Origin of the sequence: Solibacillus palustris (assembly GCF_022549215.1) — a bacterium.
GTDB classification, from domain to species: domain Bacteria; phylum Bacillota; class Bacilli; order Bacillales_A; family Planococcaceae; genus Solibacillus; species Solibacillus daqui.
Window position 1 is genome coordinate 1,268,770 of sequence record NZ_JAKZFC010000001.1, and the last position, 115,343, is coordinate 1,384,112.

The window sequence follows — 115,343 nt, forward strand, 5'->3', positions numbered from 1 at the left end:
TTACAAATTATGTTGTCGCAAATTTTACTGCGAATGGCTTATTAACAATTGGGGCATCTCCCGTTATGGCAGATGCATTTGAAGAAGTGGCAGAGATGACTCGTATCGCCAATGCGCTACTACTGAATATTGGCACACTAAATGACCGTACAGTTCAGTCCATGCTAGCTGCGGGAAAAAGCGCGAATGAACATCAAGTTCCGATCGTATTAGATCCTGTTGGTGCGGGTGCTACTGCGTTTCGCTCACAAACAACGCATACGCTATTACAGCAGTTAAAAATCACTTTAATACGCTGTAATATTGGAGAGCTTGCCGCTATTGCAGGCGCAAATTGGCAGGCAAAGGGCGTTGATAGTGGTTCGGGTGAGCTCGATGTTGTACAAACTGCAAAAATGATTGCCAAAAAATACAACTGCCTGGTGATTGTGACTGGTAAAGAAGATGTACTAACGGATGGACAGCAGGTAGAAATCATTGCTGGTGGTCATGAAAGGATTACGAAAATAACTGGAAGTGGTTGTTTATTGAGCGCAATTTGTGCTGCTCTTTTAGCAAGTAGCAATGAGCCTTTTGAGGATTTAGCTGCTCTATTGCGTGAATACAAGCAAATAAGTTTAAATGCATATGCGTCAATGGGAACGTTCCATGAAAATTTCTTCAATCAATTAGAACAGTTTGCGGAGGTGCGCGTATGATTGCATGTACAATTGCAGGTTCAGATAGTAGTGGCGGTGCAGGGATTCAGGCCGATATCAAAACATTTCAGGAACTTGGCGTGTTTGGCACGTCTGTTATAACAGCTTTAACTGCACAAAATACATTAGGCGTTCATGGAATTTACCCGACAACTGTTGATTTTGTTCAAGCACAATTGAAGGCAGTACTTGAAGATTTAGAAGTAAAAGCAATAAAAACAGGCATGCTATTTAATGCTGAAATTATTGCAGGGGTTGTTTCACTACTCAATGAACAGCATATTCCATTAATCGTTGATCCAGTTATGATTGCAAAGGGTGGTGCGAGTTTATTACAGCAGCAGGCAGTCCTCGCAATGAAGGAGCAATTACTTCCATTGGCAACGGTTTGTACACCGAATATCCCAGAGGCAGAGGTGCTAACAGGTCGGACAATTGAAACCGCAGAAGATATTGAGCTTGCGGGACGTGATTTATTGGCTTTAGGCGTCAAGTGTGTGGTCATGAAAGGTGGACATTTACAAGGAGAAAAAGCGATTGATACAGTATTCATCAGCGGCGAACCTACGTTTATGATGGAAACCGAACGCTACGAAACGAAGCATACGCATGGAACGGGCTGTACATTTTCAGCGGCAATAACGGCTGAAATCGCAAAAGGAAGCTCACTAAAGGAAGCGATTATCGAAGCGAAAACATTTGTTCAACTTGCAATAAGCAATCCGTTAAATATTGGTCATGGCTTTGGACCGACGAATCATTTTGTGTATCGCCAGCAGCAAGGGACGTGTAAAGTCAATGTCTTTTAAATTAGATAAATATTTCATTATGGGAACGAATAATTGCCAAAGTGAGCCACTCATTATTTTAGAGAAGGCACTGCAAGCCGGAATTACGATGTTTCAATGGCGGGAAAAGGGCAATGGTGCATTACAGGGAGAAGCGTATGAGCAATTCGCGCTTGCCTGCCAACAGCTATGTAAGCACTATAAGGTCCCGTTTATTGTCAATGATGATGTGGAGCTGGCGTTGAAATTGGATGCAGACGGGATTCATGTTGGGCAGGACGACTTAACGATTGAAGCATTTCGTCAACGTGCAGCGCATAAAATCGTTGGGGTTTCGGTTCATAATATGGAAGAATTAGAGAAGGCAATGCGTGCTGGTGCGGATTATGTTGGCATTGGTCCTATTTTTGCTACTACATCAAAAGAAGATGCGAAGGTTCCAGCAGGTGTTACGTTTTTAACGGAAGCAAAAACATGCTATCCTGATTTTCCGATGGTGGCAATTGGAGGTATCACGCCTTTAAACAGCGCTTTTGTACGTGAAGCGGGTGCGGACGGTGTGGCAGTCATTTCTGCTATTAGTTTAAGTAAGGATATTCGTCAAACGGTACAATCGTTGTAATGGTGAAAGTGGATGAGGGGCGTCTCATCCACTTTTTTAACATTGGGTAAGTAAATTTTAATAGATGAAATTAGTTATAAATGATATACAAGTATGAATTTTTTTAATATTCTATTATTATTACAAATTCGAGGTGAGCATATTGAAAGCAATTGAAATGAAAAACTTTGGTACATCGGAAAATTTACAGCTAGCGGAATTACCATTACCAGCCATTTCGGCAACGGATGTAATCGTGAAGCTACATGCAGCAGGAGTAAATCCAAGTGATGTTTATACATCAACAGGTACATATGCCATCAAACCACAATTACCATACACACCGGGCTTAGATGGAGCGGGAATTGTGGAAGCGGTTGGAGAAGCGGTAACGAATGTGCAAGTAGGCGACCGCGTATTTGTCGCAAGCTTACCAGGTGCAACGACAGGGACATTTGCAGAAGCGGTCGTATGTGATGCAAACTATGTGATGCAATTACCCGAGCACATTAGCTTTTTGCAAGGCGCGGCACTTGGCATACCAGCATTGACCGCGTTTCGTGCAGTCGTCCAAAAGGCGGATGTACAAGCTAATCAAACGGTACTTATACACGGAGCAAGTGGTGCGGTTGGTTTACAGGCGGTGCAAATGGCAAAATCATTTGGGGCAACGGTAATCGGTACAGCCAGTCGTGGAGAAGGAAAGGCGCTTGTAAAGGATGCCGGTGCGGATTATGCGTTTGATCATATTACAGAAGGTAATTTGGAGCAGATTCTTGAAGTAACAGAGGGTGCTGGCCCAGATGTGATTATTGAATTTTTAGCAAACGTCAATTTAGCGATCGATTTACAAATGGTGGCGAAGTACGGAAAGATTGTCATTGTCGGGAATCGCGGTGACATTGAAATCAACCCGCGTTTAATTATGCAAAAAGAATGTGATATAACTGGCATGGTGTTATTTAATGCAACGGGTGACCAGCATCGGGAGTTAATGACAAGTGTAGCGGCAATGCTTGAAGAAAATAAGCTTACACCGTTTGTTGGTCATAGCTATCCGCTAGCACAGGCAGGCGAAGCGTTTGAAGCGGTAATGGCAGGTAGGCATAATGGTAAGGTTGTACTTCAAATTTTATAAGAAAAATAATGACCAAACATATCTAAACAATGTTTTCCTTTTTGGCTTGAGCTTTGTTAAGGGGAACTTATAAAGGATGGACAAGCTATGAGAATTTTTGATGCCCATTTTCATATTATTAATTTTGATTTTCCGGTAATTGAAAATCAAGGCTATATGCCGCCTTCTTATTTAGTGGAAGATTATAAAAATCAGACAGAGAGCTATAACATTGCAGGTGGTGCCATAGTGTCGGGCTCTTTTCAAGGCTTTGATCAAGGCTATTTACTGCATGCCTTGCAGCTATTAGGAGGAAACTTTTGTGGTGTCACTCAATTGCCGTATGATGTTAGCGATGATGAGATTCTGCAGTTAAATGCAAAAGGGGTCAAGGCGCTACGTTTTAATGTTAAGCGTGGAGGTTCCGAGGATTTATCAAAGCTCGATTATTTCGCGCGCCGTGTGTATGAGCTTGCTGGCTGGCATAGCGAACTGTATATTGACGCTACGGACATTCCTGACATTGCAATCACACTTTCGCAATTACCAGCTGTGTCCATTGATCATTTAGGTTTGTCAGAGCAAGGCTTACCACATTTATTGAAGCTCATTGAAAAAGGTATTCGTGTGAAGGCAACAGGCTTTGGTCGTGTAGAATTACCGATTGCAAAGACGCTTAAGAGTATATATGATGTAAATCCTGACGCATTAATGTTTGGTACCGATTTACCGTCAACTCGCGCCAAACGTCCATTTGAAACTGCGGATATAGAACTCATTCTGCAACTTTTTGATGAACAAGCCGCCGATAAAATATTTTATAGTAACGCAAAACAATGGTACTTTAAATAATAGATTACTCCAACTCGAAGCGAATTCGAATTGGAGTTTTTATTTTTGAAAATTAGAGAATAAATGGTAGTTTAGTAGCGATTTCTGTTTGATTTCAAAATGTCACTTCATGGTTGGTGAAACATTGGTATTATTTAGAGAGCCATACAACTTCGAAGGGGGCAAACAAACTTGGGCTTTAAAGAAGAACTAAAACGCGAAATGCGTAACGCAACAAAGGATGTTGCAAAGGAAGTAGAAAAGCATTGGGTGCTTGATTTTGAAGGACACAAGATTGAATTTATTAATAAAATGTTAGAAGAAACATTGCTTGTAGACGGCGAAATCATTGCACAGCATACTCGCCAATCGATTTGGTCACATATTGTGCCCTATTCAAAATTAAAGGGAACATTTGTAGGCAATGATGGCAAAACGCATAAGGTGTATGTCAAAGTGGGTGGCTTTATTAAGTTAAATGTCACAATCAAAGTCGATGGAAAAAAACTTTTGGCTGAAACACAAAAGTTAACAATGATCCCTTGGAAAAATAAACAAGCAATCGTTCCTTTTTTACAGCAGCAATTCGCAGAGCACGGTAAGCTAGTCAATAAGGAGTTACCGGACGATGAGTATTTATATGATGAAAATCAGATGAGGTTAGCCCCTGGGTTTGCCGATCAGCTAGCGAATGAACCGGTGCTGTTGTCATATCCGAAGAAGCTTGTGAAGTTGTTGATTACGCAAAGTGAAAAACCTACAGAGGCAAATCGTAAAGCGACTTACGAAAAAATTCAGGAAGAGAAGGTCATTTCTTATTTCCAAGAATTTTTTGTACAATTTGCAGAATCCGAAAAGGACGAAACACTTGTGCAGAAGGAGGCGCTGTGGCTGTTAGAACATGCCGCGGACCGAGAAGTCGTAAAGTTTGCACTTGTTGTGTTAGGTACGACTGACTGTAAAAACCTTAAGGAGCAATTAAAGGTTATAGCATTGCATGAGGAATTTACTGGAGTGGCATTATTTGCGCTTTCAAACGGTGTGCGCAATGCCAATGACGATATTTGGGACATCGCAAAAAAAGTTTCAAATTGGGGCAAGATAGAGGCACTGAACTTTTTAGAGCCAGAACGCGAAGAAATCCGTCATTGGTTTTTAACAGATGGCATTGAAGATATCGTGCCAGGGGTTCAGGCATCGCTACAATGCGCGGATAAAGGTAAACTTGATATTGAGCTGCATGAGGATACGATTAGTGATGCGATATTTGACGGGGCAAGTAAGCTGATTTTGGCCATGCTTTATGATGGCCCATACCGTGAAATGGATGAATATGACTACGCGGGGCAAGTGCTCATGCGCTATACAAAGCATGCCAAAACGCATTGCGAAACGCTGCACCACTTTTACACACTAACACAAATAGCAGACCATTTGATTGAAGATGAAGATGTTTGGAATGAGCGTTTTGAATACAACTGGAAGCCGCATGAAAAGCTAGCGGTCGAAACAGGTATTGAAGAAATTGGCCGTGATATGAAATGGTTGGAAGAAGCGCAGACAATGCTTGTTGATCAGCCAGACAATCAAGATGCGCTAGCGATTGTGAATTATTATAAAAAGTAAAATGGTGAATTTCCTTGAATCAGTGTATTTAATATAGTAAAATATAACAGATTAAGAAAAGCGTTGATAAGGAAGAGTACGTAATACGGCGTTATATAGAGAGCTTTTGATGGTGGAAATAAAGCAAACAACGATTACCGAACATGGCCTTTGAGCAAAAGTACCGAAAACATTAGTAGGCTACTTTCGAGAGATGCACTCGTTACAACAGCAACAGTATGAACACGTACTGACTTGAGGCAAATAGTGTGAGCTATTTGTAAATTTAGGTGGTAACACGATTTATTCGTCCTAATCGCATTTTGCGGTTAGGGCGTTTTTTTTTTACAACTGCGTAATGAGGGAAAGCATTTGTAAAAGGATTCGTACATCTCAACGCTTTTATTGAATACAATTTTAGGAGGAAATGTAAATGGCAATTTTAATTGGAGGCGCTTGGCCGTATGCAAATGGCTCACTGCATTTAGGACATATTTCATCGTTATTACCAGGGGATATATTAGCAAGATATTATCGTTTGAAAGGTGAAGAAGTGTTATACGTTTCAGGAAGTGATTGTAATGGAACGCCAATTTCCATTCGAGCTAATCAAGAAAATACAACCGTTACAGCAATTGCCGATCGCTATCACCAAGAGTTTGCTGAAACGTTTCAACGCCTTGGTTTTACGTATGATTTGTATACGCGCACAGATGCAAAACATCATCATGAATCGGTACAAAAGATTTTCCTACAATTATTAAAAAATGGACACTTATATACAAAGAAAATTGAACAAGCCTATTGCTCGATTGATCAGCAGTTTTTACCGGATCGTTTTGTAGAAGGCATTTGTCCAAATTGTGGGGCAAAAGCGCGTGGTGATCAATGTGATAATTGTTCAAAAATTTTAGACCCATTAGATTTGCATGAAAAACGCTGTAAAATATGTGGAAATGAACCAGAGATAAAAGAAACGGAACATTTTTATTTTGCATTTAGCAAATTTCAAAAACAACTTGAAACATTTGTTGAACAAGCACATCAAGAAAAAAGATGGCGAGAAAATGCGATTCATTTAACACACCGCTATTTACAAGAAGGGCTACCTGATCGTGCTGTTACAAGAGATTTACCAAATGGAATTGATGTACCAGTTGCTGGATTTGAAGGGAAGAAAATTTATGTTTGGATTGAAGCAGTTGCTGGCTATTATACCGCGAGTATCGAATGGGGCAAGTTGCATCAACAAGACGTATCGAAATGGTGGAATGAGCAAACTAAGGCATATTATGTACATGGCAAGGATAATATCCCATTCCATAGTGTGATTTGGCCGGCTATTTTAATGGGAATCGAAAACAAAGGACTACCAACAAATATTGTATCCAATGAATACTTAACGCTTGAGAAGCGAAAAATTTCTACTAGTCTAAATTGGGCAGTATGGGCACCATATATGTTAGAAAATTACCATCCCGATTCATTGCGCTATTTTTTAACAATTAATGCGCCAGAAAGTCGAGATGCAGATTTTTCATGGAGAGAATTTATTTATAGTCACAATGGCGAACTTTTAGGTGCATTCGCTAACTTTGTGAACCGCAATTTGAAATTTATTGAAAAATATTTCGCAGGTAAAGTACCTCAAGTGGCGATTAACGCTACAATGGAAAAGCTTGTTCAACAACAATATGAGCTTGTAGGTGAATTCATTGAACAAGGAAATAGTAAACCAGCATTGGAATCCGTTTTTGAATTAATCCGGGCTTCAAATCGTTATTTTGATGAGGAAAAACCGTGGATTACGGTCAATGAACAACCTGAGAAATGCGAAAAAACACTTGCAACATGCGTTTTTGTAATCCAAAATTTAGCACAATTATTGCAACCATTTTTACCATTTGCATGTGAGGAAATTCAACAAATGTTAAATACTTCGTTGGATTCTTGGACTGTAAAAACGACATTACCTCAAGGTATCAGCAATATTCAGCCACTATATGAGCGTATTGATGTGAAACGAATTGATGAAGAATTATTGAAAATGCAGGAGAATGAAAGATAGATTATGATGAGAAGTTATCATTTTTCTCGGAATGATGATTGAATTATCTTAACGTGTTAAATATTATAAAAGAACAGAACTGAGAATGAAGTTAGCTGGGCTTTTGAAGATGGAATTAAAAATTAAAGATAGATTTCTTGTTCAACTCCCATGAAAGAACGTAATAATCTTATATTCTCTGTGGTGAAGTGGTGATTCTTGCGCTTCATGGATGGCTAACGGGGGGCTTTACTTGAAGATCAAAGAGTTGCATATGCAACTCTTTTTTCTTATTAAACTAACGGGGCAGGTTAGTTCAATAGCGTTGTTTAACTTGTGATCAACAATCGGGCCATATTATTGAATAACATTATTTTAAGAATGGTTACTAAACGATGCTTTGGTTTTTTTTGTTTAACTATGCTCCAGCATGTTAGTTGGACTATATTTACTTTTGGATTTATTAAACACTAAAGGAACTTTCTTGAAATTCGTTCGTTAGCTATAATAAATATAAAGAAATGAAAGGAACGTGAACTAGTGAACAAAAAAAGCCACTTCATGAAAAAAATTGATTGGACATTAGTTGCTATTTTATTTACCTTTTTTTGTATTAGTTTACTAGCTATTTCTTCTGCACAAACAACTAGTTATACAGGTATCAATTTTATTCCCAGGCAAGTAATTTATTACGGGATTTTAGGATTCATCATACTTTGTGTCATGTATTTAGATATTGAACAATATAAAAAAATTACTTGGTATTTATATGGCTTTGGTATTCTATTACTCGTCGCATTAATATTTATGCCAGAAGGAAAAGGACAAATTGGAGAAATAATCAATGGGGCAAAAAGTTGGTATCATACCCCTTTAGGCAATATTCAACCTTCTGAATTCATGAAAACTTTTTACATATTGGCATGTGCCAAAACAATCAGTTTGCATAATGATAAACACTATTTACGCACATTAAAAACTGACTTTTATTTATTAATTAAAATTTTGGGCCTACTAGTTGTACCATTTTTACTTGTACTTGATCAAAATGATTTAGGATCTGCACTTGTTTTCATCGCCATTACGATTGCTCTAATACTCGTTTCGGGAATTTCTTGGTTGATAATTACGCCATTATTAACTGTAGGAATAGCAGCCGGTAGTTTTATTATATGGATGGTATTTAACATGCAAGATTTTTTGAAGAATACGTTTGGCATTGAGCCATATAAATTGGGGCGTATATATTCGTGGTTTGATCCTTATACCTACGCTTCCAATGAAGGATTTCAACTAATTTCCTCCATGAATTCGATTGGATCTGGTGAAATATTTGGTAAAGGCTATCTAAATCGCGAAGTATATGTAGTTGAAAATCATACAGATTTCATTTTTACAGTTATTGGTGAAGAATGGGGTTTTATTGGCGCAAGCTTTGTCATTTGTATGTACTTTCTATTAATGTATCATCTAATTAAAATTGCAATAAAAATAAAGGATCCTTACAGTACATATATTTGCACAGGGATTATTGCAATGATTACATTTCATGTCTTTGAAAATATTGGTATGACAATACAGTTATTACCAATTACAGGTATTCCATTACCGTTTGTTAGTTATGGCGGTAGTTCATTAATGGGTAATGCACTCGCACTTGGCTTTATTTTCAGTATGCATTATCATCATCAGTCCTATTTGTTTGATATTGATGAGGATGATTAGGTTTGATATTGCAATATGAATGTTTAACCGTCATGGTTTGACTAAATAAAGATGGAGAATAGTATTAATGAATCAAAAACAACTACAACTTCGCATATATATTCTTTCTTATGTGTAGGTTTAATATTTTTATTATTTATAATGTACGTTATAAAATATTTTATATAAGCTGTTAAAATGTATTAAGTTCTTCAACTAATGGGGGCTTTACTTGAATAAAATTGAGTTGTATATGCAGCTCTTTTTTTCTTATTGAACTATAGGGCTAGATTGTTTAAGAGAGCAGAGGGGTGAGAAAGCTTTTGGTTCATAAAATCGTTTATCCAGTACTGATATTCATTGTTTTCGTATTATTAGCCATTGTTATCTACTTGAATCATCGAAATGCCACAAATGACTTTTATCATTTAAGATTATCGGGAGAAAGTCCCCATTGGGAGTTAGATGGTTATCAAGTAGATCTGACTTCAGGGATTCTTAATTCGGGAAATGGTAAGCTTCGTTTTAAAACAAGAGAAAATGATTACACTACTAATTATTTTGTCTTTGAAATGAACGCCGTTATAAACAAGAAATATATAACCCTGCAAAGTAAAGCAGTCTCAGGACCTGAAGATTTTAAAAACGAGATTGATACTGGAGCTATCGAAGGACCACCACCAATAACGAAAGACGGAAAGTCCATAACGTTTAAAGATATAGATAAAATATATGCGGTGATTCATTGGGAAGGACAAGATGATGGAATAGCACACAAAGAAATTATAGATTTGTATGAGCTAGACAACAAAAACTAAGCAATAATTCGCGATTGTTTAATGAGCGTCGCTATTCTTATTAAACTAACGGGGCAGGTTAGTGGAATAAGTATATATTCAAAGATATAACAAAGGAGGGTTATTAATGGAGCTTTCAAATGAAAGGTTAGTACTAAGGGAAATTATTGAAAGTGATTGGATAGATGTACATAAATATGCATCACAAGAAATAGTTTGTCAATATCAACCTTGGGGACCAAATACCGAACAGGAATCCATTGATTTTGTAAATCAAGTAATAAGAGATTCACGGCAAGTACCGAGGAAAAGGTTTGTATTTGCAATTATATATGATGGTAATATGATTGGTGCTGGGGAGTTTAACATAAGAAATGTCACTAACAAAGCAGGAGAAATCGCATATATTGTGAATCCAATTTATTGGGGAAAAGGTATTGCAACAGAAGTTGCTACTCTACTAATTGATTTTGGATTTGATATACTTAATCTTCATCGTATATATGCAACTTGCGATCCAAGAAATATTGGATCATCAAAAGTTTTGGAGAAAGTCGGAATGATAAAAGAAGGTAAAATTCGTGAAGACTTGTTAATTAAAAATGGCTGGCGAGACTCATTATTATACAGTGTTTTAGAATATGAATGGAGAAAGTAATGCAACAAACTTATTCCACTAAAGTATGCTTTACTTGAAGGTCATTGAGTTGCATATGCAGCTCTTTTTTCTTATTGAACTAACGGGGCAGTTTAGTACAAGAACTGTCAGGTATTTAATGACGTATAAGCCAAAGGGTATGTAAAATACATTTGACAATTTCTTTGGCTTATTTGGAGCCACCGTGCAATTTCAAAAAGCTTATAAACAGCCATGACGAAACAAACATATAAATATAATAAGAGGTAGTTTCCACAAGTGTATTTGTAATAAGGGACTGCCTTTTTTGTATAAGCATTGGTATTTGCAAGGTATATAGATCGATTTTGCTGGAAAGGAGGATATTCTTATGAAGAATAAAAGCGAAATCATGGAGATCATTCAGCAACTGGATCATCATATTGCAGATGATTTTGAGGCACAGGACCTAGATTTTAAACAATGGAATTTTAGTGCTGTGGAGGAAAACATCAATAAAATGATTAAATACGCTGTTTGTATGGCAAATGGCGGCGGGGGCAGCGTTGTTTTCGGCGTGGCCGACAAAATGCAGGGAATAGACAATGTTTTGATAGGGATTCCATTTGATGTAGACATAGAAGAATTACAAAAAAGGATATTTGAAAATACGGATCCTCACATAACCCCTTCATTTGATGAAATATTTTATAAAGATCATTCAATCCGGCTATTGGTTATGAACGTTTTGCCGGAAACACCGCCTTATACAACTACGAAGGGTACAGCAACCATTAGGCAAGGAAAAGAGTGTCTGCCGTACAGAAACAATTCGTAGGGATAGTCTGATTTTATGATTAGGTAAAGGCACCCTTCTATTTATTAAAGATAATTTACAGCATGAATACCTCACTTAGTACCATTACGGAGAACCGTATCATAAGTAAGTGCGGTTTTTAAAAGAACCACCAAGAATGTTGATTTTTCAGCGTTCTTAGCCTGAAACACGAGATGCTGACTTTTCGTGGTGTGAGTTTATTTATAGTCATAACAGTGAGTTGCTCGGAGCATTTGCGAATTTTGTAAATCGTACGTTGAAATTTATCGAGAAGTCATTTGATGGCAAAGTGCCGCAAGTCGCAGTGAATGAAGGAATAAAAGCGCAAGTAGTGGAATTATATGAAAAGGTCGGACAAAAAATGGAAGCGGGTTCCAGTAAAGTGGCGCTCGATACAATTTTTGAATTTGTGCGTGCGGCCAATCGTTATTTTGATGAAGAAAAACCGTGGATTACGGTGCGTGAAGATTTAGCCGCATGTGAAAAAACAATGACAACATGTACAATGCTTATTCAAAATTTTGCAGTGCTGTTAAAGCCGTTTTTACCTTTTGCAAGTGAAGCGATTGAAGGCATGTTGCAAGTGCGCGGAGATGCTTGGGAACCGCAAGAGACATTGGCGCAAACGATCGTAAGTGTCGTACCACTGTATGAACGAATCGATGTGAAGCAAATTGATGAGGAATTAGAAAAATTAGCTGCAAATGAAAAATAGGGGGGACCTATGACAATCGTCTATTTTGTGCGCCATGCACATTCCGTATATACACCAGATGAATACAAACGTCCAATTTCTGAAGCGGGGCGAGTGGAAGCTATAAAGTTAGTCGAGCTCTTTGAAACAATTGATGTGCAGGCAATGTATGCGAGTAGTTACTTGCGTGCGGTGCAAACGATTGAGCCGATTGCAGAAACAAAAAATCTAAGTATTACGCAGATTGAAGCATTAAACGAACGGCTATTAAGTAATCCGCCAGTTGAAAATTTTGACGAAGCGATTATCAAAGTGTGGGAAAACCCGCATTTTTTCTATCCAGGTGGTGAATCAAATATTGATGCACAAAATCGTGCAGTTCCAGTGTTTAGGGAATTACTAAAACAGCATGAAAATGAAGTGATTGTCATCGGTACACACGGCAATATTTTAACGCTTATGTTACAGGCATTTGATCATCAATATGGATTCGATTTTTGGAAGGGGTTAGCGATGCCAGATGTGATTAAGGCCGAATTTTTGCATAATCAGTTGGTGACTGTAGAAAAAGTAGTCATAACATAGGGGGGGTTATGGATACAAAACGTAAGCGGGTACCTTTTGAATTATGGAACATTTGGAAAATCGAAAGCTGGCTTATCGAACAAGCTCAAAATGGACGAATACTTGAAAAATTGAGTAGCTTCAGGGCAACGTTTCGACTAGCAGAGCCACAAAATTTGGAATACCGTATGATCGTCATGCCTGAAAAAGACACCACACCTACGAATACCCAGGAACTCGAACAAGCAGGTTGGGACTATGTGACAAGTCATCAGTATTATCATATTTTTTGCTCACAGCAGGCAGATGCGACAACGGAGATTGAAAAAGATTTAATGAAGCAGGCACAATCTTTTTCGGGCATTTTGCTGGATTTGCGTAAGAGGCTTCTGTTTAATGTTTTGATGATTGTGGCGTTTATTGGCCTAGTCATTGCTTTATTTATGGATGTTGAGGCGATTTCCGAGTGGTTGAATGTACTGTGCCAAGCTTAGCAAACGCATTGTTTGATGAATGGGTAACGTATTATCGATTTGAAAACGACACCGAATTGTCGCACATGGCGTTTGATCAAGTGCTTGTGGAAAAAATATATGCGGATTCTACACGCATTTTAGCAATAAAGGATAATCGGGTGCAGTATGTCGATTATCGGGGAGAAGCAACGATTGAGACGATTTTGAATGCTTTAGAAAAGCTATTATAATCAAGGCTTATCAATGAAACATAGGGGGGATTTTCCCAATCGGCTTTATTTGGGCTACCAAATAATCGAAATTTATTGGATACGTGCGATTTTTCGGGTTTTATGTGCGGCTTTTGGAAAATACGTGCGATTTTTGAGGTATACGTGCGAATTTTTAAAAATACGATCGAATTCCTAATTGTTACCGTTTTAATCAGGTGAAGTTAAAAGGCACAAAAACCCCTTATCCAATTGGTAGTATTTACTTTTTCAGATTGAACATCATCTACCGCTATTTTACAATAATAGAAAGGAGGCTGATGTCATGCGAAAAAAAAGAAAGCTCGTGCCAGTGGAATTATGGCAGCGTGGTCAGATGGAGAGTTGGTTTACCGAACAGGCACAGCACGGCCTAAAGCTTGAAAAAATCAATAGCTTCATGGCAACATTTCAAAAAACGGAGCCGCAAGATCTTGAATATCGCATGATTATCATGCATGAAAAAGATAATTTCCCAACAAATACGAAAGCATTGGAACAAGAAGGTTGGCAATACGTTGTCAGTTATGAGTATTACCATATTTTTTGCTCACAACAAGCTGATGCCACGACGGAGATTGAGGTTTTAACCGAACAAGCAGCATCATTTGAAGGGGTTTTAAAGAAGATCACTAACCAAATAATCATCTACAGTGTGGCAATCGTTGTTATGTTAGCTTTGGCCGTTACATTATTTTTGAATGGGTCAAAGCCTATTACAAATCTCATTGAAGGCTATTCGTTAAGTTCGTTTTCCCTTATTTTGGTGTATAGTTGCATTGGCATTATTTATTCGCGTGAATTATTGATGATACGGCGCATCAAAAAGCAGCTTGAACAAGGAATTGCATTTGATTACCGAGCGAATTGGCGTTCATCCAGTGTGAAAAAATATATTTGGAAAATTGGTTACTTTGCGATTGTGGCGGCAATCGTGTTGATCTTATTGAAGCAGGTGAACAATCGTGACTACGAAACCTTACCTACAAACACCGGGGACTTACCGCTCTTACGTTTAGAAATGATTGAAAAGCCTGTAAAACTAACAAGAAATGAAATGATGGCAGACGATATCGATTGGAAAAATTCGCTCATGAAAAACTGGTCAATATTTGCGCCCATTCAATATGAATTGAGAGAAAATGTGTACTTAACAGTAGAAAATCAAGCAAACTATTCGCCCCAGCTCAAGTTTCGAGTGATTGAATGTACCATGCCAAGCATAGCAACTGCCTTGTTTGATGAATGGGTAACCTATTATCGATTTGAAAACGATTCCGAATTGTCGCATACAGCGTTTGATCGAGTGCTTGTGGAAAAAATATATAAGGATACTGTTCGCATATTAACGAAAAAGGATAATAGGGTGCAGTATGTCGACTATCTTGGGGAAGCAAGTATCGAGACAATTTTGAAAGCTTTAGAAAATTTATAAGGTTAGCAAGTGGGTTAAAGTTAAAAAGTAAGCTAGGGAGTTGTTTGGAATTTTATTTCCAAACAACTCCCTTTTAGTTGAGCAAAATTATCGCAAACTGTTCATCCAATTGTTCAAATCTTGTCTGTTATTGATGATAATTTGTTTTTCCTTATACATCTCTGTAATTTGTAAAAATCGTACTTTGTCTACTTTTTCAAATTGTTTATTCCATTTAAACATATTCAAAAATAGCTTAAATGACGGTTGATAATTTGCTTTTTCAATTCCTAGCTTTTGCTTTATGAAACGCTTAATAATCCGTAACGTTCGAGTAAAATAGCTCGTATTGAGAAATACTATGACATCCGCGTGCTGCCAACTTTGATTTACCCAATCCTTCGTATGTACCCCTTCAATAATCCAACTATTTGTTTGAACGATTGATTGTAAATTTCGTTCAATTTCTTGGTCAGTTCTTCGTATATCTCCAGAGGGGTATCTGATCCATACAGCATTATCTATTTCATAATATGGGATTCCCGTTATTTCAGATAACTTTTTAGCCAATGTTGTTTTGCCACTCCCGACAGAGCCATAAATATGTATTTTTTGAATGGTTTGTTTCTTCATAACCTCACCTTTATTTTTAGTCTAACAGTATCCATTCTCTATTGTGAAATTATTATCCTTTAATTTTGATGTTGAATGATCCAATTCAATGTCTTTATTTCAAAGCAAATTCTTTATTTAGCATGCAGTGAGGGTGCTTTTTTCTTATTAGTGATTACAGTTTAGCTTACTCGAAATAAATTTTTGCAACTGACTGCCTAAAAAGTAACTTATGCAATGAAGTAGCGAAATTCAATTTCAACTAGCAAACTTTGACATGAATTTCGTAGAGCACTAATTGAATTGTGTTAACTTTTTTGTAAAAAAGGTTGACGTAAAAAACCTGTTACTTTATATTTACGTTAACTTATAAAAAAATAAGGTTAACACAAAGTAGGAGGCCATTATGGAATCAGTATCACGATCAAACGCATCTTGGAAAACAATTGACTTAGTGTATTGTGGTTTATTTTCAACGCTTATGATGATTGGGGCAAACATTACATCATTTGCTCCATTTTTAACAGTAGGTGGCGTACCCATTACGTTGCAAACCTTTTTTGCGGTGCTCGCGGGCTTAGTGCTTGGAAAAAAGCGTGGGGCAATCGCTTGTACAGTTTACATGCTTATTGGACTTGCAGGTGCACCTGTTTTTGCGAAATTTAACGGTGGATTTTCAGCAATTTTATCACCAACATTTGGCTTTATCGCAACATTCATCTTAATCGCCTATGTGGCAGGTGTTATTGTAGAAAAATACCAAACGCGCATTGCTTTTATCGCGGCTGCGTTAATCGCGACTATATTAAATTATATTTTAGGTACGAACTGGATGTATGCTGCTTATAAATTATGGGCAAGTGCACCAGATGAATTTTCATATGGCATGGCATGGTTATGGATGATTCCACCGATGCCAAAAGATTTTGTATTAGCAATCTTTGCAGGGGTTTTTGCTTATCGTTTACAAAAAGTATTGAAAATTTTACCGGTAAAATAGGGGGAAATGAAATATGAATTGGGTTCAATTAGCTGAAGAAGTTCTAGAGGGAAAATTATTATCAAATGATGAAGCATTAGCCATTTTACATGCATCTGATGATGAATTATTGCTGCTTATGCAAGGCGCATTTACGATTCGAAAACATTATTACGGTAAAAAAGTAAAATTAAATATGATTATGAATGCCAAGAGTGGCTATTGTCCTGAAAACTGTGGCTATTGCTCGCAATCTTCCATCTCTACGGCGCCGATCGAAAAATATCCGTTTATTACAAAAGAAGAAATTTTAGCAGGTGCGAAGCAAGCATTTGAAAATCAAATTGGTACGTTTTGCATTGTTGCCAGTGGACGTGGACCAACGCGCAAAGATGTGAATGTTGTTAGTGAAGCGGTTCAGGAAATTAAAGAAAAATACGGATTAAAAGTATGTGCCTGCTTAGGGTTATTAAAAGATGAACAGGCCGATCAGCTAAAAACGGCAGGTGTCGATCGTTACAATCACAATTTAAATACGTCTGAAAAGCATCATGATTATATTACGACTTCGCATACATACCAAGATCGTGTCAATACAGTTGAAATTGCGAAGCAGCATGGTATGTCGCCTTGTTCGGGTGCTATTATCGGCATGCGCGAAACAAAGCAAGATGTTGTCGAAATCGCCTATGCACTGCATGCGCTTGATGCCGATTCCATACCGGTCAATTTTTTAAATGCGATTGATGGTACAAAGTTAGAAGGTACAAAGGAACTAGATCCGCGCTATTGTTTAAAAGTTTTGGCCTTATTCCGTTACATCAATCCAACGAAGGAAATTCGAATTGCGGGTGGACGTGAAATCAATTTAGGTTCGTTACAACCTCTTGGAATGTATGCCGCAAATAGTATTTTTGTAGGGGATTATTTAACAACAGAAGGACAAGAAGAAAATGCAGATTATGCGCTGATTCGCGATTTAGGCTTTGAAATTGAAGTCAATGAAAAACAAGCAGCATTGCAAGCGTAATCATAAATAAATGAGGGTGTATTCCGCATGATGTAGCGCGGAATACACCCTCTTATTTTGCATGATGTCGCCCAATTGGAAGAATGAGTGGCGTATCAGACACAGGGTCATTAATCACCGAGCATTCTAATTGAAACGTTTCTTTAATCAATGCACTCGTTACAATGTCTTTCGGTGCACCTTCTGCGATTAACTGACCTCGTTTCATTGTAAATAAATAGTCAGCATAGCGCGCGGATAAATTAATATCGTGCAATACCATCACAATCGTTGTGCCATACTTTTTATTTAAGTCTGTTAATAAATCTAAAATTTCGACCTGATACGTAATGTCTAAGTAAGTTGTTGGTTCGTCTAAAAATAAGATGTCAGTTTGCTGGGCAAGTGCCATCGCAATCCACACACGTTGACGTTGACCGCCAGATAATTCATCGATGTTTCGATCAGCAAATTCTGTAATATTCATCATTTCTAACGCTTCGGCGACCGCTTCATAATCCTTTTTCGACCAGCTACCAAAAAGCTTTTGGTGAGGGAAACGCCCACGACCAACTAAATCCACAACGGTAATGCCTTCAGGTACGACAGGGGATTGTGGTAGTAATCCAAGCGTTTTGGCAAGCTGTTTTGGTGGCATTTGATGTATGGATTTACCATCGAGCACAACTTCACCATTGGCAGGCTTTATAAGACGTGCCATCGTTTTTAGTAATGTCGATTTACCGCAGCCGTTTGCCCCAATAATGATGCTAATTTTATTTTGTGGAATACTTAAACTGACGTCATTTAAAATGATTTTTTGCTCATAGCCGGCATGTAATTGTTGTGCCTGTAGTGTATGCTGCGTCATTTATATGTCTCCTTTACGATTGATGCGAATTAATAAGTAAATCAAGTATGGTGCGCCAATAATGCCGGTAATGACACCTACTGGATATCTCGTCGTAAAGGCAAATTGACCAATTAAATCAGACGCCAATACTAAAATAACACCGATTAAACCGGCTGGAATGAGCGCAGAAAAGTTGCTGCCAACAAGGCGTTTGGCAATCGGGCCAGCTAAAAAGGAAACGAATGCAATCGGGCCTGTCACAGCAGTTGCTAGTGCAAGTACTAATACCGCGCAAATAATTAACAAAATACGCGTTTTATTTGTATCGACGCCAAGTGAAATAGACATTTCTTCACCAAGCTCCAGCATTTCAAGTCGTTTTGAGAAAATGAGTAGTAGCGGTGTAAAAATCGCGACCGCAATCATTAGTGGCATTAATGTCTCCATTTTCACACCGTTTAAACTACCACTTAACCAGCGCAGGGCAGTCGGAAGATCATGCGTTTTTCCGATTAGCATTAAGTAGGATATAAACGCATTCAGCATCGCTTGAATCCCAATGCCGATTAATATTAAGCGACCGATTGAAAAACTCGTGCCTTTTGCTAAAAAGTATATGAATAATGTCGTCGCTAAACCACCAACAATTGAGGCGATCGACACAACGGTATTACTTGCATGTAAAATGATAATACAAAATACCGCAGCAGCGCTCGAACCAGCCGTTATCCCAATAACATTTGGGTTCGCCAGTGGGTTACGTAGCATCGTTTGGAATACATAGCCACCGATACCAAACGCAAAGCCAGCAAAAAGACCAGCAAGCATTCGAGGAAGGCGAATTGTACCAACCGCAAATGTAGCGCCCTTTATATCTTCACCTAGTAATACAGCTACAACATCCTTTACCGGATAGATCGTATTTCCGAGCATAAGCATCGTTGCACATAAAGCTAGCGCTAGTAATACTAGAATTGATGTTGTTAGCACAAATCGTCTAGTGCGCTGCTGTCTTGCTTTCATTATGGAGGTCATTGTTTCGTTTATCATAGGCTACGCACTTTCGCTTTCATTGTAATATATATTAAAATCGGTGCGCCGATAAAGGCTGTTAAAATCCCCACTTGCAGCTCGCCTGGACTTCCAAGCAGACGACCACATACGTCAGATATCATGAGTATAATGCCACCTGTTAATGCCGATAGCGGAATAAGCACGCGTACATCTGACCCAATGACAAGGCGTACTAGATGGGTTGCTAACAGTCCGATAAAACCGATTGGACCAGCAAGTGCTGTAGCTGCACCACATAATAGTACACCACCAAGGGAAGCAAACAAACGAATTGTTCCCGTGCGAACACCAAGACCTGTCGCAACTTCATCTCCTAAAGCGAGTGCGTTAAGGGCAGGGGCAGTGAAGAGGGCTATGAGTAATCCGATGACTAAAAACGGAATAAATAACGAAATAGAATCCCAAGACCCTGAGCCAACACTCCCAACTTGCCAAAAACGGAACTGATCCATGACGTTTGAACGTGGAATCATAACAGCTGTAACAAGCGAAGATAAAATCGCACTTGTCGCAGCACCAGCAAGGACGAGCTTCAGCGGTGTCGCACCACTTGCACCCATCGAACCAACCCCAAAGACAAAAATAGCAGTGAGTACCGCACCTGCTATCGCTAAAAAGATATATTCATTGGCAGAGCTAATATTGAAAAAAGCAATCCCGCAAACAACAAATAGCGATGCGCCCGTATTAACCCCTAAAATACTTGGGTCAGCTATTGGGTTGCGGGTAACCGATTGCATAAGTGCACCAGAAACGCCCAGTGCAGCGCCAACCATAAAACAAAAAATCGTTCGTACAATTCGCTGACGTACAACATTGGCCTCGTGTGACTGAACGTCAGGATGAAGTAATCCATCCATCAGTCCAGTCATGCCAATAGTACGAGAACCGAATACGAGCGATGCGATGATGCTTAGCGCAAGTAATATGATTAGAACAACGACTACTTTTACAATGTTTTTCGGTAGTAATTGCTTCTTATGTTCGGAAACTTGTAGATTGTTCATCATTACTGAATGTTTTTCGCAACATCCGAAATTAATGTTAAGTACTCATCAATTGTGTACTTAATCGATAGTGGGTTAGGGTTACCAGCTGCTGCAAGTGGTGTGTTGTCTTCTACGATGACAACATTGCCTTTTTCGATTGCAGGAATTTTACCTAAAATCGGATCTGCTTGTAAAGCTTTTAAGGTATTTTTATCACCATATGCGATAAAGATTTCAACATCCGCTAATGCATCTGCATGTTCAGCAGATAACTCGAGATAGAAACTTTCATCAGTTGATAATGCTTTTAAGCTTTCTGGGTATTCCATGCCTAAATCTGTTAAGAATTCACCACGTGGGTCACCAGGCGTGTAAATGTAGAATTTTGAAAGGTCTGTTACATTGAACATACCGAATGCTGCTTTTTTGCCTTTAATAGCTGAATATTCGTTGGCTTTGTCCGCGATTAATTTTTCAGTATCCGCGATTAATTGTTGACCTTCTTTTTCCATACCCATACCAGCAGAATTTAATGTTACTTGGTCACGCCATGAAGTTACCCATGGAGTTTCTTTGTAGGCGATTACTGGAGCGATTTGGCTTAGCGTGTCGTACTCTTCTTGTGTAATACCAGAGTAGGCTGCTAAGATCACATCTGGGTTAGAATCAGCAATTGCTTCAAAGTCTAAACCGTCTGTATCTTGGTAGATGTTCGGGTTTTCTTCACCTAATTCTTTTAATGCTTCAGCAGTCCAAGGAAGCATACCGCTTTCATCTTGTACACCGTAGTTTGCTGCAGAGAAACCTACAGGAACAGTGCCTAAAGCTAAAGCGATGTCATGGTTTGCCCATGCGATTGTTGCAACGCGTTCTGGTTTTTCTTCGATAATTGTTTCACCAAAAGCATGTTGTACAGTAATTGGATATTGTTGATCAGATGATTCAGTTGATGCTGTATCACCATCTTTATTGTCTGTTGTTGTTTTTTTGTCAGATGAATCTGAGCAAGCGGCTAAAACGATTGCCATGAAGCAAGCGAATATTAGCGTTAGTAATGATTTTTTGTTCTTCATTATTATTATACCTCACAAAACTTCTATTTCGGTGATAAAGATTCTCAATACCATCGTGACTCAAGTATTACTCCAAATTTTAATAATGTCAACAATAAATTATTGGGAATTGGAATGAAAAATACGTAATATTGACAAGTTATTTAATAAACGTTATCTTAATGATAAAGATTATCAATGTCATCTATTAGAGAAGTTATATTGATAAAGTGAACTTGAACAAAAAATTGAATTAATTGGAGTGTTCAATATGGAAGTATTTGATGTAACAATTGTCGGCGGAGGACCTGCTGGATTATATAGTGCGTTTTACAGTGGTATGCGCGATTTGAAAACAAAAATTATCGAATTTCATCCGTATTTAGGGGGAAAAGTGAATATTTTCTTAGAAAAAATGCTATGGGATATTGGCGGACAACCACCTATTGTTGCAGAAAAATTTATTGGACAATTAATCGAGCAGGCTATGACTTTCGAGCCTACTGTTTGCCTAAATACAAAAGTAGAGCATATCGAAAAACAAGATGATGTCTTTGTCATTTCAACGAATAATGGGGAAAAGCATTATTCGAAAACGGTTATTATCGCAATTGGCGGTGGTATTTTCCAACCAATCAAGCTTGAAATTGAAGGTGCGGAAAAGTATGAAATGACTAACTTACATTATACAATTAACGGAATTGAGCGCTTTGCTGGTAAGGATATCCTGATTTCAGGTGGTGGCAACGCGGCAATAGACTGGGCAGTGGAGCTATTACCGATTGCGAAAAAGCTTACGGTTATTTATCGCAGCGACGAATTAAAAGCCCATGAAGCACAGGTGAAAAAACTAAAAGAGCATCAAGTTGAAATTTTACTAAATACTGAAATTCAGTCGCTTGTATCAAATGATGAAAAAACAGCAATTGAGCATGTTGTCATTCGTGAAGGGGATGTAGATAAATCGGTTACGGTGGATGATATTATTATTTGCCACGGCTATAACCGCGAAGTGTCACTCGATTTTGCACAAGGAATTTTACCGAAGCGCAATGACAATCAACTCTTTGAAAGCGAAGGACAATGTCAGACGACAACCCCAGGTATTTTTGCGGTAGGTGATATTGTTGCGTATTCGGACAAGGTGTATTTGTTAGTTGGGACATTTAACGATGCGGTGCTAGCAGTGAATAGCGCGAAGAAATATTTAGAGCCAGATGCCAATAGCTATGCGATGGTGTCTTCGCATAATGAGAAGTTTAGAGATCGTAATCAAAAAATTTTAGTAGATATGAAATAACCATTAAGCTCCAAGCAGCGTGGGATAATATAATACCTGTAGTGAAGACACTTGAAAGAGAGTGTCTTCACTACAGGTATTTTTTATGGTTTAGCTACGAATTTTTAACTATAAAAATCGTCGCGCATCCTAAATGGATACACGACGATTCATCTTTTCAAACAGCAGTTAAAAATTGAAAAAGGCATACAATATATTCCGTTTCACGTGAAGTATGCGCGCTTTATGAGTTTTATGCTCGAAATCGAGTGATATATGATCGGATATTTGAGTTTATGCTCGAATTTAATGAGGATATGCTCGCTTTTCGAAATATACGCTCGAATCACCATTCATTACCTTTATTATCCTTGCAAGTGTACAAGGACAAGCGCTTATGAATCAAATTGAATCGACTTATTATTGAAAAGTATTTCATCCCCAAACTAAGGTGATGCACCTCCACATTATTCTTCTATAATTGAAGTAATTATATAGCCGTTTTGGTTGTCACCAGAAACGTTGAAGATGCTCGTGTTCGGGATGTTAACAGTTGTCGAGTTCGTCGTATACTGTACGAAATACGTTGTGTCATTTACTTTTGTTGTATAGGATTGTTCCTTTTTTAAATAACTAATGTATTCTTCAAGCGCAAAATCCTTTTCCTGCATCGTCACGCTATGCGGTAAGCCAACATAGCGAAAATGCCATGGCTCATAATTGATGTCCGTTACGTCGACTTTATGCTTCGGATAACGTAGAATAAAGCCGAATTTCGGGGCATTTTGTTCGAGCCATTTTCCTTCAGCGGTATTTTCCATTTTCCCTGCAGTAGAGCCGATATCGAGTGAGAGCCCTGTCTGATGTTCACTGAAGCCAGAAGGTAGCGCATAGGCAGCACCATTTTCCTCGAATAATTGCTGCTGTAATTGTCCGCTACGATATGCACTGTTAATAATAAAATGATGAATGTCATCTTGCTGTGCGGCTTCGAAAAGCTGTTGTAACGGCTGCATGACTTGATTTTCAAGCATAAATTTTGAATCGACAACAACATTTGCAGCGATATCTGTCGGTATTTGGGCTAGGTTTGTTGGGTCTTGTTGCAGCTGGGTATCTCGATTAACTAATACAAGATCGCCACTTGAAATCGCAAAGGTTTCGAGTGGAATTGTTTGAGGTAAGTCAGGTGCTGCAACTTGTTCTTTTGTAAAAAATTGATAGCCAATTACGGCAATTATAATGGCGAATAATAGTTTTTTCATATTGATAACTCTCCTTTGATACTAGCATAAAGTACAAAACTTAATATTATGTGATGGAAATTCTTAAGAATTTATGAAGGTATACTTATGGTTCATTTTGGTCCAAACTTAACTTGTTTTATCCCCTACTTCTATAATAGGGGATGAATCAAGTTAGGCCCCCGGCGGATGTTATAAATTTTTTAGAGGAGTTTTTAAATACGTCACATCGTGTGACAACGGCTGACTGACCCACGTCCTGTGGCCCCGAACTTGAAAAAAAACTGGACACAATTAGCCTCGGCGTAATTGATTAAGTTGATACTCGCCTTGTCGTAAGCAATTTTGAATAAATGGCAATGGCAGTTGTACGCATCGAGAATGTTCTTTACTATAGATACAGTACGGGCGCTTACGAAAAAATGGTAAGCTACTAAATTGATATAGAGGTGAATGTATGAATCAGATAATAATTGAAAACGCATACGAAGGAAATTTAAAAAACATTTCAGTAACGATTCCACGTAATCAGCTCGTTTGTGTGACTGGTGTTTCAGGCTCGGGGAAATCGACATTGGTGCTGGACACATTATACCAAGAATGTCAGCGTCAATATATGGAGGCAATTGGCTATCAAGGCATTCAAAAGCCAGATGTTGAGGCGGTTCGCAACATTTCACCAGCCATTCAAATAAATCAGCATTTAACAAACAAAAATCCGCGCTCAACAGTCGGTACGTTGACAAATATTTATACCGATTTGCGTATGGTGTACGAAAAAATTAGTGAGCGTCCATGTAGTGACTGTGGTAAGGTGTTCGCGCAGCATGAGGGGAAAGAGGCTACAGAAATCGCCCATGGAGAATACAAAACATTTGTGCAGTGCACGCACTGTGATAGTAAGCAATTGAAGCTAACACGCGCACATTTTTCTTACAATAAATCAGACGGCGCTTGTCCGACATGTTCAGGCCTAGGTGTCGAAGTTGCAATTGATTGGGACAAGGTGCTAGATGAATCAAAGCCTATAGAAGACGGCGCGGTGCATTTTTTAGATAAAGGCTATCGTGATTATATTATAAATATTTTAAAAAATGGATTTGCCTTTTATGAGTTAGCCGATGTGCAGAATGTGCCATTAAATCAATGGTCCGAGCAGCATCGTGCGCTCCTTATCAAAGGGGCAGAGGCAGCCAATATTGATGCTGAAAAGGGCGTGCCAAAAAATGTAACGAAAGGGCGATTTGAAGGGATAGAGCCGCTATTATGGCGCCGATTTGCTGATAAAAACGGTGATTCGGAGGTAGAGCAATATTTCAAAAAATCCACATGTAGTGCATGTGACGGAGAGCGATTGCGTGAAGAGAGTCGTCAAGCCATTGTTAATAATAAGCGTTTACCGGAGCTTTCGAATTATTCATTAGAACATTTAGCGGCCTGGATTGATGCACTAAATGCAAAGTTATCCGATAGCGAGCGTGCCTATGTTGGTCATTTTATTCTTGATATGACGACAAAATTAGCGCGCTTACTAAAGGTAGGTGTAGGCTATTTAACACTTGATCGTCAAACAATTACCTTATCAGGCGGGGAGCAGCAAAAAATTAAGCTGTCGGCGACGTTAGATTCAGAGTTAACTGGGGTTATTTATTTACTAGATGAGCCGACAAGTGGTCTGCATCCAAAAGATACGCTTGGGATGATTGACATTTTGAAAAGGATGCGAGATTTAGGCAATACGGTAATTGTCATTGAGCATGATACGGATGTTATGAAGGCGGCAGATGTCATTTTAGATATTGGCCCTAGCGCTGGTATATTTGGTGGAGAGCTGATTGGACAAGGGACGTTAGCACAACTATTGGATACAGAAACATCCGTTACAGGTAACTATTTGAAAAAGCCTGTCGAATTAAATACAAAGCCGCGTCAAGCAAATGGTTATATTACGCTAGCAAATGTATCGGAAAATAACTTGCAAAATGTAACGGTCCAGTTCCCAAAACAATGCTTTACTACAGTAGTAGGGGCTTCGGGCTCGGGGAAATCTACGTTAATTTTTGATGTCCTAGCCAATGAAACATTTGATGATTTCGACCAAGTTATAACAGTACAGCAAGCATCGATTTCACGTATGCGACGCTCGAATATTGCAACCTATACAGATGCATTTACTGTGCTACGTAATTTGTACGCAAAGGAACCGTCAGCAAAGGAAAAGGGCTTTACAAACAAGCATTTTAGCTTTAATACAGCAGGTGGACGCTGTGACCATTGTGAAGGGCTTGGTGTTGTGCCAAGTAATATGATGTTTTTCGATAATGTCGAGCTTGTGTGTCCAGTTTGTAATGGGAAGCGTTTTAAGGATGAGATTTTAGATGTTACATTGCATGGCTATTCGATTTCAGAAATGCTAGATATGTCAATTACCGAGGCGGCAGAGGTTCTTCAGGCTGATAAAAAGCTATCAAAGATTTTCTCACTGCTAATTGAAGTGGGACTTGGCTATATTACGCTGGGACAATCATTGACGACACTTTCAGGTGGAGAAGGTCAGCGCTTGAAGCTGGCAAAAGAGCTACTTAGTGTGAAAGGACAACAAAATCTATTTTTAATTGATGAGCCTTCAACAGGTTTACACCCGGTAGATATTGAAAACTTTATTATATTACTGAACAAAATGGTTGAGGAGGGGCATACCGTCATTGTTGTGGAGCATAACGAGCAAATCATTCGAGAGTCTGATTATCTAATTGAGCTTGGTCCAGAAGGTGGTGATAAGGGCGGTACAGTCATTGCGACAGGAACACCAGAGGAAATTAAAGGTAATAAGCAGTCAATCATGCGAGAATTTTTATAATATTGAAGAATTGAAAAGGGGATGTCCCAGAAGTAATTCTGGAGCATCCCCTTTGCGTAGTAACTTTTTAGGTGGAGTATTCGTATTGTTGGCAGTAAATCGTTACTTTAACAAATTTCTGAATAATCCTTTTGACTGCTTTTCAGGTTGTTGTTCAACTGATGCTGTGATTTGATTTTGTGCGACATTTAGTTTATTCAAAACATTCATAATGGCACTGTTTTGTTGTTCGACACGATCAAGCTGACGTTGCTGGGCAGGATTTGGTTCGTTTGCCTGTTCTAAAATGTGCTGCATCATGGCACCAAGCTGTTGCTTTAACGTGTGGTTTTGGTCAATTAACAGCTCATTTTGCGTACGCTGTTCTTTAATTAATGTTAATAGCTGCATGTTTTGCTGTTCAATGCCATGAACATGGGTAGCGAGGAGCTGCATTGAATTTGATAGATCCTCAAATTGTGAAACATGTGGTACTGAGGGAACAATAGTGTGCTGTAAATGTTCATCTGGTTTAAAGGATGGTTCAGTTACAATTTGTGCAGCTTCTTTTAACTTGTAGCCATGTTCTTTATTTAATGTTAAAAAGGCACGTAACATAACAAAATCCTCATCTGAAAATTGGCGATGCATCCGGCTATTGCGGCGAACCTCGTATCCATTTTCTTCTAAAATGGTCATGTAATGTTGTAGGGATGCTTTGCTAATTCCGAGTTGTTCAGCAATTGCACCCGTCGCATAAATAGCGGGCATAGTAAAAACTCCTTGAATATCAAAAAAATATTGTATATCTCTATGAATTATACGTCTAAAGTAGTGGTGATGTGAAGGGGGAGATATCGTAATTTCCATAAACATGCGATGATTTATCTTTTTTTTCATTTTTGCAGCGATGTCATTGTTTAGATGTTTTTTTGTGGTAGTTCACTTTATATCAAATGAACCACTTTGTTAAAGGGAAATAGGGAATCTGTGTTAATACTCATAACGTGCATTTTTCTAATATAATCCGTTTTGCTACGTTACGGGGGACGCTTTTCTGGGGGTGTGGCTTCAACTAACTCAATTGTGCCTATTTCGGTGGCACAATTGAGTGGATTTTCCGCACACGTTTGATCCCCTAGAAGTCGCCCAAAGTAATGTGCTCCTGTCGCTGCGCTATCGTCGCAAAGCAAGGCTCAAATCATACGGCATTTGAGTCTTACTTCACTACGCACCACTCTACTATCAAATTAAAATGGATTTCTATTACAAAGATTTTGAATAAAGTGTGCTGAATTAAGTTTTATTATTGAAATAAAGTCTAAGATGTATTTATTTGGCGCTATTAAAGTAGCTAAAATTTAATCAAAAATACAATATTGTAAACAGCGTAATATTTTATTCAGCACCGCCGCCTCGCGATAGCGCTAGCGGCAACATTTTGCGCTTTTAACTATATAGTAACAAGTAATATTTTAGTTTGGCGGGCCTTGCATGCGGCATTAAAGACAGTAGTAAAGGGAAATTCTAAAACATTTTTTAGAATTTCTCTTTGCGCCGAGGAGAGTAAAATCGAGATTTTACTCCCCGCAGAAGCAGTCATGCTCCTGTCGCTACGCTTTCGTCGCAGTATTTAAAGTCAGCTATATTGTGCTGACATTAAATATGCTGTCATGCCGTAGCCCGCAAAAAATAAGTAACACTGCACTTAATCCGTTTTTAGTCAGTAAATTTACTCAATGTTTGTTAAAATAAAGTGAAATTGGAATGATGGTTCGGTAATCGGAATTACATTGCTCACGTTTTTTGCGTGTTTAGAAGAGAAGATGGTACACACTTAGTGTGAGCGTTTTACTACAATAAATAAAAAAGGGGGCGATGACATGTTTTTGAAATCAGCCCGAATTAAAAAGGAACTCATTCATGATTTCCGTGAATACCCATTTTCCATTCCGTTTGTTCGTCATTTAGATGAGCTTGATTTAGATGCGCCGATCACATTTTTTGTTGGTGAAAATGGCGCGGGTAAATCGACGTTACTCGAAGCGATTGCAGATCAAATCGGCTTTAATCCTGCAGGGGGTAGCACGCAAAACTATCAGGCGTTTGATGTACATAAATCTGATGCTGCACTTGGTGAATTCATTAAGCTAGCATGGTGGCCGAAAGTGACGAATGGCTTTTTCTTACGCGCGGAAACGTTTTATCAATTTGCCTCACATGTTGATGAGACTGATCGGAATGGCTACCGTTCATATGGTGGAAAATCGTTGCATCATCAATCGCATGGTGAATCATTTTTTTCACTGTTTCAGCACCGCTTTAAAGGCAATGCGATTTACTTGCTTGACGAACCAGAGGCGGCACTTTCTCCGACGAGGCAGCTCGCATTTTTGGCATTGTTACATGATTTATTAAAGGAAGGCAATGTACAATTTATTATTGCAACTCATTCGCCGATTTTGCTCGGTTATCCAGGAGCTCGAATTTATCATTTTCATGAGAATGGTGTTGAAGAAATTGACTACGAACAAACGGAGCTTTATCAGGTGACGTCTTACTTTTTACAGCACCGCGAAAAAATGCTCGCTGACTTATTTGAGGATGAAGAGGAATAAATGAATCTTCTAGAATGTTGAATCGTAGAGTATAAAAAGGAGTGTGGAATGTATGGGTAAATATTCAATATCACAATTTGTGCAACAAACGAAGCAGGATGAACAGGAAAATGACTTTTTCGAATTAGAAACAGAGCGGGTATTAGAGGTCAATTTGAATGGTGAAGTATGGGCAAAAATGGGCTCGATGATTTCGTATACAGGTTCAATTAAATTCGAGCGTGAGCGTATGTTAGAGCACGGTGTAGGGAAATTGTTCAAAAAGGCGTTAACAGGAGAAGGCACACCGCTTATGCGCGCAAAAGGTAATGGCCGCTTGTATTTAGCGGATCAGGGGAAAAAGGTGACGATTTTTGAGCTAAATGGTGAAAGCCTATGTGTCAACGGAAATGATTTACTGGCTTTTGAAAATCAAATTAACTGGGATATTAAATTAATGCGTAAAATGGCAGGCATTTTAGCAGGTGGCTTATTTAATGTGACTTTGCAGGGGACTGGTATGGTCGCGATAACGACACATTTTGAGCCATTAACATTACTCGTTAAGCCGGGAGAAAAAGTGTACACCGATCCGAATGCTACGGTCGCTTGGTCAGGTAATTTAACCCCGGAATTCACGACAGATATTACGATGCGGACATTGATCGGGCGCGGCAGTAGTGAATCGATTCAAATGGCTTTTTCGGGCGAGGGCTTCGTCATTATTCAGCCATTTGAGGAAGTGTACTTATCATCACAACAATAAGCTTAGACAGTTCCCATAATTCGGTATAAACTAGAACTAAGAGGGGGCGTTGACATGGAGTGGCAGCAGCTACAGCTTGCGTCAGAAAACTACAAGCTTCAATTACTTGAAGCCGAAAAGCTACATAAAAAGCAAACAACCGTAGAACGTTTAATGAAACATTCAGAACGCGAAATTGCTCGTTTTGAACTAGATATGCAGCAAGCGCGTAAAGCGTTAAATAAATTAGAACAATCTTCATTCATTAACTTATTCCGCAATTGGTCAGGTAAGCAGGATGAGCTAATCGAGCAAAATTTAGACCAAATTGCTGTTACCGAGTTGAAGCTTATCGAAGCACAATTAACGCTAGAAGATTTACAAGATGATGTAGTCGATATTGTTCTTAAGCTAAATGCAATCAATGAGCCGTATATCGAACAGGAGCTGCAAAAGTTAAACAACGAAAAGCAGCAGTGGCTAACTGAAAATGCACCACAATTTGCGGAAAAACTAACATTCATAGCTGAGCAACAAACATTATGCAAACAGCTTACAAAAGAAATTCAAGAAGCAATCGATGCTGGGAATACTGCGTTAAGCGCATTAACAGATGCCGGCTACGCGTTACATGAGGCTGAATCATATTCGACATGGGATACGTTTTTAGGCGGTGGCTTTATTGCAACAGCGATGAAGCATGAAAAGCTAGAAACGACAAACAGCTATATTCATACCGCACAAATGGCTCTGCAACGCTTTAGCAATGAGTTATTAGATGTAAAAGACATGCGCAACGAGACAATCGAAATCGGTACTGAAGGTTTTGTTAAGTTTACCGATTTCTTCTTTGATAATATTTTTACAGATTGGTCGGTCCATTCGAAAATTACAACAGCCATGAACCAAATTTCTCGCGTTCAAGATGATGTGGCAAACACATTGCGTGAATTACAGCAAAAATTAACGGTTGCGATCAAAAAAGAAGCTGAACTGTTTTCAGAGCGTGAAGCGATTCTTAATTCCGATGAATCAGCATTGTTTTTTGAAAAATAGAGGCGTAAAATAAGTCGTATATTTTATAGAGGTTTTAGTAGTAAAACCAAATCAAAGGAGTCTTGTAAAATGAGCCGCTTAGTAGAAGAATTTTTAGAATTAGTACAAATTGATTCTGAAACAAAACATGAACAAGTGATTGCACCTATTTTAGTGCAAAAATTAGAGGATATGGGCTTTGATGTATTCCAGGACGATGCACATACACGCAACGGCCATGGTGCTGGGAATATTATCGCAACATTAAAAGGTGACGATCAAATCGAGCCAATTTACTTCACAGTGCATATGGATACAGTTGTACCGGGTGTTGGCATTAAGCCTGAAATTCGTGAAGACGGCTATATTTACTCAGATGGAACAACGATTTTAGGTGCGGATGACAAAGCAGGTATGGCGGCAATTTTCGAAATGGCACGTCGCATTAAAGAAAAAAACATCAAACATGGGACAATCCAGTTCATTATTACAGCTGGTGAAGAAAGTGGTTTAGTAGGTGCAAAGGAATTAGATCCAGCGAACATCATCGCAAAATATGGTTTTGCCGTAGATAGTGATGGTAAAGTAGGCGGTATCGTTGTAGCAGCGCCATTCCAAGCAAAAGTAAATGTCAAAGTATTCGGTAAAACGGCGCATGCGGGTGTTGCACCTGAAAAAGGGATTTCTGCCATTACTGTAGCAGCAAAAGCAGTAGCCCAGTTAAAGCTAGGTCGCTTAGATGAAGAAACAACTGCTAATATCGGACGTTTTGAAGGCGGTAAAGCAACAAACATCGTGTGTGATGAAGTCACTATTTTCGCGGAGGCACGCTCAATTGATGAAGCGAAATTAAACGCTCAGACAGCCCATATGAAAGAAACATTCGAACGTGTAGCATTAGAAAATGGGGCACGAGCTGAAATAGAAGTAGCATTATCATACCCTGGCTTCCGTGTAACTGAAGAAGATAAAGTTGTTCAAATCGCACAGGCTGCTGCAAAAGCCGTTGGACGTGAGCCACAGTTAGGTATTTCAGGTGGTGGTAGTGATGCCAATGTTATTGCAGGCTTTGGTATTCCAACTGTTAACTTGTCTGTAGGCTATGAGGAAATCCACACAACTAACGAAAGAATGCCAGTAGAAGAGCTAGAAAAACTAGCAGATTTACTAGAGCAAATTATTGTAGAAACAACAAAATAAGAGGTGAATAGATGAGCTTTGAAAAAGCAGTTGTCTTTTTATGTGGGAAAGAAGAGTATGCAGTTCCAGTAGAGCAAGTCGTTTCAATTGAAAAGTTAGAGCGCGTAACGCCGATTCCACATTTGCCAAACTACTTGCTAGGCTTCTCTCGCATTCGAGGCGAGTTAACACCTATAATTGATTTTGGACGTATTTTATACAATAACCCAACGAATACAGAGACTTCAAAAGTAATTGTTCTATCAACAGACATTGTAAATTATGGTTTATTAGTAGCCGATGCACGTGAAATCATTGATTTTGAAAACGGTGTTTTAAAGCAAATGGGGCTTGTAAATTATGAAAAGACTAAATATTTCACAGCCGTTGCCAACCTTGAAGATCGCATGATTTCTTGTGTTGATCCCAACGTATTAGTCAATTCATTAGAAGGCATTCGTGAGATAATTAATTATTTACATAAAATGCTGGAAAATGAAGATGTGAAGGCATAATAGGAATTGTGTATTCAAAATCCAGACAGACACGCTCTTTTGGTAAATGGATAGGGTAAGAACCTACATTTAATCAAAAGAAAGCGTGCTGTCTTTTTTTATTGTATTGAATCTTTCGCAGTTGAATTTTCCGCGCACACTGAACCCTCTAGGAATCACCCCAAGAAATATACTCCTGTCACTTCGTTATCGTCGCAAATGTTAAAACAAATCTAGGTGTCGATTGGTTTTAACTTTGCCGAAGCCCGCAAAAAATAAGTAACACTGAACTCAATCCATTCTTTGTTAGTAAATTTGCTCAATGTAGATATTCTTTTTTCCGTAGCCCTACTCCAAAAATTAAACTGTAATTTCATTCCTTTAAAGGTAAATGACATTATTCACAAACAATATTTGTACATTTTATAGGGATATAGTATGTTTATTGGTAGGTAATTTATACGGAAAATGTATTTGGTTTTGCTAGAAAAGAGGGACAAAATGAATGTGCTGAACAAATTGATTGAGACGAAAATTATACTAGATAAAATACCAGATTTGCAGCAGTTTAAAAAGTCGTTAGAACAGTTTATTCGTTACTATGAAGATCCTGTTCGTTTGTTAATTATGGGAGAGTTTAGTGTTGGGAAGTCATCCATTATTAACGAGTTATTACAACGAAATGTGTTACCAAGTAGCCTGTTACCAACAACGGCTATTACAACTTATATTCGTTATGATGAAAATGAGCGAATGGAAGTCCATTATTATAGCGGTAAAGTAGAAACCAAGCCGTTAACGGACTTAGCAAAATGGTCCTCAGAGCGAGAGAAGGAGACAGTAGCGCAACGTCAAGAAGTTGAGGACATACATATATATGTGAATCATCCATTGCTGAAAAAAGTAGTGTTAATCGATTCACCGGGTTTAAATTCTGCAAACGGTCATCATACCGCCCAAACGGAAAATACTTTTAACAATGCTGATGATATATTAAGTATTTTTGGTTATGGGAAAGTTGGCAGTAGCACCGAAGTGACCCAATTAAAACAGTTAAATGAGATGGGCTTCATTCCTTTAGGTGTCATTAATATGATGGATGAGGCGGGGGATGAAGTTGATATATTCGACTATTACCAATATGAGCTTGCTAAACTAAAGCCCCACATACGTAATATGATCGGCGTTTCAGCATTAGATGCGAAAATAGCTCGAGAAGAGTCGGACGATGAACTTTTTGAGATTAGTGAGTTCCCCGTGCTTCTGAAAGAAATCGATACGATTGCAAATAACGTCAGCGCCAAAGAAAAAAAGTTTGCGATGCGATTTCAAGATTATTGTAATGAGGTAATGGGTGCGCTACAGCAATATGTAAAGACTGCCAACTATACACATGCTGTCGATCATATGAATGATTTACATCAATTAATAGAACAACAGACGGTCGATAATTTAAAGCGCACACAGGATGAATTACAGGTAATCGAAAAAGAAGTGAAAGATATCCATTCTGTGATGGAGGCTCCGAAAAACTTCGTACAATGGATTTTTCATAAAAATACGTCGATTATTCAAGGGGAATTACCGCACGCTGATTATATCGAATATGTGAATACATATAAGGAACTGGTGAATTCAAAACGAAAGCTTAAGCAAGAAGTCCAACAATATAACGATAGCACGTATGAGCAATTTCGAAGTAGTTTTCATATTCGAAGACGTTTAAAAATACCGCGTTATAAGTTTAGCATTCAGCGGGATAAAGCTACGTCTATCAAAAATCGTCGTAATTTTTTACTAGCCGATTTAAAAGAGCATAATAAAAAACTCAAGGCAATACAAAAGGAAATGGCCCAGCACACACCTTATTTCCAAACGGTTTACAGCGATCAATTAGATCGTCTACATCAGAGTAAAGAAAAGCTAAAAGCAGTGACTGATGCACAAATTGAAAAAAATAATGAATCCCTAGCAAAAGCAAACGGGACTATGCAAACGATGAAACCGTTAGAAGAGCTACTAAACAATTTAAATTATTTTGCTCAAATGCTTGGGTTTTCATTACAACCTAGTAGCATCGAATTAACTCATTTAGCATTAGGTGCCAAAATGGTGCGCTCAACGAATGAGCATAATACGATGCTACAAAATGCGGTACAGCTAAATAACATACAGACTATCTGGAATGCGGAAATCCAATATCCAGAGCCATATAATTTATCGATTGAAAAAGTGAAAGCATTCTTCCTATATAGTCCTAAAATTCCGACGGGGCTCGTTGCAAGTTCGATCATTGGTTTTGGTTTGTATAAAGGGGCAGGGAATCTTCACTATTTAACGGATCTCTTACCAGAGGATACTGAAGAAATAGTGAACTACGAATCTTCGTATTCCGAGAGCGGAGGGGATCCAAGCTATTTACTTCACGACCCGGTTTTAGTCAGGGAAGATCAAATTATTGGACTACTTGAGGTAAATGAAGACATGTACGTCCAAAGGGATATAGAAGGTGAATATACGAACGGTTATTTACTAGAGTATGGTTCGTTATGGGAAGTATATGAGATATTAGGGTCTCTGTATCGCATTCAGGACGATTTTTGGGTGGATTTAAGCAACTATTCAGATTATGTGTTTTCGCCAAACTATTATGTGCAAGATTTCGCCTATGATGCGCAAGAAATTATGAGGATGACTGCTAACAGTTCGAGTGCGACGTTATATGATGCTCCAAAAGGAAATAAGCTCTATATGCGACTAGAAGAAGGTGTTAGCTATTCCGTAGAGGCAATTAGTGAAAATCATTGGATGAAGCTTGAATCAAATGTTTGGGTGAAGCTGGATGAATCAATGACCATCTATCAAGAGGCAATGCACAATGCGCTTGAACCTGGCATGGCTTCTCCGATAAGATCGGGTACAGCGAATCGTGAGTTATTCCCTATATTTGCTGGGCCAGATCGTTCTGAACCGGTTATTGGGCTATATGAAGGGGCCAGTGGGAGTGAAGTAACGATTTATGAGGCTTATGATGGAGACTGGGTCAATATCGGTCGTGATGCTTGGGTAGAGGCGAAGAAATACTTAACGATTGATTGGGCATTTCATGATACTTATAGCAGTGAAGAGGCAATTGGTGAGGTTAAAGTTTCGACACCTGTGTTAAACGTCCGTAGCGAGCCTTATAAAGAAAGTACATTACTTGGTATTTTACGCGAAGATGAAGTATTAGAAGTGTATGATTTTGATAGTAATACAGGCTGGTATCGAATCGGTACGGATGCATGGGTGTCCAATGATGAAGAGTTAGTTGAATTTACGAGCTATGAAACGCCGTTTGAAACAGATATTTTTTCAGTAATTGGCTATGTTAATCTGACTGAATCGACCAATATTTACAATATGCCGTCACATGATGCGGAAATTATCGGCTATACACCTGCTAATGTAAACTATACGTTTAACACGCCAGTAGAGTCAGGTTGGGTGATGATTTTTCCAGGTGAATGGATTTATTATGATGAATCAACCATGGACTATCAATTATATTAAGGAGATCGAATCATGCAAAATATGCAACACTTTGAAGACGCGAAGAACAAATTATTAAGTAATTTATTGCTTGCCCAAAGATTTGTGGAGCAGCAAGCGTCCACACAAATTCAAGAAAGTATGCGTACAATTTACAACACATTACAACGCGAGCAATTTGAAGTGATCGTTGTCGGAGAGTTTTCAAACGGGAAATCTACGTTTATTAACGCTTTATTACGTGATATGGTTCTTCCCACATCAAACGTGCCGACGACATCCTTTATCAATAAAATCAACTATGCAAAAGAACCGAACTTTAAAATATGCTTTGACAACGGAAAAAAACAACAGCTCGATAAGGACGAATTTTTATCGTATGTGTCGGAGGATAAGCAAAAATTTGATCAAGTAAAAGAGGCGATGTTGCAAAAGTTAAACCCGTTAGCGAAGCAAGCAACGCATCTTGAAATTGGCTATCCGACTGATATTTGTGCGAATAATATCGTGATTATTGATTCACCCGGTACGAATGATATGGATGAACGCCGTGTGCAAATTACCGATGAATATATACCGAAAAGCGATGCAGCAATTTTCGTATTAAATGCGAAAAAAATATTCTCGGCCAGTGAACGAGCGTTTTTACAACGCATTATGGATGCAGATATTCAAAAAATCTTCTTTGTCATTAACTTTAAAGATGCGATTAAAACAGAGGAAGACTATAAAGCGATTGAAGACCTTGTTTTATCCAATTTACCAACAGGCTTAAAAGTTCCGAAAGTTCATTTCGTTTCAGCGCTTCATGCGTTGCAACATTATGTGCCGCCCGTCATTAGCGACAATAACCCACGTGCTCGTAGACGTCAAGCAAATCGCTTACCGTTAGTAGAAACTGGTATGCCAGAGCTTGAGCAAGCACTGTTTCGCTTTTTAACGAAGGATAGCGGTACAGCCAAGATTGCAAAGCCTGTGCAGCGTGCAGTAAGGCTTCTGCGCGAGGTGATTGATCAGCATTTATCGTTTGAAATTCGGTCGTTAAGTGAATCAATTGCAAATATTGAACAGCACGTTCAAGAAATTCGCATGAAATTACAGCAGGAAGAGAACAATTTACAATCAAATTCGAAAGCGTTTCATCGTAAAGTTGAAAGCGAGTCTAATCAAATTGTCGCATGGTATAAAAGTGAAATTGTTAAAATTTCTGCAACTGCGAAAAATGTTTTAGAAGAGGGACTGCGAAAAGGCGAAGAACCTGAAACGATCAAAACGAACATTGATTTTAAAACGGGCCCGCTTGAAAAAAAGTTAAATATGGGGCTTAAGGAACGTACGAATAAAATGACGAATCACTTGGTTGCTACTGAGCTCCAAGGGGTATCAAATAATATTTCATCGCTAACACAGGGGTTATTTGAAAGCTCAACTGTAACGTCAGAATGGTCTGGTGATATCACTATGAGTCTGCAACCAGAGAAAATTATGAACGGTATGGTAGTTGGTGGCTTGTTAGCAGGTAGTGCATCAGTAATATTGTCAGGTGGCTTTTTTGGATGGACCACTCTTGCTGCAAGTTTAGGGGCAGGAGTAGGAGGAGCTGCTGTACACGCATATAATAATTCAAGGGATGTAGAAGATCAGCTTCGAAAACAAGTTCGTGAACGTTATGAAAAAGGATTAACACGTCGAGCAAAGGAAATTGAAAAGAGCTTTGAACAACTTGCGAGTGAAATGCGCATCAATTACGAGCAACATACGCATCAGCTTATTGAAACAGAACGTAAGCGTGCAGATAAAATTCTGGCAAACCAAAAGTTATCAGCCGATGAGCAAGAAAAGAAAATACACCATTTAAAGCAGCAACAAAAGCTAGGAGAATCAATCATTTATCAGCTCAACACGATTTACCAGGATTACACGAAACAGGAGGATTTGAATTTATATGTATAGTCAAATTCGAGAAGCAGTTGAGCAACTAAACAGCATAGCTAGCGCGCATCATTTTCCACATCTAAATGAACAATGTGCCCATTTAATTACGGATATTCAGCAAGATGCTTACTCCTTCATCGTTGTTGGAGAATTTAGTACGGGAAAATCGACGTTTATTAACGGTTTAATGGGAAAATCGTTATTGCCAACAGGTATTACGCCAACAACCTCAACGATTAACATTTTACAGTACGGAGAGCCAGCGATTGCGATTCATTTTTTAAACGGCGAGGAAGAACATGTGACCGATATGAGTCGTTTACACGATTTTATCGCTTCAAAGCTAGATGAGGTCGATTCCATTAATTATATTGGCGTTTTTCAGCCACTAGAGTTTTTACAAAATCGCACAATGGTTATTGATACCCCAGGGTTAAATGATGTCAATGAATTACGTTCAGATATTACGTATCAATATATCCCACGCGCGGATGTGATGTTTTTCTTACTGGATTGCCGTACCCCATTGCGCGCATCGGAATTTGAGTTTTTAACGGAAACTTTAGTCGCTCAAGGACTGGATCGCATTATTTTTATCGCCAATTTTGCAGACGATGTTGATGAGGACGAGCTACCGTTTATTATTGAAAAAATGGAGAACAAGCTAAAGGAAGGGCTTCAACTGGATTCTGTTGAAATTATTGCGTATTCGGCGCTTGAAGCATTAGAAGGTAAAGCCGAGCAAGACGAGGAGCTTCTAGAGATTTCAGGCTATAACCGTGTAGTAGAACGCATGCAAGTATTATGTGAAGATAATACGCGCAAAGCTGAAAAGTGTAAACGTTTTGAGCAGCGTGAGCATATGATTCGCCAGGAGCTTGTTCATTTACTGCATCAAAAGCAAAAGTTAAACAACCATTCCAAGGAAGAATTGCAACAAGAGTTGGAAAAACTAGTGAAGTGGCGTGAGGGGCAAGAGGCAGTGATTGCCAATCTTCGTAAGTATTATGAGGAACGTGTGTTTGATTTTGAAAGAATGGCATCAAAATCCGTTAGGACGTTTTTTGAGAAGGCGGAATCCTCATTAATCGAAGAGATTGAACTGTTTCAGGGGAATAATATCCAGCACTTTTTTGAAAAGCGCCTGCCATCGATCATGAACAACAAATTGAAAAACTGGATTGAACAGTATAGTCCGCAGCTACAAATTTTAATTGCGAAGCTGGAAGAGGCATTAACAGATATTTTAACAGATTTACTTAACGAAAAGGTTTATACGAATCAGTTTGCTGTTGAACCAGAGCTCTCAAAAGGGGGAGGGGTTGAAATTGAAATCGCTAAAAAACCAGACCCAACGATTGCTTCGGGGTTAATCGTAGGTGGTACGAGTGCGCTATTTTTAATTCTTGGTGGTCCAATTTTACTACCAATTATCGGTATGGTTGGCTTACCGTATTTACAAAAGAAGCTAATTGAAGACCAGCTGAAAAAAATTAAACCACAAGTAATTAGCGATTTGCAAATGAAAATAATGATAGTGCGTCACGATTTTGAACAGGAAATTCATCAATATTTACGTACGAATTGTGAAAAAGTATACGAATCATGTATTCGTATTTACGAGCAACGTATCGAACAACAATCGGCATTAATTCAACAACGTTTACAAGAGTTGAAGTCGAGTGCAGAAGATGGTCAGCAAGAAAATGTCGTAATTCAACAACAATTAATCGCAATACAAACGCTAAAATTAGAGGAGGCAAAATAATGTTTGACCCAACTTTCCAAATGGATGCCAATAATAATGCTTTTGATCATACTCAACAACAATTCGAAGCAGAGTACGGGAGTGGTTTAGTGGATAATACATTTCAATTAAGCCCAGGAGTTGCAGGCTATAATGAACTTTATTTTGGGAACGATCCGCTTAGTAAGGCTCATCAATATCAATGTCCACAGTTTACAAAGGTTACTTGGATTGACCCTTATATAAAATCGGATGGCACGCTTGTTGACGGGCATTTCCGTTCAATGCCGGATGATACGACATTAAACAATTTAAATCGATTTTAAATTTGCAGAAATCCTTTTAGCATTACCAACAATAGTAAACCCTACATTTATTAAAGTTTAAGGATGACGACTAAATAAAAATATTAGCATGAATCATGAACTGCTTCCTGTCGAGTAAACAGGGTAAATAAAGAAAATATCATAAGCGGCTTGGGCCAATTAATATTTTTGTTTTATTCTAAATGTAGGGATAAGTAGGTAATTTAAGTGCAATACAACATTCATGAGCAGTCTTATTACCAAAAAAGGAACAAAACAATCCATCTCTTTATATTGAAGTTACCAAAATTGACAAGAGACTGCTAAAACTAAAAAGACTTAAAATTCATAGTCGATTCCTACTAAAGATTTTAGTGTGAATCGACTTTATTAATGTCCATTGTTTTTCTAAATTGTTTGATGTAGGCAAACCCAGTAATTCCAAAGACAATTACTGAAATAATGCTAAGTGTAAGTACTAAATTATCCTCAACCCAAGGAACATTCCCCAATACAAAGCCACCAGCTAGCCAAACGGTTGTCCAAATAATAGCGCCGACAAAGTTGTAGCGTAAAAACGTACTATATGAAAAGTTTGTGTAGCCAGAAATAAATGGCGTCATTGTTCGCATAAGTGGCACAAATCGTGAAAATGTAATCGCAACTCGGTCGTAATTCTCAAGGAAATGCTGTGCTTTTTGTACGTTTTCTTCAGATACGATTTTCATAAATAAATTGCGCTGAGCTGGGATTTTTCGTATGGATCGACCGATAAAATAGTTGTTGCAATCGGCAAGTGTAGTTGCAACAATAAACAATATAAATAGAACCATTAAATCAAGCTTTCCAAGCGCGGCTAAGGTACCACTTGTAAAAACGGTGCTATCTCCAGGTAAAAATGTTAAAATAACGAAAGCGGTTTTTGTAAATACAACAGCAAACAACAGCAAATATATATAAATGCCAAGTTCTTTTATGTAATGAAAAATTACTTGATCGATTTCTCGTAGAAATTGGATGATGTCAGGCAGCATAGTAGTTTCCTTTCAATGATTATTAATATGTATTAGTATAGCCGAATTTTGGAAATTTTGTTTGTTTCGGCTCTGAAAATTTTCGTGAAACTGGGGTGAAAAATTGTTTAATGAATCGACAAAACCAAAGCTACACATTCCGAAAACAAAATTGGAGTGGGGCTTTGATACAGTAGGGTATTTAGCGCTTGCCACGATGTTTGTCGTGCTTATTGTCAATTGGAGTGACCTACCTGCGCAAGTGCCAGCTCATGTTGGGGCAAATGGACAGGTCGATCGCTGGGGCTCGAAATGGGAGTTGCTTATATTACCTGTCATTGGAATTGGGCTGCATTTTTTCCTGTTTGTTTTAGAAAAGTTCCCAGAAACACATAATTACCCAGCAAATTTTAATGAAAAAAACGCAGTCGCTTTTTACACTAATAGCCGTCAAACAATGAATTATACGCGTAATATTATTAATGTGCTATTTACATATTCGGTAATTGAGGTCACTTCGCTTGCACTTGGACATGACAGTTCACTCGGTTTGCTATTTTACATGATTTTAGGTTTGCTGTTTATTGTGCTTGGCTACAAAATATACAAAACGTTTCAAATAAAATGATGAGGTGTTATAAATGAAGGCTTATTTAGCAAACGGACTATTTTCAATTGGGGATCGTTATGTCAATGATCTATTAGCACGCGAATTACGCGCAGCGATTCCACAAATAGATCTTTACGTACCACAAGAAAATGATGCAATTAATGATAAAAATGCCTATGCGGATAGCTTAGCTATTGCGCAAGCGGATTTAAATAGTTTAAAAGAGAGCGACGTGTTAATTGCCGTAATTGATGGAGTAGAAATTGATTCAGGTGTTGCCGCAGAAATTGGTGCGTTTGCAATGCTTAACCGTCCGATTGTGGCGCTATTAAGCGATGTACGTCAGCAAGGAAGAACGAATGCTAAGAAAATTGAGGCACTCATTGCGGATGGTACAGAAAATCAATTTATTTACCGCAATTTATTCGTTGTTGGATTGATTAAGCAAAATGGTGTGATTGCAACAACGATTGAGGACGTTGTGGCGCTGGTAAAAGAGTTAGGTAAATAATTTTAAGCAAGCTGTATTTCTTAGGGGATATGGCTTTTTTATTTGTATAATAAAGTTTTTATAAAAATTTTACATATTTTCAAAACTCGTTCGTCTAGTAAGGTAAGAGAGGTGACGTACATGGATTTTGAACGTTTATACAATGAGCAGTTTCATTTGATGTATGTATTTATTCGCTACATGGTCGGAAATGCTGAACTGGCAGAGGATTTAACACAAGAAACGTTTTTACGCATTTATAAGGCCAAAAATTTAGACCGGGTTGCGAATGAACAAGTGTATACACGGCAAGTCGCACGCAATCTTGTATATGATTATTATCGCAGAAAAGCACTCATAAAGTGGCTGCCATTTTCACAACGCCATGAGCAACAAGAAGTTACATATGTACCCGAAGATTGGTTGCTTCAGCAAGAACAGCGCAAAGCTTTGTTTGAAGCATTGCAGCAGCTAAAGCCTTTACAGCGTGAAATCCTAATTTACCGCAAAATTGAAGAACGCTCAATTGAAGAAACGTGCAATATTTTAGGACTAACAGCGATGAAGGTCGTCAATACACAGCGCAGTGCAATGAAAAGATTAGAACAAATTCTAGGAGGTGCTTACGATGAAGCTTGAAGAAAACTTCCAACAGCTACAAAACCATCCTGTAAATGAACAATTACAGCATAATATTCGTATGAAATTAGACGATAAAAAACCGCAAAAGCAGTGGAATTGGCTCGGTAGTCGCTTAGGTGAGTTTAGCTTTGTTCTTTTGTTAATTGCACTCGGTAGCTTTTTACTATTCACTTCATTACAGCATACACAGCAGGCTGCTTCTAATTCGATTCAAGCAATTTATTCATATCAAAGTGAGGATAGCGACCTAGCTTTCCGGGCAAAACCATCTACAAACTATATCGGGATGGAAAATGTCACAACGGAAAGCCTAGTGTCATTATTTGAGAATATTAATGAGTTGCCAACCATTTCGCCAACATCTAAAATGTATGGTGATTATGAAATAATAATAGTTTATGAAGACGGAGAGCAGCGTCGTTTTGAATTCGATTCGACCTACTTATATGATGTAGATAAAAAGGTGTTTTATCCAGGCTATGGAGAAATGCCAGCAATGATTTATTCGGATCTGTTCGCGGCACATCATTCGAATAAGTTACCGATCTATTTAATGCCGCTTTTGATATTAGCGTTAATTGGCGGTATATCGGTATTTTATAATCGTAGGAAAATCGAGCTTCCTCAGAAAAATAAATCGCAGAATATCGCAATTGCCATCTACACAGTGACGGTACTAACAGTGTTTTATTATGTATATAATATTGGGTTGCTGTACTTCCCATTGCTATTGTTGATCATTTTAGCTTTAGCGTACCTCATGTGGTGGGCAATCAAACGTGCAGTGACTAATCCATTGATACTAAGAGTAGAGAAAATACGAATCATTGCACTTGTAATAATTGTTGTAGTGTTTCTTATATGGGGATAGGTGAGGGAAATGTCAGAAAATCAATGCCCGCTTTGTCAGGGGGAAAATGCTTGTAATGTTGAGGATGCACAAAATTGCTGGTGTATGACTATGAACATTCCACAGCAGGTGAAAGATCTTGTACCAGCTGAATTGAAAAACACGAGCTGTATTTGTGCGGCTTGTGTGGAGAAATATCGTGTAATTGGAGAGTAAGTGAACTAAATGAGTGATGCAATGCTATTTGTTGACATGTGGATGGATGATGTGATGGCCTTTGTCGATTTAAGATCAGCCATTCGATTCAACGCTTGGCAAAAGTAAATAATGATTTTTTTAGCGCAAAACATAGATTTTTAATACCGCATACATGAAATGTGACTTCATGTATGTGGTTTTTTATTTCGGAAAATTTGGAACTAAAAGTTTTTTAAAGAGTCAATTAGCAAAAGAGTTATTTCAATTAAAAGGGTGTGATTGCTTTGGTTGATAAGAAAGCAAGACGTAAGAAATTTATTAGAATTTTATTAATGGTCAGTGCTTTATTCTTGGGAGTTGTAGGATATGCGATTTACTGGGCTTTTTTTGACATGAACCGCTTGCCAAAAGGGGAATATTTAACGGAAGCAATTTCACCTGATGGCACATATACAGTAAAGTCCTATGTAAACAGTCCAAGCTTAAGCGCAGATGCGGTAAGAGGCGAGATAATATTTAATAAAAAAAATGGTAAAACGAAAAATATATATTGGAATTACCGTGAATCAAGAGCAACAATCGAATGGCTGGATCATCAAACGGTTGTTATAAATGGACACAAGCTTCAAGTACCGAATGAAAAATTTGATTGGCGGCGAGAATAAAGCTTGTTTCTGTATTCCTCACAAATTGATGTTATACTAACAAAATGAAATCAATGTAAGGGGAACGTTATGCAAGTAAAGTTATTTGAGGCGCGCTACGCAAATTCAGTAGCGATCCTATTAAACAAGTATTTACCGTTTGAAGAAGAAAACGAAAACACCGTGCTACAAGCAGGCGGCATTCAATATATTTGTGTTGCCAATGAAGAGGTCGTTGGTTATATTGCGGGTCACTTAATCGAAGAAGCACACAACGAGTTTCCATATTTTGAACAGGAGCTACGCGGATTGCGTTCGTTAAGTATGGACAAGGCAACATTCAATACAAGTCATTTAGTGGTCAATCCGAGTTACCGCGGACAGGGAATCGGTCGTGCACTCGTTGAAGCTTATAATGCGGCAGTGAAAGAACAAGCAGATGCCATGATCGTAGTCGGCTGGGTGAAGTCAGATACGAATAGGTGGGAGGCGGAAAAGTTATTTACCAAAATCGATTTAACACGATTTATTTATTTGGATAAATACTTTAAGCCGTACGAAGTGTATTGCCCGAGTTGTGCTGGGTTATGTTACTGCGATGCGGATATTTATTATAAGGCCTATTAAGACTGGAGAAGCTGCGAAAATGTAGCTTCTTTTTTATGATATAAGTGGTGAAAGATGATGGTTGTTGAAACTTTCTGAAAATTTATTCGTATAGTAATTAAAGTGTTTAGGAGGCGGTATGCATGTCTAGCATTATTTACTTGATTTTTTTTATGTCACCATTGTATGCGGTCATCATCTGGTCGTATTTGAATCCAAAAGAGAGCCTACTTTGGGGGAAACGAGGGATATTTAAAGAAGAGCCTGAAGTAACGGAGGCTGCAATACGTCAAGCAAAGGTAACCGCGATTTTCGGTTTGATTTGGCTAACTTTTATGTTGTTATTGGGGATAATGATAATATATATTTATTACTGAGAAAGTTGTGCTTCGAAATAATAAAGTCATATAACATATTCATCCACTATCATAGATGAGCCCTACTATAACGCGCTGGGACTGGTGATGTATGTGAGAAATAAGTGTGTAGGGCAATAAAATAGAATGCTTTTTGGTCATTTCCGGCAGATAGATCCAATTGAAAAGATTCATGCATTAATTGACATCGATATCTATATCCATCCTTTTACAGAGGATGGATAATAACAAGTTATATATACGCATCTTCAAGTTTCATGCACCTGATACACAGTGCTAAACGATTTTGCAAAAATTGAATGGCTGGATCATCAAACGGTTGTTATTAATGGGCACACACTACATGTGTTAAAGAGAATATTTAAAAATATCCACCATTTCCTCGTCAGTTTCATGGATGGTCTCTTCTAACGTCCAGCCTCGTTTGATGTAATAATCTGAGGCATTTTCGGTTTTTAAGTAGATTTCGGAAATGCCTAATGATTTCACATGATTTATTAAATAATTCATAAGTTGCTAAATTTATTTACAAACACCTAATGGATTGCCGTCAGGGTCATAGAAAGTAAAAAACCTAGTAGTTCCTTCTTCACCAATTGGATTTACCTTGATATCCCGTTCAACTAACAATTTATGAGTCTCTTCAATATCATGAGAAATAAAATTGTAATATTTACCGACACCGAAATTATTATCAGGGAACTTCATTGGTTGATGATTTTGTGTTTTAACAAGACATACTACTGTTTGAGACTTTTCTGCTATCTTCATAACAGCTGCCTCTACCTCAATATAAATAACCGTAAAGCCAAGTTTTTCTTCGTACCATTTTGCTGATAATACAGGGTCTTTCACAGGAATAAATACTCCTTCCATTCCCTTCAATAATGCTTTGGTCATTTTCTTTAGCTCCTTATACAATATCTTGATTAGTATATACGTTCTCCTATTATTTACATTTCTCCTTGTAAAATCCTTAATATTTTTTGTGCTTCGTTAGTTTAATAAAGACTATTACGTGAATTATACCCTTTGCATATGAGTATCTTTAAAGCTTTGTTTATATTTTAAGCCGTAGCCTAAACAGCGATCCAAAAATATGTGAGCAATCCAAATACAAGAAATCATGAGCAACGTGTCGATTTCGAGTAGAATCGAAGCACCGATTAAAATTGCCGGAATAACAACACTATGACCAATATTGTAGAACAATGCACCAATTGTGGAATTAATGATATAACCCATCATCGCAATGTCTGGGACAAACAATAACAAGAGAAATAGCCAAAATGAAAAATCTAGCTGTAAATAAATGAACAACGTTAGTAAAAATGCGAAGCCGTATTCAGTATGGAGTACAATTTTATTCATCGTGAAAACCTTCTTTCAATTGGTCAAATAATTGATTGATGGATTGATCAATTTGCTTTTGATTTTTTTCAAATTGTTGATTGCCCATTAATTGAGTAATCAACTGTAGGGTGTTGATGGCTTGTTGATAAAAAGTGATTTTATTTGTTAATTGCTGTGATTTTTCATCAAATAGAGCAACCGTTGTTTCATTGCATGCCACGGTTATTTCTTGTGATTTTAACAGTGTAAGCTGCTCAATTTCTTTTAAAGAAAATCCGAGCTGCTTTAATACGACAATCATCTTTAGCTGTGCCTCGCAGGATTCATCATAATCGCGATAGCCATTCGGTAATCTTTTTGGTTGGAGTAATCCTTCTTTTTCATAGAAACGGATGGTATCCATTGAAACAAGAAGTTTTTTTGAGAACGTTTTTATTTGCATATTCATCACCTCATGTAAACGATAACATTGGAGTGCACTCTAAGGTCAAGTAAAGAAATTTAAATTTGTATATATTGTGAATTGTTAAAATACTAAAGAATAATAGGAACAAATTGTAAGTAAAGGCGTTTCATCAATGAAGGAGGTAAAAACTGGACAAATAAACTACATGAGGTGAGCATTTTGGATTCACAACAATTATTAAATGTTAGTAACAATTTACTTCTTAGTGGCTTTATATTATTGCTAATCGCAATTGTGCCACTTGGGCTCTCTGTCAAATCAAACAGAACTCTTTTCGGTAAGCTGGGCATTGTTATAACGTATGCAGCATTTATTTTACAGCTTGGTTATTTTATAACGAGGTGGGTTGCAGTAAAACATGCACCTGTAAGTAATATGTTTGAGTTTGTGACGTTTTTCGGGATCATGTTGATTGGCGGCTTTATACTAATCTATCACATGTATAAGCAAGTGATCGTCGGTTTATTTGTTATTCCGATTTCACTCATCATTATTGGCTACGGCAGTGCTTTTTCTAGTGAAGTTTCGCCATTAGTGCCATCGTTAATCAGTAACTGGCTTACCATTCACGTTATTACGGTTGCCATATCGAGTGCCATATTATCGATTTCGTTTGCAACAGGGATTATGTATCTTTTAAAGGTGCTAGATGTGACGAAAAAATCAATCAGCACACGTTCATTAGAATTCGTGTTGTATTGTTTAGTCGTGGTAATCGGCTTTGTTGGTGCATCGACGGTATTTAGCTTTGCAATGGAGCCTGTTACAATTGCCTACAAAGATGTACAAGGAAATGAAAGTACAGTGATTTATGAAATGTACCCGCTCGTTGTTAACGAAAATCATGACCAAGTTGGACTTTTGACAATTTCGAATAAAATTGATGCAGCAAAACTAAATTCCATTGCCTGGGCTTTCATTGTCGGTACAGTGTTATACATAGTGATCCGACTCATCACAAGAAGAAGTATAAGCATGATTTTAAAGCCCCTAACAAAACGGGTAAATGCTAATTTGATGGACGAAATTTCTTACCGAGCAGTTGTCATTGGATTCCCACTATTTGCACTTGGTGGCTTATTATTTGCGATGATTTGGGCGCAAATTGCATGGGGCAGATTTTGGGGCTGGGATCCTAAGGAAGTATGGGCACTCATTACGTTTCTGTTTTATGCTGCAATGCTACATTTACGATTATCGAAGTCCTGGGAAGGTGAAAAGACCGCATGGATGACGATTATCGGATTTGGCATTATTATATTCAATCAAGTTTTCGTAAACCTTGTCATCGCAGGGCTTCATTCGTATGCATAACAGTTAGCTTGAAATAAATTTAAAAATGCTTGCTCACTTTTTAGGAGCGGGCATTTTTAATTAGGGTGACATCATTTAATGCTACCTACATCATGTAGCTTTGTAATAAAGATTGATTATTTATAATAAAGATCGATTATTTGTAATAAAGTTTGATTAAAATCATCTCTCCTCTGTAGATTTCTTAGAGGATAGATAATTTTTCGTTGGACAATTATGTTAATGTAACTATAAAGATTGTGAAGAAATGTACTTAAACTAACGGGGCAGTTTAGTTGAATAAGAATAAATGAAAAATCATTCTGTAAGGAGTGTAGAAATTGAAAGTTGCATTTTTTGATAGAGATGGCACTATAATTGAAGATTATTTAGATCATGAATGGACTAGAATAGAGCATCCAGTATTTATAGATGGGTCAATTAGCACGTTAAAAGAAGTCATAAAGAAAGGTTATAAAATCATAATTATTACCAACCAATACATTATTAACGAAGGATATATTACGGTTGACCAATACCATGATATAAATAATCAAGTGGAGAGAGAGTTAACTCGCCAAGGTGTTGAACTGCTTGATGTCTTTTATTGTCCACATGGTAAATGTGAGGGGTGTACTTGTATGAAGCCTAATATTGGAATGGTTAAGCAGGCAATTCATAAATATCCTGAAATTAATTTGGAAGAGTCCTTTATGATTGGTGACTCAGCAGTTGATGTAGAATTAGCAATAAATATAGGAATTAAAGGTTTTGGAATCAGAGTAGGTTCTAATTACAAGGAAGGAAATATATATCAATTGAACAGTGTAAAAGATTTACCACTTTATATTTAATATTGGTTTATAGCTGTGCCATCACAAAAATTTTTAATTAATAAACTGTTCCTTCTTCAACTAACGGGGGCTTTAGTTGAGGAAGAAAAATAAATAAAGGACCATACATATTAGACATATCTAATATGTATGGTCTTTTTATTATCAACCTTTTTGACTCCTAACCTAAATATAATATCAGTATACCTATACAATAAACGGAAATGTCATTACGGATTCTTTTGAAAATGTGAATCCAGATGAAGTAAACGAATCTCTTGGACTAACCGGAAATAATGAGTCCGAGTCCAAATCAGCAAGATCTTCAACAAATGAAGGTGAGCTTTCTAGTGTTGATACAAATGGAAATGGTATCGTGACAATCGCAGAAGCAAAAGCAGCTGGTTGAGTTGCTTAGGCAGCTCTTTTTTCTTATTGAGCTAACGGGGCAGTTTAGTTTAATAAGATTTGTTACACAGAAGGTTATTTTGTAGCTGGTAATCTCAGGGGGGATAATGTGTATCCAAAAGCAAAAACTTTAGGAATAATAATGAGAAATAATAAAATCCTTTTAGAAGAACAAGAGGGAAAGCATTCAAAGGGAACTGGTATATATTATCGACCAATTGGTGGGACAATTGAACTTGGTGAGAAGTCTAGTGATACTATTAAGAGAGAATACATTGAAGAAATAGCAGTGGATATAGAGATTAAACGCTATATGGGCTGTTTAGAAAACATCTTTAGAATAGACGGAAATTTAGGTCACGAAATAATTCAGATTTATTTGGTGGATTTTATTGACCAAAATCTGTACCGAAAAGAAAATTTTAAAGTTGTAGAAGGAAGAAAAACTACATTCACAAAATGGGTTTCCTTAGAAGAAATTATTGATGGTAAGAAGATACTTTTTCCCAACGGTCTAACTGAATTATTACAGAAAAATATTTAACTTTCTTATTCAACTAACGGGGGCTTTACTTGAAGATCATTTAGTTGCATAAGTAGCTCTTTTTTCTTTATTGAACTAAACGGGGCAAGTTAATTGAACAAGAAATTTGACTAAAATAAGGTGAGAAAACTTAAAGGGGTTATGTTAGCTAATGAGTATAATTAATTATCTTGGTTGTAATTTTACTTTACCTTCTAGCGATGAAAGTAGTAATGAAAAAGTTTTAATTGGTGAAAACTTTTCAGACGATGAATTAGTCAATAAACACTTTACAACTAAGAGTATATATGAAGTATATACTAATGAGTATGTAGGTATGTCATTTGATGCTGACAACCAAAACCCTTACTTAAAAAAAAGTTACAAAGAATCAAAAGAGAGTTTCCTTGCATTATGTGAACTATTAAAAGGATACCTTGAAAAAGGAGATTATTGTGAGTTATATACTTGTTGGGTTGGACAAGAGGACGAAGAAAGAAATTATGACTTTGACCAAACTATTGACCTTAATAACATTGACATCAATAACATCTCAATATTCGAGAAAACACTATTGGTAATAAGAAGATAATATTCAACTCCCATGAAAGAACGTAATAATCTTTCATTTTCTGTGGTGAAGTGGTGATTTTTGCACTTCATGGATGGCTAACGGGGGCTTTACTTGAAGATCATTGAGTTGCATATGCAGCTCTTTTTTTATTATTGAACTAAAGGGCAGGTTAGTTTAATAGGAGATGTTATAATCTGGATATAAATCACGATTTTTATATGAGTATGATAGGAGATTGAAAATGGAATTTATTACGTGGTTAGCTTTAGGGTTTGGTTTTAGTTCTGCATTTTATGTAGACAAAGTAAGAAAGAAAAATAAAGAATTAGAAGATAGAATAAAAGCGATTGAAAAAAAAGTAATGCTTTAATTGTTATCGGTACTGAGTTTCGTCTTCAAATAACGGGGGCTTTACTTGAAGATCGTTGAGTTGCATAATGCAGCTCTTTTTTTCTTTATTGAACTAACGGGGCAGGTTAGTTCAATAGCGTTGTTTAACTTGTGTTCAACAATCGGGCCATTTAATTTAGTAAATTTATTTTAAAGTAATGTATATAAGGATGTGAAAGAGTGTACTTAAACAAAAGGGGCAGTTTAGTTCTAATTAAGGTTTATTCCTCTCAATTATAGAATTTATAATTTTTAATAGTGGTTATTAATCTCAAAAGTTATGACACTTTAGGGGAATAAAAAAACCACCTCTATTGAAAGGTGGAAGAAACAGAACAAGAATTTACTCTATATAGTCAATTAACTTTGCAGGAACTTGTTCAAAAATATAAATTTCTGGGTTATTATAAGGCTTATTTTTTAAAAATTCTTCAAGAGTGTTCATACTTGCCCAATAATTTTTCATTAAATCTTCCTTTGAAGGTAATCCTTCAACAATACGACCATTGCCACCATCATAAATATCTTCAATATAAGAAAATAAATCACTAGCTATATCTCTGTTAAAAATTAAAATTTTATCACTAAACACTGGAAATCGATAGTGAGGAATATCATACTCTTCCAAACCTGCACCGAAAGCAACTTTAAAATCAACCCATTTCGGTAAATTTGCGGGTCTGAATCGGATGGTTAAATCCGGAAAAAAATTACCGCTATTGCCATACCATTTTGTAGCTGTCTTACGATTTAATCCTTCCTTTAAAACGATTTCGGGGCTAAAATATTCACCGAGATCATCATTTCGAATAATTACATGATACAAAAACAAACGAATGCCTCCATTCCTTAAATATTATCCTAAAAATTCTACAATTAAACTACTCGGTTATTTTAATAAGTAACTATTTACTACCATTATTTTACCATTTCAGATACATATAAGGAAACTGGAGCTTAAAGGTATTATTAACTGTTTCAAGACAATGAATTAGAATATGATTTCAATCTGACAACATAAAGGATCTTCCACAATCGGGCGCGATTGTTGAATAAGCTTCACTTTTCTTCTTCAACTAACGGGGGCGTTTCTACAATACGTGGAGATGTTTTTTTATTGAAGTAACGAATAAGTTGGAAATATTAGCGAAAGCAAGATACTAACATAATACTCAAAGAATATCTTTCATCGTGGAGAATATATACAGAATAGGAACTTAGATATTTATTTTCTGTTGAAGGGAGAATTTCATGAGTAATTTAGTAAATGACAATCTGTATGAAACGAGAAATAACTTAGTAAAGGAGATTACTTCATTAAGTTATAATCAATTTAATGGTAGACCTGGTATGAATATGTGGAGTATAGCACAAGTTTGTCATCACTTAGTTTTAGTGGAACAGGCCACAATAAAGGCTATTGCATGGGGGTTAAAAAAGGTTGACAATACTCAAAAAGAACGTAAAAACTTTCATCTTATGTTGGATCGAACGAAAAAGTTTAAAGCTCCCGAAATCGTTGAACCAGATGTAGAACCATTTGAAGTTCAGTCAATTATTGATTTGTTAAATGATTCGAGAAAAAAATTTTTTACTTTCCTCAATACAATAGAGGATAAATCGATATTGACGGAAAAATCATTTAAGCATCCTTCCTTAGGTGAATTACCACTTGACCAATGGATTGAACAGATATATTTACATGAACAACGACACACAGAACAAATAAAAGAGATAAAATTACTTTTAGATGTGAGGAACTAAACTTATGATTTTCAATAGAGTCATGTTTAAGTAAAAGGGAAAAAGAAATTTTAACTTTGTAAAATAATATACTTAAAGTAACGGGGTGCTTTAGTTGAATATTCGGTTTCCGAAATGATCAATCTTAATTACAAAAAGTACAGATCTGAAAAATAGCCCCTATTTTGATCAATATTTGTTCAAAATAGGGGCTATGATTTTCTATAAGAATCATCATTTATAGCTGTGTTTTATTCAATCTTTATTCCAAGTCAACACATCAAAAGTAGAATAAATATTGCCCTTTAGAAAATTAACAAAATGGTGATAGGTAAGTGCTTTGAGGATTTTAATTATAATCAAATTTAATTTAAAGATAGGTATTAATAAGTTATTAAATTATTTCCGATATTAAAAAGGAACGGAATTAACATTAATAAAATTACCCCAATTATCAAAGTTGATAGAATGATTTCTTTAATCGATACAAAACGATTTTTATGAAGTGTATAAAGAATAATCATATTGATGGGTACATTGAGTATTAAACCGGTAATTAGGCCTGGAGAATAGATATTCATTATTATTGTTGCGATGAGATGTGGAAATAATGCATTAAATATCATTGCGCCTAAAAAACCAACAAACATCCACTTTATTATATTTATTTCAGGTGAAAAAATAAATAAGAATGTAATTAAATACGCTAACGCTGTAATAGTAATAACGGCAAAGTAAAATTCATTGGAAGTGACAGGGTGTTGAATAGAATGTCCGATTTGAGACCATTCTGGAAGCCATATAGCCTCTTCTATATTATGTAATGTAATAGCTAAGCAGAAAAAAATAGGGAAGCAATTTAAATGGGTGTTATTTTTATTCTCATTTAGATATTGTTTATTAAACATATTTCACCATGCCCTTATAGTTTAAAGTCAATATTATAGTTTTATTCTCATTAGTGAATTTCATTTGAAATTGTACCCAAATTGGTATTTGGGTACGACTATTAATTCTCTGGAATAATTGTTATTGCGACAGTTCTAACGGGAGCATCTTGGGTACTACTCGATGCGTTATAATATTTAGTCATTAATTCATGTAGTTCGTTTTGGAACTGTGTGAAATGGTTTTCATCTATCTTTAATTCCACTACAGAAAAGGTTGATCGATCCTCTCGAGAATTTTCTTCCTCTAATTTTTCAAGATAGTTTTTGTATTGAGTCATAAGTAATAATTGATAGTAAGAAATGTAATCTAGCTTTTCCTCGGTCGAGACTTGACTCCATTCATCTCCGTTAATTCTAATTTCATTTTCATTGATTGCGTAATATTTTTCAGAAACAGATTTCACTTTTTTTTCTTGAATTACGCTAATAATACCAGCATCAACTAATATTTGTAGTTGTCTATATAATGTAGCTTGCGGCACATCTTTGAGGATTTTTACCATTTCTAAAGGTGTAAGCCCGTGTTCTCTGTTACGAAGAAGTGCTTGGCTAATTTTTATTCTTACAGGATGCATTAAAATCTCAACTTTATTATTCATCGAATCACCTAATTTTTTATTCTCATTATAAAGAATAAGAATAAAGATTGCAATTTTCCATTTATTTTATTATCATTATCAATAATGATAATGGAGGAGGTGAAGTAAATGCAATTACATTATGGGATAGACGATTTAATGAAAATTGATATTTTGTCTTATTTACCTATTATCCTGCCTATTTTAATAATAGGAGCAATTTTAGTCTTAATTGCTTTAGTTGACTTGTTTAGACATAGAAACACTAGAAAAAATGTTCTTATATGGACATTAGTTATTCTATTTGTTAATACATTTGGACCGATTTTGTACTTTATTTTAGGAAGAAAGGATAGTGAAACACGTTGAAATTAGAGATTAAAAATATATCAAAAACATTTGATGAAAAAATGGTGCTCAATAATTTTTCAATGGAAATAGAAAAGGGAGAATGTGTCGGTTTAATTGGTCCAAATGGTGCAGGAAAATCTACTTTAATAAAAATTATTTCAGATATCATGTTCCCAAATAATGGGGAAGTCTTATTGAATGGGGTAAAAGTGTCAAAGTTGAAGGAAGAAATCGGTTACTTACCACAATATCCAAACTTTTTTCATTGGATGACAGCTAAAGAAACGTTAATGTTTATGGGGCAGCTTTCAGGTTTAAAAAAGGAGGGATTACTAGCCGCTATTCCAGAAATTTTGGCTAAAGTTGGACTAAAGGACGATGAAAATTCAAAAGTCAGTATCTTTTCCGGGGGGATGAAGCAGCGACTGGGGATTGCACAAGCATTATTACATAAACCGTCATTACTTATTATGGATGAACCTGTATCTGCATTAGATCCAGTTGGGAGAAGAGAAGTATTAAACTTGATAAAAGAGATAAAAAAAGATACAACCATCTTATTATCCACGCATATTTTAAGTGATGCTGAAGAAATCTGTGAACGATTTATCATTATTAAGAATGGAATAAAAGTAGAGGATGCACCTATTACAGAGCTTTTAAAACGCAATAGCAATAATCAAATTCAATTAACAATTACTGCAAACGACTTAAATTGGCTTGATACTGTTAGAAGTCTACCTTATGTAGAAAATGTAGAGATGATTGGACATAAGGTCAAAATAAAAGTTAAGAGTATCGAGAAAAATAAGAATAAATTGCTTGAAAGTGCGCTTATGCATGATGTGAATTTAACTCATTTTGAAATGTATAGTGAAACCTTAGAAGATATCTTTTTAAAATTGGTGGTGCAAAAATGAGCAAATGGATCGTGCTAATGAAAAAAGAATTTGTTCAAATGATTCGTGATTTTAGGATAGTTTGGTTACCAATCGCTTTTATGTTTTTAGGTGCAACGCAACCAGTAGTCAATTACTATTTACCATCAATTTTAAAGTCTTTAGGAGGTAGTCAGGGAATTACAATTGACCCAAACATGGCTCAGTTAGAGGGAGGGGAAGTATTAGCAAGTACGTTAGCTTCACAATTTGATCAGCTAGGAATAATGATACTGGTTATCGCTATTATGGGAATTATTCAAACAGATAAATCTAACGGAATGCTTTCCTTCATTTTAACTCGACCTGTTGCAGTACCTTCCTATATTGCTAGTAAAGTTGTTTCAAATTATATATTACTAGCTTTTAGTGTTTCCGTTGGCTATTTTACTTCATATATATACGTGAATTATCTATTTACTTCGGTACCACTTTCACAAGTCTTTGTTGGACTCATCTTCTACCTTGTGTGGCTTTTGTTTATTGTATCGTTTACAACGATGGTTAGTACCATTTTTAAAAGTCAGGGTGTTATTGCGTTAATTTCAATTGGAACCCTTCTAGGTTGTAGATTAGTAATAGGTCTAAGTCCGATAGTTGATCAAGTTAATCCCGCTGTTATGAGTAAATACGCAATAGAATACCTAAGTAATGGGGCGATTCATTCGAACATATTTAGTAGTAGCCTATTTACGTTTGCCTGGCTATTAGTAATACTTATTACGATTTACTATTGGATTTTTAATAAAAAATTTACTACCGAGTAATGAATTTTGCATATGGAAAGCAGCATGGCTACGTTTGGCTATGCTGCTTTATTTTAATTTTATGCCATGTTACGGAACGATTTAAATAATAGTAAAGCATTTAAAAATCACTAAATTGTGATTTAATTATAGCTTTATAAACCTTGTTTCCAGTAAAAATAATTCCCATGACCATCTGTTTGATGCAGTGTTTTCTTTGAGATTGTTTGTCCTTGATTAATGAAATCTACATGTAAATCCGCATCATATATGTTGTTATAAATATGATAAATGCTATGTTGTTTACTTAAATATTGTAGCAATTCAAGTAAATCATGTTTGAGTTGTGATGGAAACTGATTCGCTACATGTATGTGAAAAATGACAATTTGAGTTGCTTTGTACGCTTCATTTGCCAATAGTTTGGGAAGTAGCGCGGTGAAATCTCCTGTCAATAACTGCTTTTCACATTGTTCATGTATAGGTCGAGCACGTTCTAGATTCAATTTACGGTCGATAAGCTCTGGCCAAATTAAACTTTGTAGCCATAGATATTGCTCCTCATCATTTACGTCAATAATATTTAAATCGATGCCAATTCGGTTGTGGATGATCGGCTTCTGTGTGATTACTATCGGGTCTCCCAAATTTTTTGCATATAGGGTTAATGGACTTATTTCATCCCCGAATGTTATCGTTTCACTTTGTTGAATGTTGTAATGATAGTGATCTACATTTAATAACAAACCGGCACTTGTACCAATTTCGATTATTGTTAACGGCTTTTCCACTTCAGCTGCAATTTCAGAAAGTAGGGGATATAAATAGCTTGCTCGCTGGACTTCATTTGTTTGAACGAGTTTCGTTTGAAAAAGTTGAATAAGTTCAATCTGATACTCCGTGCAAAAGGCAATTAGTAATTGAAAGCTTTGTTCTAAGTTAGCGTCTTTTGGATTATCAAATACCTGTTTCAACGCTGTTTCACTTTGAACCGCCAAGTATTGAACCGCCGAAAAAAATAAATTAGGTTTTGGCTGTGTTTGTGGAATATGCATGATTACATTTAATAATGGCTCATGTGTAATGATACGCCTGCACCAATATTCATAGAGAGGGCTTTTACCTTTCGCTTCATTATTTGCAAAGCGTAGAAATGTTGCTTTTAACTTTTCCATATTTACACCTCATTTCATTGATGTTGTCATTGTATAATGGTTAATGAATTAAAGAAATTAATGAAATTTGATAAATATGATTATTAAAATTAATCAAAAGGGTTGGGGAAGATATGGATTTAAAATGGTTAAAATCGTTTGTAACTGTATATGAGGAAGGAAGTTTTCGTGCTGCGGCAGAAAAGTTATTTATTTCACAGCCAAGCATTACGGTACATATCAAAGCATTAGAAGAGGAGTTACAGGTAGCTTTATTTCAGCGTGAACATACAAAAGTAAGACTTACTATGGTTGGTGAACAGTATTATCCGATCGCCAAAAAATTATTAGCGCATGTAGAGGAGAGTAAAAATGAAATACGTATTGCGTCGAGCAATCAGAAAACACGTCTTATCATCGCACTATCAGCCGCGTTAATTTCAACCGATCTGTTAAAAGTTATTCATAATTTCATTGCATCACATTCAAAATATGAGGTAGAAATGATTATGGAGGACGGGAATCATTTAGACGGAATATTAAGGAACCGTCAAGCGGATGTCGTCATTTGCTTACAAAAAACAAAATCAAAAGACCTACATTCGGAGCGATTGATTCGTTCACCGATGAAGCTTGTTTATTCATCAAAGATACGATTAGAAGGCAATCATCATGACCAGCAAATAAAGTGGCTATTAGAAAATTATCCGCTTTATATTGGGTATTTGGATGAACATACTCCTATTTTAGAAAGTTTAGAAAGAGAGTATAACGTAAGGCGTTATAACAAGGTTCTGGATAGTATTTTTGCAATTAAATTAATGAACGAAGGGCTAGGAATAGGACTATTACCTGAATTTCAAATAAAAACTGAGTTAACAGAGGGAAAGCTAAAGGTGCTTGATATTGGCGCGATTGCATCCATTTATCCGATTGATATTTATATGAGCCATTTACGGAATAACATGAATTTGAATCCTTTTTTACGTTTTGTGAGGGCTCAGGTTGAATAAATCCCCCTTATTATAAGGAAGATATGTTAAAATATAGGATAATAACTAATACGTCAGGTTGATTACGAATTCGGAATTGAAAATTACTTTCGGGGACGATCACATATTTTTGGAATGTGCTGATACGTGCGATTTTTCGATGTTTATGTGCGATATTGGATGCCTTGTGTGCGATTTTTAGAAAATACGTGCGGTTTTAGAGCATTTGTGTGCGGTATTTTGAATTTACGTGCGATTTTTGAAAATTTCGTGCGAATCTATAATAAATTGAAAATACGTTTGCTTTGCATCAGAACAATCATTTTAATGAAGTAAATTGCGAGTAATTCATCAAATCGAGGAATTTTTTGAATGCTTGCAAACTAGAAAAATATTGGGGGCGCATTCATGTTAAGTAATCAAGGGTTTAATTTGTGGGCTGATGAATATGATAAAACGGTTCAGTTGAGTGAGGAAAATAATCTGTATCCGTTTGCAGGTTATAAGGAAATCTTAAATGTGATTTTTAATGAAGTAATGCAGAAAAGAAATTCTGAAATTTTAGATATCGGCTTTGGGACAGGCGTATTAACAAGCAAATTGTATGCGAATGGACATCAAATTGATGGTGTGGACTTTTCATCGAAAATGATTGCCATTGCACAATCGATGATGCCCAACGCCAATTTAATGGAATGGGATATTTCAATGGGCCTCCCTCCAGAGATACTTGGGAAAAAGTACGATGCCATCATTAGCACATATGCTTTACATCACTTAACAGACCAAGAGAAAATAGCGTTCATAGCCATGTTAAAACCAATGCTCAAAGAAGATGGCAAAATTTATATTGGTGACATTGCTTTTGAAACACGAGAAAAACATAATCAATGTCGTCAAGAAAGTATTGGATATTGGGATGACGATGAGTTTTATTTTGTACATGAAGAAATTCGTTCTTTATTGAAAAATGAGTGTGACTTTTATCCAATTTCTCATTGCGGTGGGGTATTTATTCTTTAAATGTAACACGTAATTTTTGGGAGTGGCAAGATAACCTTAGCTACTCCCTTATTTTTAACGGAAATTTAGTAATCAGGCGCAATTCCGGAATAAGGTTTGTTGGCTTTTTTTTAAAACTAAATTAATAATGGAGGATTAAATTATGAATTCAAATGTGAAAGATATCTTTCAATCTATCGAATCAAATGATGTTGAGGCATTGAACAAAGCGCTTATTTCTAACCCATCCTTATCAAATAAAGAAAATGAGCAAGGTTTAACTCCTTTAGGATTTGCTGCGCATTTTGGTAATAAGAATATTGTACAAGTCCTAATAAATTACAATGCAGATATTAATGCCGTTTCCCATTCTAAGATAGAATATATCCCGTCAAATACAGCTCTTCATGCAGCAATTGCAGGAGCACGGAATTTAGAAGTCATAGAACTACTATTAAATAATCAAGCTAACACAAATATATTTGATAGCAATGGTCATACAGCTTTACATACTGCTGTGTTTCATGATGATAACATCGAACTAATTAACCTTCTTATTAAGCATGGAGCTTCTGTTCAAGCGGTGGCCGATGGTGGAAAAACGGCATTAGAATTAGCAATCGAACTAGGTAACAATCAAGTAGCTGAAAAATTGCGCCACGTTATCGAAACAGCCTAATGTCTTTTGAAAATTTATTATGAAATACAAAGTCCTGTCGAGGAGGGATTTTTTTGAAAGTTCGGCTGTCAGAGTATGATGAAAATTGGGGTCGAATGTTTGAAGATGAGGCTCAATTTTTAAGAGAACTATTTGGTGATGAAATTATCAAATTTGAACATTTTGGCAGTACCTCTGTACCAGGAATGAAGGCAAAACCTGTTATTGACATAATGTGCCTCGTTAAAGATATTAATAAAATTGATGCATTCAATGATAGAATGCGATTGCTTGGATATGATGTTGCCGGTGAATGGGGAATACAAGGCAGACGATTATTTCGAAAAGGTGGGGAAACCAGAACCCATCATATACATGTTTATCAATACGATAACGTTCAAATTAAACGACATCTGGTGTTCAGAAATTATTTAAGAACTCATCCAGAAGATGTTGAACGATATAGTTGTTTGAAAGAAGAATTGGCTCAACGCTATGAAGATACCGCTTACTACAGCAAAGCGAAAAAACCTTTCGTAAATGAATTGGAACAAAGGGCATTGAATTGGTTCGAACACCAAGAAACTTAGAAATTATATTAGCCAAAGTGTCAGAAACGGGCCATTTTGCGGAACAAGGATTAGAAATCACAGGAGAAAAAGAGTTAGCATTGGTGAATATTTTGTGTGTCGTATTTTGAGAATTATGGAAATGATATTTGGAATTTTTTGGGCTATGTGTGGAAGTGGCTTGTCTTAGGGGAGGAGATAAAAAAATGATTGAATTACGAAAGATTGCCGGGGATAACATAGATGAAGTAATAGCGCTTGAAGTTGAAGAAAACCAGAAAGAATTTATATTAGAAACTACTAACCTTAGATGCTTCGCAGACGCTCATATGTTGAACGCAGATGGTATACCAGCGACCCCACTAGCCATTTATGCTGATGATACTATGGTTGGTTTTTTGATGTATATTTACGATACGATGGATCATGAATCATTTGAAAATGAAGTTTTTTATGGCAAGAAGAGTTATTTTATTTGGCATAATATGATTGATAAAAGCTACCAAGGAAAAGGATATGGTAAACTTGCTTTTGAAAAAATGCTGATGGATATTGAATTTATGCCAAATGGGGAAGCAGAATATGCAGCCCTCTTTTATCATACAAGTAATGTCATAGCTAAAACATTATACGCTTCATTTGGTTTCGTAGATACTGGAATTATTCAGGATAATTCGATGTTGATGATTAAAAACCTAGATGGGAAAATAACAGAATCCTTAGTAGGATACGATCTATCGGAAAGAAATGTAAGCTATTAACGTCTCGACCCATTATAAAGTCAAATATCCAGAAGAAAAAACCGATTTTGTTAACTCTGTAATAGGGACAAATTGTTACAGTTAGCAACTAGAAAAATAGGGGGTTAAAGGATATGGATATTTCTGGGTGGAAGCAGGATAAATGGACATGGAAAGAATTTACGTTATTGTTATCGCTCGAATTTATTTTCGTCATTGTGGTTGTTAAATATGGCGTCCAATCGCTTTATCAAACTTGGTTTAACAATACCTTATACTCAGGAACACTGACCGGATTAACAATTGCGATTGTACTGATGTTAGGCTTGTATTTTATCGCACTACGTCCTCAAAAGCTTTCCTGGGGGGAAGTCGGAATAAGAAGATTTCCTGCACAGTACTGGTGGAAAATCCCTATATGGTTATTGATAACTATTGTTTTAAGTGTCGCGTTAATAGTACTAACAAGTGCATTAGGTAATAGCGTAGACAATAGCAAGACCGAAAGCCTGCAACAAAATATTAATCTATTTACTATCCTCATTGGAATTATTTCTGCGGGTGTAGTCTCTCCGATTTATGAAGAGATATTTTATCGAGGGTTTATCTACCGTTGGATTAGAGTAAGGCTTGGCATGAAATGGGGTATCTTGCTTAGTTCGCTAATATTTACAGTTGCGCACTTTCCAACCTTAAATGCAATGCCAGTGAACTTCATCACCGGTGTTATGTTTGCTTGGGCCTATGAAAAGACGGGTTCTGTTATTCCGGCAATGATCATTCATGGAGTATTTAATACAATCGCAGTTTTATTAACTGTAACAGGATAAGATAAAAGGTAGAAACATAATCAGTTAACGGGCGCTATCCTGGAGCAAGGGGAAGTGCCATTTTTTCATTTTAGGGACATTCAGTTGAACAAGAAAAATAAATGAAGAAGATATTTATTCATAAGGGCATTTTCTAGATGGTAAAAAAATTTGCAAATGATTTCTTACTAAACAGTTGTTACAAGCCCCCATATAATGGGCTTAGTGATGTGCAATCGAGGCACGTTTTTTTTGCTCTTTAAAGAAGGATTATCGTATAAAATGTCGAATGTAGGTAGAAAAAAGGGGGCATTGTATGCTTACGAATAGCGCTGAACATATGAAAGTTAATCTATTTATGACCTATGATGAATTGTCAGAATACATATTGGTGATGTTTGATAAGCATGAATTAATTGTCAAGGTGTTATATTACAAAGCGAAAAATGACGAAGCAACTGATATAGACGTAGAGAAATTTGAAGTTGTAAAGAGTTTCACTGCTTCAAATTTAGTGGATGCGGAGCTCATGTATTCTAAGTGGAACGATGTACGTATAGCAGTTCCAATGATTTCAGAGTACTTAAAAAGTTGTAATTACTAAAAGAAATAGAATAGGGTGCACAAAATTATAAGCCTTCCTCAGGGGAAATGAACTGCACCCTAATTGCCAACAAGTTTTGTTCGAGAATCAGATCAAATTGAGATTGAAATTGTGGAATAAAGCCATGTATTTTCTGAGATGTTATCATCGTCTTTCTCTTATATAAGTCCTACTTCATAATAATCTGACCACGTTTTGCTGCTCCGTCATCTCCAAATCCTATTATACTGTGTCTCATTCGAATCTGTTTCTATCATGTAAACATCGGGATTCGTTAACTGTTTCCATTGTTCAAAGCCAAAGCTTGGCGAAAACGAATTTAATAGCAGCGAGCTGAGATTGCCATGTGTCACAAGTGCAATTGTTTCAGATTCCTTATTATTTAATTCATGTACTAATGAAAGAATGCGATGCGCTGCTTCGTTACTAGATTCGCCACCTGTAAATTTTACATCCTTATCTTTAAAGGTTTGTTGTAATTTGTCGTACCAATCGGGTAGATTTTCTGAACTTAATACACGCTCCATTAAACGCTCGTCGATTTCAATGTGAAGATTATTTTTCAGAGCAAAGGGCGTAATTGTTTGGATTGTTCTTGTAAATGGGCTAGAGATGATTCGGTCAATTGAGTACGTTTCAAGAAAATCAGCTAATTGCTGTGCTTGTTCTAATCCTGCTTCTGTTAATGCTGCTTCAGGTTCTTGTCCTTCAGCTGAGCAATGTCTAATTAATAGGAACTTGGTCAAATTGTATCCCTCCAAATTGAGTTTTAGTTGCTATTTGAATCACGTTAAACTTCTTCAAACAGTTGCACGAATGATTGAACGGGAAAAAGTAGTTGGTAAACCATCTTCTGTTGCATTTTTTTCAAAAATCTTAGTGATTGTATGTAAATCTGTTTCCATTAATGCTTCAAAAATAGAAGGATGTTGACCAAAACACTTAAGCTTTAGTATATCTTCCGGTGATTCAATAAACTCTGTACTGTTGACAGTTTCAATGGTGTATGAGTTGAAATTGCTATTCTCTAATTGCTGATTAATACGTTGTAAAACCGGTGCACCAGTTGTTGATTCAAAGAGATTTGGAAATAAAAGAGGCAATTCTTTATTCATGTCATCACCTGGATGGAGTCCTAAAATTTTGCCGCCATCTTTAATTACTTTCCTTAATTGAGGATATGCAGAAGTAGGGCCTTTTCTTATATAGGCACAATCAAATTCACTGTTATCAAATGGGAGACCTTTTTTAGCATTTCCTAAAACAAATGATACGTTGTTCGTTTTATTGAATAATCCAGTTTGAAGAAATTGCTCTGTTATATCAAAGCCTACGATTTCTTTTGCAACTAAACCACATTTTTTTGTAAACTCACCGTGCCCACAACCAACATCTAACACCTTTTTACCTGCTATCATTTGCATTACTTCTTGATCAAAAATTAATTCGCCATTAGGCTCGGTTAATTTAGAATTCCAACTGTAGCTATAAATGCCTTGAAATTCGCTTAGCTGCTGATACCATTCAAATGAATGTGGCTGGACCCATTTTAAAAGTGTTTTAGGGTCAGTTAATACCATACAATTTGCCTCCCTTCGTTATAATGTTATTTTAACATAAATTGGGATTTTATCTGATGTGAATTATTTAGTCTGTTTTCAAAAAGATTATTGTTTTTTAGTAAATAGAGTTGATGTTCTTGGAAATTTTGTTAAATTAGTTTTAGAATTGGTAAAAGTAGAGGGGGATCATTATGCCGTTGGAACAAGAAGTTCCTAATATATTAACAATTGGCTTTATTACGATCATTTTAATATTTACTTTATCAACTATCGCTTTGTGGATTAGAAGTAAAGGGAATAGTACAGCGTATAGTATGGTTTCATTGCATTTGTTATTGTTAACGACTGCATTTTATTTCTTTATGAATGCTATTACACTAGATTCCAACCATCCAATGGCTTCTGAAGAGAATTCACTACAATTAGGCATTGCAGCTGTATTTTGGGGTTTGAGTATGCTTAGTCTTTTGGTTGCAATATTCAAATTTTCAAGTAGCTCAACAAAAAGTAAACAATCTTGAATTAAAAATCTCTTTATAAGGATTATAGTAAATCATTCAATGATATGACCAATATTACTGCCGGAAAGGTGGAACAGGTCGTGTTAAAGCAGAGGAAATTGATGCAGATATCGGGTCAGATGTTTAGAAGTGCATAAAAAAGACCTCTATTGTGAGGTAAATGTTTTAATAATTTTTTGATTGTCTTCTAATCATTTTGTAAAAAATTCCTATCAATAATCTTGCGAATGGTGTAGTAAAAGGAATTAAAATAAAAGCGTAGATTGTACCCCAAACTAATGTACCATCAATGTTTATCGTTTCCATGCCACCTCTAACGATAGTTTCACCAAAAATTGCACCTACCGTTCCACTATATAAGGTTACAAGAAACGCACAGATAAGACTTATTAGCCAAAGTTTCTTGTTAGATAAATCTTTTCTATTGTGAAAATAGCCACCTAAAACTGTAAAAGTAAGTGCAAAAGGAATTACAACCGAAAAATACAACCAACTTTCACCCCGAAATGAGGTTACTCCACCAGCCAATATTTGTCCGATTAGCATAAATAACAATGCAGCAACAAATGAAAATACTGCACCGAAAATAAAACCTTTAATCAAAGCAAAACTTTTCATAATTTCACCACCTAATACTTATTACGAGACAATAATGATTTATCTTTTTAATTATTTACATTACTCTACTATTTTAACAGAATATGTTTAACGGCAGAATTTAATTTAAAAACCACATTCTTCAAGAAAACAGCGTATTGAATAAAGCTTAAGAGTAAATAGGCTAAAAAAATAAAGTAGGTGCTTTCACATGTTGTGATAAAGCACCTACTTTTAAATTTTGCACATTTCGCTATTAACCTTTTTTAATTTGTTGAATCTGCCTGCTTTCTTACTAAAAAATAGGCGGTAATATAAGCGGTAATTGGAATAACAAGTGTGACGCCAATCGCTGCACAACAAATCGTAATCAATTCACTGCTGAACACTTTCGAATTGATGATTTCACCTAATGAATAAGAAAGGTCCTTAAACCAGATAAGTAAGGCCAAGTAACCCCCAAAAAAAGCAAAAAATAATGTATTGGTACTCGTCCCTAAAATATCTCTACCAATACTTAAGCCAAAACGGAACAGCTCTTTTCTTTCAATATTTGGGTGATGAAAATGCATTTCTCTCATAGGTGAGGCAATAGCGATTGCTGCATCTGTAATGGCACCAATCGTACTCATAATAATAACTGACACCGCAATTTTGACGAAATCAAGTCCAATATAAAATGAGAACATGCCCATTTCCTCGGTTTCCTCTTCACCAAAGCCCTGTATCATCGCGCTATTTGTGATTAAAGAAATAAAGATGACTAACACAATTGTCGTCAGTATGGTTGCTAAAAAGGCAGTTTTCGTAGTCCAGTTCACTTCGTTAATGTAAAAAAGGTTAATACAACTAATGAATAAACAGGCAATTAATGTTAAAATGACCGGATTGAGAGTAGGGGCATTCATAAAGAATACGGTCATGATTATTACACCGAAATTTAGAAATAGGGCAATAAATGACCGAATCCCTTTTTTGCCACCGATGATCGCCATAAACACGAATAACAGCCCTGCAAGTAAAACTAATACATTCATAGCTTTGCCTTCTTTCTATTCACAAAAAATATAGCGGTATACAGACCAATTGGAATCGTAAGGACTATTCCGATCCCACCTGCTAATGCACGTACTAATTCAAGGGATAGATTCAGTGAAAGTGTATAACCAAGCGTAGACGCATTTTTGAAATAAAGTAATAGGATGGGTATCGAACCACTAACGTAGGCAAAGAACAAAATATTCGTCATCGTGCCCATAATATCCTTGCCGATTTCCAAGCCTGATTTTGTAAGAGCTTTTACTGAAATCGTAGGGTCTTTTTCATACAATCCAAAAATTGAAGAAGACATTGTTATCGCAACATCCATTACAGCTCCTAAAGCGCCAATAATTAAGCCAGCTAAAAAGACTGTTTTATATGGGCGCGATATAAACTGCAATTCCTCATAACGAAGGCCATTTTCGCCCGTAATAACTAAAGCGATATATGTAATGAAAAGCGATGTAAACGTCCCAATCAGTGTGGCGATAATCGCAGAGAATGTCTTTTCATTTTTGCCATTTACGAGTAATAACGAAACGATGGTAAATACAAATACGCAAGCCCCACAAATCCATAACAAACTTTGATTGGCATACTTAATGTAAATATCTAATGCAAACCATAGAACACCCGCATTAAAGGCTAAACTAATAACGGATAATAACCCTTGTCTTTTGCCGACGAGCAACAGTACAAAAATAAATACCCATGCAATGATGACTAAATATTTATCCCGCTTCACACCGGTAATTACACCGGTTTGCTCCTGACCCTCTTGCAATTGAGTATCGAATGAAACGAACACTTCACTACCCACCTCAAATTTTTGGTCAAATGCTTGAGATTTAGAATATTCATTTGTTAAATGAATGAGTGTTCCTTTTTCAGTACCGTTTTTCACCTTAGCGATTAACTGCTGAGTATATAAAACGTCTTTGTTTTGAAAATTATCTTCTACATTTGTTGTGCTGGTTATCGTTACATCAACAACTTCTGCAATCGAGCTTTGATAGAATGCATAATTGTGATGGACAAATACAAGCGAGCCGATGAATAAAGCGATGAGCACAACCGTAAATAGGCATTGTTGCCAAGATGTTTTTTGATAAAACTTTTGAAGTAACTGCATATGCATACCCCCTGTAAATAAAATATATGTAACATATCACACTATATCAAATAAATGATATGAATAGGAATGTCGTCAGCCTTTTCCATATGGATAGACCAAATATGCGCATCATCACAAAGAAAAAGGGGAGGAAATCCAAATTACCAACAGTTAACTTAGTTCTACTTTAGCAATAATGAAATCGAGCTTGATTCTTCATTTACAACGACATTTTGTTGTTCAGAGTTCCCATCAGCATATTTGGCAACTACGCTGATTATGATGTCATCCTCTACTGTATTACCATTATGGGGAATTGCGAGTGAATATTGATATTGATCTTGCTCATTATATTGAACTGTAAAGGTAGGCCCAATTTCTTTTATACCTTGAAAGAGAGCTGAATTTGGCTCACTTGAAATGGTATAAATCTTTTCTGATAATAATCTATCTTTATTTTTTACCTCATCTGCTGTTAGGGTAACATCCTCTATAAATATCCCTTTGTTTATTGTATAAGTGATAGAGTCAATATCTTTTCCTGAGATATTTAGCATAACATCTGTAAAAATTAAGTTATTGCCATTCCCATTACCACTTATACTAGTGATAACACCTATTCTTTCTACAGGTAATAACTCGAACGTAGCTTTTTCGGTTGAAAGATTTGTATGAAGCGGATTGCCATTAGTGCTGTTTGCATAAGCTGTGATGGTAAAGTTTGCACCTTTCGGATTTCCGGATAAATTAAAAAGTGGCATGCTAATCATAATAATCAGATGCTGTGGCTAAAGCGCGGGCGATAAAGCCTTCTATTCCGTTGATAGGCGATGAAGCGATTCCTTTACATGATGAACTACAATTAGAGAAGTTGTTAGTGAAGGTAGGACAGTGAATAAAAGCTGTTTTGTCTTATTTTTAATAATAGAAGAAAAATATAAAACAGTAATGCTTTTAAGATTCTAAAATGTATTTGGTTGAAAATGAAAGAAATATAAAGGGGTTCCTGATATGGAATTAAAACAAAATTCAAATCGATGTGTTGTGCTTCTTCACGAGATTTACGGAATCAATCAGCACATAGAATATTATGCAAAGCTATTTTATAAACAAAACTTTGATGTATATATCCCCAATTTAATAAATAATGAAACTCCATTTCCTTATGAAGAGGAGGAACGAGCATACCGTCATTTTATGGAGAACGTTGGGTTTGAAAAGGCATATAAACAAGTGATGGCACTGATCCAAGTTTTATCAAAAGAATATATAGAAATTCATGTAATCGGTTTTAGTGTCGGTGCAACAGTTGCTTGGCTCTGTAGTAGTCATAAAGAAGTACATAGGGTTGTTGGGTTCTATGGATCGCGTATTCGAGAGTATCTAAATAGGATTCCCAAATGTGAAACTATTTTAATTTATGGCGAGCATGAGCAGTCATTTGATCCGAAAGATTTAAAATGTAAACTGTCGCATTATTCAAATGTATGGGTGAAGATAGTAGAAGGGGGTCATGGCTTTGCGGACCCGTATTCAAAGAATTACAATAAAATAAGTGCTGATCGTATATTAGAATATTGGTGTCCGTTTTATAATGTTAATTAGCAACTCTTTACACTTAACTACGATTTTGAAGAATGGTATCTGCCAATGCCAAAGCTTAGACTCTGCATTTAAATTAAAATAGTCCCTTGTAAGATTGCTCCTACAGGGGACATTCACTTATAACCTACTACACTTCATATCTTGAATTGGAGGGAACTATCAGAATTGTATTTGCACCGGGTACAGGGATATTAATAAATATCTCGATTCCAAAAACGTTGCGTTGCAATGGCCTCCACAAATTTTTCTCCAAAATCAGCATTACCAGTTTGTACTACAATACCTGGTCCAATTTTTGCATTGGATTCGTTTAAAAATTGCATACCTGTTCGTGCAACGCCAATTGGTTTATAGTGGCGAAATGCTTGATTAATATTAATTAGTATATCTTGATTAAATTTTGCTTGATTGTCTGCACTTACCCCTACGACATATAAGGCGTCAAACAATACGGAATCTGTTGTTAAATAGGTTTCATTCGCCATTAATTGGACGCCTTCCTTACTTTCAATTGCCCCTATTCGCTCACCAATGATACTATATCTCACACCGTATTTAGTGAGCGTTTTCAACACATTATTCACTTCTGTAGCATCGAATCCATTGCCAATAAGTACACCGACTTTAAGTGTTTGTGGCAGTTTTATTGTATTCGCTTGACTCAGCGCGGGTGAAGATGCCGTAACAGTTGATTGTTCACCAGTTGGTTTGTTAACGCCTACATTATGAGCAATTATCGTAGCCATTTCTTTATCAACATGGACAAACATATCGACAACTTGTTGCCGAACGGATTGACTATTCACTTTCCCTACTTCGAAGCTAAAGGCATTGATGATATGTTGCTTTTCGGGTGGTGACATACTGTTCCAAAATAGCCTTGCTTGTGAGAAATGATCATCAAACGATTTACTTCGTGCACGGGTAATACGTCCTTCCACTTTTTCCTCATAATGAACAAACCCACCTTTAGCTTCAGTCGATGTCGAAGGTGTATTATTTGCTAGAGAGTTTTTATGATAACTTACTCGCCCTACATTAATCGTCTGTCGGCTAAAGCCATTGCGCTGATTATTGTGAATTGGACATATCGGTCGGTTAATCGGAATTTCAGCAAAATTTGGTCCACCTAAACGAAGAAGCTGTGTATCAATATAAGAAAATAAACGGCCTTGCAACAGCGGGTCATTTGTAAAATCAATGCCCGGCACAACATTACCAGGATGGAAAGCGACTTGTTCGGTTTCTGCAAAAACGTTGTCAACATTACGATTTAATGTCAACTTCCCAATAATCTTTACAGGTACTATTTCTTCAGGCCAAAGTTTCGTTGCATCTAAAATGTCAAAATCAAATTTAAATTCTTCTTCTTGCTCAAGTATTTGTACACCTAGTTCGTACTCTGGAAAATTCCCCATTTCGATTGATTCCCATAAATCTCGACGTTGAAAATCTGTATCTTTTCCTGCAATAATTTGTGCTTCATCCCACACGAGTGAATGAACGCCTAATACTGGTTTCCAATGAAACTTTACAAATCTCGACTTCCCTTTGTCATTGATAAAACGGAAAGTATGGACACCGAAACCTTCCATCATTCGGTAATTTTTGGGGATCGCCCTATCTGACATCAACCACATCACCATAGCAGCACTTTCCTGATTGTTCGCAACAAAATCCCAAAATGTATCATGTGCTGTAGCTGCTTGTGGCATTTCATTATTAGGCTCTGGCTTCGCGGCATGAATTAAATCTGGAAACTTCATCGCATCTTGTATGAAGAAGATTGGAATATTGTTTCCGACTAAATCGTAATTGCCTTCCTCGGTATAAAATTTGACGGCAAATCCACGCACATCTCGTGCTGTATCCATCGAACCAGAACTCCCAACAACATTAGAAAATCGCAAAAATACAGGCGTTTTTGACCCTGCTTTTTGTAAAAATCCTGCTCTTGTATATTCTTTCATAGATTCGTACAAAACAAATTCTCCGTGGGCAGCATAACCTCTTGCATGAACGACACGCTCTGGAATTCGCTCATGATCAAAATGCGTCATCTTCTCTCTGAAGTGAAAATCCTCCATTAATGTTGGACCTCGAACGCCTGATTTTAACGAATCTTCATCATTTGAAACATTCACACCCTGATTAGTCGTCATCTTTTTCCCGACATTATTTACACGAAACTCCTCAAGTTGTTGTTCCTTGGCATCTGTATCTTTTCCATGATTAGACCAAGATTTGTCCACGAAATCTCCTTTCCTCACTTAACAATTTTCATTTCCCAATTGCCTCATACAATATATGTTTTCTGGATAGATTCATACTTCAATCAATTTCATAAACCATCTTTTTTAAGAGCTTAGACTTCTCCTGTGTGAAAACTTACGTTAAAAAATTTATGCAGCTCCTGTTGCTCTTGTAATTGTGCATTTATGCGATCTACTGCTAATTTGTAGGTATTATAAATAAACGTTACTAGTTTTTTCAGAAGGTTTAGAGGCATCACATGATTCAAAATGACATCAAGAAAATTTTCAGTAAAGGCTGTTTGAGATACTGAAGGGATGAGAATTATGAAATTAACTCATAAATATCTCCAATTTATTAACTATTGAAACTCCATTTCCATATGAAGAGGAGGAACTAACGGGGCAGTTTTGTTGTACAAGGGGTTAAGTTGATTAGTTATTGCACATATGCTTAAGGATTCCCTTTCTCATTTTGATACTAATAATATTTATATTTTCTTAAGAATTATAATAAGAGATTCTTAAGATTTATCTACTATACTTCAGTTATAGCAAGGAAGTAAAACAAATTTAAAACTTGCGATTACAGGAGGAAAAATATTATGAAATCAACGAAAATATTGGGATTAGCGTTAGTTGGGATATTGGGTACTGGAGGTGTTACAGCTATTGCACATGCATCAAATAATATAGTGCCATTGAATACAGTAATGACTGAACAGGCTGTTGAACAAGACAGTTACAAAGAAAATAAATTTAAAGAAGTAGCACTTGATGCTTTTCAAAAGAATTTTAATGAAACAGTAGATACTAAAAACTTTTATGAAGGAAAAAATGAGTTTTATGAGATAGACGGACATAAATTTTATACAACAGGATGGAGTAATAAAAATAGTGAATTTATAAATGGAAATACAGCCATTCAATATAGTGCAATATTAGACGCGGAAACTAATAAGATAGTAAGTCTACAGTATCATCCAGGAGAAGCTAGAAATCAAAATTATAAGAATTTTTCTTATGATGAAGCTAAAAATTTAGCAACTAACTTTGTTAAAGAGAATAACATATTAGATGGTAAAAGCTATGAATTTTTAGAAGAACCAAGTAAAGAAGTAAATACAGCTAAAGATTCAAAAGAGGATTGGTACTATCATTTTTATTTTAAATATGATGGAGGAAAAACGTGTTTAGTTAATGTAAATAAAGACCTTAAGAAAGTAACTGAATTTAGTTTAGATGAAGGTCAACTTCAGGGTTAATGATGTACTACGTAAACCCTCGATGTACATGATAAACTTCTTAAGTTGTGACGAGATATTCTTATAAGATACAAAAAGGACTTACTGTTAATAGTAAGTCCTTTTTCATCTAACCTCTTATTTAACTAACGAATAGAGACAATTAGAAGGTCTTCATATAAAATTGATCAAAATCTAGTGAAAACCTTTATATGAAGATTCATCTTCCAAAACGGTTAAAGTCTTCATAAAGCCATTAAATCCTTGAAATTTATAAGCCGCTTCATTAATGCCAATCCCTTCATTATTCTTCATCAGTCCCACAAAACTCCCTAAAATATTTTATCCAAGGTCTTTACATGAACTGATTGTTTTATCAATCTTTGGCTATGTCTCAGTGGCTATTTGAGCATTCAATTTTTTCCCTGAAAAAAATTCTGAAAATTTTATTCGATTTGTATTGACAACAAATTATTGGTTTGTATATATTGTATATAAAGTATATATACAATATGGATTGAGGAACATGCATGCAAATTTTAATTTCACATAATTCAAAAGAACCTATTTATGAGCAAATCGTACAGCAAATTAAGAAAGCCATTTTAGCAAATGACATTCCGGCTGGCTACGCTTTACCATCTATGCGTAACATGGCGAAGGATTTGGATGTGAGTGTCATCACAACAAAGCGCGCCTACGAAGAGCTTGAAAAGGTAGGGCTCATTTATTCGGTTGTTGGGAAAGGCTCTTTTGTATCAGAGCAGAATAAGGAAATGATATTAGAACGAAAACAAAAGGTAATTGAGGAGCAGCTAAGTCAGGCGATTGTAAATGGGAAAGAGATTGGCTTAGATTTAAATGACATACAAGCGCTCGTCGCACTTTTATATGAGGAGAGGGAATAATGGAAGCAGTCATTAAATTAAATAATGTCAGTAAACGTTTTTCAGGTTTTGAAGTGAAGGATTTATCATTTGAAGTGAAAAAAGGCTTTGTTACAGGCTTTGTCGGTGCGAATGGCATGGGTAAATCAACAACAATTAAGCTCATTATGAATCTTCTTCAGCCAGACAAAGGAGAAGTATCTGTATTTGGTTTAGATTATCAAACGCATGAACGTGAGATTAAACAACGTATTGGCTTTGTCTTTGATGAACATGTCTTTTACGAAAATTTAACACTGCTAGAAATGAAAAAAATTATTGAGCCTGCATACGACAATTGGGATGAAGGAATGTTTCAGCGCTATGTAGACGAGTTTCAATTGCCGCTCAAGAAAAAGCTAAAAACTTTTTCAAAGGGAATGCAGATGAAAGCATCACTTGCGATTGCATTATCGCATCACGCGGACTTAATTATTATGGATGAACCAACAGCAGGGTTAGACCCAGTATTTCGACGTGAATTACTGAGCTTATTACGCAATATTGTGCAGGATAGTGAAAAAACGATTTTCTTCTCGACACATATCACATCTGATTTAGATCGCATTGCAGATTATATCGTATTTATTCATGAAGGGCAGCTTATCTTTACGCAGGAATTTTATAAGCTGGAGCAGCAATATGTTCTTGTAAAGGGTGGATTGGACTTACTTGATTCTGATACTAAAAAATCATTTATTGCGCTTCAACAATCAAAACATGGGTTCGAGGGATTATCGGCTGACAAAACTGCTGTAATGGAGCTGTTTGGCGATCTGGCGATTTATGAGCCTGCAACGTTAGAAGATATTTTATACTACACGAAGAAGGGGACGAAGGAAGTTGCTGCAACTAATTAAAAAGGATTTTTATATTCAAAAAATGGTTTGGCTATTTATGATTTTAGCGATTGCGATTTATATTTTTGCACAAGCATCATCACTTTTTGTTGGCATTATTTTTGGAATTGTGATGACGGTTAATCTCTTTGCAATAGATGAAAAAAAATCAGCCCAATTATTGTTGAACTCCTTACCGTTTACGCGTAAAGAAATTGTAAGTTCAAAGTATATTGCCGCGTTTTTATATATTATGTGCATTATCGCCACGATTAGCGTGTTGCATGTAGTCGTAAATCAAGCAATTCCAAATATTTATCATTTATTAATGATTTGTATTGTGAGCCTGTTAGTAGTTGCAATTTTTTATCCGTTTGCGTATCGATTCAGCAGTAAATATTTTACGTTTTTATTTGTCGGTATTTTTGCGGCCTACTTATTTTGTCTAAAATTATTTGTACCTAATATAAATGATCAAATTCGTGAGCTTGTTGGCTATTTATCAAGTGTCAGCCAGCCGATGATTTATGCGTATATTTTAGTGGCAACTGTTATTTTTTACAGTATGTCTTGGCTGCTTTCGATTCGTATATATTCGAAGAAGGTATTTGAATAGGGGGAATGAATGTGCGTAAACAACAAAAAACGCCTTTTTATAATCGTGCCTGGTTTGTATCTATTGCCGTATTTTGCATTGTGCAACTGCTATTCTTTGCTATGGAAAAAACAGGGTGGATACCGAATTTAAGAGATTTTGATGGGAAGCTGTTAGGAAAAGTAACGGAACTTCACTTTTTTAAAGAATGGTTCCAGTTTTATGAAACACAGTGGTTTAATTTATTCACATTGTTTTTAGCATTTTTTGTTGTACTTCAGTTTGTTGGCAGCGCGGTGAAGGGCATTTCACTGAAATTGAAGGGATAATATTTGAAAGAGGGCCTAGTTTGTAGATGCTAGGCTTTTTAATTTTGAATATTAAGATAAATAGATTCCGAATGTAGCTTTGAGAGTGTTATATTAGAAATATAGTATAGATATGGAGGTCCAACATGTTAAAAGATGATTGGTTTACCGTTCGACAAATTGATGATAAGACATTTGCAATTAGCGAATTAGGTCATTGGGAAAAAGTACATTCTTTTTTGTTGTTAGGAGATTCAAAAGCCGCTCTTATCGATACAGGCTTAGGTATTGATAGCATGAAGCGAGTTACAGACCAGTTAACAACCTTACCGATTGATGTTATTACAACACATGTTCACTCTGATCATATTGGAAGTCATGGTGAATATACACGTATTTTTGTTCATGAGGATGAAGAATCTTGGTTAACTAATGGCATTGTAGGATTATCCATCGAGCAGATTAGAGCAAATACAGCAAGAGATATTACGATCCCCATACCCAATAGCTTTAACCCCGATACATATACGCCATTTACTGGAAGACCTACCGGATTATTAAAACATGGTGATGTCTTTGATTTAGGAAATCGAAAGTTAATTATTTATCACACACCTGGGCATTCGCCAGGACATATTACTATATTTGATGAAACGAAAGGCTATTTATTTACTGGAGATTTACTCTATGATGAAACACCAATCTATGCCTTTTACCCAACAACTAATCCTGTAGATTTAGTCAACTCTTTAGAAAAAATAGCGAAAATTCCTAATATAAATATGATATACGGTTCACACAATTCATTAGGCATTACACCAGATATCTTAAACGAAGTTAAATTGGCAATAGCACACTTAAAAGATAATGATTTAGTGAAATTCGGCACAGGGATACACAGATTTAATGGTTTTAGTGTGCAATTTTAGCGGAATTATTTTTACTTATATAAAATATCGTTCCCAACATTATTGAAGAACGAAAAGCCATCTCATTCCAAATGTAAATGAGATGGCTAATTTTTATATTTGATTCATGTACTATATAGAATTATTGTGATTGAATAATATAATCATTAACAAATGCTTTTATGAAAAATAATTCATTATCATTAGGGCCTCTTTTATTATCTAGCTTAAAGCATGCTACAGCATTCTCTAAAGAGCTTGATGTTACAGCCTGACTTGCTGTTGTTAATTCTTCCCAAAATATATTCATTTCATTTGAATCACATATCGATTCATGACCAAGTAGGAACAATTCTGCATCAAACTTTTGGATGTCTTCAATCATTGGTAATAGCAACGATTGCTTATAATGAAATAAAGAATTTGTCGTTGTACCGTATGGACAATCACCCAAGAAAATAACTTTTTCGTCCGGAATATAAATGATTGTAGAGTCATCAGTATGGGTAGCATTGATTCTCTCGATTATGCAAATTTTATTTCCTAAATCAATAGTTAAAGTATCTTCAAAAATTACATCTGGAGAACGCAATTTAAAGCTAGCCCTATTTGGGACTTCGGACTGTATAATTTCCATACACATAGAACTCATTTCATTATTACCTACATATTCATGTAATGATTTATCATCGAATGTGTAATTTCTCCATTTTTTCAACAATTCATTTGTTAGACTATTAACTATAATAGTTGCATCAATTTCATTCATTCCTAAAAAGTGATCCCAATGCGCATGCGTAATAACCATATATTTAACTGGGGGTACATTTAAGTTCTCGATTTCTAATAAAAAATCAATAGCATGCTGTGTAGAATTCCCAGAATCAATAATTAAGCTATATTGGTCGCCGCATACCAAGCCTAATGTAGGTCGGTCTTTATCATCTTGATTAGGAAAATAATAGATCGTATCACTTATTTTGTTTAACATGTTATGTCTCCTCTATTTTTGATATTGATGTTATGAAAGAGAAAATCTACATGTATTTTAAAAAAAATTAAAGATTTTCTCATGTTATTTTTTTACCATTGGACCAATACCTCCTACATTAATAGGGAAATTATAACATATTATCGATCTATTATTAAGATATCCCTGATTATAGTGTTGGAAATATTTTGTAGTCAGAAAATTCGAGTTAATGTAATATAGAATATATGTTCTTAATTAGGGGGAGAATAATTGGATAAAAATAAATATCGACAAATCTGGAATTTAGATAGTATCTTTCAAAGCATAAAAAAATCAAATCAATTTTCAAATCATATACAGGATATCGAGCAAGGATTAGGCAAATTGGATGGAGATATAGCAGCTACTAGTATTTCAAGTGTAGAAGATGCTGATCATATCCTAAACATACTAATGAAAATCGACAGTATTAAGCTTAAATTGTCACAAGCCTCCTCATTTATCACTTGCTTATTAGCTCAAAACCCATCTGATCAAGAGGCGAGTGTTTTTCAAGGTAGGGTTACTAAATTAAATAGTAAATATGGTGTTACATTAACAAATTTTCAGGCTATCTTAGCAAGCACTTCATTGGAAATATGGATTGATGTTCTTGAATCTGAGGTGTTAAAAGACTTTAATTTTATATTGGCAGAATGGCGTGAAGAAGGGGAAACATCATTAACTTCTAATGAAAAAGCGATTTTGTCTAAGTTATCTATAGATGGTTATCATGCGTGGGGACAGCTATATCAAACATTAATGAGTAATCTCGAAATTGAAATTCAATTGGAAGGGAAGCCACAGAAATATTCAATAGGGCAAGCTTTGAATTTACGCGCACATTCGAATGAGGAACTTCGTAAATTAGGGCACGAAAAATTAGAGCTTAAATGGTCAGAACAAAAAGAAACCTTTGCCAAAGTGTTAAATCATATAGCTGGTTTTCGACTTCAACTTTACAATTTTCAAGGAATCGATGATGTTTTGGAAGAGCCCTTACGTAAAAATAGAATGAAAAAACAAACACTAGAGGCAATGTGGTCTGTTGTAAGTAAGAATAAAAATGCTTTTGCAGAATACTTAAATCGAAAAGGGAAAATAACTGGTCAAGAGAAGATGCAATCCTATAACTTTTGGGCAAATTTTGAAACAAACAGCCAAAAGATTCATTATGATGATGCAATTGATTTAGTAAAAGGCTCCTTTCGTAAATTTGGAAAGCAGTTAGAAGCATTCGTAACAACTGCAATTGAAGAAGGGTGGATTGAAGCTGAAAATCGCCCTAAAAAGTCAGCCGCTGCATTTTGTGCGGGCTTTCCGATGTCTGAGGAATCAAGAATTTTTATGACATTTGATGGAACGATGAAAAGTATTTTAACACTTGCACATGAACTAGGTCATGCTTTTCATAATACAGCCATGAATGGTATTTCAAGTTTGAACCGACAATATCCACTATGCATTGCTGAAACGGCTTCATTTTTTGCTGAAATGATTGTATTGGATGTAGCAATTGAAACGGCTGAATCAAAATCAGAAAAAATATCACTACTTGACGAAAAATTAAAAAGAAGTGTAATGAATTTTATGAACATTCATAGTAGGTTTCTTTTTGAGCAAAATTTTTATGAAGAAAGAAAAAAAGGGCTAGTTTCTACACAGCGATTAAATGAGTTAATGCAAGAAGCAATTTTGGATGGATATAGAGATTCTCTTGATAATGTATCAGTATATACGTGGCTTTGGACACCGCATTTTTATATTACAGATGCACCATTTTATAATTTCCCATACACATTTGGCTATTTATTAACATATAGTCTATATGAAAAAGCAAAAGAAATTGGTCCTGACTTTGAAAATATTTATATTCAATTGTTGCGAGATTCAGGGAAAATGCCCATCGAAGAATTGATCCTGAAACATTTAAATGAGGACATTACTAATGAAGCCTTTTGGGAAAAAGGAATGAAACTTTGTGTTCAGGATGTCGAACTTTTTCTGGAATTAACAGCTTATGAAAGAGTTTAACGAGATAAGTTTCATGAAATATAAGCAATAAAGGACGAAAGAAGTGAACTAGATGGACATTAGAAAGCATTTTTCTGCCCCTTTTGCGAAAGGATTATTGTTAACACTAGGAATTGCAATCGTCGCAAAATACATTTCAACCTTGCCTTTTTTCTCAATTATGGGGCAGCTTGTTATTGCAATCATAATAGGGATGATTTGGAAAGCAACGATTGATGTTCCGGAGGCATGGCAGACGGGTATTTCGTTTTCAAGTAAAAAATTATTACGTTTAGGAATTATTTTACTAGGGATGCGTTTAAATTTAGTGGATATTTATAATGCGGGCGCAAGTGTATTTCTTATTGCTTTTATTAATTTAGTTTTTGCATTATTTGTAGTTTACGGACTATCAAAAGTTTTTCATGTAGAGAAAAAACTTGGAATTTTAACGGCGTGTGGAACAGCAATTTGCGGAGCGGCTGCAGTTGTAGCGATTGCGCCACAAGTGAAAGCAAATGAAAAGGAAACTGCCATCAGTGTCGCGATTGTGGCAATGCTTGGAACGACATTTACCCTTGTTTATACGTTGTTATATTCAGTACTTGGTTTAACTCCTACAGAATACGGAATTTTTGCCGGTGGGACATTACATGAAATTGCCCATGCGATTGCAGCCGCTTCAGCTGGTGGTGATGAGGCTTTAGATATCGCAATTATTGTCAAGCTAACACGTGTCGCTTTATTAGTACCGGTAGTGATTTTGATTGGGATTTGGTATCGAAGAAGTGAAGAGGGACAAGAGAAAGAGGCATTTTCTTTAAAGATGATTCCTTGGTTTATTGTTGGATTTTTAGCAATGAGTGCCTTTAATTCGCTTGGCATTGTACCGCAGTATGTTGCACAAGTTATTGTAAATATTGCGTATATATTAATTGCCATGGCGATGGCTGGTTTAGGATTGAATGTTGAACTAAAAACCTTCAAAAAATTAGGTGGAAAAGCATTTGGAGTAGGACTTGTAGGATCAGTTTGCTTATCCGTTCTTGGATACCTATTAGTTGTTCTATTTCAGTAAGATGGAACTGTATTAACGATACACTAAATAGATGCAAGATTAGAAAAATATTTTAATAACTGTTGACTCAAATCCCATTTCATGTATATAATCAATTTCAAATTTATAAAAATCAGTGAAGAAGAAAGTAGCTTATATGATTTTGGCTAAGCGAGTTAGGGACGGTGGGAGCCTAATGCAAAAAATATTGGTGAAACGCACTTTGGAGATGCATCTTGAATGGAGTAGGGAATGCCGGGGAGTCACCCCGTTACAAATGGAAAGCGGTCACAGTCATGTGGCAACTAGAGTGGTACCACGGGAATTTATAGCTCTCGTCTCTTTTTTTAGAGACGAGGGCTTTTTTTATTGGTTAGAAAGAAAATTTTTTCAAGGATATCACATCAAAAAGACAATATTTCACGCTAGTTGGCGCGCAATGTACTTTTCGAAAATTTGGAGGGGAAATAACATGATTCAAACAGTCGCAAAGATTTTAGAACAGACAATTGAAAGTGAACTAACAACAGTAGAAATAACCGCTTTATTAGAAAAGCCGAAGCATCAGCATTTAGGAGATCTCGCGTTTCCATGCTATACACTTGCAAAAAAATTTAAACAAGCACCACAGCAAATTGCACAAGCCATTGGTGAGAAAATTAAGCACCCCTTTATTCAGGATGTTCAGATAGTCGGTGGCTATATTAATTTCTTTGTCAATCAATCAGCAGTCACACAGCAGGTTTTGACAAACATTGTATGTAGTAAGGACAACTATGCCCAGGTAGAGAATAACGGTCAACGTATCGTGATCGATTTTTCGTCACCGAATATTGCAAAGCCTTTTTCAATGGGGCATTTGCGTTCTACGGTCATTGGCAATGCGCTTGCGAATATTGCACAAAAGAATGGTTATGAAGTAGTTCGTGTCAATCATTTAGGTGATTGGGGGACACAGTTTGGTAAGCTGATTGTTGCATATAGTCTATGGGGATCAAAGGAATCGATTGAAAAAGCGCCCATTCAAGAGCTATTAAAACTTTATGTGAAGTTTCATGACGAAGCAGAGCAAGATGAAGCACTTAATGTAAAAGCACGTGCTGCTTTTAAAGCATTAGAAGATCAAGATGCAGAAGCAATCACATTATGGGAATGGTTTAAACGTGTATCGCTAGAGGAATTCAAGGGAATTTATGATCAACTCGGTATTCAATTTGATTCCTTAGAGGGGGAAGCCTTTTATAACGACAAGATGCAAGGTGTTGTAGAGGAGTTAAATGCTAAGCAGTTACTAACGGTTTCAGATGGCGCAAATGTGGTGGAGCTGGATGATATGCCACCGTGCTTAATTACGAAGCAGGACGGCGCAACGCTCTATGCGACACGTGATTTAGCGGCAGCCTTTTATCGTCAAAAACAATATAGCCCTGAGAAAATCTTTTATGTTGTGGGCAATGAGCAAACGTTACACTTCAACCAATTTATTAAGGTGATTGACAAGATGGGCTATACATGGGCGAAGCAGCTACAGCATGTGCCTTTTGGGATGATGTTAAAAGACGGGAAGAAAATGTCGACACGTAAAGGCAGAGTAATTTTGCTAAAAGATGTCCTAGACGAGGCTGTTCAAACTGCGAAACAAAATATTCAGGACAAAAATCCAGCGTTACAAAACATGGAGGAAGTTGCACATCAAGTAGGGGTTGGCGCGGTTATTTTCAATGATTTAAAAAATTACAGATTGAATGATATAGAATTTTCACTAGAGCAGATGATGAATTTTGAAGGCGAGACGGGTCCATATGTGCAATATACATATGCACGTATTTCATCGATCTTAGAAAAAGCAAACTTCACACCATCTAACATCGACTTAATGGAACTAGAGAAACAAGCTTGGCCAGCAATTCTTTGTTTGCAAGACTATCCAAAAGCGGTTAAAGAGGCTTTCGAGCAGGTAGACCCATCAATCGTTGCAAAGTATGTGCTTCAATTAGCAAGAGCCTTTAATAAATACTATGGCAATACAAAAATCTTAGTAGAAGACTCGGCAAGGGAGAGCCGATTACTGTTTTGTTACTGTGTAGCAACCATATTACAGGACGGGCTGAAGCTGTTAGGATTGAAGTCTCCTAGTAATATGTAAAGCTTATGACAAAAATAAAAATCCCGAAAATTATAAGAGAAGTAAAATTTTCGGGGTTTTTCAGTTGAATAGTAGGTTTTATCCCATTCTCGTTTTTGGATTGTATTTTATCTGTCAACTTTTTGTAAAGCGATTTCAAATGAACTAAAGTTATTTTCTCTTATGACTTTATCAACTATAGCCATAATATCATTTGTCATTACTTTGTTATTTAAATCAATATCATACATTAAAAGTGTAAGCATTTGTTTATCAGCTGAAAATATTGTGTATGCACCTCCTCCTTGAGGAGAGTAACCCTTTTCTTTCAGTTCAATAATGATTTTTTCCATTAATTCCGTTTCATTTATTTTATCATATATTTCTTTAACTTCTTTCATAGTTTGTTTATCCGCAACATAATCAGAAGAGGTAGAATCCTTATCGATTACAAAATACACCCCACAACAAATTAAGATGATTAATGCAATAAAGAAAATGACTTTACTTATTACATTACCCCTTCCTAGCATTTTAATAAATCTTATGTATTAGTTATTAAAAATAAGACATATCATTGTACATTCATAAAAATTTTCCCATTCCACGAACACTCCATACGACCCTTTCAGAGAGCATTTCTTTGCGTGATTCTTGCGTGCCAGCGAATCAAAATATTCAGGACAAAAATCCAGCGTTACAAAGCATGGAGGAAGTGGCACAGTAAGTAGGGATTGGCGCGGTTATTTTCAATGATTTAAAAAATTTCCGAATGAATGATATTGAATTTTCTCTAGAGAAGATGATAAATTTTGAATGGGAAACGGATCCATATGTGCAATATACATATGCACGTATTTCATCGATCTTAGAAAAAGCATATTCACACCATTAAACATCGATTTAGGTGATGTCCGAGCAGAAATGTCTCGGGCATCTTTTTCATTTTTTATGTGTAACATATAATTGACAAATGTAAAATATATATTACAATTGGTGGTAAGGGGATCAATTACCACTTTTTAGAACTACCGTTGAAAAAAAGGGTTTATTTTCCGAAAAAAATTTTTCCAAACTTTGCTGAGTATCAACTTAATCGGGGGAAATGTCGAGGGTATTTGCGATTTTGGGAGTTTATTTGCGAATTAAAACATGGTATTTGCGATTATCAACTTATATTTGCGAATGACCAAAAAATCCCTAATTTAACTATTAACGCGTGAATAAATTTTGATGGCTAGTAGAGGAACAAATGCGTCCATCCTATGTAATGGAGTAAATCGCATCCTACTTAAATAAAACTTATGGTAGCCCCGATTTATGGTGATGAGCCCTAAAAGAACTTAATTTGTGCAGTACGGTGAAAGGAGGCTTGTAGTTGAAGGATGTTGTCATAACGAATCATGTGAAGGTTCGACGGATTGAGATCGGCAATCTAACGCAGGGGGATTTGGCGAAACAAGTGGGTGTCACTAGACAAACGATGAATTTAATCGAAGCCCAAAAGTATAATCCAACAATTAAGGTTTGTTTATTAATTGCGGCCGCACTGGATACGTCGATCGAAAAATTATTTTGGTTGGAGGAAGATTGATGACGAAATTATTCACCTATATCCCGCTTATTGCTTTTTTATTGGTGTTCTTTTTAGTGGAAGCCATGCTGTTAAAAGGGTTGCTGCTAGCGTTGATGATTGTGCTAATCATTTTTGCAAAATATAAACGCAATCAGCTACAAGAAGATGTTGAATTTGATGACCGCGTCAATGCCAATATTACAAAATGGTCTTTGCGAACAATTTTTATACTTAATACGGTGCTGTTGGCAATGTTACTGATAGAGAGCCGAGGTGTTGCTCTTTTTGATATGAGTATGAATTATATGATTGCGTATTTATTGGTGACGCTATGTGTGCCTTTTTACATTGTTCCAGCGATAGTAAAACGATTTTAGGGGGAATTGAAAATGACAATGGATTTGATAATTATGGGTGCTTTGTTATTAGTGATGGGCTTTTTAGTTGGCGTGAAAAAAATGACTTGGTTATTAGCAGGCTATAATCAAAAGCGTGTGAAAGATCAAGAAAAGCTAGCGCGTTTAGTTGGTGGAACATTTGGGTTTGTTGGAATTGCTCTAGTAATTTGTGGGGTCATTGGTTTAACACAGGTGGAGACGCTACTACCGATTGCATTAGGAATTTTATTACTACAAGTTGTCTATGTGAACATTAAATTAGTAGAATAAATTATTAGGAGAGGCAATAGGGGGAGTAGAAATGACAGTTATTGATTTATTAAATAAATACATTGATGCAACCAATACACACGATTTTAAAAACGTTAAGGCATGTTTACACCCGAATGCAGTTTATTGGTTTACTGGTACTAATTGTACAAATATGAGCGAAATCCAAGCGTATTTTGAGAATGCATGGGATACAATCAAAAATGAAATCTATCGGGCAAAAGATATCCATTGGCTTGTTAATGAAGCAGATAATGCAACATGTATTTATACCTATGAATATGAAGGGTATTTAAATGGGAAATACGTGCAGGGAAATGGACGAGCAACAAATGTATTTGTGAAAGATGATCAAAATGAGTGGAAATTAATACATGAGCATTTGAGCAAATTAAAATATTAGAAACATACTAAAGGCAAATATTGATTATTTAATTTACTAACAAAAATGGATTAAGTGCAGTGTTACTTATTTTCGGCGGGCTACGGCATGACCGCACTATGGCCACGTGGTACGTGTCCATACTACTGTCTTTAATGCCGCATGCAAGGCCCGCCAAACTAAAATGGTGCGTATTAATAAAGTTAAAAGAGTCCAATACTGCCGCTAGCGCTATCGCGAGGCGGCGGTGCTGAATAAAATATTACCCTGTTTCAATATTGTACTTCGATTAAAAGTTAGCTCTGTAAATAAAATTAGCTACTTGATTGCGTCAAAATAAAAACTGTTTTTAGGCTAATGTTGACTTTATTTCAATAACAACGCTTGATTCTACAGTTTATTTATAACCTTTATAGCCTAGCGATGTATAAATGTTAATAACAACATCGAACAGCAAATCGAGATGAATCATAACTCATCAAATCCTAAATTTACCGGCTCTAATGGTAATTTTGAAGCTGAGCTAGTCATATTTGTTGAAGGAACGGAATGATCAACTTCTTCAAAACTAACCCCGTCTATCCATACTTCACCCGAGCCAACGAGTAACACACCAAAATGAATGGCTGCACTTTCTTCAGGTACATCGAGTACAATCGAATAGTAATTCCAATCAGTTGTGCCATGAATTGAACGATTATCCATATTGTCGAATTGAACGAGGTCCCCGTTTTTCGAATCAATACGGCACCAAGCCCCGCATTTCATCGCATCTTTTGTTTTAATAAAGCAAGACATTTTCATGCGCTTACCAATCCAATTTTTAGCTGAAAATACTTGCATTAAAGTGCCAAATTGACCTTCCTCAGCAGGCTTTGTGCTGCCTAAATAGCCCGATTTTGAGCCCGTATGAAATACCTCATGATCGGCTTTAATTGTATATAAAGATGGGTTTGTCCCCGTTAAAAGCCAGCCTTTCACCTCATTTGATGTCATTTCCTGTTCCTCCTTAAAGTTTATTGTACGCATTAAATTACGATATTTCCCCGGTGGCATCTGGTATAGCTCTTTAAAAGCCCGTGTAAATGCTTCCTGCGATTGAAATTGACATTCAAATGAAATGTCTAGTATTGATTCATCGGAATGCAACAGTAAAAATGCAGAAACAGCAAGACGTCTTCTTCGAATATAAGCACCGATAGATAAGCCCGTCTCCTTTTTAAATTGCCTTGTTAAATAAAACTTCGAATAACCAATTTTTTCGGCATACTGCTCAAGCTGCCAATCAGATAAAATATTTTCCTCTAGCGTATCTACAATATGTTGGAAAAGTTGACTATACATGACTGCTCACCTCAAATCTTAGTATAAAGAAGAAACCAAAATCATTTTTGATAATTATTGCACTGATGTAATTATAGTTTATTGGAAAATTGGGGTGGATTGTATAGTGCAAAATAAAAGGGGAGGACTATGTTGTGAATAGAAATTTGTATTTATCTCAATAAAAACTTCCTAAAAGGTGAAAATATTAATTCGTTTATTCACTTTATTTTCCATATTTATTATTTTAATCTAATTGTATAGGGGAAATGCTTCAAATAAGAGAGGGGTAATTCAAATGGAATCTATTATTGAAAAAGCGACAATTATAGCTAAACAGGCTGTCATTGAAGCAGGTAATTTAGCAAAAGGTAAATTTGGACAAACTTACGAAGTTGACTACAAAGGTGTTAACGGGGATGTAGTGACAGAAATAGACATAATGGCTGAGGAAATTATTGTGAATACAATTCGTAAACACTTTCCTTCTCATAGAATTCAAAGTGAAGAAATGGGGGACGATAGGAAAGATAGTGATTGGATTTGGCAAATAGATCCACTTGATGGAACAAATAATTTTGCAATAGGGCTTCCTGTTTTTTCTTCTTCAATAGTATTACTACATAAAAATATACCGGTATTAGCCGCAATATATGAACCTATATTAAGTAGATTATTTTTTTCTACTATAAATGGAGGTACTTATTGTAATGATATATCGATTGTTATGGAAGATAATCAGCAATCAAACAAATTAAGCATTGGATGGATTCAAGGTCATGGGGTTCAAAATGATTCAAATGCAGTAAGATTGAGACAATTCATAGATTTAAATAGCAAAAGGATGATCCGACTTTGGGCACCAACAATACAATGGTGTATGTTAGCTAAAGGGGATTTAGATGGAATTATATTATTCAATTCGCCTGGAGAGGATTTATTATCAGGGGTACTTATGGTAAAGGAAGCTGGAGGAATTGTAATTGATTTTGATGGTAATGATTTTACTGGCTCAGAGAAATTTCCATTTTTAATTGCCTGTCACCCAAATAAAAAAGAAGTATTGATAGATTTAGTTAATAACGGATTGGGAGAGTCGATGCTATAGAATATGGAAACGAAATTTATTATCAAACGAGGAGTGTTATTATGAAAAAAACAGCGGTACTTATTTATCCTAATTTTAGTGAATATGAGTTGACAACGGCATTGTCAGTTTTAATGCAAGGTGCAAAGCCTGTAAGTATTATATCGATAGGCAAAGAACCAGTTAAGGGAGAGGCTGGTCTAACATTAATAGCAGATCAAACGATTGATCAAATTAATTATGAAGAATTCGATAGTCTGCTATTAACAGGGTGTATGGATATTTTTGCTATCCTTGAAAATAATAAATATATTGATTTTATTAAAAAGATTTCGAATCAGGATAATTTCATTATAGCTAGTATTTCTAGTTCGCCCGCTTTACTAGCAAAAGCAGGATTATTAAAGAATAAAAATTTTACAGTTGGATTACTAGAGGAAGCTAGAATAACTTCTGGGTTATTCGAAGGGGCCAATTATGTTAATGAATTATTAGTGAAAGATGGCAATATTATCACTGCATGGGGTTCAGCATTTATTAAATTTGGTATTTTATTTGGGAAAACACTGGATCTTCAATTTGAAGAAGGCTGGTATGGTAAATAAGTAGTGTTAGTGATTACTTAGAGCATTATTAAAACTAAGGTTATTAGAGGTTGAGAATATATTAAATAGTGGAAAATATTATTAGGAGGATACGAAACATGGGTTATATTGAAAGATTACGCAAAGTCGTTGGCAGCGAGCCTTTACTATTAGTCGGAGTTGCGGTTGCTGTCATAAACGATAAGGGGCAAATATTATTACAAAAAAGAAATGAGGGTGTTTGGGGCGTTCCGGGCGGTTTTATGGAATTGGGCGAGTCTACTGAAGAGGCCGGTAGAAGAGAAGTGTTTGAGGAAACAGGGCTTGAAATTGGACAACTTGATTTAATTGGGGTGTTTTCAGGGAAGCAGCATTTTGTTAAGCTACCGAATGGTGATGAATTCTATCCGGTAACGATTGCATATATTTCAAAAGAAATAAAAGGTGGAATCCTTCAAGCAGATGGTCAAGAAACAACTGTGGCTAAGTTTTTTAACATGAATGAGCTACCAGAACAACTAAATCCCATGATAAAAAACATGCTACAACAATATGTACTTACGATTTAACATTTTGTTAATGGGAATTTAATAATTTTACCATTTTTGGAGGCAAGCGATGATCTATTTTGATGAGTATGGAGATCGAAATAATCCAACGATTTTGTTATTACACGGGGCAGCCGCTGTAGATACGTTTACGCAACAATATCAAGTCCTAAATAACTATCATCTCATTGTGCCACATCTATATGGCGCGGGGGAATCTGTCAAAATAACATACAATCCACATAAGCTTAAGCAAGAGATTTTAGAGCTCGTAAAATCGCTAAACAAGCCGAGCGTTGGGATAATGGGACATTCCATCGGGGCTCAACTTGCCGTCATGTTGGTTACTGATAATCCCGAGTTATTTTCACGTGCTGTGTTTTTAAGTGCATGGGTATGTCCGAATGAAAAATCCATTCGTATGTATTGCAAATCCGCACCAGTAATGGTTAAACTACTCCGCTATAAATGGATTGTGAAATTGCAGGCGAAGTATTGGAACTATACGAAGAAGCAGTCAGATTATATGGCTGACTATGCCAGGAAATTAACCGTCGAAAACTATCAAGCTTTTTTCAACGAGACAATGAACATCAAAGATTTTCCGGGAATTTTTGAGGTTACGCTTCCAATGCTAGCAATTTGCGGACAGCGCGAAAGTAAGGATATCAAAAACTCGCTTGAATTATTAGCTCAAAATGCCAGTTGTCAGACAATGATTTTACCAAAAGCGGGGCATGATTTTCCGATGCGTTGTGCAAGTGGATTGAATCCTATTTTAAATAGCTTTTATGATGAGACGATAAATTAATCCACGGAAAAGAGCCTGCTCGAACGTAAATAGGAGCAGGCATTTACTTTTGAGCAAAATCTATAATTATTAAATCGGGATATGGTGAAAACGGTCCAGTCACATAAGTTGGGGATGATATGCTTTTTCATTAATCTGTGAATTCAATTTGAATCATTATAGCTTGGTCGTGTACATTTACACCGAGGTGAGATGTGAAATATGGTGATTCGAGCATAAATTCAGAAAAGCGAGCATAAATCCCAAAAATCGAGCAAAAAATCGGAATTCCGAGCATAAACATTCCGATTCCGAGCATAAAATCAATAATCCGAGCATATTTCACGCAAATTGGTCATGCATTAGCCCATCTAAAGCCAAAATATAACATTACTTTTTATTTGCACGTCTTTTCCAAACGAAGAAACACAAAGCAGCTATACCGAAGAGTAAGAACACAAGATCTAAATCTTTATCATACTTAAACCACATTTTAGAGCTTAAATTGACCTCTTCATTCGGTGTAAACGGTTTTTCAGTAATATTTGGGTAATCGTCGCTTGAATTAACGGCCATTACTGGGCTACAGGGGCTGTTGTAATAGTTTTCATTATTTTCGTGCAAATAAACGTAGTATTTTTTGTTCTTTTCAAAGTTGTAACCCCATGTAAAATCCGCTTCAAAAATGATTTGAGAGGCTACTTCGCTTTTCCAGCTCTTTTCTACTTGTAGCAAAACATACTTCTTTGTCTCTTTTGTCCACGTAAATCCTTTTTGTACAATATCATTTTTTACATTTAAAACGGTTCCTACTACAGCCATATCATAATTGTCAATAATAGGTTCTTTTAGCTCTGCACAACTTAATGCCTTCGTTTGATTCGGAAAAAATATGTGTAGAGACAGGGTACTTATTACGATGAGTAATAATAATCTCATGGCGCCTCCTAAAAGAAATATTTAACAAATTAGACGTGTGAATAATTGCAAAGTTACAAATCGCCCTTATTGAATGTTCATTAATTTGAAATAGTATTTCAAATTAAAGGAAATGATTTGTCGTAAATCGAATAATACATGGAGTACGAAAAAGAAGACACTGTTACGGAGGGATGACATGTTTCCAATATTAGAAACTGAACGTTTAATTTTAAGAGAGGTAGTTCCGCAAGACGCGCAAAATATTTATTCCTATTTTTCAAACGACCTTGTAACAAAACACTATGGAATGGATACCATGACGCAATTAGCTGATGCCGAATCGTTAATCCAAGCATTTGCAACGAATTTTAGTCAACAACGAGCAATCCGTTGGGCGATTGAGCGAAAAGATGAACTGGGATTAATTGGGACAATTGGCTTTAACTTATGGTCAAAGATACATAAACGTGCGGAAATTGGCTATGAGCTGCACCCGGATTTTTGGCGGGCAGGCTATACTTCAGAAGCTTTAAATATAGTGACAGAATACGGCTTTAATGAACTAGGGTTCACAAGGATTGGGGCAGTAGTTTATCCAGAAAATACAGCATCCAATCAATTGCTATTGAAAAATGGCTTTGAAAAAGAAGGGGTTTTACGAAACTATATGTATCAAAATGAACAAGCGCATGATGTGAACATGTTTTCTAAGGTGAAGCGTTAAAAGATTTAGAGAAACATTTGCAGTGATTTTGTGGTTTTGAAAAAAAGTTGCGATATTATAATAGAGTCTAATTAGAATTATCTCATCTCTATAGATTTTTAGAGGTGAGATAATTTTTTTATTGGATATCAATGTTAATATCACGATAAAGATGGCGAAGAAATGTACTTAAATTAACTGAGCAGGTTAGTTGCATAGACAGGTATTTTTTGAGCGTGTGTTGAAAGTAAATATAGGAAGAATTAGCGAAACAACATCTTATATAAAATTTCGGTAGTCATGTAGTTCAAAAAAAGGGGATATTTATATGAAGACTATTTTTGTTGACTGGGGCGGAAATAAAGTAAAACTTACTTGGATTCCGGGAATGAAAATAAATCAGTCTTTAAAAGTAACAAGTGTACATGCAATTTGTATAAAAGATGGGAATATCTTATTAGCTCATATTAAAAACAGAGGTTTTAATTACCCAGGTGGTCATTTGGAAGCGGGAGAAAAAGAAGAAGAAGCTATTATCCGAGAAACTTATGAAGAAGGATATGTGAAAGGAGCAATTAAATACATAGGTTTGATTGAAGTAAGTCATCAGGATAATCCATTTTTTGATCCACAAGGAAAATATCCTTTAATAGGTTATCAAGTCTTTTATAGAATGGACGTAAATGAATGTTTGCCTTTCCTCCGTGAACACGAATCAACTTCTCGTATATGGGTTCAGCCATCTGAAGTACCTTTTATAATTAATGACCATGAACTTGCAAAGTTAATTTTAGATGATGCTTTAGCTTTAGATATGAAATAAAAGTACACCATTTGAAAAGTTATGATGAAATATCTTTTTGAATTCAAAAAATAGTAGGATTATAACAAGGTTTGATTTAAGAGAATAAGTCCAACAATAGTAAAAATAAGCAAGGGGTGAGAAAAATCATTGAATTCTTAACAATTAATCATAATAAAATTGAGATTTTTCAAAAAGGAAATAATGGTACACCAATACTTTTTCTTACAGGGATGGGTTGTTCATTTGATGAGTGGTACGATGTGAGAGCGTCATTAAGTAAATCTAACCGTGTAATAATGTTTCATAGACCTGGACTTGGAGAGAGTGAAATTCGAAATGAAGTCCGGAATACACAGGCAGTCGTAAACGAAATAATTGAGATGTTACTTTTACTTAGAATACGTGAACCCGTAATATTAGTTGGTCATTCATATGGTGGGTTATGTGCCCAACATTTTGTGAAAGAGCATCCTAAAAAAGTTGCAGGATTAGTATTAGTAGATTCAACTTCTGTTGATCTAAAGGTTTTAGACGAGTTGGATATACCAGTGCTGAATGAAGGTTCAACCGATGATATTTGGATTGGGAAATGTGGTTATTATTCTGTTATGAATCAGGAAGAATTAAGAGAAATAATTAATCCTACTCTTACAAAAAAACAAAAACAACTTCCTTTTGATATTCAACAAAGATTATTGAATTTCCAGATTAATCCTTCGTTATACAAAGCAATGCATTCTGAAATTAGCAATTGGAAGAAGGACGCAGATACTATAAAGAACTTGGGTGCATTCCCTAATATCCCTTTAATTGTAATTGGTCGAGATAAAGAACATAGCATTAGGTTGGGGACTAAGGATGGGTTACCAGAGTCGGAGTTAAGGTTATTTGAAGAAAAGTGGCTAGAACTAATTATGGAGCAACTTAATCTTACTCAAAATAGTAAATGGGTATTAGCACATGAGGCAAGCCATTCAATACATATTGATAGACCAGATATTATTATTGAATCAATAACTTGGATGGTAAAGAATAATTCCCTATTCAACTAAATGATCTTTAATTAAAGATTCGTATTTCGGAATAATCAATCCTTATATTAAAATGTATAGCGATAAATAGATAAAACTTCAATATCGTTGACAAAAAAAACCACACCAGACATTAAAATATTTATTTCCCGGGAATTAATTGAATTTTCTGCTTTCTGAATCCATTCTTTTTCAACAGGTAATTCAAGCGAGGGCACCACAAATGTTTTGTAATAAGCCCACATAAATCAGTGTATAGAAAATTAAAACGTCCGTACGTAATCTCGTATCCTGCGATATAAAAAAAGTGCGTATTCGTTAAAAACAACGAAACGCACATTACGAATTATTTTAAGCATTTACATAAAAGCTAATCAAATTTCTTCCTGTGTTTTTAGATTGGTACAAAGCTTGATCGGCAAGGTCTAGTAATGTTTTTAACTCTTTTACTTCACAATCAGCAAGCGATGCAACGCCCATACTAATTGTTAACTTTACATAAATGTCGTCTGTTTGGAATTCAAAATCGGTGATACTTGCGAAAAGCTGTTGAAGTATTGTTTCAGCATCTTTTCCAAGCTGCTTTGCGAGAAAGACGAATTCATCACCGGCATAGCGTGCGAATAAAAAGTTTTCTGGCAATACACCTTGAATGATCTGTGCGAGCTGTTGAATAGCTAAGTCACCAACGATATGGCCAAAGCGGTCATTTATCTTTTTAAAATGGTCGATATCGATGATGGCACAATGGACATTATGTGCTGCCTCATCGATTAACTTTGCGCCGAATTTTTCTAAATATCTGCGATTAGGAATCGAAGTGAGCCCATCAATATAAACAAGTTGCTTCATATTATCTAAATCGATTTCCTTGATGACTTTAATTGTCTCATTCGTCACGTGTTTCTTATGTTGATCTAACAATTTTTCGTTAAACTTTTTTGCATAATACAGTGCTTCTTGATAATTTCCGCTAATTTCGTGAGCTTGTACTAAATTTTCAAGAATAATGGTTAGAAAGGGCTCTTCTTTCGTTTGAACAATAAACGCATAGGCATTTTCTAATTCAGTGATGGCATCAGAATAACGCTGTAATTGAATGTAATAGCGACCTTTCACACATTGATAGTACATCTGTTCGCGATTATACTTCTCGATATTTGCAATGGCTTCGAATGCATGGAATAATGGCTCAATTGTTTGTAATTGCTGCCATTCTAATTGGATGGTCATCAAATTTAAGTAGTAGGCAGCTTCGGACATGGTCGTTTTTATGCTAGGCTCATGTACAAATTGTTTTTTGACTTCAAGTGCAATGGCATTTGCTTGCTCAAAATCTTTAATTAACAGATAGACGCCTTGTAAATTGATTAAACTAATTACGTAACGTTTGGTGTCATTTAATTTTTTGGCGATTGCAATGGCTTCTTGATAATACTCGATGGCTGATTTTTCGTCACCAATTGAAGTACTGATGAACGCTAAGTAGGTACTGAGTTTTAACTGATTGAGCTCAGTTCCATGCTCTTTGCAGATTGATTTATATTCAGGTAAATAGTTGTATAATTCTTCAACACGGCCTAAGTTCGCAAGGTTTTGGCAAATCCAGCCTAAGCAATCAATGACACGATCATACCGTTTTATGGCTTCGTACTCTGTTTTTAAGATTCGAAAATAGCTTAATCCTTCTTCAAATTTTGCGACTAGGTGCATGCTTTTTGCATATTCAAATTTTTCTTCTAATGACTCAAATTTATTGAATTCTAACTTTTTCTGCTGTTGTATAAGCATTCCTGCCTAACTCCTTTAATTAAAAGTAAAATGAACAATAATAAAATATATTATATCATTTTTATAATAAATTTCATATTTTTATGAAAATAAAAGGAAAATAACGGTATAGTTGTATAACCAAAAGGGGGTATGTGTTTTGGTGTAAAGGATAATACTCAAAGTAAAATAACTGCTAGCTTGTTAGCTCTATATATATTTGTATCAACGTGGATTATTCTCTTTAATATGCAATTGTTTTTTCAAGAGTTGTGTCATATCACGGGGGTTAGGGGAATTAAATTAATCCCTTTTACTGGATCAGTTATTAAAGGCAATCAAATTGATATTGGTGTGCAAAATAGCCAACTATCTGAAAATAATTTCAGATAGCTGGCCATTCGTCGTACATACCGAAAAGGTGCGATATTTAATATTTTGAGCTTACGATTCAAGGAGGTGTTTTCTTCAAAGTATGCTGTCAGGACTTTCCATGACCTTAATATTTCATAAACACGTTTTGCGACTTTCCGAGCTTCGGTACCTTCCGTTAAGCTGTAGCAACCATCACTACCTTTATTTTTCCAATGACCAGGGTGCATTTCGACTTCACTAGCAATCATTTATTTTCACCATCTTTTGATTTATCTTCTTCGCCATTCTGTAATTGTGTAAATGCATTTTGCAAAAAACGAGGAACTTTAATTCCTAAATGCCCGAGGTTTTCTATCATACTAATCCCTTCCATACCGATTAGAAATAAAATCATAGCATTCCGCATGAAATCACCACTATTAGTAGCATTGTCTAATTGCACTGCTGCTACGACCATTAATATCATTGCTAACTTTTTCAAAAGCCCCTTAAAAGCTTTACGTGAAACTACTTCTTTAATTAACCAAGCTACCATGATGCCTAATGTAAAATCGATTGCCATCAAAATACAGAGCGCCGTTACCAATTCATCTACATTACCAATTAAATATGCAACCCACCCAGTAATTTCATCAATAGCCGACGTCCACAATGTGTTTGCTTCCAATCCTAAACCATCCTTTCTTTTATAATAAAAGCCCTCCACAGAGATTTGTAGAAGGCATAAAATTTTTCATAATTACAATAATTCGATTTAAGAATTTCATATTTTTGATATATAACCTAGTTTTGCTCGATTTTTAGTTCATTAGTCCTTTTAAACTGAATTTTACGGGACTCCGCCATAACGCCTACTTTAACGTTTTAACTTCGACAAAAGGAAGGGATTTCCTTCCTTTTATAAATAAAAAATAAAGTTGAGAGCCATCCCAATATGCCGATTACATAGATTTAAAAAATCATCTAGTGGTTTGTATTTGCTACCTCAGTTACTCACTTTTTCTTTACCACTTTAAACTCTATTTCCTTTTTATAATTTAACAACTAGTTTGGTTATTCTCAGAATCCAGATGTGCGAGGAATTACAGTTTAATGGGTGATCCCCAAAATGCACGGTAAAGAATGAAAAAATCTGTTGTAATCCTGCTTTATTTCACTCACTTAATTTTGAAAGAGCTTTTTCCGACTACAAGAAAGCCCGTATGATGAAATTAATTCGTCATGCGGGCTGTTTAATCTCTTTATTAGTTTGTCCTTGAAATAGTTACTAAATCGGGTGTCTCTTTTGCCTCAAAGCTTTACGATAATTCCCATTTCTTATTCCTCAAAAATTTTACAAGGAAAGTTTCACTCTGTCTCAATATAAATCGCTAATGGTAAATTACTACCGCCTGAGTGCATTAATTCTAATGTAATGACTTCGTTTGCTCCATTTACTGTGTAGCTTGGTAGCTCAATGTATTCTTTGCCAGGTTTTAAGGTAGGGATTAAATGAACTTGTCCATTAAATTTAATCGCGCCACTGTACAAACCGCCTCGGCCAGAGAGCTTGATTTTTACATTTTTTGCTTGGCCTGTAGGGTTGGCTACAGGTATTTTGACAATATAATTTATACCGAAATGCCCTGAATTGCCGACACTTCCATTCACTTGTGCAAGTGAGTTTTCTTGAGTTAACAAATGGTCTGTTTTGCCGTTAGAAATACTATAGCCGACTTCTTTGCTATCGATTTGATACGTTGGAAATTCCCCAATAATGGATGAGCTTGGCCAAACACCGCGTGGATGGGCTGCAGATGCATTTATTGAAACAGGGTCCGAGTGAATCGTCGCTAGGTCTTCATGATTTTTTGCAACAACCGTTCGGATTGTATAGTTGCTTTCACCTTCGCCTATTGACTGAATATCGAAGTCGTGCAAGAACCCGATAATATACGAATTCAGTAATTCATAGGATTGGATAATTTTCGTTTCACCAGGAGCAATCGTAATGCCTTCTGATTCAGCTGGCTGTAAATTATTGTTCATTACTTGATCGGCGATTGGTAAGCCGATATCATAGTTAATCCAGCTGTGACTACTTTTTCTATACACACCTTTTGAATTGGTTACATGTAATGTTGTCGATGTAGAATTATTTTCTAGTGTAATGCCTAGCATTATGTCTTTACCGAGTGTGTTGTAGTGCCAGCTAAATATTCGGTGCTCATTTAGCGCATTTTTTGTAACCACATTTTGCGCAGCGAGTGTTGCTGTTGAATGTGGGATATCACTTGTTGTTAATGTTTCAGGATTGTCACTTACTAACAACGAACGCGTGCCTGCTAATGTCGCAAAAGGAATGCTTTGTGGTACAGGCGTCGTACCAAATGATTTTTCTAAAAACTTACTTGTAAACATCGTTTGATATAAGTAAATATACATCTCTCTTTGTTCGCTTAAATAACGTAAGTTGCCTCCTTCATCGACTGTATTGACAATGAATTTGACCGGGACATACATATTTTCTGATTGGATAAACGGCTGTTCTGCGGTTACGATCATTTCGTCGTTGATTTTTATGACATTACTGCCATTTGTGAAAACAAAAATTAAACCGAAAAGTTGCAATTCAAATTGGTCGCTAGAAAGCCATTTGCCTGTAGCACTTTCAAGGTTTTCATATAAGTACTTTGCAGGGATATACGTTCTCCCTTGCTTTGTAATTATAGGATGATTCATCACAATTCGTTTGTTATTGATGTGTAAATAATAAGGCTCATCCGCAGTGGGTGGTTTTGTTTGTCCATCATTTAAAGATATGCTAACTGTACGTGTTTGCTGATTCCATTGGACGCTGCCGCCTAAATTTTCACTTAAGAATCGGATAGGTACATATGTTTTATCTTTATAAAGAAATGGTGGAACATTTACCGTAACCTTTTTGCCGTTGACGATTGCTGTCTTTGAATTGAGTGTGACAGCTACCTGATTATCATTGCGTACAGCACTTGCGGTTTTTGTTTGTTGATTCCATTGCACCTTCGCACCAATAATTTCGTATAAATTTCGCATTGGTAAAAATAGATGGCCATTTTTATTTAATACGGGGTCTTTAAATGTTACTTTCTTTCCGTTTATGAGCACAGTCACGTTTTTTTCAATCGTCAAACCATTGCCCACGGATTGGTTCGCGAACGCTGCACTTTGATTTACGGATAAAAGGGCAATCGTCATGATCATCATAATAATCCAATATTTTTTAAACATAATAAAATTAATCGTTCCTCCATTAGTAAATAGTTGAATTACCGAAAGCTAATGTTGTATAGATACTTGCGGTAAATGTTTGAAACGATTGTATCGAATCAAAAAATCTTATTAATTATAGCATATAAGTCAGGCTGTTCTATGGGTAAATCTTTTATGATTATTGAGGAATATGCTACTATCTACCATAAATTCTAGTGAATGCTTCCCGTTGTTTTGTGATAAAAATTTGATGTCGGTTATTTGTTGTTGTAGAAATGCTTAAGGTGAGAAAAGCTTTAGATTAGAAGAGAAATTAAAAAACATGAATTCGCAATTTTACTAGCGAAATCATGTTTTTTGAATTGTAAAGTATGATTTTTTTAGGATAGTCAAAATTGAAAAGCTACTAACTCACACTTTCAGAAAGCTCGTTTGGTTTTGGTTCGGTATTTTTTTCAGCCTTTAACGCGATATAAATCATCATCACCAAAATGAATGAAGTGCCTAGCCATTGAAATGATCCGAATGGTTCTTTCAACCATAACACGGTAGCAAGTACGGCAGTCAGCGGCTCGATATTCCCGAGTAAGCTCGTTTCCTTTACCGATAAAGTTTGTAAGCTTTCAATATAAAACCAAAAAGATAGCATTGTTCCGAAAATAATGACGATTATTAAATAAAGGATTGTCGATGCTGTCCAACTAGAAACATCGACTTCCCATGGTGCCTTAACAAAGCTAAGTGCAATACCAGCTAGCACCATGGCCCAACCAACAACAACTAATGAATCAAATCGTCTTAATAACGGAATGGCGTACAGCGTATAAAACGCGAGCGAAACCCCCGAAAGCAATCCCCAAACAATGGCAGGAAGTGGAACCGCAAGTGCCGAAATCGAGCCGTTTGTTAATAGTAAGAAGCTTCCACCAAGTGCGAGTGAAATGGTAACAGCATCCTTTTTCGTAAATTTTGCTTGGCCGCGCAATGCAACCCAGACAATAATCATCACCGGAGCTAAGTATTGCAATAATGTAGCGACCGCTGCATTGCCTTCCTTGATTGCCGCCATATATGTATACTGTACTGCTAGCATTCCAACGAGCCCAAAAATAATAAGCCGCGTTGCACTGTATTTTTCACGCCAAATTTCGAAAATTTGCCCACGATCTTTAAAAATGGCTTGCGTTAACAATAGTAAAGTACCTGCAATAAGTAATCGTGTTGATACGAGCCAACTTACTTCAATTCCTTGAGTGAAAAGCTGCTGCGCGACAGTTCCGCCAATTCCCCAAAAGAAACAGCCAGAGACAACGAGCATAAAGCCTATCATTCGTTTGTTTTTCATAATATCCCTCAATTTTTATATAGTATTTTCATTGTAGCGAATCTTAATATGAAAAGCCACGTCCCTTTTTTCATGCTGACTTGATATTTAATAATTAAACAGTATGGGAGGGAAGTTTATGTTAACAATAAGCGCAGGGCATTTTGGGAGGGCTACGGGAGCAAGTGACTTAATAGATGAAGGAAGTGAAGTTGTCGAGGTGGTAACAGCCTTACAAATGCATTTTCAGGCAAGTACTATTACACCACAGTTCATCATCGACCGTTATTCTAAAAATCAGGCACAAAACTTACGCTATTTGATCGCAGCGCATAACAAAACCAAACGTGTGCTAGATGTGAGTATTCATTTTAATGCGATTAGCGATATAAGGGAAGCAGGCATTGGTACTGAAGTATTATATGTCAATCCAAAATTGAAAGAATTTGCAGCTAATATGAGTGCGGTCATTGCCAAGGCAGGCGAATTCAAGGACAGAGGAGCAAAGTATCGAACCAATTTGGCATGGTTAAACAAAACGATGAAACCAGCCATTATCATTGAAATTTGCTTCGTGAATTCGAAAACGGATGTACATTGCTATCAGAAAAATAAACCACAAATTATAGAAGCGATTTTTAAGCTGTTGGAAAGCTATTGTTCTATTAATTAGCAATGTTTTGAAGGTTCGTCACCAAATTGCGGGGATAACAATTTGATAGGTATGCAATTTGATTGGAATGAAGGGAAGGCGAGTGTAGCTGGCGGCTAGCGCCTTACGCTACAGAGCAAAGCTTCTACCGGGAAAATTGTTCCCCGTAGTATAGCAGAACGAACTGTATTAAAAATAATGACAATGAAAAAAATTATAAAAAAGTTGTAACCTTTTTTTATTTAGTGCAACTAATGAAATGTAAACATGGAAAGGAATGAAATTTATGACATTGAAAAGAATTGCACCATTAGCACTTTCTGCATTATTATTAGGCGCTGTTGCAGCCAATGCAGAAGAACCAACTACGACAGATAGCGTAGAAGAAGTAGAGAAAGCTCCAATTTTTGTTCAGCAAAAAGGGAAGGTAACATCGGTTGAAGACTTTAACGATGGCAAATTATTCTTTGTAGAAGACGGTGAAAATATTTTCCACTTTTATGTAGACGCTAACACACTTGTCTACGATAATACGGGGAAAGAAGTAAAACTAGAAGTTGGTAATACGATTTCAATGTACGTTTATGGAAATCAGCCAATGATTTTAATTTATCCACCACGCTACACACCATCAGTTGTAATTGTAGAAACTGAAAAGCCCGGCTTTGTAAAAGTGGATCAGTTCGATGAAAACCATTTAAGCGCTGATGGCCAATTACAGTTAAACTTAAATGAAGATTCAGTAATTGTGGACGCAAAAGGCAAAACAGTTGCGGCTGAAGATTTAAAAGATAACAGTGCTATTGTATTTTATGGGCCAACAACGAGAAGCTTACCACCACAAACTTCACCAGAAAAAATCGTGGTATTCCCAAAATTAGATAACACTGTTCCAGAAGAAACGCCAGATGATGAATCAAAAATTGAAGAAATTATCGGCGGTGACTTTAGATTACTAGAGGGTCAAAAAATGGTACCTCTTCGTAAAGTCGCAGAAGGCTTAGGCTATAAAGTAGATGCCACGAAAAAGGGTGCAATCATTTCTAAAGATGCATTAACTTATACAATTACTCGCGACGAAAAAACGTATGGCTACAACAAAGCATTAGGTCAATTTAAAGTAGCACCAACGTTATTAGAGGAAGGTAAAACATACGTAGAATATGATTTTGTATTAGAGCTTTTAAAATAATTACAAAAACGTCACATGGAGTGACACAGCATTCGAGACCAGTATTTTGCTGGCCCCCATTTTTGGTGCAAAGGGCTTATCCTGAAAGTGATTTCTGGATAAGCCTTTTTGCATAAATAAATTATTTTTCCAAGAAAATGATTTTAAAAGGCAATTTCCGTCTAATGTAATCGTTTTGTAATGTATATGTAACAAATTTTTGATGTTTATACCCGTTATACCTATTTAAATTACATGTTTGTTTATTATACAATAATAGTCGAACAGCTATAGAAAGGAACTAGAAAACAAATGAATCAAAAATTGATTACATTGGTTGTTGCAGTTATCCTCACATGTGTACTAGCTGTCAATCCAGCATCTGCTAATATCGTGTTTGAAGATGTTGCGACAACCAATCCTGCTTATGACGAAATTCAGTATTTAATTGACCTCGGAGTAATTAATGGCTACCAAGAAAATGGTAAAACATTATTCAAGCCAAATGAAAGTGTAACTCGTGGGCATGCAGCAAAAATGGCAGTAATTGCAGCGGGTTATGGGCCACTAACAGTAAGTAAATCTTCTTACACAGATGTCAAAGTAGGCACACAAATGTCTGGTTATGTAGAGCGTGCCAAGGAATTAGGATTATTTTCGACAACATCAAGCAAGTTTTATCCAAATGATCCACTTACTCGTGATGAAATGAGTTATGTTTTAACAAAGGCTTTTAAATTAAATGCAAATGATTATAAAGACGATACAATGGTGTTTACAGATGTAAGTTCTTCAAATACATATGCTTCATACATAAAGGCTATCTATTATAATGGGATATCAAATGGTAGTGGTGGAGGTAAGTATTTACCGAAAAGCCCGGTAACGCGTGCACAATTTGCTTCGTTTATCTCTCGTGCAAAGAGTGACAAGTTCCGATTACCTTTACCGTCAATTCCAGAAAAGGTTGATACAACACAAGTAATCGGTTTAATATCGGTTACAACAGACGCATTAAATGTTCGAACTGCACCAAATACAAACGCGACAGTGATTGGAACGGTTAATACAGGTGGTAAATTATCTGTATACGCAGTAGAAGGAAACTGGTTAAAAGTTTCGTATAAAGGGCAATACGCTTATATTAGTAAGTCATATGCGAAGTTTTTAGCGCATGATGGTAGTTCGATTGGTTCGGCAATTAAAAAAGTCACAACGAACGAGAATATGAATTTATATTACACACCATCATCTTCATCGAAAGTTATTACACAAATTGCACAAGGGACAAGCCTGTCAGTATATAAAGAAGTGAATGGCTATTACCTAACAATGGTAAATGGCATGCCAGGCTATATTGTGAAATCAAGTACAACAGATGTCGAAACGGAAACGCCAGACCCAGATCCAGATCCAGGTAATGGAGAAGTGACGGTGAATACAATGGGGAAAGTAACAATCGGCGGTTTAAATATGCGTCAATCTGCTTCTTCTAGTTCGGCATCGTTAAAAACTTTAGCAAAAGGAAAAGTTATTTCAGTTCATTCGATTTCAGGTTACTGGGCAAAAGTAACGGCTGATGGTGTAACAGGCTATGTACATAAATCGTATATTAAGCTCATGAACACGTCAGGTAGCTCGGTGAAGGGACGCATTATTATTCTTGACCCTGGCCACGGTGGTAAGGACCCAGGCGCAGTGAAAGAAGGCAGTACTGAAAAAGCAATCGTGTTAAAGGTTGGAACACTTGTAAAGCAAAAGCTTGAAAAGGCGGGCGCTAAAGTGTATATGACACGCACAGGAGATACGTATCCAACTTTGGAGGAGCGAGTAGCATTTACAAAGAAGAATTACGGTGAAATATATGTAAGTGTTCACGTGAATTCAGCGACAGCTTCTAGTGCTAACGGTACAGAGACATACTATAATGTTTCAACTGGCGATCAGTATGAAGAAGATAAAAAACTAGCGACTTATATTAACAACGAAATCGTAACAAATGCGAACATGAATAACCGCGGCGTGAAGGAAGGACCATTTTACGTAATTCGCAATATGATGATTCCTTCTGTATTAGTTGAGCTTGGCTTCATTACAAACCCGAGTGACCGCGAAAAACTAATTAATGATAAATACGTAGAAATTTTTGCGCAATCTATATACAAAGGGATTGTCGACTACTACGGAAACTAATAGAGCAAGCACTTGCATTGAATTGCAGGTGCTTGTTTTTTCCTTCTGGAAATTGCGCGTGAGGTGGATTTTCTCAATTGCCCTTGTATGAGCGATCGCATAATGTGTTGATGCGTGCGAATTACCAAAAAGCACCTTTTCAATCCGATTAAGATTCCTCATTGTTATGAAAAATGATATCATCCCCAACTTATGGTAGCTAGCCAATGAACCAAAAATTGGAATAATAATGAAACATTCCCGTTTACTACACGTAGTAATACTAATGGGGTGATATTATGTATAGAATTTTTCAGGTATTGTTGGTGTTTGTTATTAGCATTGGGATATATTATGCGTTTGATTATTATGAGACAAAGCAATTTGTAGAGAACGTGTATGAGATGGAACTTATAAAGAGTGATACTTTAAACAAGTTGTCCATTACAAAGTATCCAGAGCAAGCTACTTATTTAACGTTCGACAAAAGCGAGGTACAGGAGGCATATCGGATATTAAATAAGCCTGATTTACAGAAAACGGAGCGTCTACAAACAAGTGAAAACTATATCAAAATACGGTTTCAAGAGGACGGTTCACAATCTTCCATCCAATATTATTTCTATGACAATGGCTATATTACACGTGTGGAAGATGCCATTTCGGTAAGTACCTATCAGTATTACAAAACAGATGCAGCCGAGTTGAATGCGATCATAGAGGAACTGCTGACTGGCAAATCATTTGATTAGCATAACAAGGGAGAATATTATGACAGATAAAAAGATATTCATAGCACTGGCAGTTCTACTAGCAAGTGTGCTGATTTATAAGCAAATTGTACCTTTTCCACTAAAGCGTGATTTAAAGGATGGAACCCTACTAGAAATGCACGATATGACCCGCATGTCGATTACCGAGTATCCGGAGATGAATTCTTATATGACAACAGATTTGCAGGAAATAAAAGAAATGGATGCGCTTCTCATGGATGTGAAGGTGAAAGTGGGACCAATATTTGAGGAATTATCACGTGATGATGAGGCACTAAAGGTTCGTTTTTCAATGGCTGAATCGGGCTTTGCCATTACATACACGTTTTATGAAAATGGGATTTGGTGCGTTTAGAAACAGCGATGATCAATAAATTGGCATCGTATCGACATGTATCGGACAAAGAGCTTGAGCGGGTAAAGCAGCTTGTGCTTGCGGGGAAGACGCTTGATTAATCTATGGTAATTTAATGGGGAGGAATTACTTGTTGTGTTTGGAAATGAAACGTATAATTGAGGATACGTTTCAAGTAAATGAAACCATTGGCGATTATCCAAAATGGCAATAGACGCATGGTTAATTTCTGTATTAACATTAAGCAAAAATTGTAAAGCAGAGAAGTATTTTGGATTGGAGAGAAGGGTATAGGAATGTTAAAAATTTTTTCATATTTACAGAGAAAAGAATGGATACTTATAGCAATTAGTATTGTGTTCATCGTTGTGCAGGTGTGGCTGGACTTAAGGCTGCCAGATTACATGGCAGAAATTACGATGCTTATTCAAACGGACGGCACAAGTGTAAATGATTTGATTGCACCGGGTAGTTATATGGTGCTGTGTGCGATCGGTAGTATGATTGCTGCGGTTATTGTTGGTTATTTCGCCGCGCAAGTTGCTGCTGGCTTAGCACGGAGACTGAGAGGTCAAGTGTTTGAAAAAACGCTATCCTTTTCAATGGCGGAGATGAATCATTTTTCTACGTCGAGCTTAATTACACGCTCTACGAATGATATTACACAAGTGCAAATGCTTGTAGCAATGGGGTTACAGGTCCTTATTAAAGCACCAATTTTAGCGATTTGGGCGATTACAAAAATTGCAAATAAGAATTTAGAATGGACGGCTGCAACGGGTGTAGCCGTATTAGTTTTGATTTTACTTATTTCGATAGTAGTAATATTTGCGATTCCGAAGTTCCGTATTATTCAAACATTGACTGATAATTTAAATCGCGTGACACGTGAAAACTTAACAGGAATTCGCGTTGTGCGTGCGTATAATGCAGAGAGTTACCAGCTAGAGAAGTTTGACGGAGCTAACAAAGAATTGATGGATACGAATTTATATGCAATGCGTTTAATGGCACTCATTTTCCCGACTATGGGGCTTATTATGTCAGGGCTTAGCTTATCGATTTACTGGATTGGTGCGTTTCTTATTCAGGAGGCTAATGCTGCTGAGAAATTGCCATTGTTTTCGGATATGGTTGTCTTTATGTCATATGCAATGCAGGTCGTGATGGCATTTATGATGGTTAGTATGATTTTCATTATGATGCCACGTGCAGTAGTATCAGCAAAGCGTATTCTAGAAGTATTAAACACGAAAATTACCATTCAAGATGGTAGCGTCGCAGCAGGTAATGGCGCAGGGACAGTCGAGTTTCGCGATGTAAGCTTTAAATATCCTGGCGCTGAGGAAGCGATTGTTGAGGATGTTAGTTTTAGTGCAAAAAAAGGTGAAACGGTAGCCTTTATTGGAGCGACAGGAAGCGGTAAAACAACGATTTTAAATTTAATTACGCGCCTGTATGATGTGTCTTCTGGAGAAGTTTTCGTTGATGGGATTAACGTGAAGGACTATAAGCAAGAAGCATTACACAAAAAAATCGGCTATGTGTCACAATCAGCTGTGTTATTTAGTGGCTCAGTAGCGTCAAATGTATCGTATGGTGCTGAGGCGACAAAGCTAGAGCGTGTGAAGGAAGCAGTGGCGATTGCACAAGGTCAGGATTTTGTTGAAAAGTTAGATGGGTCTTATGAGGCAACGATTTCACAAGGTGGAAAAAATGTATCTGGTGGACAAAAGCAGCGTTTATCGATTGCCCGTGCGATTTATCATCAGCCTGACATTTATTTATTTGACGATTCCTTCTCGGCGCTCGATTATAAAACCGACCGCTCATTGCGACAGGCATTGAAAACTGAAACAAAGGACGCCATTACGTTTATCGTAGCGCAGCGTATCGGGACGATTAAAGAAGCAAATCAAATCATTGTACTTGAGCATGGTCGCATTGTTGGTAAGGGGACGCATGATGAGCTAATGAAAACTTGCGAAACCTATAAGGAAATTGCGTATTCACAGCTTTCGAAGGAGGAGTTAGGCGATGGCAAATAAACATGGCGGTGGTCATCCTGGTGCTCCGGGTATGAAGGGCGAAAAGCCGAATCATTTTAAAGCAACGATTAAAAAGCTTATTCGCTACTGTAAATCGTATATGCCGTTTATAATTTTTTCGCTTGTATTGGCGTTTATTAGTACAGCGTTTACCGTGTATAGCCCTGATTTACTAAGTGATATGACAGACGAAATCCAGCAAGGCTTAATGGGGTCAATGGATTTAGATTTCATTCAAAAAATCGGTTATATTTTAGCAGTGCTATACGGCTTAAGCTTTATTTTTAGTTATATACAGGGCTTTACGATGGCAACGATTACGCAGCGAATTACGAAAAAAATGCGCGGCGATTTGTCGACGAAAATTAATCGTCTGCCACTTAATTATTTTGATAAAACAACAGTTGGTAATACACTAAGCCGTATCACAAACGATGTTGATACGATTGGGCAAACGTTAAATAACAGCTTAGGGCAGCTCGTGTCAGCTGGGGCAACATTTATTGGTGTGCTTATTATGATGTTTTACACGAACTGGATCATGGCGATTACGGCCATACTTTCAACGCTACTTGGCTTTGGCTTAATGTCGGTTATTATGGCGAAATCACAAAAGTACTTTGATAACCAGCAGGCACAGCTAGCGGAAATTAATGGTCATATTGAGGAAATGTATACTGGGCATCAAATTGTTAAAGTATATAACGGAGAAGCCGAGGCGATTTCAACGTTCCACTCAACAAATGACAAGCTTTATGATAATGCGTGGCGTGCACAGTTTATGTCGGGCGTGATGATGCCACTGATGCAATTTATCGGCAACTTTGGCTATGTGGCAGTTTGTATTGTCGGTGCGCTACTTGTTATAAATGATGTCATTACGATTGGGGTAATCGTGGCATTTATGGTCTATATTCGCTTATTCACCCAGCCGTTAGCCCAAATTGCTCAGGCTGCAACGAATTTGCAATCAACAGCGGCAGCGGCAGAGCGTGTATTCGCGTTTTTAGAAGAACCAGAGCTTGAGCGTGAAGATGCGAAGCAAATCGTGCTAGGTGAGATAAAGGGTGCGGTTTCATTTGAGCATGTGTCATTCGGCTATACGGAAAATCAGCAAGTTATTAACGATTTCACACTGGATGTTCAAGCGGGGCAAAAGGTGGCAATTGTTGGGCCAACAGGTGCTGGTAAAACGACGATTGTTAATTTACTGATGCGCTTTTATGAAATGAATTCGGGTGATATTAAAATCGATGGCATTTCGATTAAAGACTTAACTCGTGAGCAAGTACATGAGCAGTTTTGCATGGTGTTGCAGGACACATGGCTTTTTGAAGGCTCAATTCGTGATAATATTGTTTACTCCACGCAAAATGTGTCCGAAGAGCAAGTAATTGCGGCAGCAAAAGCAGTAGGCATGCATCAAACGATTTCGGCATTACCAGATGGCTACAACACGATGTTAAATGATAAGGTCAGTCTATCAATTGGGCAAAAGCAGCTATTAACGATTGCCCGTGCGATGATTGAAAATGCGCCGCTTTTAATTTTAGATGAGGCGACAAGCTCGGTGGATACACGTACCGAGGTACAAATTCAAGCGGCGATGGATCAGCTGTCGGTTGGTAAAACGTCGTTTGTTATTGCGCACCGTCTATCAACGATTCGCAATGCGGATGTCATTATTGTCATGAAGGATGGCTCGATTTTAGAAACAGGAAACCATGAAGAACTGCTTGCGCGCGGTGGATTTTATGCGGACCTATATAACAGTCAATTTGAAAGTGCGTCATAATGAAATGGCCCACAGAGTAAGTGTAAAGCTTACTTTGTGGGTTTTTTGCTGTTATGGAGCTGCAATCCTTAGCTGCTGCTTTATAAACGCTGCACCTGTTGCAACAAGTGTTGTTACAATGATTATGATCACGCCCATTACGGCAACAATTGGCGGTAAGGCATTGGCATAATCCAGCACAAAAAATCCACAAATATATAATGCAATAATGACAAATGCGCAATATTTAATGTGGTTCAACCCTTGAAGAATCCTACTTGAAAAAATGGATTTTCGCTCAATCGCGCGAATCATGAGTACCGTTTCAACAAGCGCATAGAAAAAGGGCACGGCTGTCGCGTACATACCAAGTAATATCGGGTAGTGCAAGTAGGCAACTTCAGGGTTATCGGTAACAGTTTCACGTGCAACTACTGGCAAAACCTTAATACATAAAAATAAGACAATACAGCCTAAAGAGCCAATAACCAAGCTTAAAAAAGTGGCGTTGATTTTTTGCATAGGGTTCCTCCTTGTTTATGGTAATTAATATAACGACAGAAAATTTGGAATGTTCCTTGATTTAGTTGTGTGTAGACTTTTAAGTGAAGTTTTGCGGGGGCTCTAGTGCTGGGTTAGTTTATATGTGCGATATTTAAGATTTACGTGCGAATTGAGGATGGATATGTGCGATATTTAGGTTTTACGTGCGAATTGTGGATGGATGTGTGCGATATTTAGGTTTTACGTGCGAATTGTGGATGGATGTGTGCGATATTTCGGATTTACGTGCGAATTGAGGATGGATATGTGCGATATTTCGGATTTACGTGCGAATTCTGGATGGGTATGTGCGATTATCAAAATTTATTAGTGAATTCCCTTAAATCCCTTTTTTCAATCAGTACAGTGATTCATGAAAATGCATATTTAGTGAAAATAAAAACAATGAAATGGTATAATTTCTAGAAAATGTATAATTAAGGGGGGTACGTATGAGAAAAATTATAGTCACTGGCGGCGCGTTAATAAAAGATAGTAAAGGGAGAATTTTATTACAGAAGAGGTCGGATTATGGAGATTGGGGTTTACCTGGTGGAGCAATGGAACCAGGAGAGTCAATTGAAGAAACGATGATACGTGAGGTAAGAGAAGAGACAGGAATAAGTATTAAAGAATATGATTTTCTTTCTGTTTATACGGGGAAAAGAATGATGTACAAATATCCAGATGGCAACGAAGTAGTTTTCGTAATGTTTTTATTTGAAGTAAAAATCGATGAACAAGGAATGCTGTTAAATGATGGTAAAACATTGGGTTATCAAGATAAAAACAATGAATCACTAACTTTAGAATTTTTCGAAGAGGGACAAATTGATATCGAGCAAATAAGTATTGTTCAAAGACCAATTTTTGAAGATATGAGAAATGGTAAAACAAATCTATTAAGAAAATAAATTTCTTTTGTTTAATGAAAAAATGGATGTTATCTAGATACACTAAAACTAACAGATACTTTAATGAAATAAATAAGAAAAACAAGGGGAGCTTTTATATGGAAATTTTATTAGTTGGAACAATTCACTTAGGCTATACTCCTGACATGAACACTTTGTCGAAAAATGAAACTGACAAATATAGTGATATCCATTTCGAACAATTGACAAATGATATTGCAAAATTTCAAGCCGACCAAGTTTTTGTAGAGTATCCGTTTGGGTCACAGAAACATTTAAATACCATTTATCGTTCAAACAATGTAAATGAACGTATTAAAGAAAATGAAATCTATCAAATTGGTTTCCGATTAGCAAAGAAAATTGGACATAAGGCAATTTACGCTGTTGATTGGAACGAAGACCCAGAGGAATTGAAAGACATAGGGCTTGTTGCAGAAGGAAAGTCGAAAGAAGAGTACCAAGAAATAATGGGGCGTATACCAATCATGATTAAAAAGGTGTCTTCTATTATTCAGCAAGGTGACATCATCAAACTGTACAAATACATTAATTCACACGAATACATAATAAACGATCATAAAGTCTACTTAGATTTAATGCAGCTAGACGATGAAATTGCATTTGAATGGGTATCGAAATATTGGTATTATCGTAACTTACGAATCGTTCAAAATATAAAAAAATTACTTAAGCCTGAAACGAAACGTGCTGTTATTTTATACGGTGCTGGTCATAATTATTTAATAAAACAACAGCTAGAGGATGATCCATCAATTAAAGTGTTTCATTACGGCGATTGGGTAAAATAATACAAACTTTCGAATAAGTATAAAATTATTAGATAGTAAATGGCAAAGTTTCCAAACCACGATTTGAGAAGATTTTTATATAATTAATATAATAATAAAAGGGAAATGAAGGCATTATAGGAAGGTATGAAGCCTAAGAAAAGAAGAAGCAACTTAAATGAAAATCGTATAATTAACTCCTCAATTGTTACTCAATAATAAGTATAATACTGAAAAATATTTAAATGGTATAATACAAACAACCATTACTCCGAATAGTAGGATGAAACAATGGAGTGATATTGCATCGCGTTTTCAACTCTTTAAATTCTTAGACTAGCCTGAAGAGGAAATACTTGCTCACAGTTGGGATGAGGAATTCATTAAACAGATTGTTAATGAAACCGTACAAACTGTAAAACAGCACATTGAACTAGATAGTAATTTACAAATTACACTTGTGCCTGCACTTCCTTTTCCTTGGTTTTCAAATATAGAACAATCAATTTGGACGAATGGATTTACGAATTGTAGTCAAAGTATTTGGATTGCTATACCTGCTAATCCAGACATACCCTTTCTACACTATTTACTAGCACATGAGCTACATCACTCGGCACCTAATAATCCAATGTATAAGTTAACAATCGAACATTTCCCACTAAAAGAATGGTACAAAATGGAGGGCACAGCCGAATATTTCAGCTTGCAACTTTTTGAAGATAAACGTTGGTGGAAAGAAAGTTTTACGTTAGAGGGGGGAAGTACTTTGAATAAATTCCCTAAAATAATAGGTTTTTTATTTTTAATAATAAATTTCTGTTTTGTATGTGTTTCTTTAATAATTTCTGATTTTTTTGTTAAGCTAGAAAGACTTAACGAGCTTAATGGGTATATGTTGACGGATAAAGAGGAAGTTACGAGTTTCCTTATATTTAGTATTCCAATGTTCATGTTACAAGTTCTTTTTCTTTATTTTATTTTTAACTATTTGAAAAAAAGGCACGTTAATAAACCTGTAATCATACTGTACTTAGTAGCAAATTCTCTTCTCTTTTTATGGTTTGTCTTTAATGTATATCAGTTCACAATAAATGGCTATTAAACACTATGTGATATAAAACGTATACATAAATAAACCTAATAACATTCCCAAATCAAAGGGCTTTCAGTAAGTGCTGCTGTAGTTCCACATAAAGCTGCCTTTATAAGGGATCATCTCCTTTGGATGAAAGAGGGAAATAAAGAAACGCAACTTACAAAAGGTACGTATTTTTCTATTCTGCAGTGGTAAAAAGATGGCCAATTTATTGCTTATACAGCTTGTGATTAGAATGGCAACAACATTAATTTGTGTATTTATGATCTATAGAAAAACGAATAAATTTACGTTGCATACTGTAAATTTATTCGTTTTTAATGGTTAAGTTAAATGCCTTCAATAATTGGTTTTTATATATTCGGTTAGATTTGCTACTTTGTGAGAAACATCGGATAAAATCGCTCCTGGACTTTCTGGTTCGACGCCATAAATTTCAAATAGTTCATTTTCTATTTGCATAAGTTCTAATCTAATGTCGCTTAATTTTTCAATAATCCTCTCTTTTTCCATTTCAATCTTCCTTTCGATACATCGGTGTATTAACTTTTAAAACCGTTTTATCATTCTCATTCTTCAGTAAAATGATTCAATTGTTCAGCGAAATATAATTTTATACCGCTACTTATTACAAAGAGTCATAATATTTACAAACTACATCACTAGCGTCGCATTAAAATAATTCATCGCCATTAAATAAACGGTTCTGGTGCAAAAACATCTAGAATCCGTCAGAAAAATGCGAATTTACAACTTTATACTTTAACTAACAAGTCAAAGGAGGCTTAAAATAATGTTAGGTGAAAACTTTTATGAACAGGTACAAAAGAAACCATTATTCTTTTTGATTTATAGTATTATTGCAATTGTATTTTTTACTGGTATCACATTTACTTTTGTAATCCCTGGGTTACAAGGCTTCAAATGGTACTTCTTATTAATTGCACTTTTGATTTATTTTGTAGTTGCGAATATATTTGTAGGGTTATTTAAAGAACGACTATCATTGGTATTTATACTCTCCTTGATATTTAGTGCTTTAGGAATGGGATGGAGTGTATGGCTTGAATGGGGAGAGTTTAGTTTAGTTGAACATATGAATCCATTTGTGCTAATTGGCTATCCTTGTATAATCGCATTTATAATATTATTAATGTTTCATGTCTCTTCTAAATTTAAGACAAAAAAATAGTAATTATCGATGAATAAAAGTCATTTTTCAACTAACAGATGCTTAGTGTAACAAACATTTCAAAAATTGTTCCCAAACATCGCTTTGGGAATGCTATAAGGATGACTTTTGAAACTTTTATAATTGAATTAATGTAAATATAGTAATGACTTATTGTAGGGAGGGGATTATTGTTTTTATTTATTATTTTTTATTTAGTTTAGGTGTGCTATTTGTTATAGGCAGTGCGATTTTTTTTATTCGTATGTATAGAAAGAGAGAAATTAAGTTTTGGTCGACGATTAAAATGCTGAGCGGTTTTCTAATGGGACTCCTAATTTTATGGATGACTGTTCCAAGTTTAAAATATGTAATAACGAAAGACTTTGATGTTGTTAATGGTAAATGCACGATAGAAATATCTTCATCTGGTCGTTCTTCTAATTCGATTTTCAATATGCTTCAAACAGACGAACAATTTAGTTTCAATGAGATTCCTGAACTCGATGCTTATGGCAAATCAATTCCTTATTACTGTGAGGTTACGGTGACCAAAGACCGTATGTGGACAATGGATTATAAAATTTACGATTTAAAGACAAGAAAGCTTATCGATTCACACACAGGTGAGTAGCTTATTCTTTGAAAAAATATGAAGAATAAATATACATATGTAGTTGAAAGAACGTTCCCAAATCAAAGTTTGGTAATACAAGAAAAAGGCAGAAACATTGTTAAATCAACGTTTCTGCCTTTTTAATTGATACATTGTTTAAGCGTTGTTTTATACAATTTTACTAAAGTTCAGTGTTGGCAATGGATTGAGCGTGTTTTGGGGATTGCCTAGACAGTGTAATTTCTGTATAAAATCGTGCATAATCTTAGCTTTGTAATTTCACATTTTTCTGGCGCCACCCATTAATAAAAATTTTAACATTAATTTAAACTATTCAGAAAAATTATTGACATCTATATCGACAGTCGATACAATAACTATATCATCACCCGATATATCATTGAACGATATATAAAGGAGGGAGTCTGTTGCAGCAGCCTTTAACAGAAGGGATTTACTATATTTTATTGGCACTTTATGAACCACGGCATGGTTACGGCATTATGCAAATTGTGGAAGAATGGAGTGCTGGGCGTGTGAAATTAGGGGCAGGCACAACTTACGGAGCTTTAAAAAATTTACAAGATAAGAAATATATTGAAACTTTAGCGGGGGAAGAACGTAAAAAGGAGTATGTCATCACTCCGCTTGGCAAAGAAGTTGTCGAAATGGAAGTCGCACGTTTAAAAGAGCTTTACGACAATGGGCAAAAGTTAATCGAGGCGAAGGGGAATAAGTGATGCGAGTATTTAAACTAATTTTAGATGATGTCAAGGAAGAACAATGG

General features: G+C 36.2%; 122 protein-coding genes, 2 pseudogenes and 2 other annotated features (2 of these 126 only partly in view). Of the genes and pseudogenes, 91 read left to right on the top strand and 33 right to left on the bottom strand.

Annotated elements, in window-relative coordinates; genetic code table 11:
- The 16 genes from thiM to LZ480_RS06110 all read left to right on the top strand — a co-directional run.
- Nucleotides 1-698 carry the 3' portion of a hydroxyethylthiazole kinase gene (thiM, locus tag LZ480_RS06035; RefSeq protein ID WP_241368477.1) on the top strand. Its footprint begins 46 nt before the window's first position, so the window shows 698 of its 744 coding nt (coding positions 47-744); its start codon lies beyond the left edge, outside the window; it ends in the stop codon at nt 696-698.
- Nucleotides 695-1,507, top strand: coding sequence for a bifunctional hydroxymethylpyrimidine kinase/phosphomethylpyrimidine kinase (gene thiD / locus LZ480_RS06040; protein ID WP_241368478.1), 813 nt, complete (start codon nt 695-697; stop codon nt 1,505-1,507). Before thiM ends, thiD begins: the two co-directional genes overlap by 4 nt.
- Nucleotides 1,497-2,108, top strand: a complete 612-nt coding sequence (thiE, locus tag LZ480_RS06045) for a thiamine phosphate synthase (RefSeq protein ID WP_241368479.1) — start codon at nt 1,497-1,499, stop codon at nt 2,106-2,108. The genes thiD and thiE overlap by 11 nt, the downstream gene beginning before the upstream one ends.
- A 142-nt stretch (nt 2,109-2,250) precedes the next feature.
- Nucleotides 2,251-3,225 carry an NADPH:quinone reductase gene (locus LZ480_RS06050; protein ID WP_241368480.1) on the top strand — a complete coding sequence of 325 codons (975 nt, stop codon included), beginning with the start codon at nt 2,251-2,253 and terminating at the stop codon, nt 3,223-3,225.
- A gap of 87 nt (nt 3,226-3,312) precedes the next feature.
- A complete protein-coding gene (locus LZ480_RS06055; protein ID WP_241368481.1) occupies nt 3,313-4,056 on the top strand; it encodes an amidohydrolase family protein in 744 nt (247 codons plus the stop codon).
- 171 nt (nt 4,057-4,227) lie between these two features.
- A complete protein-coding gene (locus LZ480_RS06060; protein ID WP_241368482.1) occupies nt 4,228-5,661 on the top strand; it encodes a hypothetical protein in 1,434 nt (477 codons plus the stop codon).
- Between the two features lie 54 nt (nt 5,662-5,715).
- Nucleotides 5,716-5,958: a binding site (T-box leader), on the top strand.
- A 115-nt stretch (nt 5,959-6,073) separates the two neighbouring features.
- The gene (metG, locus tag LZ480_RS06065) at nt 6,074-7,708 is read left to right on the top strand and encodes a methionine--tRNA ligase (RefSeq protein WP_241368483.1); all 1,635 of its coding nucleotides are present in this window, start codon (nt 6,074-6,076) and stop codon (nt 7,706-7,708) included.
- A gap of 519 nt (nt 7,709-8,227) precedes the next feature.
- Entirely contained in the window at nt 8,228-9,412 is a 1,185-nt protein-coding gene (locus LZ480_RS06070; protein WP_241368484.1) for an FtsW/RodA/SpoVE family cell cycle protein, read from the top strand.
- A 302-nt stretch (nt 9,413-9,714) separates the two neighbouring features.
- On the top strand, nt 9,715-10,209 hold the full coding sequence (locus tag LZ480_RS06075) for a hypothetical protein (RefSeq protein WP_241368485.1): 495 nt from the start codon (nt 9,715-9,717) through the stop codon (nt 10,207-10,209).
- Nucleotides 10,210-10,315: 106 nt separating this feature from the next.
- Entirely contained in the window at nt 10,316-10,846 is a 531-nt protein-coding gene (locus LZ480_RS06080) for a GNAT family N-acetyltransferase (protein ID WP_241368486.1), read from the top strand.
- A 349-nt stretch (nt 10,847-11,195) separates the two neighbouring features.
- The gene (locus LZ480_RS06085; RefSeq protein WP_241368487.1) at nt 11,196-11,642 is read left to right on the top strand and encodes an ATP-binding protein; all 447 of its coding nucleotides are present in this window, start codon (nt 11,196-11,198) and stop codon (nt 11,640-11,642) included.
- A gap of 256 nt (nt 11,643-11,898) precedes the next feature.
- Nucleotides 11,899-12,357, top strand: a complete 459-nt coding sequence (locus tag LZ480_RS06090) for a class I tRNA ligase family protein (RefSeq protein WP_241368488.1) — start codon at nt 11,899-11,901, stop codon at nt 12,355-12,357.
- Nucleotides 12,358-12,366: 9 nt separating this feature from the next.
- Complete coding sequence (locus LZ480_RS06095; RefSeq protein WP_241368489.1) at nt 12,367-12,921, top strand: histidine phosphatase family protein; 555 nt, start codon at nt 12,367-12,369, stop codon at nt 12,919-12,921.
- An 8-nt stretch (nt 12,922-12,929) separates the two neighbouring features.
- The gene (locus LZ480_RS06100; RefSeq protein ID WP_241368490.1) at nt 12,930-13,394 is read left to right on the top strand and encodes a DUF2812 domain-containing protein; all 465 of its coding nucleotides are present in this window, start codon (nt 12,930-12,932) and stop codon (nt 13,392-13,394) included.
- Complete coding sequence (locus tag LZ480_RS06105) at nt 13,367-13,606, top strand: hypothetical protein (protein WP_241368491.1); 240 nt, start codon at nt 13,367-13,369, stop codon at nt 13,604-13,606. The genes LZ480_RS06100 and LZ480_RS06105 overlap by 28 nt, the downstream gene beginning before the upstream one ends.
- A gap of 304 nt (nt 13,607-13,910) precedes the next feature.
- Nucleotides 13,911-15,059 (top strand): DUF2812 domain-containing protein, encoded by a 1,149-nt coding sequence (locus tag LZ480_RS06110; RefSeq protein WP_241368492.1) that lies wholly within the window; start codon nt 13,911-13,913, stop codon nt 15,057-15,059.
- Between the two features lie 87 nt (nt 15,060-15,146).
- Here the strand turns inward: LZ480_RS06110 and LZ480_RS06115 are convergent, their stop codons facing one another.
- Complete coding sequence (locus LZ480_RS06115) at nt 15,147-15,671, bottom strand: P-loop NTPase family protein (RefSeq protein WP_241368493.1); 525 nt, start codon at nt 15,669-15,671, stop codon at nt 15,147-15,149.
- Nucleotides 15,672-16,056: 385 nt separating this feature from the next.
- Between LZ480_RS06115 and LZ480_RS06120 the strand changes: the two genes are divergently transcribed.
- Nucleotides 16,057-16,650: a biotin transporter BioY gene (locus LZ480_RS06120; RefSeq protein WP_241368494.1), complete on the top strand. Its 594-nt coding sequence runs from the start codon at nt 16,057-16,059 to the stop codon at nt 16,648-16,650.
- A 13-nt stretch (nt 16,651-16,663) separates the two neighbouring features.
- Complete coding sequence (gene bioB / locus LZ480_RS06125) at nt 16,664-17,659, top strand: biotin synthase BioB (RefSeq protein WP_241368495.1); 996 nt, start codon at nt 16,664-16,666, stop codon at nt 17,657-17,659.
- A 52-nt stretch (nt 17,660-17,711) separates the two neighbouring features.
- Here the strand turns inward: bioB and LZ480_RS06130 are convergent, their stop codons facing one another.
- From LZ480_RS06130 to LZ480_RS06145, 4 genes are read right to left on the bottom strand one after another with little or no spacing between them, the layout of a single operon-like run.
- Nucleotides 17,712-18,509 (bottom strand): ABC transporter ATP-binding protein, encoded by a 798-nt coding sequence (locus tag LZ480_RS06130; RefSeq protein WP_241368496.1) that lies wholly within the window; start codon nt 18,507-18,509, stop codon nt 17,712-17,714.
- Complete coding sequence (locus LZ480_RS06135; protein ID WP_241368497.1) at nt 18,510-19,541, bottom strand: FecCD family ABC transporter permease; 1,032 nt, start codon at nt 19,539-19,541, stop codon at nt 18,510-18,512.
- The gene (locus LZ480_RS06140) at nt 19,538-20,572 is read right to left on the bottom strand and encodes a FecCD family ABC transporter permease (protein WP_241368667.1); all 1,035 of its coding nucleotides are present in this window, start codon (nt 20,570-20,572) and stop codon (nt 19,538-19,540) included. The genes LZ480_RS06135 and LZ480_RS06140 overlap by 4 nt, the downstream gene beginning before the upstream one ends.
- Before the next feature lie 2 nt (nt 20,573-20,574).
- Nucleotides 20,575-21,627: an iron-siderophore ABC transporter substrate-binding protein gene (locus tag LZ480_RS06145; RefSeq protein WP_241368498.1), complete on the bottom strand. Its 1,053-nt coding sequence runs from the start codon at nt 21,625-21,627 to the stop codon at nt 20,575-20,577.
- A 250-nt stretch (nt 21,628-21,877) separates the two neighbouring features.
- On the opposite strand from LZ480_RS06145, the gene LZ480_RS06150 reads away from it, so the two are divergent.
- Nucleotides 21,878-22,906: an NAD(P)/FAD-dependent oxidoreductase gene (locus tag LZ480_RS06150; protein WP_241368499.1), complete on the top strand. Its 1,029-nt coding sequence runs from the start codon at nt 21,878-21,880 to the stop codon at nt 22,904-22,906.
- Between the two features lie 446 nt (nt 22,907-23,352).
- Here the strand turns inward: LZ480_RS06150 and LZ480_RS06155 are convergent, their stop codons facing one another.
- Nucleotides 23,353-24,150 carry a M15 family metallopeptidase gene (locus LZ480_RS06155; RefSeq protein ID WP_241368500.1) on the bottom strand — a complete coding sequence of 266 codons (798 nt, stop codon included), beginning with the start codon at nt 24,148-24,150 and terminating at the stop codon, nt 23,353-23,355.
- Nucleotides 24,151-24,586: 436 nt separating this feature from the next.
- On the opposite strand from LZ480_RS06155, the gene LZ480_RS06160 reads away from it, so the two are divergent.
- Nucleotides 24,587-26,989: an ATP-binding cassette domain-containing protein gene (locus tag LZ480_RS06160; protein WP_241368501.1), complete on the top strand. Its 2,403-nt coding sequence runs from the start codon at nt 24,587-24,589 to the stop codon at nt 26,987-26,989.
- A gap of 102 nt (nt 26,990-27,091) precedes the next feature.
- Here LZ480_RS06160 and LZ480_RS06165 read toward each other — a convergent pair whose 3' ends face one another.
- On the bottom strand, nt 27,092-27,739 hold the full coding sequence (locus LZ480_RS06165; protein ID WP_241368502.1) for a MerR family transcriptional regulator: 648 nt from the start codon (nt 27,737-27,739) through the stop codon (nt 27,092-27,094).
- Nucleotides 27,740-28,851: 1,112 nt separating this feature from the next.
- On the opposite strand from LZ480_RS06165, the gene LZ480_RS06170 reads away from it, so the two are divergent.
- The 9 genes from LZ480_RS06170 (at nt 28,852) to LZ480_RS06210 (ending at nt 40,557) form a co-directional block, all read left to right on the top strand.
- Nucleotides 28,852-29,586 carry an AAA family ATPase gene (locus tag LZ480_RS06170; protein WP_241368503.1) on the top strand — a complete coding sequence of 245 codons (735 nt, stop codon included), beginning with the start codon at nt 28,852-28,854 and terminating at the stop codon, nt 29,584-29,586.
- Nucleotides 29,587-29,638: 52 nt separating this feature from the next.
- Nucleotides 29,639-30,331 (top strand): AIM24 family protein, encoded by a 693-nt coding sequence (locus LZ480_RS06175; RefSeq protein WP_241368504.1) that lies wholly within the window; start codon nt 29,639-29,641, stop codon nt 30,329-30,331.
- 54 nt (nt 30,332-30,385) lie between these two features.
- On the top strand, nt 30,386-31,366 hold the full coding sequence (locus tag LZ480_RS06180; RefSeq protein ID WP_241368505.1) for a hypothetical protein: 981 nt from the start codon (nt 30,386-30,388) through the stop codon (nt 31,364-31,366).
- A gap of 69 nt (nt 31,367-31,435) precedes the next feature.
- Entirely contained in the window at nt 31,436-32,545 is a 1,110-nt protein-coding gene (locus LZ480_RS06185) for a M20/M25/M40 family metallo-hydrolase (RefSeq protein WP_241368506.1), read from the top strand.
- 11 nt (nt 32,546-32,556) lie between these two features.
- Complete coding sequence (locus tag LZ480_RS06190) at nt 32,557-33,039, top strand: chemotaxis protein CheW (RefSeq protein ID WP_241368507.1); 483 nt, start codon at nt 32,557-32,559, stop codon at nt 33,037-33,039.
- A 480-nt stretch (nt 33,040-33,519) separates the two neighbouring features.
- Nucleotides 33,520-36,570 carry a dynamin family protein gene (locus LZ480_RS06195; protein WP_241368508.1) on the top strand — a complete coding sequence of 1,017 codons (3,051 nt, stop codon included), beginning with the start codon at nt 33,520-33,522 and terminating at the stop codon, nt 36,568-36,570.
- Between the two features lie 12 nt (nt 36,571-36,582).
- Nucleotides 36,583-38,502 (top strand): dynamin family protein, encoded by a 1,920-nt coding sequence (locus LZ480_RS06200; protein ID WP_241368509.1) that lies wholly within the window; start codon nt 36,583-36,585, stop codon nt 38,500-38,502.
- Nucleotides 38,495-40,252: a dynamin family protein gene (locus LZ480_RS06205; RefSeq protein ID WP_241368510.1), complete on the top strand. Its 1,758-nt coding sequence runs from the start codon at nt 38,495-38,497 to the stop codon at nt 40,250-40,252. The genes LZ480_RS06200 and LZ480_RS06205 overlap by 8 nt, the downstream gene beginning before the upstream one ends.
- On the top strand, nt 40,252-40,557 hold the full coding sequence (locus LZ480_RS06210) for a hypothetical protein (RefSeq protein WP_241368511.1): 306 nt from the start codon (nt 40,252-40,254) through the stop codon (nt 40,555-40,557). Before LZ480_RS06205 ends, LZ480_RS06210 begins: the two co-directional genes overlap by 1 nt.
- A 350-nt stretch (nt 40,558-40,907) precedes the next feature.
- Here LZ480_RS06210 and LZ480_RS06215 read toward each other — a convergent pair whose 3' ends face one another.
- Entirely contained in the window at nt 40,908-41,570 is a 663-nt protein-coding gene (locus LZ480_RS06215; protein WP_241368512.1) for a DedA family protein, read from the bottom strand.
- A gap of 103 nt (nt 41,571-41,673) precedes the next feature.
- On the opposite strand from LZ480_RS06215, the gene LZ480_RS06220 reads away from it, so the two are divergent.
- The 8 genes from LZ480_RS06220 to LZ480_RS06255 all read left to right on the top strand — a co-directional run bounded on the left by LZ480_RS06220 (nt 41,674) and on the right by LZ480_RS06255 (nt 45,966).
- Nucleotides 41,674-42,177: a DUF1648 domain-containing protein gene (locus LZ480_RS06220; protein WP_241368513.1), complete on the top strand. Its 504-nt coding sequence runs from the start codon at nt 41,674-41,676 to the stop codon at nt 42,175-42,177.
- Between the two features lie 13 nt (nt 42,178-42,190).
- Nucleotides 42,191-42,670: a nucleoside 2-deoxyribosyltransferase gene (locus tag LZ480_RS06225; protein ID WP_241368514.1), complete on the top strand. Its 480-nt coding sequence runs from the start codon at nt 42,191-42,193 to the stop codon at nt 42,668-42,670.
- Between the two features lie 120 nt (nt 42,671-42,790).
- Complete coding sequence (locus tag LZ480_RS06230) at nt 42,791-43,288, top strand: RNA polymerase sigma factor (protein ID WP_241368515.1); 498 nt, start codon at nt 42,791-42,793, stop codon at nt 43,286-43,288.
- Entirely contained in the window at nt 43,278-44,162 is an 885-nt protein-coding gene (locus LZ480_RS06235) for a hypothetical protein (RefSeq protein ID WP_241368516.1), read from the top strand. The genes LZ480_RS06230 and LZ480_RS06235 overlap by 11 nt, the downstream gene beginning before the upstream one ends.
- 9 nt (nt 44,163-44,171) lie before the next feature.
- Nucleotides 44,172-44,357 carry a cysteine-rich CWC family protein gene (locus tag LZ480_RS06240; RefSeq protein WP_241368517.1) on the top strand — a complete coding sequence of 62 codons (186 nt, stop codon included), beginning with the start codon at nt 44,172-44,174 and terminating at the stop codon, nt 44,355-44,357.
- Between the two features lie 266 nt (nt 44,358-44,623).
- On the top strand, nt 44,624-45,004 hold the full coding sequence (locus tag LZ480_RS06245) for a DUF5412 domain-containing protein (protein ID WP_255731226.1): 381 nt from the start codon (nt 44,624-44,626) through the stop codon (nt 45,002-45,004).
- A gap of 69 nt (nt 45,005-45,073) precedes the next feature.
- Nucleotides 45,074-45,610: a GNAT family N-acetyltransferase gene (locus LZ480_RS06250; protein WP_241368518.1), complete on the top strand. Its 537-nt coding sequence runs from the start codon at nt 45,074-45,076 to the stop codon at nt 45,608-45,610.
- A 122-nt stretch (nt 45,611-45,732) separates the two neighbouring features.
- Nucleotides 45,733-45,966, top strand: a complete 234-nt coding sequence (locus tag LZ480_RS06255; RefSeq protein WP_241368519.1) for a hypothetical protein — start codon at nt 45,733-45,735, stop codon at nt 45,964-45,966.
- A gap of 522 nt (nt 45,967-46,488) precedes the next feature.
- On the opposite strand, the gene LZ480_RS06260 is transcribed toward LZ480_RS06255, so the two are convergent.
- From LZ480_RS06260 to LZ480_RS06270, 3 genes are all read right to left on the bottom strand, one after another.
- A complete protein-coding gene (locus LZ480_RS06260; protein WP_241368520.1) occupies nt 46,489-46,866 on the bottom strand; it encodes a VOC family protein in 378 nt (125 codons plus the stop codon).
- A gap of 123 nt (nt 46,867-46,989) precedes the next feature.
- Nucleotides 46,990-47,337, bottom strand: a complete 348-nt coding sequence (locus LZ480_RS06265; protein WP_241368521.1) for a DUF4260 family protein — start codon at nt 47,335-47,337, stop codon at nt 46,990-46,992.
- The gene (locus LZ480_RS06270; protein WP_241368522.1) at nt 47,330-47,761 is read right to left on the bottom strand and encodes a MerR family transcriptional regulator; all 432 of its coding nucleotides are present in this window, start codon (nt 47,759-47,761) and stop codon (nt 47,330-47,332) included. The genes LZ480_RS06265 and LZ480_RS06270 overlap by 8 nt, the downstream gene beginning before the upstream one ends.
- 183 nt (nt 47,762-47,944) lie before the next feature.
- Between LZ480_RS06270 and ccsB the strand changes: the two genes are divergently transcribed.
- The 6 genes and pseudogenes from ccsB (at nt 47,945) to LZ480_RS19855 (ending at nt 51,786) form a co-directional block, all read left to right on the top strand.
- Nucleotides 47,945-49,099, top strand: a complete 1,155-nt coding sequence (gene ccsB, locus LZ480_RS06275; protein WP_241368523.1) for a c-type cytochrome biogenesis protein CcsB — start codon at nt 47,945-47,947, stop codon at nt 49,097-49,099.
- 320 nt (nt 49,100-49,419) lie between these two features.
- On the top strand, nt 49,420-49,932 hold the full coding sequence (locus tag LZ480_RS06280) for an HAD-IIIA family hydrolase (protein ID WP_099424277.1): 513 nt from the start codon (nt 49,420-49,422) through the stop codon (nt 49,930-49,932).
- A 175-nt stretch (nt 49,933-50,107) separates the two neighbouring features.
- Nucleotides 50,108-50,317 (top strand): annotated as a pseudogene (locus tag LZ480_RS06285) (DNA/RNA non-specific endonuclease); the annotation flags it as partial.
- 111 nt (nt 50,318-50,428) lie between these two features.
- Nucleotides 50,429-50,863, top strand: coding sequence for an NUDIX hydrolase (locus LZ480_RS06290; RefSeq protein ID WP_241368524.1), 435 nt, complete (start codon nt 50,429-50,431; stop codon nt 50,861-50,863).
- 151 nt (nt 50,864-51,014) lie between these two features.
- Entirely contained in the window at nt 51,015-51,434 is a 420-nt protein-coding gene (locus LZ480_RS06295) for a hypothetical protein (RefSeq protein WP_241368525.1), read from the top strand.
- A gap of 223 nt (nt 51,435-51,657) precedes the next feature.
- The gene (locus LZ480_RS19855; protein ID WP_255475385.1) at nt 51,658-51,786 is read left to right on the top strand and encodes a hypothetical protein; all 129 of its coding nucleotides are present in this window, start codon (nt 51,658-51,660) and stop codon (nt 51,784-51,786) included.
- Nucleotides 51,787-52,149: 363 nt separating this feature from the next.
- Here LZ480_RS19855 and LZ480_RS06300 read toward each other — a convergent pair whose 3' ends face one another.
- Complete coding sequence (locus LZ480_RS06300; RefSeq protein ID WP_241368526.1) at nt 52,150-52,638, bottom strand: hypothetical protein; 489 nt, start codon at nt 52,636-52,638, stop codon at nt 52,150-52,152.
- A 419-nt stretch (nt 52,639-53,057) separates the two neighbouring features.
- Between LZ480_RS06300 and LZ480_RS06305 the strand changes: the two genes are divergently transcribed.
- Nucleotides 53,058-53,570: a DinB family protein gene (locus LZ480_RS06305; protein ID WP_241368527.1), complete on the top strand. Its 513-nt coding sequence runs from the start codon at nt 53,058-53,060 to the stop codon at nt 53,568-53,570.
- Between the two features lie 362 nt (nt 53,571-53,932).
- Here the strand turns inward: LZ480_RS06305 and LZ480_RS06310 are convergent, their stop codons facing one another.
- Nucleotides 53,933-54,457: an HXXEE domain-containing protein gene (locus tag LZ480_RS06310; RefSeq protein ID WP_241368528.1), complete on the bottom strand. Its 525-nt coding sequence runs from the start codon at nt 54,455-54,457 to the stop codon at nt 53,933-53,935.
- Nucleotides 54,458-54,558: 101 nt separating this feature from the next.
- The gene (locus tag LZ480_RS06315; RefSeq protein ID WP_241368529.1) at nt 54,559-55,098 is read right to left on the bottom strand and encodes a helix-turn-helix domain-containing protein; all 540 of its coding nucleotides are present in this window, start codon (nt 55,096-55,098) and stop codon (nt 54,559-54,561) included.
- Nucleotides 55,099-55,206: 108 nt separating this feature from the next.
- Here LZ480_RS06315 and LZ480_RS06320 point away from each other — a divergent pair, with 108 nt between their 5' ends.
- Genes LZ480_RS06320 through LZ480_RS06330 form a run of 3 tightly spaced genes read left to right on the top strand, consistent with a single transcriptional unit; the run spans nt 55,207 to nt 57,133 of the window.
- Nucleotides 55,207-55,446 carry a PLD nuclease N-terminal domain-containing protein gene (locus tag LZ480_RS06320; RefSeq protein WP_241368530.1) on the top strand — a complete coding sequence of 80 codons (240 nt, stop codon included), beginning with the start codon at nt 55,207-55,209 and terminating at the stop codon, nt 55,444-55,446.
- Entirely contained in the window at nt 55,443-56,348 is a 906-nt protein-coding gene (locus LZ480_RS06325; RefSeq protein WP_241368531.1) for an ABC transporter ATP-binding protein, read from the top strand. Before LZ480_RS06320 ends, LZ480_RS06325 begins: the two co-directional genes overlap by 4 nt.
- Nucleotides 56,345-57,133 (top strand): ABC transporter permease, encoded by a 789-nt coding sequence (locus LZ480_RS06330; RefSeq protein ID WP_241368532.1) that lies wholly within the window; start codon nt 56,345-56,347, stop codon nt 57,131-57,133. Before LZ480_RS06325 ends, LZ480_RS06330 begins: the two co-directional genes overlap by 4 nt.
- A gap of 134 nt (nt 57,134-57,267) precedes the next feature.
- Here the strand turns inward: LZ480_RS06330 and LZ480_RS06335 are convergent, their stop codons facing one another.
- The gene (locus LZ480_RS06335) at nt 57,268-58,287 is read right to left on the bottom strand and encodes a DUF2332 domain-containing protein (RefSeq protein WP_241368533.1); all 1,020 of its coding nucleotides are present in this window, start codon (nt 58,285-58,287) and stop codon (nt 57,268-57,270) included.
- A 113-nt stretch (nt 58,288-58,400) separates the two neighbouring features.
- On the opposite strand from LZ480_RS06335, the gene LZ480_RS06340 reads away from it, so the two are divergent.
- From LZ480_RS06340 to LZ480_RS06370, 7 genes are all read left to right on the top strand, one after another.
- On the top strand, nt 58,401-59,279 hold the full coding sequence (locus tag LZ480_RS06340; RefSeq protein WP_241368534.1) for a LysR family transcriptional regulator: 879 nt from the start codon (nt 58,401-58,403) through the stop codon (nt 59,277-59,279).
- Nucleotides 59,280-59,666: 387 nt separating this feature from the next.
- Nucleotides 59,667-60,281, top strand: a complete 615-nt coding sequence (locus tag LZ480_RS06345; protein WP_241368535.1) for a class I SAM-dependent methyltransferase — start codon at nt 59,667-59,669, stop codon at nt 60,279-60,281.
- A gap of 142 nt (nt 60,282-60,423) precedes the next feature.
- The gene (locus tag LZ480_RS06350; RefSeq protein WP_241368536.1) at nt 60,424-60,939 is read left to right on the top strand and encodes an ankyrin repeat domain-containing protein; all 516 of its coding nucleotides are present in this window, start codon (nt 60,424-60,426) and stop codon (nt 60,937-60,939) included.
- Between the two features lie 53 nt (nt 60,940-60,992).
- Nucleotides 60,993-61,508 (top strand): GrpB family protein, encoded by a 516-nt coding sequence (locus tag LZ480_RS06355; RefSeq protein WP_241368537.1) that lies wholly within the window; start codon nt 60,993-60,995, stop codon nt 61,506-61,508.
- 185 nt (nt 61,509-61,693) lie between these two features.
- Entirely contained in the window at nt 61,694-62,248 is a 555-nt protein-coding gene (locus LZ480_RS06360; protein ID WP_241368538.1) for a GNAT family N-acetyltransferase, read from the top strand.
- Nucleotides 62,249-62,361: 113 nt separating this feature from the next.
- On the top strand, nt 62,362-63,057 hold the full coding sequence (locus tag LZ480_RS06365) for a CPBP family intramembrane glutamic endopeptidase (protein ID WP_241368539.1): 696 nt from the start codon (nt 62,362-62,364) through the stop codon (nt 63,055-63,057).
- A gap of 295 nt (nt 63,058-63,352) precedes the next feature.
- Nucleotides 63,353-63,640 carry a trypsin gene (locus tag LZ480_RS06370; protein WP_241368540.1) on the top strand — a complete coding sequence of 96 codons (288 nt, stop codon included), beginning with the start codon at nt 63,353-63,355 and terminating at the stop codon, nt 63,638-63,640.
- A 206-nt stretch (nt 63,641-63,846) separates the two neighbouring features.
- Here LZ480_RS06370 and LZ480_RS06375 read toward each other — a convergent pair whose 3' ends face one another.
- Both LZ480_RS06375 and LZ480_RS06380 read right to left on the bottom strand, forming a co-directional pair.
- The gene (locus tag LZ480_RS06375; RefSeq protein ID WP_241368541.1) at nt 63,847-64,386 is read right to left on the bottom strand and encodes a histidine phosphatase family protein; all 540 of its coding nucleotides are present in this window, start codon (nt 64,384-64,386) and stop codon (nt 63,847-63,849) included.
- A gap of 54 nt (nt 64,387-64,440) precedes the next feature.
- Nucleotides 64,441-65,220 (bottom strand): class I SAM-dependent methyltransferase, encoded by a 780-nt coding sequence (locus LZ480_RS06380; protein WP_241368542.1) that lies wholly within the window; start codon nt 65,218-65,220, stop codon nt 64,441-64,443.
- Between the two features lie 173 nt (nt 65,221-65,393).
- Between LZ480_RS06380 and LZ480_RS06385 the strand changes: the two genes are divergently transcribed.
- Entirely contained in the window at nt 65,394-65,723 is a 330-nt protein-coding gene (locus LZ480_RS06385; protein WP_241368543.1) for a hypothetical protein, read from the top strand.
- 165 nt (nt 65,724-65,888) lie between these two features.
- Here LZ480_RS06385 and LZ480_RS06390 read toward each other — a convergent pair whose 3' ends face one another.
- The 4 genes from LZ480_RS06390 to LZ480_RS06405 all read right to left on the bottom strand — a co-directional run bounded on the left by LZ480_RS06390 (nt 65,889) and on the right by LZ480_RS06405 (nt 69,245).
- Entirely contained in the window at nt 65,889-66,341 is a 453-nt protein-coding gene (locus LZ480_RS06390; RefSeq protein ID WP_241368544.1) for a hypothetical protein, read from the bottom strand.
- Between the two features lie 245 nt (nt 66,342-66,586).
- Nucleotides 66,587-67,357, bottom strand: a complete 771-nt coding sequence (locus LZ480_RS06395) for a YibE/F family protein (protein WP_241368545.1) — start codon at nt 67,355-67,357, stop codon at nt 66,587-66,589.
- Nucleotides 67,354-68,493, bottom strand: coding sequence for a YibE/F family protein (locus tag LZ480_RS06400; protein WP_241368546.1), 1,140 nt, complete (start codon nt 68,491-68,493; stop codon nt 67,354-67,356). The genes LZ480_RS06395 and LZ480_RS06400 overlap by 4 nt, the downstream gene beginning before the upstream one ends.
- A 164-nt stretch (nt 68,494-68,657) precedes the next feature.
- Nucleotides 68,658-69,245, bottom strand: coding sequence for a hypothetical protein (locus LZ480_RS06405; protein ID WP_241368547.1), 588 nt, complete (start codon nt 69,243-69,245; stop codon nt 68,658-68,660).
- Between the two features lie 241 nt (nt 69,246-69,486).
- Between LZ480_RS06405 and LZ480_RS06410 the strand changes: the two genes are divergently transcribed.
- The gene (locus LZ480_RS06410) at nt 69,487-70,080 is read left to right on the top strand and encodes a dienelactone hydrolase family protein (protein ID WP_241368548.1); all 594 of its coding nucleotides are present in this window, start codon (nt 69,487-69,489) and stop codon (nt 70,078-70,080) included.
- Between the two features lie 191 nt (nt 70,081-70,271).
- Here the strand turns inward: LZ480_RS06410 and LZ480_RS06415 are convergent, their stop codons facing one another.
- On the bottom strand, nt 70,272-72,332 hold the full coding sequence (locus LZ480_RS06415; RefSeq protein WP_241368549.1) for a catalase: 2,061 nt from the start codon (nt 72,330-72,332) through the stop codon (nt 70,272-70,274).
- 605 nt (nt 72,333-72,937) lie between these two features.
- Here LZ480_RS06415 and LZ480_RS06420 point away from each other — a divergent pair.
- From LZ480_RS06420 to LZ480_RS06445, 6 genes are all read left to right on the top strand, one after another.
- Nucleotides 72,938-73,597 (top strand): hypothetical protein, encoded by a 660-nt coding sequence (locus LZ480_RS06420; protein WP_241368550.1) that lies wholly within the window; start codon nt 72,938-72,940, stop codon nt 73,595-73,597.
- Between the two features lie 509 nt (nt 73,598-74,106).
- The gene (locus tag LZ480_RS06425) at nt 74,107-74,484 is read left to right on the top strand and encodes a GntR family transcriptional regulator (protein WP_241368551.1); all 378 of its coding nucleotides are present in this window, start codon (nt 74,107-74,109) and stop codon (nt 74,482-74,484) included.
- The gene (locus LZ480_RS06430) at nt 74,484-75,362 is read left to right on the top strand and encodes an ABC transporter ATP-binding protein (protein WP_241368552.1); all 879 of its coding nucleotides are present in this window, start codon (nt 74,484-74,486) and stop codon (nt 75,360-75,362) included. Before LZ480_RS06425 ends, LZ480_RS06430 begins: the two co-directional genes overlap by 1 nt.
- Nucleotides 75,346-75,957 (top strand): ABC-2 transporter permease, encoded by a 612-nt coding sequence (locus tag LZ480_RS06435; protein WP_241368553.1) that lies wholly within the window; start codon nt 75,346-75,348, stop codon nt 75,955-75,957. Before LZ480_RS06430 ends, LZ480_RS06435 begins: the two co-directional genes overlap by 17 nt.
- An 11-nt stretch (nt 75,958-75,968) precedes the next feature.
- Entirely contained in the window at nt 75,969-76,265 is a 297-nt protein-coding gene (locus LZ480_RS06440) for a YfzA family protein (RefSeq protein ID WP_241368554.1), read from the top strand.
- Nucleotides 76,266-76,390: 125 nt separating this feature from the next.
- Complete coding sequence (locus tag LZ480_RS06445) at nt 76,391-77,173, top strand: MBL fold metallo-hydrolase (protein ID WP_241368555.1); 783 nt, start codon at nt 76,391-76,393, stop codon at nt 77,171-77,173.
- 121 nt (nt 77,174-77,294) lie between these two features.
- Here the strand turns inward: LZ480_RS06445 and LZ480_RS06450 are convergent, their stop codons facing one another.
- Entirely contained in the window at nt 77,295-78,143 is an 849-nt protein-coding gene (locus tag LZ480_RS06450) for an MBL fold metallo-hydrolase (protein WP_241368556.1), read from the bottom strand.
- A gap of 252 nt (nt 78,144-78,395) precedes the next feature.
- Between LZ480_RS06450 and LZ480_RS06455 the strand changes: the two genes are divergently transcribed.
- From LZ480_RS06455 to argS, 3 genes are all read left to right on the top strand, one after another.
- The gene (locus tag LZ480_RS06455; protein ID WP_241368557.1) at nt 78,396-80,198 is read left to right on the top strand and encodes a M3 family oligoendopeptidase; all 1,803 of its coding nucleotides are present in this window, start codon (nt 78,396-78,398) and stop codon (nt 80,196-80,198) included.
- 52 nt (nt 80,199-80,250) lie between these two features.
- On the top strand, nt 80,251-81,255 hold the full coding sequence (locus tag LZ480_RS06460; protein ID WP_241368558.1) for a YeiH family protein: 1,005 nt from the start codon (nt 80,251-80,253) through the stop codon (nt 81,253-81,255).
- A 106-nt stretch (nt 81,256-81,361) separates the two neighbouring features.
- Nucleotides 81,362-81,580: a binding site (T-box leader), on the top strand.
- Nucleotides 81,581-81,706: 126 nt separating this feature from the next.
- Nucleotides 81,707-83,380 (top strand): arginine--tRNA ligase, encoded by a 1,674-nt coding sequence (argS, locus tag LZ480_RS06465; protein WP_241368559.1) that lies wholly within the window; start codon nt 81,707-81,709, stop codon nt 83,378-83,380.
- A 107-nt stretch (nt 83,381-83,487) separates the two neighbouring features.
- Here argS and LZ480_RS06470 read toward each other — a convergent pair whose 3' ends face one another.
- Nucleotides 83,488-83,760, bottom strand: coding sequence for a hypothetical protein (locus LZ480_RS06470; protein WP_241368560.1), 273 nt, complete (start codon nt 83,758-83,760; stop codon nt 83,488-83,490).
- Nucleotides 83,761-84,023: 263 nt separating this feature from the next.
- Here LZ480_RS06470 and LZ480_RS06475 point away from each other — a divergent pair.
- The 5 genes and pseudogenes from LZ480_RS06475 to LZ480_RS06495 all read left to right on the top strand — a co-directional run.
- A pseudogene (locus tag LZ480_RS06475) lies at nt 84,024-84,239 on the top strand (arginine--tRNA ligase); the annotation flags it as partial.
- Nucleotides 84,240-84,737: 498 nt separating this feature from the next.
- Entirely contained in the window at nt 84,738-84,953 is a 216-nt protein-coding gene (locus LZ480_RS06480; protein ID WP_241368561.1) for a helix-turn-helix transcriptional regulator, read from the top strand.
- A complete protein-coding gene (locus LZ480_RS06485) occupies nt 84,953-85,312 on the top strand; it encodes a hypothetical protein (protein ID WP_241368562.1) in 360 nt (119 codons plus the stop codon). Before LZ480_RS06480 ends, LZ480_RS06485 begins: the two co-directional genes overlap by 1 nt.
- 12 nt (nt 85,313-85,324) lie before the next feature.
- A complete protein-coding gene (locus LZ480_RS06490) occupies nt 85,325-85,603 on the top strand; it encodes a DUF3784 domain-containing protein (protein ID WP_241368563.1) in 279 nt (92 codons plus the stop codon).
- Nucleotides 85,604-85,634: 31 nt separating this feature from the next.
- Nucleotides 85,635-86,006, top strand: a complete 372-nt coding sequence (locus LZ480_RS06495; protein ID WP_241368564.1) for a YybH family protein — start codon at nt 85,635-85,637, stop codon at nt 86,004-86,006.
- Between the two features lie 447 nt (nt 86,007-86,453).
- Here the strand turns inward: LZ480_RS06495 and LZ480_RS06500 are convergent, their stop codons facing one another.
- Entirely contained in the window at nt 86,454-87,329 is an 876-nt protein-coding gene (locus LZ480_RS06500; protein WP_241368565.1) for a helix-turn-helix transcriptional regulator, read from the bottom strand.
- A 277-nt stretch (nt 87,330-87,606) separates the two neighbouring features.
- Here LZ480_RS06500 and LZ480_RS06505 point away from each other — a divergent pair, with 277 nt between their 5' ends.
- From LZ480_RS06505 to LZ480_RS06520, 4 genes are all read left to right on the top strand, one after another.
- A complete protein-coding gene (locus LZ480_RS06505; RefSeq protein WP_241368566.1) occupies nt 87,607-88,416 on the top strand; it encodes an inositol monophosphatase family protein in 810 nt (269 codons plus the stop codon).
- Between the two features lie 41 nt (nt 88,417-88,457).
- The gene (locus LZ480_RS06510; protein WP_241368567.1) at nt 88,458-89,000 is read left to right on the top strand and encodes a DJ-1/PfpI family protein; all 543 of its coding nucleotides are present in this window, start codon (nt 88,458-88,460) and stop codon (nt 88,998-89,000) included.
- Nucleotides 89,001-89,098: 98 nt separating this feature from the next.
- Nucleotides 89,099-89,548, top strand: a complete 450-nt coding sequence (locus LZ480_RS06515; protein WP_241368568.1) for an NUDIX hydrolase — start codon at nt 89,099-89,101, stop codon at nt 89,546-89,548.
- Nucleotides 89,549-89,597: 49 nt separating this feature from the next.
- The gene (locus tag LZ480_RS06520; protein ID WP_241368569.1) at nt 89,598-90,338 is read left to right on the top strand and encodes an alpha/beta fold hydrolase; all 741 of its coding nucleotides are present in this window, start codon (nt 89,598-89,600) and stop codon (nt 90,336-90,338) included.
- Between the two features lie 369 nt (nt 90,339-90,707).
- Here LZ480_RS06520 and LZ480_RS06525 read toward each other — a convergent pair whose 3' ends face one another.
- Nucleotides 90,708-91,256: a hypothetical protein gene (locus LZ480_RS06525; RefSeq protein ID WP_241368570.1), complete on the bottom strand. Its 549-nt coding sequence runs from the start codon at nt 91,254-91,256 to the stop codon at nt 90,708-90,710.
- A 178-nt stretch (nt 91,257-91,434) separates the two neighbouring features.
- On the opposite strand from LZ480_RS06525, the gene LZ480_RS06530 reads away from it, so the two are divergent.
- From LZ480_RS06530 to LZ480_RS06540, 3 genes are all read left to right on the top strand, one after another.
- Nucleotides 91,435-91,962 carry a GNAT family N-acetyltransferase gene (locus LZ480_RS06530; protein ID WP_241368571.1) on the top strand — a complete coding sequence of 176 codons (528 nt, stop codon included), beginning with the start codon at nt 91,435-91,437 and terminating at the stop codon, nt 91,960-91,962.
- Between the two features lie 307 nt (nt 91,963-92,269).
- A complete protein-coding gene (locus LZ480_RS06535) occupies nt 92,270-92,764 on the top strand; it encodes an NUDIX domain-containing protein (RefSeq protein WP_241368572.1) in 495 nt (164 codons plus the stop codon).
- A 116-nt stretch (nt 92,765-92,880) separates the two neighbouring features.
- On the top strand, nt 92,881-93,798 hold the full coding sequence (locus tag LZ480_RS06540; RefSeq protein ID WP_241368573.1) for an alpha/beta fold hydrolase: 918 nt from the start codon (nt 92,881-92,883) through the stop codon (nt 93,796-93,798).
- Between the two features lie 330 nt (nt 93,799-94,128).
- Here the strand turns inward: LZ480_RS06540 and LZ480_RS06545 are convergent, their stop codons facing one another.
- From LZ480_RS06545 to LZ480_RS06565, 5 genes are all read right to left on the bottom strand, one after another.
- Nucleotides 94,129-95,568, bottom strand: a complete 1,440-nt coding sequence (locus LZ480_RS06545) for a tetratricopeptide repeat-containing diguanylate cyclase (protein WP_241368574.1) — start codon at nt 95,566-95,568, stop codon at nt 94,129-94,131.
- A 317-nt stretch (nt 95,569-95,885) separates the two neighbouring features.
- A complete protein-coding gene (locus tag LZ480_RS06550) occupies nt 95,886-96,170 on the bottom strand; it encodes a hypothetical protein (protein WP_241368575.1) in 285 nt (94 codons plus the stop codon).
- Complete coding sequence (locus LZ480_RS06555) at nt 96,167-96,589, bottom strand: phage holin family protein (protein WP_241368576.1); 423 nt, start codon at nt 96,587-96,589, stop codon at nt 96,167-96,169. The genes LZ480_RS06550 and LZ480_RS06555 overlap by 4 nt, the downstream gene beginning before the upstream one ends.
- 680 nt (nt 96,590-97,269) lie before the next feature.
- Nucleotides 97,270-99,171: a copper amine oxidase N-terminal domain-containing protein gene (locus tag LZ480_RS06560; protein WP_241368577.1), complete on the bottom strand. Its 1,902-nt coding sequence runs from the start codon at nt 99,169-99,171 to the stop codon at nt 97,270-97,272.
- A 388-nt stretch (nt 99,172-99,559) separates the two neighbouring features.
- On the bottom strand, nt 99,560-100,498 hold the full coding sequence (locus LZ480_RS06565) for an EamA family transporter (protein ID WP_241368578.1): 939 nt from the start codon (nt 100,496-100,498) through the stop codon (nt 99,560-99,562).
- Nucleotides 100,499-100,616: 118 nt separating this feature from the next.
- On the opposite strand from LZ480_RS06565, the gene LZ480_RS06570 reads away from it, so the two are divergent.
- The 7 genes from LZ480_RS06570 to LZ480_RS06600 all read left to right on the top strand — a co-directional run bounded on the left by LZ480_RS06570 (nt 100,617) and on the right by LZ480_RS06600 (nt 109,443).
- On the top strand, nt 100,617-101,150 hold the full coding sequence (locus LZ480_RS06570; protein WP_241368579.1) for an N-acetylmuramoyl-L-alanine amidase: 534 nt from the start codon (nt 100,617-100,619) through the stop codon (nt 101,148-101,150).
- A gap of 265 nt (nt 101,151-101,415) precedes the next feature.
- Nucleotides 101,416-102,321, top strand: a complete 906-nt coding sequence (locus LZ480_RS06575) for a stalk domain-containing protein (RefSeq protein ID WP_241368580.1) — start codon at nt 101,416-101,418, stop codon at nt 102,319-102,321.
- Between the two features lie 291 nt (nt 102,322-102,612).
- Nucleotides 102,613-104,493, top strand: coding sequence for an N-acetylmuramoyl-L-alanine amidase (locus LZ480_RS06580; RefSeq protein ID WP_241368581.1), 1,881 nt, complete (start codon nt 102,613-102,615; stop codon nt 104,491-104,493).
- Between the two features lie 278 nt (nt 104,494-104,771).
- Entirely contained in the window at nt 104,772-105,224 is a 453-nt protein-coding gene (locus LZ480_RS06585; protein ID WP_241368582.1) for a hypothetical protein, read from the top strand.
- A gap of 19 nt (nt 105,225-105,243) precedes the next feature.
- Nucleotides 105,244-105,600, top strand: coding sequence for a hypothetical protein (locus tag LZ480_RS06590; protein WP_241368583.1), 357 nt, complete (start codon nt 105,244-105,246; stop codon nt 105,598-105,600).
- A 296-nt stretch (nt 105,601-105,896) separates the two neighbouring features.
- The gene (locus LZ480_RS06595; protein WP_241368584.1) at nt 105,897-107,648 is read left to right on the top strand and encodes an ABC transporter ATP-binding protein; all 1,752 of its coding nucleotides are present in this window, start codon (nt 105,897-105,899) and stop codon (nt 107,646-107,648) included.
- Nucleotides 107,638-109,443 carry an ABC transporter ATP-binding protein gene (locus tag LZ480_RS06600; protein WP_241368585.1) on the top strand — a complete coding sequence of 602 codons (1,806 nt, stop codon included), beginning with the start codon at nt 107,638-107,640 and terminating at the stop codon, nt 109,441-109,443. Before LZ480_RS06595 ends, LZ480_RS06600 begins: the two co-directional genes overlap by 11 nt.
- Before the next feature lie 51 nt (nt 109,444-109,494).
- Here the strand turns inward: LZ480_RS06600 and LZ480_RS06605 are convergent, their stop codons facing one another.
- The gene (locus tag LZ480_RS06605) at nt 109,495-109,944 is read right to left on the bottom strand and encodes a DUF2975 domain-containing protein (RefSeq protein ID WP_241368586.1); all 450 of its coding nucleotides are present in this window, start codon (nt 109,942-109,944) and stop codon (nt 109,495-109,497) included.
- Between the two features lie 473 nt (nt 109,945-110,417).
- Here LZ480_RS06605 and LZ480_RS06610 point away from each other — a divergent pair, with 473 nt between their 5' ends.
- From LZ480_RS06610 to LZ480_RS20035, 3 genes are all read left to right on the top strand, one after another.
- Nucleotides 110,418-110,879, top strand: coding sequence for an NUDIX domain-containing protein (locus LZ480_RS06610; RefSeq protein ID WP_241368587.1), 462 nt, complete (start codon nt 110,418-110,420; stop codon nt 110,877-110,879).
- Nucleotides 110,880-110,977: 98 nt separating this feature from the next.
- Entirely contained in the window at nt 110,978-111,691 is a 714-nt protein-coding gene (locus LZ480_RS06615) for a DUF5694 domain-containing protein (RefSeq protein WP_241368588.1), read from the top strand.
- 370 nt (nt 111,692-112,061) lie between these two features.
- Nucleotides 112,062-112,775 carry a DUF2268 domain-containing putative Zn-dependent protease gene (locus tag LZ480_RS20035; RefSeq protein ID WP_408641597.1) on the top strand — a complete coding sequence of 238 codons (714 nt, stop codon included), beginning with the start codon at nt 112,062-112,064 and terminating at the stop codon, nt 112,773-112,775.
- Nucleotides 112,776-113,108: 333 nt separating this feature from the next.
- Here the strand turns inward: LZ480_RS20035 and LZ480_RS06620 are convergent, their stop codons facing one another.
- Nucleotides 113,109-113,282: a hypothetical protein gene (locus LZ480_RS06620; protein WP_241368589.1), complete on the bottom strand. Its 174-nt coding sequence runs from the start codon at nt 113,280-113,282 to the stop codon at nt 113,109-113,111.
- A 280-nt stretch (nt 113,283-113,562) separates the two neighbouring features.
- Between LZ480_RS06620 and LZ480_RS06625 the strand changes: the two genes are divergently transcribed.
- The 4 genes from LZ480_RS06625 to LZ480_RS06640 form a co-directional block, all read left to right on the top strand.
- Nucleotides 113,563-113,961: an ABC transporter permease gene (locus LZ480_RS06625; RefSeq protein ID WP_241368590.1), complete on the top strand. Its 399-nt coding sequence runs from the start codon at nt 113,563-113,565 to the stop codon at nt 113,959-113,961.
- Between the two features lie 304 nt (nt 113,962-114,265).
- Nucleotides 114,266-114,574: a hypothetical protein gene (locus LZ480_RS06630; protein WP_241368591.1), complete on the top strand. Its 309-nt coding sequence runs from the start codon at nt 114,266-114,268 to the stop codon at nt 114,572-114,574.
- 410 nt (nt 114,575-114,984) lie between these two features.
- Nucleotides 114,985-115,296 carry a PadR family transcriptional regulator gene (locus LZ480_RS06635; protein WP_408641590.1) on the top strand — a complete coding sequence of 104 codons (312 nt, stop codon included), beginning with the start codon at nt 114,985-114,987 and terminating at the stop codon, nt 115,294-115,296.
- Nucleotides 115,296-115,343 carry the start of a DUF2812 domain-containing protein gene (locus LZ480_RS06640; RefSeq protein ID WP_241368592.1) on the top strand. It continues 489 nt past the right edge of the window, so only the first 48 of its 537 coding nucleotides appear in the window; the start codon lies at nt 115,296-115,298; the stop codon falls past the right edge of the window. Before LZ480_RS06635 ends, LZ480_RS06640 begins: the two co-directional genes overlap by 1 nt.

Coding starts and splice junctions, on each gene's coding strand:
- thiD (WP_241368478.1), top strand. CDS start 695: ATGATTGCATGTACAATTGCAGGTTCAGATAGTAGTGGCGGTGCAGGG.
- thiE (WP_241368479.1), top strand. CDS start 1,497: ATGTCTTTTAAATTAGATAAATATTTCATTATGGGAACGAATAATTGC.
- LZ480_RS06055 (WP_241368481.1), top strand. CDS start 3,313: ATGAGAATTTTTGATGCCCATTTTCATATTATTAATTTTGATTTTCCG.
- metG (WP_241368483.1), top strand. CDS start 6,074: ATGGCAATTTTAATTGGAGGCGCTTGGCCGTATGCAAATGGCTCACTG.
- LZ480_RS06080 (WP_241368486.1), top strand. CDS start 10,316: ATGGAGCTTTCAAATGAAAGGTTAGTACTAAGGGAAATTATTGAAAGT.
- LZ480_RS06085 (WP_241368487.1), top strand. CDS start 11,196: ATGAAGAATAAAAGCGAAATCATGGAGATCATTCAGCAACTGGATCAT.
- LZ480_RS06095 (WP_241368489.1), top strand. CDS start 12,367: ATGACAATCGTCTATTTTGTGCGCCATGCACATTCCGTATATACACCA.
- LZ480_RS06100 (WP_241368490.1), top strand. CDS start 12,930: ATGGATACAAAACGTAAGCGGGTACCTTTTGAATTATGGAACATTTGG.
- LZ480_RS06110 (WP_241368492.1), top strand. CDS start 13,911: ATGCGAAAAAAAAGAAAGCTCGTGCCAGTGGAATTATGGCAGCGTGGT.
- LZ480_RS06115 (WP_241368493.1), bottom strand. CDS start 15,671: ATGAAGAAACAAACCATTCAAAAAATACATATTTATGGCTCTGTCGGG.
- LZ480_RS06120 (WP_241368494.1), top strand. CDS start 16,057: ATGGAATCAGTATCACGATCAAACGCATCTTGGAAAACAATTGACTTA.
- bioB (WP_241368495.1), top strand. CDS start 16,664: ATGAATTGGGTTCAATTAGCTGAAGAAGTTCTAGAGGGAAAATTATTA.
- LZ480_RS06130 (WP_241368496.1), bottom strand. CDS start 18,509: ATGACGCAGCATACACTACAGGCACAACAATTACATGCCGGCTATGAG.
- LZ480_RS06135 (WP_241368497.1), bottom strand. CDS start 19,541: ATGATAAACGAAACAATGACCTCCATAATGAAAGCAAGACAGCAGCGC.
- LZ480_RS06140 (WP_241368667.1), bottom strand. CDS start 20,572: ATGAACAATCTACAAGTTTCCGAACATAAGAAGCAATTACTACCGAAA.
- LZ480_RS06145 (WP_241368498.1), bottom strand. CDS start 21,627: ATGAAGAACAAAAAATCATTACTAACGCTAATATTCGCTTGCTTCATG.
- LZ480_RS06150 (WP_241368499.1), top strand. CDS start 21,878: ATGGAAGTATTTGATGTAACAATTGTCGGCGGAGGACCTGCTGGATTA.
- LZ480_RS06155 (WP_241368500.1), bottom strand. CDS start 24,150: ATGAAAAAACTATTATTCGCCATTATAATTGCCGTAATTGGCTATCAA.
- LZ480_RS06160 (WP_241368501.1), top strand. CDS start 24,587: ATGAATCAGATAATAATTGAAAACGCATACGAAGGAAATTTAAAAAAC.
- LZ480_RS06165 (WP_241368502.1), bottom strand. CDS start 27,739: ATGCCCGCTATTTATGCGACGGGTGCAATTGCTGAACAACTCGGAATT.
- LZ480_RS06170 (WP_241368503.1), top strand. CDS start 28,852: ATGTTTTTGAAATCAGCCCGAATTAAAAAGGAACTCATTCATGATTTC.
- LZ480_RS06175 (WP_241368504.1), top strand. CDS start 29,639: ATGGGTAAATATTCAATATCACAATTTGTGCAACAAACGAAGCAGGAT.
- LZ480_RS06180 (WP_241368505.1), top strand. CDS start 30,386: ATGGAGTGGCAGCAGCTACAGCTTGCGTCAGAAAACTACAAGCTTCAA.
- LZ480_RS06185 (WP_241368506.1), top strand. CDS start 31,436: ATGAGCCGCTTAGTAGAAGAATTTTTAGAATTAGTACAAATTGATTCT.
- LZ480_RS06190 (WP_241368507.1), top strand. CDS start 32,557: ATGAGCTTTGAAAAAGCAGTTGTCTTTTTATGTGGGAAAGAAGAGTAT.
- LZ480_RS06195 (WP_241368508.1), top strand. CDS start 33,520: ATGAATGTGCTGAACAAATTGATTGAGACGAAAATTATACTAGATAAA.
- LZ480_RS06200 (WP_241368509.1), top strand. CDS start 36,583: ATGCAAAATATGCAACACTTTGAAGACGCGAAGAACAAATTATTAAGT.
- LZ480_RS06205 (WP_241368510.1), top strand. CDS start 38,495: ATGTATAGTCAAATTCGAGAAGCAGTTGAGCAACTAAACAGCATAGCT.
- LZ480_RS06210 (WP_241368511.1), top strand. CDS start 40,252: ATGTTTGACCCAACTTTCCAAATGGATGCCAATAATAATGCTTTTGAT.
- LZ480_RS06215 (WP_241368512.1), bottom strand. CDS start 41,570: ATGCTGCCTGACATCATCCAATTTCTACGAGAAATCGATCAAGTAATT.
- LZ480_RS06225 (WP_241368514.1), top strand. CDS start 42,191: ATGAAGGCTTATTTAGCAAACGGACTATTTTCAATTGGGGATCGTTAT.
- LZ480_RS06230 (WP_241368515.1), top strand. CDS start 42,791: ATGGATTTTGAACGTTTATACAATGAGCAGTTTCATTTGATGTATGTA.
- LZ480_RS06235 (WP_241368516.1), top strand. CDS start 43,278: ATGAAGCTTGAAGAAAACTTCCAACAGCTACAAAACCATCCTGTAAAT.
- LZ480_RS06240 (WP_241368517.1), top strand. CDS start 44,172: ATGTCAGAAAATCAATGCCCGCTTTGTCAGGGGGAAAATGCTTGTAAT.
- LZ480_RS06250 (WP_241368518.1), top strand. CDS start 45,074: ATGCAAGTAAAGTTATTTGAGGCGCGCTACGCAAATTCAGTAGCGATC.
- LZ480_RS06255 (WP_241368519.1), top strand. CDS start 45,733: ATGTCTAGCATTATTTACTTGATTTTTTTTATGTCACCATTGTATGCG.
- LZ480_RS06260 (WP_241368520.1), bottom strand. CDS start 46,866: ATGACCAAAGCATTATTGAAGGGAATGGAAGGAGTATTTATTCCTGTG.
- LZ480_RS06265 (WP_241368521.1), bottom strand. CDS start 47,337: ATGAATAAAATTGTACTCCATACTGAATACGGCTTCGCATTTTTACTA.
- LZ480_RS06270 (WP_241368522.1), bottom strand. CDS start 47,761: ATGCAAATAAAAACGTTCTCAAAAAAACTTCTTGTTTCAATGGATACC.
- LZ480_RS06295 (WP_241368525.1), top strand. CDS start 51,015: ATGAGTATAATTAATTATCTTGGTTGTAATTTTACTTTACCTTCTAGC.
- LZ480_RS19855 (WP_255475385.1), top strand. CDS start 51,658: ATGGAATTTATTACGTGGTTAGCTTTAGGGTTTGGTTTTAGTTCTGCA.
- LZ480_RS06305 (WP_241368527.1), top strand. CDS start 53,058: ATGAGTAATTTAGTAAATGACAATCTGTATGAAACGAGAAATAACTTA.
- LZ480_RS06310 (WP_241368528.1), bottom strand. CDS start 54,457: ATGTTTAATAAACAATATCTAAATGAGAATAAAAATAACACCCATTTA.
- LZ480_RS06315 (WP_241368529.1), bottom strand. CDS start 55,098: ATGAATAATAAAGTTGAGATTTTAATGCATCCTGTAAGAATAAAAATT.
- LZ480_RS06320 (WP_241368530.1), top strand. CDS start 55,207: ATGCAATTACATTATGGGATAGACGATTTAATGAAAATTGATATTTTG.
- LZ480_RS06330 (WP_241368532.1), top strand. CDS start 56,345: ATGAGCAAATGGATCGTGCTAATGAAAAAAGAATTTGTTCAAATGATT.
- LZ480_RS06335 (WP_241368533.1), bottom strand. CDS start 58,287: ATGGAAAAGTTAAAAGCAACATTTCTACGCTTTGCAAATAATGAAGCG.
- LZ480_RS06340 (WP_241368534.1), top strand. CDS start 58,401: ATGGATTTAAAATGGTTAAAATCGTTTGTAACTGTATATGAGGAAGGA.
- LZ480_RS06345 (WP_241368535.1), top strand. CDS start 59,667: ATGTTAAGTAATCAAGGGTTTAATTTGTGGGCTGATGAATATGATAAA.
- LZ480_RS06350 (WP_241368536.1), top strand. CDS start 60,424: ATGAATTCAAATGTGAAAGATATCTTTCAATCTATCGAATCAAATGAT.
- LZ480_RS06360 (WP_241368538.1), top strand. CDS start 61,694: ATGATTGAATTACGAAAGATTGCCGGGGATAACATAGATGAAGTAATA.
- LZ480_RS06365 (WP_241368539.1), top strand. CDS start 62,362: ATGGATATTTCTGGGTGGAAGCAGGATAAATGGACATGGAAAGAATTT.
- LZ480_RS06370 (WP_241368540.1), top strand. CDS start 63,353: ATGCTTACGAATAGCGCTGAACATATGAAAGTTAATCTATTTATGACC.
- LZ480_RS06380 (WP_241368542.1), bottom strand. CDS start 65,220: ATGGTATTAACTGACCCTAAAACACTTTTAAAATGGGTCCAGCCACAT.
- LZ480_RS06385 (WP_241368543.1), top strand. CDS start 65,394: ATGCCGTTGGAACAAGAAGTTCCTAATATATTAACAATTGGCTTTATT.
- LZ480_RS06390 (WP_241368544.1), bottom strand. CDS start 66,341: ATGAAAAGTTTTGCTTTGATTAAAGGTTTTATTTTCGGTGCAGTATTT.
- LZ480_RS06395 (WP_241368545.1), bottom strand. CDS start 67,357: ATGAATGTATTAGTTTTACTTGCAGGGCTGTTATTCGTGTTTATGGCG.
- LZ480_RS06400 (WP_241368546.1), bottom strand. CDS start 68,493: ATGCAGTTACTTCAAAAGTTTTATCAAAAAACATCTTGGCAACAATGC.
- LZ480_RS06405 (WP_241368547.1), bottom strand. CDS start 69,245: ATGATTAGCATGCCACTTTTTAATTTATCCGGAAATCCGAAAGGTGCA.
- LZ480_RS06410 (WP_241368548.1), top strand. CDS start 69,487: ATGGAATTAAAACAAAATTCAAATCGATGTGTTGTGCTTCTTCACGAG.
- LZ480_RS06420 (WP_241368550.1), top strand. CDS start 72,938: ATGAAATCAACGAAAATATTGGGATTAGCGTTAGTTGGGATATTGGGT.
- LZ480_RS06425 (WP_241368551.1), top strand. CDS start 74,107: ATGCAAATTTTAATTTCACATAATTCAAAAGAACCTATTTATGAGCAA.
- LZ480_RS06430 (WP_241368552.1), top strand. CDS start 74,484: ATGGAAGCAGTCATTAAATTAAATAATGTCAGTAAACGTTTTTCAGGT.
- LZ480_RS06445 (WP_241368555.1), top strand. CDS start 76,391: ATGTTAAAAGATGATTGGTTTACCGTTCGACAAATTGATGATAAGACA.
- LZ480_RS06450 (WP_241368556.1), bottom strand. CDS start 78,143: ATGTTAAACAAAATAAGTGATACGATCTATTATTTTCCTAATCAAGAT.
- LZ480_RS06460 (WP_241368558.1), top strand. CDS start 80,251: ATGGACATTAGAAAGCATTTTTCTGCCCCTTTTGCGAAAGGATTATTG.
- argS (WP_241368559.1), top strand. CDS start 81,707: ATGATTCAAACAGTCGCAAAGATTTTAGAACAGACAATTGAAAGTGAA.
- LZ480_RS06470 (WP_241368560.1), bottom strand. CDS start 83,760: ATGAAAGAAGTTAAAGAAATATATGATAAAATAAATGAAACGGAATTA.
- LZ480_RS06485 (WP_241368562.1), top strand. CDS start 84,953: ATGACGAAATTATTCACCTATATCCCGCTTATTGCTTTTTTATTGGTG.
- LZ480_RS06490 (WP_241368563.1), top strand. CDS start 85,325: ATGACAATGGATTTGATAATTATGGGTGCTTTGTTATTAGTGATGGGC.
- LZ480_RS06495 (WP_241368564.1), top strand. CDS start 85,635: ATGACAGTTATTGATTTATTAAATAAATACATTGATGCAACCAATACA.
- LZ480_RS06500 (WP_241368565.1), bottom strand. CDS start 87,329: ATGTATAGTCAACTTTTCCAACATATTGTAGATACGCTAGAGGAAAAT.
- LZ480_RS06505 (WP_241368566.1), top strand. CDS start 87,607: ATGGAATCTATTATTGAAAAAGCGACAATTATAGCTAAACAGGCTGTC.
- LZ480_RS06510 (WP_241368567.1), top strand. CDS start 88,458: ATGAAAAAAACAGCGGTACTTATTTATCCTAATTTTAGTGAATATGAG.
- LZ480_RS06515 (WP_241368568.1), top strand. CDS start 89,099: ATGGGTTATATTGAAAGATTACGCAAAGTCGTTGGCAGCGAGCCTTTA.
- LZ480_RS06520 (WP_241368569.1), top strand. CDS start 89,598: ATGATCTATTTTGATGAGTATGGAGATCGAAATAATCCAACGATTTTG.
- LZ480_RS06525 (WP_241368570.1), bottom strand. CDS start 91,256: ATGAGATTATTATTACTCATCGTAATAAGTACCCTGTCTCTACACATA.
- LZ480_RS06530 (WP_241368571.1), top strand. CDS start 91,435: ATGTTTCCAATATTAGAAACTGAACGTTTAATTTTAAGAGAGGTAGTT.
- LZ480_RS06535 (WP_241368572.1), top strand. CDS start 92,270: ATGAAGACTATTTTTGTTGACTGGGGCGGAAATAAAGTAAAACTTACT.
- LZ480_RS06545 (WP_241368574.1), bottom strand. CDS start 95,568: ATGCTTATACAACAGCAGAAAAAGTTAGAATTCAATAAATTTGAGTCA.
- LZ480_RS06550 (WP_241368575.1), bottom strand. CDS start 96,170: ATGATTGCTAGTGAAGTCGAAATGCACCCTGGTCATTGGAAAAATAAA.
- LZ480_RS06560 (WP_241368577.1), bottom strand. CDS start 99,171: ATGTTTAAAAAATATTGGATTATTATGATGATCATGACGATTGCCCTT.
- LZ480_RS06565 (WP_241368578.1), bottom strand. CDS start 100,498: ATGAAAAACAAACGAATGATAGGCTTTATGCTCGTTGTCTCTGGCTGT.
- LZ480_RS06570 (WP_241368579.1), top strand. CDS start 100,617: ATGTTAACAATAAGCGCAGGGCATTTTGGGAGGGCTACGGGAGCAAGT.
- LZ480_RS06575 (WP_241368580.1), top strand. CDS start 101,416: ATGACATTGAAAAGAATTGCACCATTAGCACTTTCTGCATTATTATTA.
- LZ480_RS06580 (WP_241368581.1), top strand. CDS start 102,613: ATGAATCAAAAATTGATTACATTGGTTGTTGCAGTTATCCTCACATGT.
- LZ480_RS06585 (WP_241368582.1), top strand. CDS start 104,772: ATGTATAGAATTTTTCAGGTATTGTTGGTGTTTGTTATTAGCATTGGG.
- LZ480_RS06590 (WP_241368583.1), top strand. CDS start 105,244: ATGACAGATAAAAAGATATTCATAGCACTGGCAGTTCTACTAGCAAGT.
- LZ480_RS06595 (WP_241368584.1), top strand. CDS start 105,897: ATGTTAAAAATTTTTTCATATTTACAGAGAAAAGAATGGATACTTATA.
- LZ480_RS06600 (WP_241368585.1), top strand. CDS start 107,638: ATGGCAAATAAACATGGCGGTGGTCATCCTGGTGCTCCGGGTATGAAG.
- LZ480_RS06605 (WP_241368586.1), bottom strand. CDS start 109,944: ATGCAAAAAATCAACGCCACTTTTTTAAGCTTGGTTATTGGCTCTTTA.
- LZ480_RS06610 (WP_241368587.1), top strand. CDS start 110,418: ATGAGAAAAATTATAGTCACTGGCGGCGCGTTAATAAAAGATAGTAAA.
- LZ480_RS06615 (WP_241368588.1), top strand. CDS start 110,978: ATGGAAATTTTATTAGTTGGAACAATTCACTTAGGCTATACTCCTGAC.
- LZ480_RS06620 (WP_241368589.1), bottom strand. CDS start 113,282: ATGGAAAAAGAGAGGATTATTGAAAAATTAAGCGACATTAGATTAGAA.
- LZ480_RS06625 (WP_241368590.1), top strand. CDS start 113,563: ATGTTAGGTGAAAACTTTTATGAACAGGTACAAAAGAAACCATTATTC.
- LZ480_RS06630 (WP_241368591.1), top strand. CDS start 114,266: ATGGGACTCCTAATTTTATGGATGACTGTTCCAAGTTTAAAATATGTA.